The organism is Nocardioides sp. NBC_00850 (assembly GCF_045207335.1).
In the GTDB taxonomy this organism is placed as follows: domain Bacteria; phylum Actinomycetota; class Actinomycetes; order Propionibacteriales; family Nocardioidaceae; genus Nocardioides.
On the sequence record NZ_CP108845.1, the window covers coordinates 57,672 to 170,063 of the forward strand.

At 68.2% G+C, this 112,392-nt stretch carries 107 protein-coding genes (2 of these 107 running past the window's edge); 46 read left to right on the top strand and 61 right to left on the bottom strand.

Translation table 11 applies throughout. The annotated features are described in order from the left end of the window. Nucleotides 1–2,409: the 5' portion of a carboxypeptidase regulatory-like domain-containing protein gene (locus OH802_RS00280; RefSeq protein ID WP_406024023.1), read on the bottom strand. The gene continues 1,566 nt to the left of window position 1, outside the view; only the first 2,409 of its 3,975 coding nucleotides appear in the window; its start codon is at nt 2,407–2,409; its stop codon lies off the left edge, out of view. A 394-nt stretch (nt 2,410–2,803) separates the two neighbouring features. Here OH802_RS00280 and OH802_RS00285 point away from each other — a divergent pair, with 394 nt between their 5' ends. Continuing rightward, complete coding sequence (locus OH802_RS00285) at nt 2,804–4,642, top strand: hypothetical protein (RefSeq protein WP_406024025.1); 1,839 nt, start codon at nt 2,804–2,806, stop codon at nt 4,640–4,642. 1 nt (nt 4,643) lies between these two features. Here the strand turns inward: OH802_RS00285 and OH802_RS00290 are convergent, their stop codons facing one another. Further along, nucleotides 4,644–5,183: a TOPRIM nucleotidyl transferase/hydrolase domain-containing protein gene (locus OH802_RS00290; RefSeq protein WP_406024027.1), complete on the bottom strand. Its 540-nt coding sequence runs from the start codon at nt 5,181–5,183 to the stop codon at nt 4,644–4,646. A 74-nt stretch (nt 5,184–5,257) separates the two neighbouring features. Between OH802_RS00290 and OH802_RS00295 the strand changes: the two genes are divergently transcribed. Both OH802_RS00295 and OH802_RS00300 read left to right on the top strand, forming a co-directional pair. Continuing rightward, nucleotides 5,258–6,007 carry a helix-turn-helix domain-containing protein gene (locus OH802_RS00295; RefSeq protein WP_406024029.1) on the top strand — a complete coding sequence of 250 codons (750 nt, stop codon included), beginning with the start codon at nt 5,258–5,260 and terminating at the stop codon, nt 6,005–6,007. Beyond that, nucleotides 6,001–6,786, top strand: coding sequence for a hypothetical protein (locus tag OH802_RS00300; RefSeq protein WP_406024031.1), 786 nt, complete (start codon nt 6,001–6,003; stop codon nt 6,784–6,786). The genes OH802_RS00295 and OH802_RS00300 overlap by 7 nt, the downstream gene beginning before the upstream one ends. A gap of 3 nt (nt 6,787–6,789) precedes the next feature. Here the strand turns inward: OH802_RS00300 and OH802_RS00305 are convergent, their stop codons facing one another. The 3 genes from OH802_RS00305 to OH802_RS00315 all read right to left on the bottom strand — a co-directional run bounded on the left by OH802_RS00305 (nt 6,790) and on the right by OH802_RS00315 (nt 10,317). Then, on the bottom strand, nt 6,790–7,401 hold the full coding sequence (locus tag OH802_RS00305; RefSeq protein WP_406024033.1) for a nucleoside/nucleotide kinase family protein: 612 nt from the start codon (nt 7,399–7,401) through the stop codon (nt 6,790–6,792). Between the two features lie 103 nt (nt 7,402–7,504). Further along, nucleotides 7,505–9,040, bottom strand: coding sequence for an alpha-N-arabinofuranosidase (locus OH802_RS00310; protein ID WP_406024035.1), 1,536 nt, complete (start codon nt 9,038–9,040; stop codon nt 7,505–7,507). A 254-nt stretch (nt 9,041–9,294) separates the two neighbouring features. Continuing rightward, entirely contained in the window at nt 9,295–10,317 is a 1,023-nt protein-coding gene (locus OH802_RS00315; protein WP_406024037.1) for a LacI family DNA-binding transcriptional regulator, read from the bottom strand. A 188-nt stretch (nt 10,318–10,505) separates the two neighbouring features. Between OH802_RS00315 and OH802_RS00320 the strand changes: the two genes are divergently transcribed. After that, nucleotides 10,506–11,453 (top strand): HNH endonuclease, encoded by a 948-nt coding sequence (locus tag OH802_RS00320; protein WP_406024039.1) that lies wholly within the window; start codon nt 10,506–10,508, stop codon nt 11,451–11,453. A gap of 103 nt (nt 11,454–11,556) precedes the next feature. Next, nucleotides 11,557–13,539 carry a DNA (cytosine-5-)-methyltransferase gene (gene dcm / locus OH802_RS00325; protein ID WP_406024041.1) on the top strand — a complete coding sequence of 661 codons (1,983 nt, stop codon included), beginning with the start codon at nt 11,557–11,559 and terminating at the stop codon, nt 13,537–13,539. On the opposite strand, the gene OH802_RS00330 is transcribed toward dcm, so the two are convergent. Then, nucleotides 13,495–14,772 carry an ATP-binding protein gene (locus tag OH802_RS00330; RefSeq protein ID WP_406024043.1) on the bottom strand — a complete coding sequence of 426 codons (1,278 nt, stop codon included), beginning with the start codon at nt 14,770–14,772 and terminating at the stop codon, nt 13,495–13,497. The two genes, dcm and OH802_RS00330, sit on opposite strands and share 45 nt — an antisense overlap. Before the next feature lie 194 nt (nt 14,773–14,966). On the opposite strand from OH802_RS00330, the gene OH802_RS00335 reads away from it, so the two are divergent. Beyond that, nucleotides 14,967–15,311, top strand: a complete 345-nt coding sequence (locus OH802_RS00335) for a very short patch repair endonuclease (RefSeq protein ID WP_406029435.1) — start codon at nt 14,967–14,969, stop codon at nt 15,309–15,311. Nucleotides 15,312–15,321: 10 nt separating this feature from the next. Here the strand turns inward: OH802_RS00335 and OH802_RS00340 are convergent, their stop codons facing one another. From OH802_RS00340 to OH802_RS00360, 5 genes are read right to left on the bottom strand one after another with little or no spacing between them, the layout of a single operon-like run. Beyond that, nucleotides 15,322–16,035, bottom strand: a complete 714-nt coding sequence (locus OH802_RS00340; protein ID WP_406024045.1) for a hypothetical protein — start codon at nt 16,033–16,035, stop codon at nt 15,322–15,324. Then, a complete protein-coding gene (locus OH802_RS00345) occupies nt 16,035–16,916 on the bottom strand; it encodes a hypothetical protein (protein WP_406024047.1) in 882 nt (293 codons plus the stop codon). Before OH802_RS00345 ends, OH802_RS00340 begins: the two co-directional genes overlap by 1 nt. Beyond that, nucleotides 16,913–18,715 carry a hypothetical protein gene (locus OH802_RS00350; RefSeq protein WP_406024049.1) on the bottom strand — a complete coding sequence of 601 codons (1,803 nt, stop codon included), beginning with the start codon at nt 18,713–18,715 and terminating at the stop codon, nt 16,913–16,915. The genes OH802_RS00345 and OH802_RS00350 overlap by 4 nt, the downstream gene beginning before the upstream one ends. Next, on the bottom strand, nt 18,715–19,704 hold the full coding sequence (locus tag OH802_RS00355; RefSeq protein WP_406024051.1) for a PD-(D/E)XK motif protein: 990 nt from the start codon (nt 19,702–19,704) through the stop codon (nt 18,715–18,717). The genes OH802_RS00350 and OH802_RS00355 overlap by 1 nt, the downstream gene beginning before the upstream one ends. After that, nucleotides 19,704–22,355: a Z1 domain-containing protein gene (locus tag OH802_RS00360; RefSeq protein ID WP_406024053.1), complete on the bottom strand. Its 2,652-nt coding sequence runs from the start codon at nt 22,353–22,355 to the stop codon at nt 19,704–19,706. The genes OH802_RS00355 and OH802_RS00360 overlap by 1 nt, the downstream gene beginning before the upstream one ends. Before the next feature lie 380 nt (nt 22,356–22,735). Here OH802_RS00360 and OH802_RS00365 point away from each other — a divergent pair, with 380 nt between their 5' ends. Then, the gene (locus OH802_RS00365; RefSeq protein ID WP_406024055.1) at nt 22,736–22,957 is read left to right on the top strand and encodes a hypothetical protein; all 222 of its coding nucleotides are present in this window, start codon (nt 22,736–22,738) and stop codon (nt 22,955–22,957) included. A 136-nt stretch (nt 22,958–23,093) separates the two neighbouring features. Here the strand turns inward: OH802_RS00365 and OH802_RS00370 are convergent, their stop codons facing one another. Continuing rightward, nucleotides 23,094–24,014, bottom strand: coding sequence for an AraC family transcriptional regulator (locus OH802_RS00370; protein ID WP_406024057.1), 921 nt, complete (start codon nt 24,012–24,014; stop codon nt 23,094–23,096). A gap of 53 nt (nt 24,015–24,067) precedes the next feature. On the opposite strand from OH802_RS00370, the gene OH802_RS00375 reads away from it, so the two are divergent. From OH802_RS00375 to OH802_RS00400, 6 genes are all read left to right on the top strand, one after another. Then, on the top strand, nt 24,068–24,763 hold the full coding sequence (locus tag OH802_RS00375; RefSeq protein WP_406024059.1) for a class I SAM-dependent methyltransferase: 696 nt from the start codon (nt 24,068–24,070) through the stop codon (nt 24,761–24,763). A 47-nt stretch (nt 24,764–24,810) separates the two neighbouring features. Continuing rightward, the gene (locus tag OH802_RS00380; RefSeq protein WP_406024061.1) at nt 24,811–26,565 is read left to right on the top strand and encodes a DUF429 domain-containing protein; all 1,755 of its coding nucleotides are present in this window, start codon (nt 24,811–24,813) and stop codon (nt 26,563–26,565) included. Between the two features lie 33 nt (nt 26,566–26,598). Beyond that, entirely contained in the window at nt 26,599–28,137 is a 1,539-nt protein-coding gene (locus tag OH802_RS00385) for a molybdopterin-dependent oxidoreductase (protein WP_406024064.1), read from the top strand. A gap of 82 nt (nt 28,138–28,219) precedes the next feature. Then, entirely contained in the window at nt 28,220–28,870 is a 651-nt protein-coding gene (locus tag OH802_RS00390; protein WP_406024066.1) for a fasciclin domain-containing protein, read from the top strand. Between the two features lie 37 nt (nt 28,871–28,907). After that, entirely contained in the window at nt 28,908–29,507 is a 600-nt protein-coding gene (gene sigK / locus OH802_RS00395; RefSeq protein WP_406024068.1) for an ECF RNA polymerase sigma factor SigK, read from the top strand. Continuing rightward, entirely contained in the window at nt 29,504–30,259 is a 756-nt protein-coding gene (locus tag OH802_RS00400; protein WP_406024070.1) for an anti-sigma factor domain-containing protein, read from the top strand. Before sigK ends, OH802_RS00400 begins: the two co-directional genes overlap by 4 nt. 27 nt (nt 30,260–30,286) lie before the next feature. On the opposite strand, the gene OH802_RS00405 is transcribed toward OH802_RS00400, so the two are convergent. Continuing rightward, nucleotides 30,287–31,063 carry an NPP1 family protein gene (locus OH802_RS00405; RefSeq protein ID WP_406024072.1) on the bottom strand — a complete coding sequence of 259 codons (777 nt, stop codon included), beginning with the start codon at nt 31,061–31,063 and terminating at the stop codon, nt 30,287–30,289. A gap of 125 nt (nt 31,064–31,188) precedes the next feature. Between OH802_RS00405 and OH802_RS00410 the strand changes: the two genes are divergently transcribed. Further along, nucleotides 31,189–31,632 (top strand): TY-Chap domain-containing protein, encoded by a 444-nt coding sequence (locus OH802_RS00410; RefSeq protein ID WP_406024074.1) that lies wholly within the window; start codon nt 31,189–31,191, stop codon nt 31,630–31,632. Here OH802_RS00410 and OH802_RS00415 read toward each other — a convergent pair. From OH802_RS00415 to OH802_RS00450, 8 genes are all read right to left on the bottom strand, one after another. Beyond that, nucleotides 31,626–32,072 carry a hypothetical protein gene (locus OH802_RS00415; RefSeq protein WP_406024076.1) on the bottom strand — a complete coding sequence of 149 codons (447 nt, stop codon included), beginning with the start codon at nt 32,070–32,072 and terminating at the stop codon, nt 31,626–31,628. The two genes, OH802_RS00410 and OH802_RS00415, sit on opposite strands and share 7 nt — an antisense overlap. Further along, nucleotides 32,069–32,491 carry a hypothetical protein gene (locus OH802_RS00420; RefSeq protein ID WP_406024078.1) on the bottom strand — a complete coding sequence of 141 codons (423 nt, stop codon included), beginning with the start codon at nt 32,489–32,491 and terminating at the stop codon, nt 32,069–32,071. The genes OH802_RS00415 and OH802_RS00420 overlap by 4 nt, the downstream gene beginning before the upstream one ends. A 2-nt stretch (nt 32,492–32,493) precedes the next feature. Next, nucleotides 32,494–32,853, bottom strand: a complete 360-nt coding sequence (locus tag OH802_RS00425; RefSeq protein WP_406024080.1) for a hypothetical protein — start codon at nt 32,851–32,853, stop codon at nt 32,494–32,496. Nucleotides 32,854–32,860: 7 nt separating this feature from the next. Then, nucleotides 32,861–34,063: a hypothetical protein gene (locus OH802_RS00430; protein ID WP_406024082.1), complete on the bottom strand. Its 1,203-nt coding sequence runs from the start codon at nt 34,061–34,063 to the stop codon at nt 32,861–32,863. Continuing rightward, nucleotides 34,063–34,365, bottom strand: a complete 303-nt coding sequence (locus tag OH802_RS00435; protein ID WP_406024084.1) for a hypothetical protein — start codon at nt 34,363–34,365, stop codon at nt 34,063–34,065. Before OH802_RS00435 ends, OH802_RS00430 begins: the two co-directional genes overlap by 1 nt. Nucleotides 34,366–34,418: 53 nt before the next feature. After that, the gene (locus OH802_RS00440; RefSeq protein ID WP_406024086.1) at nt 34,419–36,431 is read right to left on the bottom strand and encodes an MDR family MFS transporter; all 2,013 of its coding nucleotides are present in this window, start codon (nt 36,429–36,431) and stop codon (nt 34,419–34,421) included. Nucleotides 36,432–36,504: 73 nt separating this feature from the next. Continuing rightward, nucleotides 36,505–37,665, bottom strand: coding sequence for a hypothetical protein (locus OH802_RS00445; RefSeq protein ID WP_406024088.1), 1,161 nt, complete (start codon nt 37,663–37,665; stop codon nt 36,505–36,507). A 103-nt stretch (nt 37,666–37,768) separates the two neighbouring features. Further along, nucleotides 37,769–38,029: a metal-sensitive transcriptional regulator gene (locus OH802_RS00450; protein ID WP_141802705.1), complete on the bottom strand. Its 261-nt coding sequence runs from the start codon at nt 38,027–38,029 to the stop codon at nt 37,769–37,771. Between the two features lie 135 nt (nt 38,030–38,164). Between OH802_RS00450 and OH802_RS00455 the strand changes: the two genes are divergently transcribed. Together OH802_RS00455 and OH802_RS00460 are read left to right on the top strand one after the other, a co-directional pair. Continuing rightward, entirely contained in the window at nt 38,165–38,554 is a 390-nt protein-coding gene (locus OH802_RS00455; RefSeq protein ID WP_406024090.1) for a carboxymuconolactone decarboxylase family protein, read from the top strand. Nucleotides 38,555–38,588: 34 nt separating this feature from the next. Then, a complete protein-coding gene (locus OH802_RS00460; RefSeq protein ID WP_406024092.1) occupies nt 38,589–38,759 on the top strand; it encodes a hypothetical protein in 171 nt (56 codons plus the stop codon). A 76-nt stretch (nt 38,760–38,835) separates the two neighbouring features. Here OH802_RS00460 and OH802_RS00465 read toward each other — a convergent pair whose 3' ends face one another. Together OH802_RS00465 and nrdR are read right to left on the bottom strand one after the other, a co-directional pair. Further along, on the bottom strand, nt 38,836–41,754 hold the full coding sequence (locus tag OH802_RS00465) for a vitamin B12-dependent ribonucleotide reductase (RefSeq protein ID WP_406024094.1): 2,919 nt from the start codon (nt 41,752–41,754) through the stop codon (nt 38,836–38,838). A gap of 164 nt (nt 41,755–41,918) precedes the next feature. Continuing rightward, a complete protein-coding gene (gene nrdR, locus OH802_RS00470; RefSeq protein ID WP_160025421.1) occupies nt 41,919–42,419 on the bottom strand; it encodes a transcriptional regulator NrdR in 501 nt (166 codons plus the stop codon). Nucleotides 42,420–42,817: 398 nt separating this feature from the next. Between nrdR and OH802_RS00475 the strand changes: the two genes are divergently transcribed. Then, nucleotides 42,818–43,711: a hypothetical protein gene (locus tag OH802_RS00475; RefSeq protein ID WP_406024097.1), complete on the top strand. Its 894-nt coding sequence runs from the start codon at nt 42,818–42,820 to the stop codon at nt 43,709–43,711. A gap of 111 nt (nt 43,712–43,822) precedes the next feature. Here OH802_RS00475 and OH802_RS00480 read toward each other — a convergent pair whose 3' ends face one another. Further along, on the bottom strand, nt 43,823–44,215 hold the full coding sequence (locus OH802_RS00480) for a LysM peptidoglycan-binding domain-containing protein (RefSeq protein WP_406024099.1): 393 nt from the start codon (nt 44,213–44,215) through the stop codon (nt 43,823–43,825). 181 nt (nt 44,216–44,396) lie between these two features. Here OH802_RS00480 and lexA point away from each other — a divergent pair, with 181 nt between their 5' ends. From lexA to OH802_RS00495, 3 genes are all read left to right on the top strand, one after another. After that, complete coding sequence (gene lexA, locus OH802_RS00485) at nt 44,397–45,164, top strand: transcriptional repressor LexA (protein ID WP_406024101.1); 768 nt, start codon at nt 44,397–44,399, stop codon at nt 45,162–45,164. An 86-nt stretch (nt 45,165–45,250) separates the two neighbouring features. Continuing rightward, nucleotides 45,251–46,933, top strand: coding sequence for an alkaline phosphatase D family protein (locus OH802_RS00490; protein ID WP_406024103.1), 1,683 nt, complete (start codon nt 45,251–45,253; stop codon nt 46,931–46,933). A 122-nt stretch (nt 46,934–47,055) separates the two neighbouring features. Further along, nucleotides 47,056–48,564: an MXAN_6640 family putative metalloprotease gene (locus OH802_RS00495; RefSeq protein WP_406024105.1), complete on the top strand. Its 1,509-nt coding sequence runs from the start codon at nt 47,056–47,058 to the stop codon at nt 48,562–48,564. Nucleotides 48,565–48,619: 55 nt separating this feature from the next. Here OH802_RS00495 and OH802_RS00500 read toward each other — a convergent pair whose 3' ends face one another. The 9 genes from OH802_RS00500 to miaA form a co-directional block, all read right to left on the bottom strand. After that, a complete protein-coding gene (locus OH802_RS00500; RefSeq protein ID WP_406024107.1) occupies nt 48,620–50,614 on the bottom strand; it encodes an ATP-dependent DNA helicase in 1,995 nt (664 codons plus the stop codon). A 10-nt stretch (nt 50,615–50,624) separates the two neighbouring features. Beyond that, nucleotides 50,625–51,377: an SGNH/GDSL hydrolase family protein gene (locus OH802_RS00505; RefSeq protein ID WP_406024109.1), complete on the bottom strand. Its 753-nt coding sequence runs from the start codon at nt 51,375–51,377 to the stop codon at nt 50,625–50,627. 111 nt (nt 51,378–51,488) lie between these two features. After that, nucleotides 51,489–52,973 (bottom strand): GTPase HflX, encoded by a 1,485-nt coding sequence (gene hflX, locus OH802_RS00510; RefSeq protein ID WP_406024111.1) that lies wholly within the window; start codon nt 52,971–52,973, stop codon nt 51,489–51,491. Nucleotides 52,974–53,045: 72 nt separating this feature from the next. Then, nucleotides 53,046–54,677: a VWA domain-containing protein gene (locus OH802_RS00515; RefSeq protein WP_406024113.1), complete on the bottom strand. Its 1,632-nt coding sequence runs from the start codon at nt 54,675–54,677 to the stop codon at nt 53,046–53,048. A gap of 102 nt (nt 54,678–54,779) precedes the next feature. Beyond that, nucleotides 54,780–55,556, bottom strand: coding sequence for an SDR family NAD(P)-dependent oxidoreductase (locus OH802_RS00520; protein WP_091051594.1), 777 nt, complete (start codon nt 55,554–55,556; stop codon nt 54,780–54,782). A gap of 60 nt (nt 55,557–55,616) precedes the next feature. After that, a complete protein-coding gene (gene dapF, locus OH802_RS00525; protein ID WP_406024116.1) occupies nt 55,617–56,468 on the bottom strand; it encodes a diaminopimelate epimerase in 852 nt (283 codons plus the stop codon). Next, a complete protein-coding gene (locus tag OH802_RS00530; RefSeq protein ID WP_406024117.1) occupies nt 56,468–57,097 on the bottom strand; it encodes a pyridoxamine 5'-phosphate oxidase family protein in 630 nt (209 codons plus the stop codon). The genes dapF and OH802_RS00530 overlap by 1 nt, the downstream gene beginning before the upstream one ends. A 53-nt stretch (nt 57,098–57,150) precedes the next feature. Next, nucleotides 57,151–58,074: a helix-turn-helix domain-containing protein gene (locus tag OH802_RS00535; protein WP_406024119.1), complete on the bottom strand. Its 924-nt coding sequence runs from the start codon at nt 58,072–58,074 to the stop codon at nt 57,151–57,153. 82 nt (nt 58,075–58,156) lie between these two features. Further along, on the bottom strand, nt 58,157–59,089 hold the full coding sequence (miaA, locus tag OH802_RS00540) for a tRNA (adenosine(37)-N6)-dimethylallyltransferase MiaA (protein WP_406024121.1): 933 nt from the start codon (nt 59,087–59,089) through the stop codon (nt 58,157–58,159). A gap of 119 nt (nt 59,090–59,208) precedes the next feature. Between miaA and OH802_RS00545 the strand changes: the two genes are divergently transcribed. Beyond that, nucleotides 59,209–59,400, top strand: coding sequence for an antitoxin (locus OH802_RS00545; protein WP_406024123.1), 192 nt, complete (start codon nt 59,209–59,211; stop codon nt 59,398–59,400). Between the two features lie 258 nt (nt 59,401–59,658). Further along, nucleotides 59,659–60,180 (top strand): hypothetical protein, encoded by a 522-nt coding sequence (locus OH802_RS00550; RefSeq protein ID WP_406024125.1) that lies wholly within the window; start codon nt 59,659–59,661, stop codon nt 60,178–60,180. Between the two features lie 97 nt (nt 60,181–60,277). Here the strand turns inward: OH802_RS00550 and OH802_RS00555 are convergent, their stop codons facing one another. Then, nucleotides 60,278–61,210, bottom strand: coding sequence for a zinc metalloprotease (locus tag OH802_RS00555; RefSeq protein ID WP_406024127.1), 933 nt, complete (start codon nt 61,208–61,210; stop codon nt 60,278–60,280). 107 nt (nt 61,211–61,317) lie between these two features. Then, nucleotides 61,318–62,823 carry a tRNA (N6-isopentenyl adenosine(37)-C2)-methylthiotransferase MiaB gene (gene miaB / locus OH802_RS00560; RefSeq protein ID WP_378826574.1) on the bottom strand — a complete coding sequence of 502 codons (1,506 nt, stop codon included), beginning with the start codon at nt 62,821–62,823 and terminating at the stop codon, nt 61,318–61,320. A 157-nt stretch (nt 62,824–62,980) separates the two neighbouring features. Here miaB and OH802_RS00565 point away from each other — a divergent pair, with 157 nt between their 5' ends. The 4 genes from OH802_RS00565 (at nt 62,981) to OH802_RS00580 (ending at nt 66,338) form a co-directional block, all read left to right on the top strand. Then, the gene (locus OH802_RS00565) at nt 62,981–63,757 is read left to right on the top strand and encodes an amino acid ABC transporter ATP-binding protein (RefSeq protein WP_406024130.1); all 777 of its coding nucleotides are present in this window, start codon (nt 62,981–62,983) and stop codon (nt 63,755–63,757) included. 74 nt (nt 63,758–63,831) lie between these two features. Further along, the gene (locus tag OH802_RS00570; RefSeq protein WP_406024132.1) at nt 63,832–64,644 is read left to right on the top strand and encodes a glutamate ABC transporter substrate-binding protein; all 813 of its coding nucleotides are present in this window, start codon (nt 63,832–63,834) and stop codon (nt 64,642–64,644) included. A gap of 108 nt (nt 64,645–64,752) precedes the next feature. Then, on the top strand, nt 64,753–65,445 hold the full coding sequence (locus OH802_RS00575) for an amino acid ABC transporter permease (RefSeq protein ID WP_406024134.1): 693 nt from the start codon (nt 64,753–64,755) through the stop codon (nt 65,443–65,445). Continuing rightward, a complete protein-coding gene (locus OH802_RS00580) occupies nt 65,442–66,338 on the top strand; it encodes an amino acid ABC transporter permease (protein ID WP_406024136.1) in 897 nt (298 codons plus the stop codon). Before OH802_RS00575 ends, OH802_RS00580 begins: the two co-directional genes overlap by 4 nt. Before the next feature lie 81 nt (nt 66,339–66,419). On the opposite strand, the gene OH802_RS00585 is transcribed toward OH802_RS00580, so the two are convergent. The 4 genes from OH802_RS00585 to OH802_RS00600 all read right to left on the bottom strand — a co-directional run bounded on the left by OH802_RS00585 (nt 66,420) and on the right by OH802_RS00600 (nt 68,527). Then, a complete protein-coding gene (locus tag OH802_RS00585; RefSeq protein WP_355021759.1) occupies nt 66,420–66,887 on the bottom strand; it encodes a hotdog fold domain-containing protein in 468 nt (155 codons plus the stop codon). 49 nt (nt 66,888–66,936) lie between these two features. After that, entirely contained in the window at nt 66,937–67,203 is a 267-nt protein-coding gene (locus OH802_RS00590; RefSeq protein WP_008362591.1) for a metal-sensitive transcriptional regulator, read from the bottom strand. Nucleotides 67,204–67,352: 149 nt separating this feature from the next. Then, on the bottom strand, nt 67,353–67,730 hold the full coding sequence (locus OH802_RS00595) for a VOC family protein (protein ID WP_406029437.1): 378 nt from the start codon (nt 67,728–67,730) through the stop codon (nt 67,353–67,355). Next, nucleotides 67,730–68,527: a methyltransferase domain-containing protein gene (locus OH802_RS00600; RefSeq protein ID WP_406024139.1), complete on the bottom strand. Its 798-nt coding sequence runs from the start codon at nt 68,525–68,527 to the stop codon at nt 67,730–67,732. Before OH802_RS00600 ends, OH802_RS00595 begins: the two co-directional genes overlap by 1 nt. 108 nt (nt 68,528–68,635) lie before the next feature. Here OH802_RS00600 and OH802_RS00605 point away from each other — a divergent pair, with 108 nt between their 5' ends. Beyond that, nucleotides 68,636–69,124: a MarR family winged helix-turn-helix transcriptional regulator gene (locus tag OH802_RS00605; protein WP_045546820.1), complete on the top strand. Its 489-nt coding sequence runs from the start codon at nt 68,636–68,638 to the stop codon at nt 69,122–69,124. 90 nt (nt 69,125–69,214) lie between these two features. On the opposite strand, the gene OH802_RS00610 is transcribed toward OH802_RS00605, so the two are convergent. Then, nucleotides 69,215–71,008 carry an ATP-binding cassette domain-containing protein gene (locus OH802_RS00610; RefSeq protein ID WP_406024142.1) on the bottom strand — a complete coding sequence of 598 codons (1,794 nt, stop codon included), beginning with the start codon at nt 71,006–71,008 and terminating at the stop codon, nt 69,215–69,217. Between the two features lie 107 nt (nt 71,009–71,115). On the opposite strand from OH802_RS00610, the gene OH802_RS00615 reads away from it, so the two are divergent. Both OH802_RS00615 and OH802_RS00620 read left to right on the top strand, forming a co-directional pair. Beyond that, nucleotides 71,116–72,381 (top strand): TetR/AcrR family transcriptional regulator, encoded by a 1,266-nt coding sequence (locus OH802_RS00615; protein WP_406024144.1) that lies wholly within the window; start codon nt 71,116–71,118, stop codon nt 72,379–72,381. 219 nt (nt 72,382–72,600) lie between these two features. Further along, on the top strand, nt 72,601–73,413 hold the full coding sequence (locus OH802_RS00620) for an IclR family transcriptional regulator (protein WP_160158759.1): 813 nt from the start codon (nt 72,601–72,603) through the stop codon (nt 73,411–73,413). Nucleotides 73,414–73,499: 86 nt separating this feature from the next. Here OH802_RS00620 and OH802_RS00625 read toward each other — a convergent pair whose 3' ends face one another. The 3 genes from OH802_RS00625 to OH802_RS00635 are packed head-to-tail and all read right to left on the bottom strand — an operon-like array spanning nt 73,500 to nt 76,463. Beyond that, a complete protein-coding gene (locus OH802_RS00625; protein ID WP_406024146.1) occupies nt 73,500–74,402 on the bottom strand; it encodes a 4-(cytidine 5'-diphospho)-2-C-methyl-D-erythritol kinase in 903 nt (300 codons plus the stop codon). Next, nucleotides 74,399–75,268, bottom strand: coding sequence for a 16S rRNA (adenine(1518)-N(6)/adenine(1519)-N(6))-dimethyltransferase RsmA (rsmA, locus tag OH802_RS00630; protein WP_406024148.1), 870 nt, complete (start codon nt 75,266–75,268; stop codon nt 74,399–74,401). Before rsmA ends, OH802_RS00625 begins: the two co-directional genes overlap by 4 nt. 34 nt (nt 75,269–75,302) lie before the next feature. Beyond that, nucleotides 75,303–76,463 carry a ubiquitin-like domain-containing protein gene (locus tag OH802_RS00635; protein WP_406024150.1) on the bottom strand — a complete coding sequence of 387 codons (1,161 nt, stop codon included), beginning with the start codon at nt 76,461–76,463 and terminating at the stop codon, nt 75,303–75,305. Between the two features lie 480 nt (nt 76,464–76,943). On the opposite strand from OH802_RS00635, the gene OH802_RS00640 reads away from it, so the two are divergent. Further along, nucleotides 76,944–79,274, top strand: coding sequence for an immune inhibitor A domain-containing protein (locus tag OH802_RS00640; RefSeq protein WP_406024152.1), 2,331 nt, complete (start codon nt 76,944–76,946; stop codon nt 79,272–79,274). A 68-nt stretch (nt 79,275–79,342) separates the two neighbouring features. Here OH802_RS00640 and OH802_RS00645 read toward each other — a convergent pair whose 3' ends face one another. Further along, the gene (locus OH802_RS00645) at nt 79,343–80,164 is read right to left on the bottom strand and encodes a TatD family hydrolase (RefSeq protein WP_406024154.1); all 822 of its coding nucleotides are present in this window, start codon (nt 80,162–80,164) and stop codon (nt 79,343–79,345) included. Nucleotides 80,165–80,176: 12 nt separating this feature from the next. Next, on the bottom strand, nt 80,177–81,025 hold the full coding sequence (rsmI, locus tag OH802_RS00650; RefSeq protein WP_406024156.1) for a 16S rRNA (cytidine(1402)-2'-O)-methyltransferase: 849 nt from the start codon (nt 81,023–81,025) through the stop codon (nt 80,177–80,179). Nucleotides 81,026–81,058: 33 nt separating this feature from the next. On the opposite strand from rsmI, the gene OH802_RS00655 reads away from it, so the two are divergent. Genes OH802_RS00655 through OH802_RS00665 form a run of 3 tightly spaced genes read left to right on the top strand, consistent with a single transcriptional unit; the run spans nt 81,059 to nt 84,410 of the window. Next, nucleotides 81,059–82,840 (top strand): dolichyl-phosphate-mannose--protein mannosyltransferase, encoded by a 1,782-nt coding sequence (locus OH802_RS00655; RefSeq protein ID WP_406024158.1) that lies wholly within the window; start codon nt 81,059–81,061, stop codon nt 82,838–82,840. Further along, the gene (locus tag OH802_RS00660; RefSeq protein ID WP_406024160.1) at nt 82,831–83,961 is read left to right on the top strand and encodes an N-acetylglucosamine-6-phosphate deacetylase; all 1,131 of its coding nucleotides are present in this window, start codon (nt 82,831–82,833) and stop codon (nt 83,959–83,961) included. The genes OH802_RS00655 and OH802_RS00660 overlap by 10 nt, the downstream gene beginning before the upstream one ends. A gap of 23 nt (nt 83,962–83,984) precedes the next feature. Continuing rightward, complete coding sequence (locus OH802_RS00665; protein ID WP_406024162.1) at nt 83,985–84,410, top strand: DUF3054 domain-containing protein; 426 nt, start codon at nt 83,985–83,987, stop codon at nt 84,408–84,410. A 108-nt stretch (nt 84,411–84,518) separates the two neighbouring features. Here OH802_RS00665 and OH802_RS00670 read toward each other — a convergent pair whose 3' ends face one another. From OH802_RS00670 to OH802_RS00685, 4 genes are read right to left on the bottom strand one after another with little or no spacing between them, the layout of a single operon-like run. Next, nucleotides 84,519–85,271, bottom strand: coding sequence for an ABC transporter ATP-binding protein (locus OH802_RS00670; RefSeq protein ID WP_141802663.1), 753 nt, complete (start codon nt 85,269–85,271; stop codon nt 84,519–84,521). Then, complete coding sequence (gene cbiQ, locus OH802_RS00675; RefSeq protein ID WP_406024165.1) at nt 85,268–85,879, bottom strand: cobalt ECF transporter T component CbiQ; 612 nt, start codon at nt 85,877–85,879, stop codon at nt 85,268–85,270. The genes OH802_RS00670 and cbiQ overlap by 4 nt, the downstream gene beginning before the upstream one ends. A 4-nt stretch (nt 85,880–85,883) precedes the next feature. Next, nucleotides 85,884–86,216, bottom strand: a complete 333-nt coding sequence (locus OH802_RS00680) for a PDGLE domain-containing protein (protein WP_406024167.1) — start codon at nt 86,214–86,216, stop codon at nt 85,884–85,886. Further along, on the bottom strand, nt 86,213–86,905 hold the full coding sequence (locus OH802_RS00685) for an energy-coupling factor ABC transporter permease (protein WP_406024169.1): 693 nt from the start codon (nt 86,903–86,905) through the stop codon (nt 86,213–86,215). Before OH802_RS00685 ends, OH802_RS00680 begins: the two co-directional genes overlap by 4 nt. A 187-nt stretch (nt 86,906–87,092) precedes the next feature. On the opposite strand from OH802_RS00685, the gene OH802_RS00690 reads away from it, so the two are divergent. The 4 genes from OH802_RS00690 to OH802_RS00705 all read left to right on the top strand — a co-directional run bounded on the left by OH802_RS00690 (nt 87,093) and on the right by OH802_RS00705 (nt 91,738). Then, the gene (locus OH802_RS00690; RefSeq protein WP_406024171.1) at nt 87,093–88,319 is read left to right on the top strand and encodes an acetyl-CoA C-acetyltransferase; all 1,227 of its coding nucleotides are present in this window, start codon (nt 87,093–87,095) and stop codon (nt 88,317–88,319) included. Between the two features lie 48 nt (nt 88,320–88,367). Further along, nucleotides 88,368–89,156 carry a CoA transferase subunit A gene (locus OH802_RS00695; RefSeq protein WP_406024173.1) on the top strand — a complete coding sequence of 263 codons (789 nt, stop codon included), beginning with the start codon at nt 88,368–88,370 and terminating at the stop codon, nt 89,154–89,156. A 3-nt stretch (nt 89,157–89,159) separates the two neighbouring features. Further along, the gene (locus tag OH802_RS00700; protein ID WP_406024175.1) at nt 89,160–89,810 is read left to right on the top strand and encodes a CoA transferase subunit B; all 651 of its coding nucleotides are present in this window, start codon (nt 89,160–89,162) and stop codon (nt 89,808–89,810) included. Nucleotides 89,811–89,902: 92 nt separating this feature from the next. After that, entirely contained in the window at nt 89,903–91,738 is a 1,836-nt protein-coding gene (locus OH802_RS00705; RefSeq protein ID WP_406024177.1) for a CocE/NonD family hydrolase, read from the top strand. Between the two features lie 31 nt (nt 91,739–91,769). Here OH802_RS00705 and OH802_RS00710 read toward each other — a convergent pair whose 3' ends face one another. From OH802_RS00710 to OH802_RS00725, 4 genes are all read right to left on the bottom strand, one after another. Next, a complete protein-coding gene (locus tag OH802_RS00710) occupies nt 91,770–92,990 on the bottom strand; it encodes an MFS transporter (protein WP_406024179.1) in 1,221 nt (406 codons plus the stop codon). A 69-nt stretch (nt 92,991–93,059) separates the two neighbouring features. Beyond that, the gene (locus OH802_RS00715; RefSeq protein WP_160025466.1) at nt 93,060–93,533 is read right to left on the bottom strand and encodes a MarR family transcriptional regulator; all 474 of its coding nucleotides are present in this window, start codon (nt 93,531–93,533) and stop codon (nt 93,060–93,062) included. Nucleotides 93,534–93,644: 111 nt separating this feature from the next. Beyond that, complete coding sequence (locus OH802_RS00720) at nt 93,645–94,109, bottom strand: glutathione peroxidase (RefSeq protein WP_357357456.1); 465 nt, start codon at nt 94,107–94,109, stop codon at nt 93,645–93,647. Nucleotides 94,110–94,164: 55 nt separating this feature from the next. Next, entirely contained in the window at nt 94,165–94,467 is a 303-nt protein-coding gene (locus tag OH802_RS00725; RefSeq protein ID WP_355021735.1) for a hypothetical protein, read from the bottom strand. Nucleotides 94,468–94,701: 234 nt separating this feature from the next. Here OH802_RS00725 and OH802_RS00730 point away from each other — a divergent pair, with 234 nt between their 5' ends. After that, a complete protein-coding gene (locus OH802_RS00730) occupies nt 94,702–95,478 on the top strand; it encodes a metal-dependent hydrolase (protein ID WP_406024182.1) in 777 nt (258 codons plus the stop codon). Between the two features lie 15 nt (nt 95,479–95,493). Here OH802_RS00730 and OH802_RS00735 read toward each other — a convergent pair whose 3' ends face one another. The 3 genes from OH802_RS00735 to OH802_RS00745 all read right to left on the bottom strand — a co-directional run bounded on the left by OH802_RS00735 (nt 95,494) and on the right by OH802_RS00745 (nt 100,795). Continuing rightward, a complete protein-coding gene (locus OH802_RS00735) occupies nt 95,494–97,542 on the bottom strand; it encodes a protein kinase domain-containing protein (protein WP_406024184.1) in 2,049 nt (682 codons plus the stop codon). An 82-nt stretch (nt 97,543–97,624) separates the two neighbouring features. Beyond that, on the bottom strand, nt 97,625–99,232 hold the full coding sequence (locus OH802_RS00740; protein ID WP_406024186.1) for a serine/threonine-protein kinase: 1,608 nt from the start codon (nt 99,230–99,232) through the stop codon (nt 97,625–97,627). Between the two features lie 90 nt (nt 99,233–99,322). Then, entirely contained in the window at nt 99,323–100,795 is a 1,473-nt protein-coding gene (locus OH802_RS00745) for a GAF domain-containing protein (protein WP_406024188.1), read from the bottom strand. Between the two features lie 153 nt (nt 100,796–100,948). Between OH802_RS00745 and OH802_RS00750 the strand changes: the two genes are divergently transcribed. The 5 genes from OH802_RS00750 to OH802_RS00770 are packed head-to-tail and all read left to right on the top strand — an operon-like array spanning nt 100,949 to nt 104,659. Then, nucleotides 100,949–101,992 carry an amidohydrolase family protein gene (locus OH802_RS00750; RefSeq protein WP_406024190.1) on the top strand — a complete coding sequence of 348 codons (1,044 nt, stop codon included), beginning with the start codon at nt 100,949–100,951 and terminating at the stop codon, nt 101,990–101,992. A gap of 1 nt (nt 101,993) precedes the next feature. Further along, nucleotides 101,994–102,764: an iron-sulfur cluster assembly protein gene (locus OH802_RS00755; RefSeq protein ID WP_406024192.1), complete on the top strand. Its 771-nt coding sequence runs from the start codon at nt 101,994–101,996 to the stop codon at nt 102,762–102,764. After that, a complete protein-coding gene (locus OH802_RS00760; protein ID WP_406024194.1) occupies nt 102,761–103,795 on the top strand; it encodes an NAD(P)-dependent alcohol dehydrogenase in 1,035 nt (344 codons plus the stop codon). The genes OH802_RS00755 and OH802_RS00760 overlap by 4 nt, the downstream gene beginning before the upstream one ends. Before the next feature lie 12 nt (nt 103,796–103,807). Continuing rightward, the gene (locus tag OH802_RS00765) at nt 103,808–104,287 is read left to right on the top strand and encodes a DUF1097 domain-containing protein (protein ID WP_406024196.1); all 480 of its coding nucleotides are present in this window, start codon (nt 103,808–103,810) and stop codon (nt 104,285–104,287) included. Between the two features lie 45 nt (nt 104,288–104,332). After that, entirely contained in the window at nt 104,333–104,659 is a 327-nt protein-coding gene (locus OH802_RS00770) for a putative quinol monooxygenase (RefSeq protein WP_406024198.1), read from the top strand. Between the two features lie 54 nt (nt 104,660–104,713). Here OH802_RS00770 and OH802_RS00775 read toward each other — a convergent pair whose 3' ends face one another. From OH802_RS00775 to OH802_RS00795, 5 genes are all read right to left on the bottom strand, one after another. Then, on the bottom strand, nt 104,714–105,727 hold the full coding sequence (locus OH802_RS00775) for a hypothetical protein (protein ID WP_406024200.1): 1,014 nt from the start codon (nt 105,725–105,727) through the stop codon (nt 104,714–104,716). After that, nucleotides 105,724–106,356: a DUF2867 domain-containing protein gene (locus OH802_RS00780; protein WP_406024202.1), complete on the bottom strand. Its 633-nt coding sequence runs from the start codon at nt 106,354–106,356 to the stop codon at nt 105,724–105,726. The genes OH802_RS00775 and OH802_RS00780 overlap by 4 nt, the downstream gene beginning before the upstream one ends. Before the next feature lie 75 nt (nt 106,357–106,431). Continuing rightward, a complete protein-coding gene (locus tag OH802_RS00785) occupies nt 106,432–107,055 on the bottom strand; it encodes a response regulator (protein WP_406029439.1) in 624 nt (207 codons plus the stop codon). Nucleotides 107,056–107,105: 50 nt separating this feature from the next. Continuing rightward, nucleotides 107,106–108,272: a sensor histidine kinase gene (locus OH802_RS00790; protein WP_406024204.1), complete on the bottom strand. Its 1,167-nt coding sequence runs from the start codon at nt 108,270–108,272 to the stop codon at nt 107,106–107,108. Between the two features lie 97 nt (nt 108,273–108,369). Continuing rightward, on the bottom strand, nt 108,370–109,380 hold the full coding sequence (locus OH802_RS00795) for a TerC family protein (protein WP_406024206.1): 1,011 nt from the start codon (nt 109,378–109,380) through the stop codon (nt 108,370–108,372). A gap of 310 nt (nt 109,381–109,690) precedes the next feature. Between OH802_RS00795 and OH802_RS00800 the strand changes: the two genes are divergently transcribed. The 3 genes from OH802_RS00800 to OH802_RS00810 form a co-directional block, all read left to right on the top strand. Then, on the top strand, nt 109,691–110,221 hold the full coding sequence (locus OH802_RS00800; RefSeq protein ID WP_406024208.1) for a flavin reductase family protein: 531 nt from the start codon (nt 109,691–109,693) through the stop codon (nt 110,219–110,221). Between the two features lie 48 nt (nt 110,222–110,269). Then, entirely contained in the window at nt 110,270–110,668 is a 399-nt protein-coding gene (sodN, locus tag OH802_RS00805) for a superoxide dismutase, Ni (protein WP_406024210.1), read from the top strand. Between the two features lie 217 nt (nt 110,669–110,885). Continuing rightward, nucleotides 110,886–112,392, top strand: partial view of a DUF3556 domain-containing protein gene (locus tag OH802_RS00810; protein ID WP_406024212.1) — the 5' portion only. It continues 308 nt past the right edge of the window; 1,507 of the gene's 1,815 nt are visible here — the first part of the coding sequence; the start codon lies at nt 110,886–110,888; the stop codon falls past the right edge of the window.

The window sequence follows — 112,392 nt, forward strand, 5'->3', positions numbered from 1 at the left end:
GTCGCTCAACGAGGCGGTGTTGAGCGAGAACTGGGTGCCGATCGTGCCGGTGGCGTTCTCGATGCCGATCGTGGCCGAGCCGCCCAGGGCCCGGTCCCCGGCGGGCAGGTCCCCGTAGCCCAGCTCGACCCGGCCGTCCTCGAAGAGGGTGACCGAGAAGTCGAGCAGGTCCGAGCTGTTCAGCGGGTAGACGTCGCGCCACTCGATGACGAACGCGTCCACGCCGTCGACCGTCGTCGCTGCGGTGAACACGTCGGCCTCACCTCGGGCGTCGAGGTCGTCCCAGAACGGGTAGATCGCCGCGTTCGGCACGGCCGTGGACGGGATCGCCCCGTTGCCGTAGGCCGTGCTGGACGCGAGGAAGTTCACGTGACCGTTCGATGCGACGTACGCCTTGGCGTAGCTGCCGCCGTAGAGCGGGAAGCTGAACGGCAGGTCCACCGAGGCGGCCGCGTCGTCACCTTCCAGCCCGAGCGCGGTGGTGCCGGAGCGTACGCCGCTCGAGCCCTCCGAGCAGAAGTAGCCGTAGTCGTCGTAGGAGAAGACCACCTTCACGTGGTGCGTCTTGGCGCCCGTGACCTCGATCTCGGAGCTCGTGGCCTCGGCACAGCCGGACCCCTCCGTGAAGATCGTGTACGTCCCCTCCGGGACACCCGCGATCGAGTAGGCCCCGTCGGCGCCCGAGGTCGCGGACAGGTTGCCCGGCGAGAGCTGGACCTCGGCCCCGGCGATCGGGGCGTTGGTGCTGGCGTTGGTGACCGTGCCGCTGACCGTGTGCTTCGGAGCCTCGGCGAGGTCGAAGTCGACGGTCGTGGTGGCGTCCTGGGTGACCGTCGCGGACCCCGTCTCGGTCACGAAGCCGAAGGCGGAGGTGGTCAGGTCGTAGTCACCGACGAAGACACCGGCCGAGAAGTGGCCCTCGGCGTCGGTCGTGAGGGTGCGGTCGAGAGCCTCGCCGTCGAGCTCGACGGTCGCGCCCTCGATCGGCTCGCCGCCGCTGGTGACGGTGCCGGCGACCGTGCCGCCCTCGGCCGGAGCCAGGGCGATCAGGCGCGCCAGGTCGAGGTAGCCCTCGCCGTACACGTTGTTGTTCTCGGCGGTGCCACCGCAGGTGGTGTCGTCGACGTCGGTCGCCGCCTCGTTGAGCAGGCGGCGGGTCTCCTCGAGGTTACCGATCAGGGTCGGGTTGTAGCTCCACAGCGCCGCGACGGCTCCCGCGAGGTGAGGGGCAGCCATCGAGGTGCCGTTGTAGCTGCCGTACGAACCACCCGGGAGGGAGGAGCGTACGTTCACACCCGGTGCCGCGATGTTGGGCTTGACCAGGCCGTTCTGGCCCGAACCACGGCCCGAGAAGGAGGCGACCGCGCCGGAGGAGTCGACCGCGCCCACCGAGTAGGTGAGCACGTTCGCGCCCGGGGAGGACGTCCCCTGGCACATCGAGCCCGGGTTGCCGGAGGCCCACGAGGAGAACTGGCCGGCTGCGTTCCAGGCGGCGTTCACGTCGTCGAAGAACGAGTCGATGTAGCCGACGCCGTTCCAGCCCCAGGAGTTGTTGATGACGTGCGGGCGCTTGGCGACGTCCGGGTTCTCACCGGCGGCGTCGGTCGGCTCCAGCAGCCACCAGCCCGACTCGAGCAGCCCCGCGTCGGTGCCGCAGCAGCCGTTGGTCTCGATCCACTCGGCGTCGGGTGCGACACCGATCTGGTTGCCGGCACCGTCGTCGCCGACCATGGTGCCCATGGTGTGGGTGCCGTGGCCGTCGAGGTCGCAGGGACCGCTGGAGCAGTCGCCGTAGGCGTCGTACCAGTTGTAGTCGTGGGTGAAGGTGCCGTCACCGTTGTTGCCGCGGTACTGGTTCACCAGTGCCGGGTGGGTGTAGTCGGTGCCGGAGTCGACGCTGGAGACCACGATGCCGGCGCCGGTCGCGCCCTGCTCCCACGCCTCGGGAGCGTTGATGAAGTCGATGCCCCACTCGATGCCCTGCGGCGCCTTGGTGGCCGTCTCCTCCTTGACCGGCTCCACGAGCGAGAGCTTGGCCCGCTCGTGGACGGTCTTGATCTCCGGGTCGGCGGCCAGCTTCAGCGCCAGGTCCTCGGAGCCGTCCTTCACCAGGATCGCGTTCGAGATCGCGTACGTCTTGTAGCTGACCTTGGCGGCGTCGAGCTCGGCGACCGCGCCGGCCTGAGATGCCTTCGCCGTCTTCTCGAGCGCGTCGACGACGTACTGGCCACGCTCGGTCCAGTCGTCGATGGAGGAGGCCGGGCCGAGGTTGGCCTTGTCGGAGAACCGGAGCCAGAAGTCGGTCGAGTCCGACTTCTCGAACTTCGACTCGAGGGTGGAGGTGAGCTTGGCCGCAGGGGCCTTGTCGTCGGCTGTAGGGGTGCCGGCGAATGCGGGGGTGGCAAGCATCGCAGCCGCTGCGGCGAGTATGCCTGTGGCTGCTACGGCCGATCGGCCGAGGCGTGAATATCTCAAGGTGGGTCTCCTTGCGGAAACCGTCGGCAGAACCCGCGAACAGAGATCGTGCACATTCCCGGGTAATGCGGACGGATCGATTATTGCCACGGGAAAGCGTTCTCTCGATTTGTTACAGCCGCAGTCATTCGGAGCGCTGGAGCGCGGCAGATACCTGCCAATGTCGTAAAAGCGTCACGGCTCTAGACAAGTTGGCGAGGCAAATATGACACGGCCGCGTCATTGACACCCGCCCCCGGTATCGGCTCTGACGAATGCTCCGTCAAAGGCCGGGTCGTTGACGTAGGTCCGCTTTCCGTTCGCTGTACGTTTTTGTAAAAGGAGGGGCATGTCTGCGATCAAACGCGTGACGAACACGTCCGAGGCCGAGGCGCTGGCGGCGTTGCTCAACGGCGACTCCCGGACGAAGCCGACCGTGGTGGTGACGGTTGCGTCAGGACATACCGAGCCCTACGCCGACGTCGAGCGGATCGCGGCCGAGATCGGCGACCTCGCCGACCTCTACCTGGTCACGACCGGCGGACACACCTGGGCCTTCTCCAACAAGATGACGCCGGGCACCCAGGTCTACGGCGGCGCCGGGCGGGTCTACCCGGTCGGCCTGGCGTGGAACATCGACCTGCTGCAGGCTCCGCTGCGGTTCGCGTGGAGCAAGTCCGAGGGCCGCAAGCTCACCGGGCAGCTCATCGACGACGCCCTCGACATGGCCGCGGCGGCCGGCCTCTTCGACAGCGCCCGCACCGCCTCGACCCGCGAGCGCCGTGCCGGCACGGTGCGCTCGATCATGAGCGAGCGTGCGCTGGTCGACCTCGTTGGTGGCGACATGGCCTCGATCCCGCCCCAGCTCGCCCAGGCCGGTGTGCCGATCGAGCGCGTCCTCGCCCCCGGGATGCACGTCGACGGCGTACTCGAGAAGAAGTCACGCTGGCTCGACATCCGGGAGAGCCGTCCCACCGCCGAGGAGGCATTGAAGACGTACGCCGCCGGGGACGTCGTCCCCGCCGAGGTCCGCTCCGTGCTGGCCGGCTCGGCCGACCTGCGCCTGCATCCCGACGTCACCGTCGAGCTCTTCCGATCGGATGTGACCGGCGACCCCGACGACGACCTCTCGGCGCTCCTCACGCCCGGTGAGGTCGTGCTCGCGCGGGTCGTCGCCACCGGACCCAAGTGGCGGCTCTCGCTGCGCGAGGTCCGCGAGCACGACACGGCCCGCGAGGCTCTCGCCCTGTACGCCGGTGGCCCGCCCTGGCTCGACCCGGATGCTCCGCCGCCTGCGGTCGTCGAGCATGTCGATCCCGAGCCCGCACCTGCTGAGGTCGCTCCGGTGGTCGACCCGGTCGAGCCGGTCGAGCCGGCTGTCGAACCCATCCCCGAGGCTCCGGCCAAGGCGGCGATCCCGAGTCCCGCGATGATGCCGCGGCGCAAGGGCGAGCCGGTCCGCGCGGTCCGGCCGGCGCCTGTGCCGTCGCCCGAGCCCGCGCCGATGCCGGACAAGGAGCACGCGCCGGCCAAGAAGGCCGCGGTGCAGTCGATGTCGCTGCAGGTCACCGCGATCAAGGCCGAGAAGGCCCACCTCGAGGCCGAGCTGACCGAGCTCCGCGACCAGGTCTCCGGGCTGCGCAACGAGCGTGTGCAGTTCGCCAAGGACCTCGCGCGCGCGGCCCGGCAGGTCGAGACCCGCGACGCCGAGCTGGCCAGGATGCGCTCCCAGCTGCGCCGCGCCAAGCAGCGCACCGCCCCGCCCGACGTCGCCCTGCCCGTCTTCGCCGACCGCGAGCGCGGCTTCCGTCACCTGGTCGAGGCCGCCTGGGCCCGCCGGATCCCGGTCGGCGAACAGCCGACCCGCCCGCTGCCGGACTACGCGATCGGCGAGCGGTTCCTCGACAGCGTCGACGCGCTCGAAGGCATCGCCGTCGACAAGATCGCCGACGTGGTCATGGAGGTGCTCACCGGCCTCGCGGAGCAGTCGACCGGCCGCGAGCTGCACCAGCTGCGTACCTCTGCCGGGGGCAACTCCGCGCCACAGTCCCGCACCGACGGCGCCGTCTGCTACCGCGTCTCGATGCAGATCCACACGCCCAGCGCCCGGCGGCTGCACTTCTGGAAGTGCCCCGACGGCACCATCGAGCTCTCCCGCGTCGTCGTCCACGACGACATGGAGCCCTAGCTCAGCCCCAGCACCAGGTCAGCAGCCCGATGAGCGGGTCCGGGATCGACTCGAGCTCGACGGCCTCGCCGAGGATGGCGCCATAGCGGATCTTGCGTCCGGAGGCGGTGCCGAAGAAGCGGTGCAGCTGGTCGGCGACCTCCTCGCCGCGGTGCTCGGGCTGGTTCTGCAGCGTACGGAACTTGCCGCCCTCGCCGTTGGCCTCGAGGATCTCGACGATCCGCGCCGCACCGATCGCCCGGATCATCTCGTCCTCGAGGTCGCGCCGGCACGCGAAGAACCCCTGCCCGGAGAGGTCCTCCCCGACCTGCCGGCCGAGCGCATTGGTGACGAAGTGCTCCTCGGCCTCGTCGTAGAGTCCGCCGACCCGGTGCCCCGCTGCCGTCGTCTCCCGGATGAACCGTCCGGCGTTCCCGGCGCCGCCCATGGAGACGACCTCGATGCCGAGCTCGGCCAGCTCGACCCCGTAGCGCGGAGCCAGCGCCTCCACCAGAGCCTTGTCGGACTCCCCCTCGACAAGCAGCGTGATCGGTCGCGTCATGGCGCACACCTTAGAAGAAGGTACGCCGCCGCGCCTGTTCCATATATGCAACAAGCCGTCTTAGGGTTGCAAATATGGAACAGGACGTCGGCCGCCTGGTCGCCGAGTGCATCGAGCACTCGGGGCTCAACGCGCGCCAGGTGGCGGCACGAGCCGGCGTGGCCGCGTCGACGGTCCATCGGATCCTCAACGACCAGGTCAGTCCCTCGGTCGCAACGCTCCACAACATCACTGCTGCCTGCGGGCTCGACCTGACGATGAGCACCTCACCTTTGGCCTCCTCGGCAGCGGCCGCGGCGGCACGAGCCATCCTCGACGAGCACTACCCAACCGAGGTTGACGCCGGGGTCGAGCAGTGGGCCGCCCGGCTCGACACCTGGACCGACGGCGACCCGGTCCAGATCATCGAGGAGGCGGCGCGCGCCTCCGGCGTCCTCCACCGCTCTGACGCGATCCGGCTCAGCGGCGAGGCCACCATCGGACGGATCGCCTCCGCCGGCGACGCCTCGGGCCAGCGTTGGGCGGTCTCCGGCGCGGCCGGCCTGGACCTCCCGTCCTTCGACGAGGCCGTCCCCCGGATCTCGGTTCTCTGGTGCGAAGATCCGAGCGCGATCCGTCCCCTCCTCACCGGCGGAAGCCTCCGTCCGGCGTCCGCCCCGCACCGGTCCACCGTGGTCGTCGCCGCCGCCGAGCCCGACCTGTTCCTCGGCACGTTCGAGCGCGATCGGGTCGTCTACGCGGCCCCGATCCAGATCGCCATCGACGCCATCTCGGTCGGCGGTGACGCCGCGGCCCGCGCCCGCGAGGAGATCCGGACATGGTGACGAAGCAGCCCCGCTGGGCACCGGACCCCGAGACGTACGCCGCCCGCAAGCCGACCACGAACGACGCCTACCGGGAGGTCGCGGACCGCGACGCCCAGGTGCGCGACACCGGCATCTGGTGGACCGAGGTCGACACCGCCCGCATCCTGCCGAGTGACACCGACCGCGCCTGGCGCCGGTTCCGCGCGAGCCTGCCCGAGCTGATCTGGAACGCTGCGAGGCTCGAGGGCAACAGCTTCACCCTCCCCGAGGTCCGCTCCCTCCTCGACGGCGTCACCGTCGGTGGCCACCGGACCGCTGACGAGCTGCAGGTGCTGGCGCTCAGCGAGGCGTACGGCACGCTCCGCGATCTGATCGGCTACGGCAGGTTCCAAATCGACAAATCGACGTCCGACCGTCTCAACCGGATCGTCGCCCGCCACGAGACGCTCGACGCCGGAAGGTTCCGCGGCGAAGGCACGCTGCGCCGCAATGGCAGCGAGCTGCTCCGGGCCCGCTTCGCCACGCTGCAGGAGCGACTTGCCGAGACCGGCGACCCACGGCTCCAGGCACTGATCTACCTCTGCTCCGCCGCCCGGACCCGGTTCTACGCCGGTGGCAACCTCCGCACCGCTCTTCTGATGGCGAACGGCATCCTGATCTCGAACGGCTTCGACGCCATCACCGTCCCGTACGTCCGGCGCCTCGAGCTCGACCACGCCCTCAACACCCTCATCACCACCGACGACGCCACCGAGCTGATGGCCTTCCTCATCGACTGCGCCGTCTCCGAGAGCTGACGGCTACAGCACCAGGTCAGCTCGATCCCGCGTTGCCCTCACCAGCGCGGCGTTGCGCAGATCGCTGGCGGCGATCTTCGCCTCCGCCTCCTCCCGCGACCTCCCGCCGGCGAGGAACCGCTCGAGCAACCTGGGCGCGAGGACGGCGTCCGGGACATCGACGAACCACACCTCGTCCAGCAGCCCGCGTACGTCCTTCCACGGCCCCTCATCCAGCAGCAGGTAGTTGCCCTCGGTGATCACGACCGGCTCGTCCTCGATCACGACCCCACCGGGGACAGGCTCGTCCGTGATCCGACTGAACGTCGGCCATTCGACGCGCCCCTCACGCACCCGCCGCAACGCGGCCACATATCCCTCAGCGTCGAACGTGTCCGGCTCGCCCTTCCGCGCCCGCGCGCCCATCGAGTCCAGCTCCGCGTTGCTCCGGTGGAACCCGTCCATCGGCGCCACCACCGCAACGTTCCCGGACTCGTTGAGTATGTCCCGCAGCCCCTCCGCCAGCGTCGACTTCCCGGCTCCCGGAGGCCCGACGATCCCGAGCACGAACCGGGCGCCCGCCTTGTCCCTGATCTGCTCCGCCAGCCGAACGAGTCCGTTTCCACTGAGGGTCAAGGCAAACCTCCACGACGCAGCTTTTACTAGACGATGACACATTGTGAACGGTTCACGAGGTGTCATCGTCTAGTAAAAGCAGAACCGAGCTACCCCTAGCCCGTCACGACACCGCGACCTCGAGCTCGACGACCGCCCACGACAGCGGCGGCAGGCTCAGACGCACCGAGCCGTCCTCGACCCCGACGTCGCGAAGCGGCACGAGCCCCACTCGGTCAGGCGCAGCCTCAACGTTGGACGCGTACCGATCGCCACCCTCGGGGATGGTGAGGATCTCGGCACTCGCCACCCGCTCCACCCCGAGCCCACGCAGGTCGACGGTGACATCAGACGCCTCGTCGAGACCTCGGTTGGCGACGAAGAGCGCTACCCGACCGTCGGCCTCGGACCACGTCGCGGCGGCGTCGATGACATCGACATCGCCGAACTTCTCGGTCGGGATCTGGTCGGCGGAGACGGCGAGCCGCAGGATCTGCCCGCGAGCCAGCGACGCCATCCGGGCGAACGGCCAGAAGATCGTCTGCCGCCAGGCCGGTCCGCCCTCCTCCGAGCGGATCGGGGCGATCACGTTCACCAGCTGGGCCTGGTTGGCGATACGTACGCGGTCACCGTGGCGCAGCAGGCTGTTGAGCAGGGTGCCGACGACGACGGCGTCGGTGACCGAGTACTCGTCCTCGATCAGCCGCGGGTGCTCGCGCCACTCCTTCTTCACCTGATCCGGCTGGTCCTCGGAGTCGAGGCCCTCCATGTACCAGACGTTCCACTCGTCGAAGGAGATGTCGACCTGCTTGGTGTGCTTGCCGGCGGCCTTGACGGCGTCGATCGTCGCCACGACGCCGTCGATGAAGGCGTCCATCCCGACGGCCTCGGCCAGGAAGGAGGCCGCATCGCCCGACCTCTCCTGGTAGTACTCGTGCATCGAGATGTAGTCGATCTCGTCGTACGCGTGGGTCAGGACGGTGTGCTCCCAGCTGCCGAACGTCTCCATGTAGCGGTTCGAGGAGCCGACCGCGACGAGCTCGATCGAGTCGTCGACGAGCTTCATCGCCTTGGCCGTCTCCTGCGCCAGCCGGCCGTACTCGTGTGCCGTCTTGTGGCCGATCTGCCACGGCCCGTCGAGCTCGTTGCCGAGGCACCAGAGCTTGATGTCGAAGGGCTCCTCGGCTCCGTTCTTCCGCCGCAGATCCGACCAGTAAGTCCCACCGGGATGGTTCGCGTACTCGACCAGCGCCCGCGCCTCCTCGACCCCACGCGTACCGAGGTTGATCGCCTCCATCACCTCGACGTCGGCCTCGCGGGCCCAGCCCATGAACTCGTGCAGCCCGAACTCGTTGGTCTCGATCGTGTGCCAGGCGCCGTCGATGCGGCGGGGCCGGTCCGCGACCGGCCCGATGCCGTCCTCCCAGCGGTAGCCGGAGACGAAGTTTCCCCCGGGGTAGCGCACCACCGTCGGGCCCAGCTCCCGGACGAGCTCGAGCACGTCCTTGCGGTAGCCACGGTCGTCGGCGGTCGGGTGGCCGGGTTCGTAGATGCCGGTGTAGACGCACCTCCCCATGTGCTCGACGAACGACCCGAAGAGACGTCGGGGTACGTCGGCGATCGTGAAGTCACGGTCGATGGTGATGCGTGCGCGGGTCATGGCACGAAACTATTACATCGTTGTAATGACACAGGCAAGAGTCTCCGCCTCCCCTATTCGGTGGATCCCTTCCGTCCCCGACCGACCACGCCTGGATCACGAGTGCCAATGGGAAGCATGAAGCCCCGAAGGACACGCTTCCGATGAGTACGACGCTGCTCATCGCCGCAGGTATCGGCTACCTGCTGGGCATCCTCGTCGGCGTCTGGATCGCGCACGGCCGCTGGACCGCGCACTAGACCGCCGCGGCCGAGCTATCGCGTCGTGCTCGCACGGACGACCAGCTCGTGCGGGATCGCCACTGCGCGAGGAGGGCTCGTACGATCCCCGATCCGGGTCAGCAGCAGGTCGACAGCCGCCTCGGCGAAGGCGTGCCGGTCCAGGGCGATGGTGGTCAGCGACGGATTCATGAACCGGGCATGCTCGACATCGTCGAACCCGGTCATCAGTACGTCGCCGGGCACCGAGATCCCGTGCTCCTGGAGCACGTGCATCGCGCCGAGCGCGATCGAGTCGGTGAACGCGACGATCGCGTCGAAGCCGGCGTCGCGGGCCAGCAGCTCGGCGGCCGCCTCGGCTCCACCCGCCATCGACCACTCCTCGACGTACACCTCCAGCCCCGGTTCAGCCTCGATCCCGTGCTCCCGCAGCGCCCGGTGATAGCCCTCCAGCCGCTGGATACTGGTCGCCGACGCACCGGTCGCGCCCGTCTTCCCGCCCAGCGCCGCCACCCGTCGCACGCCGCGCTCGAGCAGGTGCTTCGTCACCTCATACCCGGCCTGCCGGCTGTCGATCAGCACCCGGTCGACCCTGTGCTGCTCGACCTCACCGATGAGCACCACCGGCGGCAGCTGATCGTCGTGCACGACGATGCTGTCCTGGAGCCGGATCGGGTTGAGGATCAGCCCGTCGATCTGGTGCTCGCGAGCCCGCGAGACCAGGTCGTACTCCCGCTTCGGCTCGGCCCCCGTCTCCTCGATCTGGACCGCCATCCCCCGCTCGTGCGCCACCTGCACCACCCGGTGCACCAAGTCAGCCGAGAACGCCGTCGCCAGATCCGGCAGCGCGAGCGCGATCACTCCTGTCCGGCCGTTACGCAGGCTCCGGGCACTCAGATTCGGTACGAACCCCAGCTCCTCGACCGCCGCCAGCACCTTCTCCTGCGTGTCCGGACGTACGAACGCCGTCCCGTTCATCACGTTCGACACCGTCTTCGGCGACACCCCCGCCAGCGCCGCGACATCCTTCACCGTCGCCCGCCGCGGCCCCCTGCTCATGAGGTCAGCGTAATTCAACGGTGTGCCGTGCGTTGGCCCACAGAAGGCGGCACCTACCTGATGTCGGCGCCCCCAAGCCAAGTCGTGACTGTTCCGAACCTGACGGGTTGATCGGTCTCCCGGCACCAAACGGCGTCTTGTGCCAAGCTTGACTCCCCACCTCTAGCTTGCATCGATGGACGGAGAACATGGTCGACGTGCCGAATGTCTCGGCCTGGCTCCTCATGGCAGTGGGCGACGACCGACAGCACGGCGGCAACTCGGGTTACGACGACCAAGCAGACGTCTATTACACGTGGGATAGCACCGTTCCGAACCACGCCAGAATCAAGATCGGCGACCCGGTCGCACTCTGGGACAAGCATCGCCTGCTCGGCCTATCGGTGATTGAAGCCATCGATACCGAGGTCAAGGAGAAGTTGCGTTACAAGTGCCCGAGCTGCGGAAGGTCCGGTATCAAGGCACGAAAGACGAAGAGCCCACGGTACAAGTGTTCCCAGTGCGGTCACGAGTTCGACCTTCCCACGTCGGAAACGATCACGGTCACCGAGTATCGATCCCGCCACGACGCAGCGTGGACCTCGCTCGATAACCTCTTACCGCGCGATCAACTCCGGAAACTCTGCGCATCCCCGGATAGTCAGCTCAGCATGCGAGAGCTTCGCTGGGATGCATTTCAGGACGCGCTCAGTGCCCGCGGGGCAGAGCGCGCCGTCGACCGAGTCGCGCATCGGACCCCTGACCTGTTCTTCCCGCAGGGTCATCTGTTGGAAATCGTCCGGGTTCGTAGGGGGCAACGGAGGTTTCGCGAGCATCTCCTCGACTCGATGGGCGAAGTCTGCGCCTTCACCGGGGACGCACCAGCCAAGGTGCTTGAGGCGGGACATCTGTACAGCTACGCCAAACTTGGTGTTCACCACGAACACGGCGGCCTCATGCTCCGGCGAGACGTCCATCGCCTCTTCGATGACGGCTCACTCGCGGTCAACCCGAGCAGTCTCAGTATCGATGTCTCGGACCAGTTGGAGGCATATCCCCAGTACGCCGCCCTCCACGACCAGCAGCTGCGCGTCCAGCCCCACGACCAGCAGGTCGAGTGGCTCGCACGGCATTGGGCTGAGCATCGGGCCAGTTGAGAGCCCGTGCGGTGCGTCCGAGTGACGCAACACGCTCGACTACGGCGACGCCGGTTCCAGTCGTCCGAGCCACGTCTCCGTAGACTGCCCCTGAGGTGAACATATGAACGAAACGACTCACAGCCAGCCCGCAGTCTTCGACCGGGGCATGCCCCTTCGACTCGCGCCCCACGAGCACCACGTCGACGACGCCGACCGGCTTGCCGACCACTGTCGAACACTTCGCTCAGAACACCCCGGGACACTGCTCGCTGCAGACCTTTTCTCAGGGGCTGGCGGTATGAGTTTGGGGCTCGAGGACGCTGGCATGCGGGTCGTTTTCGGCGCTGACTTCGACGCAGATGCGTTGGAGACCCATGCCCATCACTTCGGTGGCATGGCAGTCGACTGGGATCTCGGCGACCCGATCAACGTCGACCGCGTCGGAGAGATCCTTCGGTCTGTCGAGATCGACGTTATTGCCGGTGGCCCGCCGTGCCAGCCCTTCTCCAAGGCCGGTCGCTCCAAGATGCGCCACTTGGTCCGGGAAGGTATGCGAGAGCCGCACGACCAGCGACGCGACCTGTGGCGTTCCTACTTGGAGATCATCCACACCGCGCAGCCGCGTGCGGTGATCATGGAGAACGTGCCTGATATGGCACTCGATCGCGAGATGTTCATCCTCCGAAGCATCGTGCAGGAGTTGGAGGACTCCGGATACGCCGTGCAGGAGCGCGTGGTCGAGACATCCTCATATGGTGTGCCCCAGTTTCGGCAGCGACTGATCCTTGTTGCGCTGAAGAACGGCTCGGACTTCACGTGGCCAGAGCCGACTGAGGAACGTGTAACGCTGAGCAATGCCATCTCCGACTTGCCGAGCGTTGATCCCAAAGCTGGCTGGCAGGTTGAGACGACCAGAACCGAATACAAGCCGTACAGCGGTCCGACCACGAGCTTCCAGCGTGAGATGCGAAGCGGGGTCTCCAACCTTCACCGCTTCCGCGTGTACGACCACGTCACCCGCAAGGTTCGTGACGACGATCTCGAAGCCTTCGAGCATCTGGACACGAAGACCAAGTACTCCGAGCTTCCTGAGAACCTCAAGCGCTACCGCGACGACATCTTCGACGATAAGTACAAGCGCTTGGACGGCGACGACCTGTCCAGGACCATCACAGCGCATATCGCGAAGGACGGCTACTGGTACATCCACCCAAGGGAGAATCGGACGCTCACCATCCGAGAGGCCGCGCGGATCCAGACATTTCCGGACGACTTCAGGTTCGCGGGATCACCGACGTCAGCGTTCCGACAGATCGGCAACGCCGTCCCACCATTCCTCGGACGTGCTGTCGGTCGGACCGTCATTCAGGCATTGAACGATGACTCGGGAGCGAAGGCCGTCCCGAGCGCTTGGACACGTTCCGCTCTCTCCACTTGGATCGAATCCAATCTCGACGAGTTCGACCCCTGGATCACCTCAGGATCGCGGTGGAAGGTCTTGGTCGGGGAGACCCTGTTCGGCGGCGAGAGTGATGTAGTGAAGCGGGCCCTCTGGCCGATTGTCGCTGACTTGGACCGGCCCAAACAGGTCTTGGATGCCAACGAGACGATCCGTGAGATCTGCGAGTGGATCGACCGCGCCGATGCCGCTGACACCCTTCTGGCCATGGCTAACACATTGGTGGAACATGGCGTCGACTCCACAATTCCTGATGCAGAGCTCCAGGTCCTCGTCGCGGACAAACTCGTCTCCAACGGAACAGCAGAACTATCGATGGTGGTGCAGTCCGACGAGGAAGAACCTGTCATCGCCACGGCCGGCGCACTGAGGGTTGCTGGGCGCTTCTTCCAAGGCAACGAGGGATGGCTGCGCAACCGCAACAGCGACGGGCGTATCGCGATCGCACGTCTGATCGGTAACTCCGAAGCCAGCCGGGCTGCCCAACTCGCTCTGATCGAACTCGGTCAACGGGTTTGCACACCGAAGGCGCCCGACTGTGCCGGTTGTCCGCTCGCGATGTCATGCCGCCGCAACTTCGACGACTCCGCCCGAGGTCGGCTACAGGCCCAGCGCATCCGCCAAGTCGGGGTTTCGTCGCCGTAGCGTGCCAACGGCGGTCTTGAAAGAGGGCAAGTCGTTCTCTTCAAGCAACGCCGCCTTGAGCGCCACACCGACCTCGTGCAACGCGACTTGGGAAGCGGCTGACTTAGAGGCTTCCTTACGGTCGCCTGCATTCGCCGAGCGTCGGTAGGCGTCATTGGCAAGGACCGAGAGTTCATGCACAGGTCGCTCAAGCATCTGCTTGAGCGAAGGCGGAAGCTCGACCTTCATCTTCGCGACGTTGATCTGGAAGACCTCATCGAGATTCGTGTCGAAATCGATAGACGCGCGAGCGAGCTTCGTGTGCTCATCGATTCCCCGAATCCCCGACCAACCGCCGTGCTGCACCAAACGGTCTGCCCGGTAGATATAGAGGCCTTGTTGCCGGTTCCACTTCAGCGGGCCCGACATACGATCGAACTCCTCAGAGGAGGAGAACCGGTCGCGGGCAGGCAAAATATAACCCCGAAACTTCACGAATGAGGATCCGCCATCAGCCTCGATCTCGAAACGCTGCTGCGGCAGTGCTTTCGTGTCGGGCTCTGCCGGCGCGAACGGGTTCCACGGCTGGAGCTTCTCACCATTGACCGCTATCACAACTTCGCTGCGGTGCGCGACAGATCCCTCGATGAAGCGGTGGAACACCATAGCCAGATGCTCACTGGTCTTTGATGCAAGGCTGGTGAGCCTGCGGCGCCCCCAACCGTTCTCTGCGTAACGATCCGGCAGCACTCGGTCGAGATCTTCCCAGACGACGACAGTCCCAGGTGCCTCTTGGAGCATGTCTACAGCGCGCTCGATCGCCGGCGACCTCTCATCCGCCAGCACCGCCCACGAGTCGTCGCGGGCGACACGATTCAGGTCCAGGGTGACTACGTGAACGTCGCACTTCGCCCTGTGGCTGCGGGAGACGACCGTCAGCCGTCGGCACTGGGAGAATGATCCGGTCTTGAGGCCGAGCCCAAACCGACCCAGCTCGTTGAGCTCGTAGCCTCGCCTAGTTCCGAAGCGCAAGGACTCGACCGCTTCGGTCTGGTTCATCCCGGAGCCATCGTCAGAGATGAGCACATACGACCCATTTGGCTCGAAGACCGTCTCCACGTTGATGTGGGTGGCACCGGCGGCGACAGAGTTGTCGACGATGTCCGCGATCGCAGTGTGGAAGTTGTAGCCAATGTCGCGCAACGACTGAGTCAGCCGCGCTGCCGACGGTGCCACATCGTACGATCGACTCATTACCACCGGGCATCTCCTCCTACACTGCGATGATGACACGTACGAGACCTCAAAATCGGTCACCCGAACACGTGTCTGAGGAACGTTACCGGGATGGACCGACAGGCACGGCATCCTCTGCGAGCGTGCCGCCGGTCTCGCCTGCCGCGGCGGCGACGATGCGGGCGAACCGCTCGCGAGACACAGGCCCCGAGATGGCGTTGCGGCGGGCTCTCCACTCCGCCGGGCTGCGATTCCGAGTCGATGTTCCGCTTCCGTTCGACCGGCGTCGGCGGGCTGACATCGTGTTCACGCGGGTGGGACTGTACGTCTTCGTGGACGGATGCTTCTGGCACGGTTGCAGCGAACACTTCGTCGTACCGAAGACACGACGCGAGTTCTGGACGGCCAAGATCGCCAACAATAGAGAGCGGGATCTCGACACAACCGGTCGGCTTGAGGCTACGGGCAACGCCGTCATCCGGGTTTGGGAACACGAAGATTCCTCGACAGCAGCAACCCGGATCATCCAGCTCTACTCCCAACGCCGAACCTCGTGACGCATACTGCTCACGCACTCTTGATCAGCGCATCGAGCTCTGCGTCGTCGAGCACGTCCAGCATCCGTGGCCCGGTCAAGAAGGTGACGCGCTTGTAAAGCCTTCGGGCCCACTCAGACCTCGCCTCGTCACCCGAATAGGACATCACCGCAACCGCCAAGCGGCGGGCGAGAGCACGGTTCCGGACAAGCGCGGTGCGCTCGAACAATCCGACAAGTTCGTCCTCGCCAAGTGGCCTGCTGGATCCTTGCATGAGATCGCCAAGGAGATCCTGTCGCTGCCAGGGTCGCCTCAGCGCATTCCTTCCAGTGCCGACGAGGCGGTCCTCGTGCATGTTCGGGAATCGCAGTAGCACCACATCCGGCAGCACGACCAGGGACAAGAAGCTCCACGTCCCTTCGTGCGCGGCATCGGCAGGGAGGATCTGCAGACTGTCATGGAGCGCTGCACCGAGAGCGTTGTCGAACAGACTGACTGCCGAACGGCCGAGTTTTCCACTCTGGTACCAGGGCGAGACCGCACCCAACACTTCGTCGCGGACGATACGGATCCGCTCCGCAGTGGCGATGGTGGCTCCAGTTGCCACTGGCTCCGCCCTCGGATGCTCCGCGGCTGCAGCATCTGCAAGCCCCGAGAGTCCTCGTTCACGGCTGACAGATGCGAGCTCGTCGATAACGCCCCTGGCTGCTGACAACGGCAGGCGTGGGTAGGCGAATCGCCCCATCAGAAGACTCCTGCCCAAGGTTCGAGAACAGACTGGAGGATGCGTTCGAGCCTTGCGGGGTCTTCGCGATGGATCTGCACCGCGACCTCCAGACTTCGCTGAAGGAAGAGCAGACACATTCCGTCAAGGACGTCCCCCACCGAACCCTCGATGTACTCCTGACGTACTTCCTCCTCAGACCGGGCAACCTCTGCGATGAGAGTCCGCAGAATGTCTGCTTGGAGGAAGCCCTTGACCGAGGACGCCGTTGCGGGATCTAACGCACGCCTCCCGATGGGGTGTTCAGTGTTGACGAAGAGCCGAACACCGCCCATGAACGAGTCGTTCAGATCGTAGAACGTCCGAGTCACGGTCCACGGCGACTGCTCCATGCCCAGTGTCGAGAAAGGGACAGCCTCAGTCGGGAACCGAGAAGCATCCCCCTCGAGCACGACCGAGATGCGCTGGCTCGTGGCCAACCGAGCGCCCTTGACACGTGGCACGTCGAAACCGGTCGGCTCCCATGTGGAGGCGAGAACGAGGTGGGCTGATAGGTCCAGTTTGTGGGCGGCTTCGCCCGCGGGGATCGTCAGGGAAAGATCGACCGGTCCGATATGATTGTTGCTCATGCGCTGTCTGACGACGAACCGTCGGAGGACCTCGCGGCATTCAGCGATCACGACGATCTCGACTTGGTCGAGCGAGACGAGACCGGTCGACGTGAGCACTTCGTTCGGATCTAGGTCCAAGGTCAGACCGATGACCTCTTCCTTGGCGTAGTCCCAGCCATCCATCAGGTAGGGCAACGGTTCCTTGGCATTGCCGTTCATGTGCCACCAGCCGCGCCATATCAGTGCCGCGTCCGGGACGACTCGATGTGGGTAAAGGCGTAGCTTCGTCATACCGGCTCGTTCACCACGCTCGCATCCACGTCGATCGCGAGGTCTTCGCGAGATTCATAGACGAAGCGCGACTTCGCTCCCGGGAGGAAAGTTCGGTCGCTTCCGGCGGTTGAGTCGCTCCACCCAACCACTCGAATGACGTCGTCGCCTTCCTCGCTCCCCCCGTCGATTCCCACTCTGAGGGTGACTCGGACCGTCGCACCTGCGGCCGGTAGGTCGTCGGCGGTCAGGGTCAGCGTCGTCCGGCTCCAGCCAGGCGACGCATGCTCCCGCTGGACCGATTCCACGACTGCTCTAGGCCGTGCCGCACGCTTTCCAGCTCCGCTCTTGGCTTCGGGGGTCCTGGTCGAAGGACCAGGTCCGTCGATGCCGGCAAGCATCCCGGCGAGCATGTCTCCAACGGCCGCCGCGGACGTCGCCGCGTCCGGGGACGCTGCGGATGGAGGTGCTAGGAACTGGTCGACAGCCTCCTTCATCCGAGTGAACGAAATGTTCACGTCTCGCTTCATTCTCGGATCCTTGATGTGTTGGGTGAGCCAGTCGTCATGAGCAGGAGGCTCTGCCTTCGCGAAAGACGCGTCCACCTCATTCACGGGTTTGAACACGCCTGCCCATTGGAAGCCCGCCGTGGTCAACGCCTGTTGGAGCGACGTCGTCACCACCAGTTCTGCCTCGTGGCGCATCATTGTCACCCCACGTCCCGGATCAACCCCCGCTGAATCGGCAGCACGCTGGTCCAGCGGATAGCGTGTCAGGGCCAGATGACCCAACAGCTTGATCGGACGCTGGCTACGGATCTCATGGACGTCCACCTTCCATGCAGCGCTCGGCGTGGGCGCTCCGGCTTGCGCCGCCCGCACCGCTTGCAGACAGTCCGCATAACCTGAAAGGACTGGGTGCGTCTCAACCGCGGGTACCGGCACTTCTGCGCCGTCGATCTGGATTCGGATGTCCATCCGCGGGCGATCCCGCTGATCTCTTAGCAGCTTCGGCCAGAGGTTGTACAAGGTGGCCCTGACAAGCTTATCTACGTCCTCCTCGCGGTCGGCGCCGCCGAGAACCGGGCTGAGGATGAGTTGGCTAGTGCCCGCGACACCATCGTTGAAGCCGTGACTGAACACATGGCTTCCGACGGTGAACGCCTCCTGCCCAATGATGGGCTCGATGCGATCGCCATCGATCGCACGGCCCCACCAGTGGCGGCCGGTGTATCGCTTACCGCCTCGGTCGAAGGCCTCACCGATCGCAGAGCCGATGAGGCGATCCTGAGTCTCGGGTCCGTCTCGATATCGGGACCAGATGAGCACGGCTCCGACCTCACTCACGGAGTAGGAGATCGTCTTGCCGAAGCCATAGTTCCCGCCAGCGTGCGGGTCGCTCTTCGTGGACCCGACATTGAAGACGAGATCGATGAAGTTTGTGCTCACACCGGGAGCGACCGCCAAGTCGTTTCGGATAGGTCCCCCCAGTCCAACGGTTCCCCGGTCTGAAATCTCCAACGCCCAGACTTCAGGGCGGTCCAAGAGCTCGCGCAGGCCGGTTCCGGTGGCGGCCCCAGTGAACACCTGATCGCGAAGCACTGAGACGACCGCCGGGCTCAACTTCCGAAGGTTCATCGTGAACGCGATCTCCGCAGCATCGCCACGTGCGTCCCAACTGTTCTGCGCCATCTCCCGAACGAGAACATCCGCCGGAGAGACAGCGGGCGTACCTAGCAGCTTCTTCGCACCCTCGCCGTTGATCGCGCCGGCGTCGAACTGCTTAGGGAACCAACTGAGTGGTGCCGTGTCCACGCCCATCAGGACTCCTGCAACCAGGACGCCAACAAATTGCCGAACTCCATGGCACCCATCCGAGGCGGGGCACTGTCAAGTACAAGGTCGTATCTGAGTCGACTCACGCCGCGTCGGCGTTCTTCGCTCAGATCCGAGGACCGGATGCCGGGGAAGTTCTGACCAACGCGCCAAGCACGGACGGTCCGGACGGCGTACCGCGTGTTCACCGTCGGATCCGACTCGTACACATAGCCCGCGTTCTTGACCTTGCCCAACAGCTCGCTGCGCGACATCCCGGAGAGAAGGAGGTCATCGATCCTCTCGTCAAGCGAGGGAGCGGTCTCGTCCTCCCGCGCATGAACGACGACCAGATGCAGTTGGTCGACCAAGGACGGATCCAACTGGTCGATGTTCGAGATCGAAACGTATGTCCCGTCGACGGACGCAGTCGTCTTGACCTCGATCTCGGAACCGCCCCGAACGAAGTCGTGCACCGACTTGGTGGGTCCACGCCACGACGCAAGTGCGGCGTGGGGGTCGTGCGGCACCAATAGCCGCAGGAACTCCAACTCTCCGACGAGCCCGACGATCGTGTCGCGGTCCACGTCACGGCTCGCTGCCCGAAGCAGTGAGCGCCAGTCCTCAAGAGCTTGTCGAAGCGTCTGAACAGGCTTTTCTGGTAACGGCTCCAGCCGAACGACCACGTCCGAGACCAAGCGCTCAAACACCAAACCGAGTCTCGGAATCGTGCAGTAGAGATCCGCGTACGAAATATTGTTGCCGCCGATGGTGACGGTGCGTTCCCCCAGCACGACACCTTGGCTGCTTCGGTCCGAAGAGATGTTCTCGGATCGAGCCGGCACGAGCAGGTGCTTCTGCCCAAGGCTGTCGATCCCGACGAGGACTCCCCGATCACCGAAACTGATGCCAAGCGGCCGCGTGAGGATCTTGGTCTCGGCCTCAGGTCGGGGCCCATTGCCCAGCAGCACGAAGGTTTCGGAGACGTCGATCATCAGTTGTCCCCCGCACCGGCAGTTGCACCGTCGACTTGAGCGCCGGGCTCGGTGTCTCGTGGCAGGTCCTCATCCTCAGCCACCTCGACTTCCCAGTCGGGGTGCACCGAGTAGTAGGTGCCTTCCGAAGCGACTCCGTCACGGTCGACGTCTGGGAAGATGATCCCAAGGCCGATCATGTGCTCTTCAGCATCCATCCGTCGGCGACTCTTCGCTTTGGTTTCGCCTCTGGCCATCGGCTCGGAATCCTTGCTCACGGGGTAAACGATGATCAAGCCCCGACCGTCGGCATGTTCCCTGCGGACGCTCTGCGGCACCTTCCTCGCCTCCGCCGATAGTTGACTTACGACGGCGTGGTCCAGATCCCTGAACCAGTCCTGGTGCGAGAGAAGAGCCTTGATGTTCGCCACGCCGGGCGTCGACTTCACCAGTGGGGCACGGTTGACCGCCGGAACTGGCTCGTCCAGGCCAAGGTCGACCGATCCGAGGTCGATGACCTCACCTGTTGACCGCCGCTGAGTCCGCGACTGGCCGATGACGACGACGTTCCACAGAGCTTCGGGCGCAGCCTTCTCGATCCATCCAGTCATGAGGTCGGCGCCGAGTGAGACCTGATCCGGATGGAAGGCGTAGGCCCCGAGATACTCGGTCACTACTTCGCGAGGCACGTCAGCGAAGTGCCAACGCTTCGAATTACGCGAACGGACGGGATCTGCGACTTCCTTGCACCGTTGGATGAAAGTCCGGGTCGCCTTGATGTTCCGGTGCGCCGTCGCTTGTCCCGGGTCGAACATGAACGTCTGTAGCCGTTGTCCGCTGAAGGACACGCGTACGACGTCAGCATGCTGCATCTTGTTGCGTGCCACTATCGAGAGCCGCCCCGGGTGGGAACGGACCCGCACACCCATCTCCTTCGGGGTAACGCCCATCCGTTCCATGTGACGCATGTCGAGCCGGATCTCTTCCTCGACGAGCGCCAAGAATCGAAACTCCTCAGCAAGCGACTCTTGCATCCAGATGCGCGGCAGGTCCTCATATCCCGGGCGGTACCCGAACCAACGTCCCATCTGGAGGAGCGTGTCGTAGGTGTTCGAGGTACGCGTGAAGTAGGAGACGACCAAGCCCTCCAACGTGAGTCCCCGCGACAGGGTGCCGCCACCGATCGCGATGACGGTCTCAGGGAGGGGCTGTCCCTGCTCGTCAGTCTTCTCGTAGTCCAGCCGGTCCTCAGAACTTCCGTTGTCAACGACGACCCGAACACTTCCGAGCACCTCACCCAGTGAGTCTGCGACGAGGTCCCACCCAGGCAGTGGCCTGGTCGCTACCTCCCTTACCCGGTTCGCTTCGCTCGCGTAACTCGTCTCGAACCGGACCGTCCGTGACCTCGACCACTCATCGCGAAGTTGACTCACAAGCGTCGCAATGCGGTCACGCATCGCAAAATGCGGGTCCGTGTAATGCGTCGTGTGAACAAGCATGGAGCTGTGTGCTGCCACCTGACCGCGGGCACGGCGAATCGCCGTCGCCACGAGAAACCAAACGACGGCGTCAATCAGCGACTTCGGTACATCAGGATCGAAGTCGGAGCGGGCATCCTTGGATGACGGAGGGCTCAGAGCATCTGCATCCAATTGCGGGATGTCACGAACCATGTCCAGACCGCTGTCCGGCGCGTCGTCGTCATCGACCGGCTCGCGGCCGAAGACCCTCTCAGCACCGAAGTACGCCTCTGGCCGGGGCAAGTCGAGGATGAAGTCCGACGGGTAGAGTTCGGTCTCGTCGTTGGGGTCCATGAAGATGTTCGCGAACGGTGTCGCTGTATAGCCGAGATACGTCCCCGTGGGAATCTCGCCCCAGATTTCCCGCAGCAGCTTGTTAATCGCCGTGCGCTGCTGCCGACCGGTTGCTGAGTTCGGAGTGGCCTGATCGGCCTCGTCGTCAAGTAGAAGAACCGGAACCCGTGCGCGGATGTCAGGTGGGATGTCATGCAACCAGTTGCGAAGCTTCTTGAGGCGGGTCGGGTTCTTCTTGACCACCGCAACCGCATGCACCCCGCGCTTGAGCATCGCGGCGCCGTTGATCACGTTGCCGAAGTCCGCATCGTTGGTGGTGAGGCCAGCCCAACTGTCGTCGACGAGGTCTTTGGACAGCCTGACCTGGGTCTGCCGACGCAGGTTATTGTGCAGCCCAGCGAGCACGATGAATAGTTTGAATCCCGCGTCCGCCGCCTTGGCCATGACAGCTGTGTAGTTCGCCGTCTTCCCTGACTGCACGTATCCAACGACCATGCCGCGCTTCTTGAGGCGCATCACGTTCGGGTTGCTCAGTTGCGCGACTACCTTCGTCGAAGCTTGATCAATCTCATCGATGACATCGCTCATCGATCCTGAACTGAGATGTTCACGCAGTCGTGGCCAAAACTCGTCCCCGTCCTCTGGGCCCGAATACCAAGCGGCAAGCCGCGCCTCATCCTCAGTTCGCCGATCCACCACGCCAGTCGGCGTGTCGAGCAACTGATTCTGATCGATGTCGGCCCGAATGCTGTCGATCGCTGACTGGAAGGTGGCGACAGGTACACCTAGACCCTCCGCCGCCGATCGGGCCGCTACGTCGAGTGTCTCTCCGCGACGGCGCATACGGTCGATCAGCATCTGCCGGACGAAATCCGGATTCATAAAGCGGGTCTCCTGATAGGGAAGAGCGGCAGCGTGTCCGAACAGTAGACATTAGTTGCCGCCACCGAGAGTTTCTGACGATTCAGGGGAATTTCGCCACCAGATCCCCACCCACGGCCTCCCCTGCACACATCTGCCTAAGGAGCGTTGGGACCCGATGCCGATCGACCGAGCCACGCCTGAGAAGGCCAATGCAGCCCACTTGAGCGCGGCTAGTTCGCCGACGACCTCTCGGGCCGATGTCCAACTTGAACCGCCACTGATCAACCTGGCCCGTCAGGGAGCGCTCTACGCTCATCGCGACCGAGATCACCGGCCTCTCGCGCAAGCTGTCTTTCAACCGCAGTTCTCACTCCATGCTGTCCGAGCAAGAGCTCGTCGTCGAACGCCCCGACGGCACCTTCGACGAGTCCGAAGGCGTCCCCTTCGAGGTCGATGACCTCCTCAACGAACTCCGCAAGGTCATGTACACACCCGGCGCCGGCACCTGGATTTCAGCCCATTGGACCATCACTGACCTAGGCGACGGCCACGCCGACGCGCGCACGACGTTCAACTACGACGAAGAACCCCGATGAGCATGCCCGTCCGCGTTCAACTGCGCCATCGACGCACGCGACTTTCCGCGTGAGGCCGAAAACATCCCCGAGTGACTGAGTGAGCACCTCGATGAGGCATCTGTCTAAGCAAGTCGCGTAAGGCGCCTTCTGCGCCTCACGCCTCCCGGCGCCAGCGGTCGGGGGTGGTGCCGTATCGGGACTTGAAGCGACGTACTAGGTAGCCGGGGTCGGTGAGGCCGGTACGGGTAGAGATGACCGACAAGGGCAGATCCGTTTCGCGGAGGAGGCGGCGGGCTTCGGTGAGGCGGCGCTCGGTGAGCCAGTCGAGGAGGGTGCGGCCGGTGCGTTGGCGGATGACGGTGGTGAGGTGGCCGGGGGTGTAGCCCAGGGTGCGGGCTAGGTCGCCGGCGGAGACCTTGGTGGCGTACGTCCTCTCGATCTCGTCGAAGACCCGGCTGACCAGCGGGTCCGGGGCGATGGGAGCACTCGGAGCAAGGCGGGCGGAGGCGACCAGGAGGTTCGTGAGGATCGCGGTGACGGCGTCGTGGGAGCCGAGGCGTTCGGGGTGGCGTAGTTCGTCGTCGAGCTCGGTCAGCCAGGCCCGCCAGCGGGGGCGCTCGGCCTCGGGGACCATGCCGCGGCGGCCGTCGGCGGCGAAGAGGGCGAGCAGCGGGTGGTGGGCCCAGGTGAGCGGGGAGATGGAGGCGAGGGAGGGGATGGCGTCGGGGGTGAACGCCACCGACCAGGCCCGCGCGTGGGTGAGCTCAGCGACCGACTCGGCGGCCACGACCTCGCCGGGAGCCACCGCGTGGACCTCGCCGTCACGCAGCGCCACCTGCTCGCCGTCGAGTCCGACGGCGCCTCCGCCGCGCTCGACATAGGCCAGCACCCAGAAGTCGTGGGCGTGCCGGTTGTCGGGTGGCAGGTGCTCGGTGTCGCAGTCGGGATCGAGGGGTACGACTCTGACGGCAGGTCTGCCCGGGCGCTGGTCCCAGGCGTAGACCGGGGTGCCGTCGGCGCGCACGGTACGCACGGCTCGAGCGAGCACCGAGGTCGGATCCGAAGAACGTCCCATGTCGACCGACTTCCCTCCCACTGTAGATCCACAAGATGTCCCATCGTGGATGTATGACCACCATACAGATCATCGACGGCCGCGCAGAGGGCGAACGGGACCGCCCGTTCCTTCCCGGCATGGGCCGCACCTGGCTCCTTCCCCTCTACGACCTCTTCACCCGGTTCGCCCGCGTGCGCGCGCTCCACGAACGGACGGTCGAGCTCGCCGGCATCTCTCCTGGGCAAACGGTGCTCGACGTCGGCTGCGGCACCGGCAACCTCTCCTTCTCGGTGCTTCGCGCCGTCCCGGGAGCCGTCGTCACCGGACACGACCCCGACGACGCCGCGCTGCGGATCGCCGCTCGGAAGGCGGGCCGGCGAGGCGTACGTCTCTCGCTGGTGCAGGGGTACGCCGACCGGTTGCTGCCCGAGGACGGCAGCGTCGACCACGTCGTCTCCTCGCTCGCGCTGCACCACGTCGACGACGCCGGGCGCGAGGGGTTCGGACGCGAGGCCCACCGGATCCTCCGGCCCGGCGGGCGGGTCACCATCGTCGACTTCGGCGCCCCCGACCACGGTCACGGCGGGCACGGAAAGGGACACGGCCACGAGGGCCACCGGCATCGCGGGATGGACGCCCATACCGAGCGCAACCTCGACAACGGGATCGTCACCCTGCTGACCGACGCCGGGTTCACAGACGCCCGGGAGATCGACCACATCGCCCACCGGTTCGGTCCGATCACGATCGTCCAGGCGACTCGCTGACGGCCCGGGGGTTAGACCCGCGCCTCTTGGGCGGGCAGTCTGGCCCCATGTACTTCCTCGGAGTCGACCTCGCCTGGGGCGTGCGCCGGCCTACCGGCCTGGCCGTCCTGGACGAGGAGGGCCGCCTCGTCCACGTCTCTGCCGTCAAGACCGACGACGAGATCGTCGCCGCCCTCGAGCCCTACGTCGACGACTGTCTCGTCGCGATCGATGCTCCCCTGATCGTCACCAACTCGACCGGGAACCGTCCGGCCGAGGCGGCGCTCAACAAGGACTTCGCTCGCTTCGACGCCGGCGCGCACCCCTCCAACACCAGCAAGCCGGAGTTCAGCGAGCAGCCTCGAGGCGCCCGGATCGCGGCGCGGCTCGGGCTCGACATGAACCCCCGGTCCGGCCGGCGGCGCCGGGCGATCGAGGTCTACCCCCACCCCGCGACGGTGGCCCTCTTCCGCCTGGGACGGACGCTGAAGTACAAGAACAAGTCAGGGCGTGACATCGATCAGCTCCGCGCCGAGCTGATCATGCTGTTCGGCCTGCTCGAGGGTCTCGCGAGCGCCGACCCGCCGCTGCTGCTCGACGACCCGTCCTGGCACGCCCTGCGAACGGCCGCCGAGAACGCCGTACGCAAGAGCGAGCTGCGCGTGGTCGAGGACCAGGTCGACGCGGTGCTGAGCGCCTATATCGGCCTGTTCGCGACCCGCGCACCGGACCGCACCACCACCTACGGAGACTTCGCCACCGGCTACATCGTCACTCCGACGCTGCCCGACGACCTCCGCCCGACACCCCGCGGGCGAGCCGGGGCCAGGATCCACGACACCGCGACCGCGGTCCGTGAGTACGCCGCGATGCAGCCGACGCTGCAAGAAGCAGCCGACCAGTACGTACAGCTGGTGACCTCGATCCTCGACGACGCAGGCATCAACTACCTCACCGTGACCTCTCGCGCGAAGTCGGTCGCCTCGTTCGCGGCCAAGGCGGCTCGTACCGTCGACGGACGGCAGGTCTTCACCGACCCGCTCCGCCAGATCACCGACCAGATCGGGCTGCGGGTGATCACCTACGTCCACAGTGACGTCCAGGCCGTTGCCGACCTCCTCGACGACCAGGTGGTGGTCCACGACGACCGCGACATGGGCGAGGAGACCGCGAGCGAGGGCCGGTTCGGGTACGCCAGCCGCCACCTGCTGGTCAGTCTCGACCCCGCGCGCGAGGGCCAGGCGGCGTACGAGCTGTTGCGAGGGCGACAGGCGCAGATCCAGATCCGAACCGTGCTGCAGCACGCCTGGGCCGAGTTCGAGCACGACATCCGCTACAAGGGCACCATCCCCAGCGAGCACGTACCCGACTTCGACCGACGGTTCACGCTCGCTGCCGGCCTGCTCGAGCTCGCCGACCGTGAGTTCTCCACGATCAGGGACCGGCTCCGGGAGGGCGGGACCGCCGCCAGCACGGAGGCTCCCGACGACGACCCGCGGATCAGCCCCCGTGAGCTGGCGGCGTTCCTGGCCGGGCAGTACGCCGACGCCGGCTGGTCGCGAACCGACCACTACGGGTGGATCTCCGGCGTCATCCTCGAGCTCGGCATCACCTCGCTGAGCGAGCTCGGCGACGCGTTGCGCTCGGTCGACGAGGAGACCCTCATGGCGCGGATGGACTACCGCTATCCGCCGGGCGCGGTGCGGCGGCTCGACGACGCACTGCTCTGGGTCTACGGCGACGCCTATGTCGAGCTGCGTGCCAATGCGCACCGGGCGCCCGGTCTGAGAGCCAGGCTCGCCAAGATGCGCGACTCCGACTGAAATCCGATCCGGGGGCGGGCGCGAATTCCCGCTATGAGACACCTGGATCGCCACACCCTCGCCCATGCCGCCGCCGGTGTGCTCGCCGGAGTGGCCGGAATGTCGGCCGCGCACCTCACCGCTGCGCTGCTCACCCCGGCCTCGTCCCCCGCGCTCGCGGTCAGCACCGCGGTCATCGACGCGACGCCCACCCCCGTCAAGGAGTGGGCGGTACGCGAGCTCGGCAGCGCGGACAAACCGATCCTGATCGGCAGCGTGCTGCTGGTCACGATCGCGTTCGCCGCCGTGATCGGGGTGGTCGCCCGAAGACGTCTCTGGCTCGGCGGCGGGCTGATGGCGGGCCTGGTCCTGCTCGCGGGCGCCGCCGTGATCCGCCAGCCGCTCTTCGAGGTCTCGAGCCTCGTGCCCACATTGGTGGCGCTCGTCCTCGGACCGGGCGTGCTGGTGCTGCTGACCCGCGCTCTGACCGCCGAGCGCACCCCTGCTCATAGGCAGGACGCGCCGGACGAAGGCGCGGCCACCCGCCGCAGCGTCCTGATCGGGTTCGGGGCCCTGGCCCTGCTCTCCGCCGCTGCCGCGACCGGCGGGCAGATGATCGTGCGCGGACGTACGGCGCTCGCCGACATCATGCTGCCGCGCGTCCGCAAGCCGTTGCCGGCGCTCCCGGCAGGGCTGGAGGAGACGCACCAGGGGATCTCCCGGTTCATCACCCGCAACCGCGACTTCTACCGGGTCGACACCAAGCTGGCCGTCCCGATCGTCGACCAGAACAGCTGGTCGTTGACCATCGACGGTGACGTCGACCGCAAGCTCACCTTCAGCTACGACGACCTGCGCGCGCGGGAGAACGTCGAGTACGACATCACCCTGACCTGCGTCTCCAACGAGGTCGGCGGCAAGCTCGTCGGCGCGGCGCGCTGGACCGGCGTACCTCTGAAGGAGCTGCTCGAGGAGGCGGGTGTCGGCAGCCGCGCCGACCAGATCCTCTCGACCGATGTCGAGGGCTTCACGATCAGCACCCCGCTCGAGGCCGTGATGGACGGCCGCAACGCGATGGTCGCCCTCGGCATGAACGGCGAGGTCCTCCCCCGCACCCACGGCTTCCCGGCCAGGCTGGTGGTGCCCGGGCTCTACGGGTACGTCGGTGCCACCAAGTGGGTCACCAAGCTGACCCTGACGCGCTACGACGAGGCGACCGCCTATTGGACCGACCGCGACTGGGCCATCGATGCCCCGATCAAGCTGTCCAGCCGGATCGACACGCCCCGGCCGCTGAGCAACATCGAGGGCGGCCGCACCGTGATCGGCGGTGTCGCCTGGGCCCAGCACCATGGCGTCGCCAAGGTCGAGGTACGCATCGACGGCGGCCGCTGGCAGCCCGCCGAGCTCGGCCCGGACGCCGGGATCGACTACTGGCGCCAGTGGTTCATGCCCTGGGACGCCGAGGCCGGGAGCCACCAGCTGGCCGTTCGGGTCACCGATCGCGACGGCAACGTGCAGCGCGAGGAGCGGGCCACTCCGTTCCCCGACGGGTCCAGCGGCATCCAGGAAATCGTCGTCACCGTCACCTGATCACAAATTGGCGAAATCCGATCTGGCCACCGTGCCGAAGCCCTCATGACAGCAAGAGACCAACCCTCGAAAGGCTCTTCCAATGAAGCTCAACACGATCACCCGCACCGGCAGCGTCGCCGCGTCCATGGCGCTCCTGCTGGGTCTCGGTCTCTCGGCATGTGGTTCCGAGGACTCCGCGTCCGGCAGCGAAGGCGGGTCCAGCACCTCCGAGTCGACCGAGGCGGCGGCACCCGAGGAGTCCGAGAACATGGAGGCCGGTGCGCAGACCTTCGGCGAAGGCTGCAAGCTGATCCCCGCCGACGGCGCCGGTTCGTTCAACGGCATGTCGACAGCGCCGGTCGCCTCCGCGGCGAGCGCCAACCCGCTGCTCAAGACGCTGGTCTCGGCCGTCGGCCAGGCCGAGCTCGTCGACACCCTCAACAGCGCCGACGCGCTGACCGTCTTCGCCCCGACCGACGACGCCTTCGCGAAGATCCCGAAGGCCGACCTGGACGCGGTGCTGGCCGACAAGGACACGCTGACCAAGGTCCTCACCCACCACGTGGTGGCCGGTCAGCTCGGCCCGGACGAGGTCGCTGGTGAGCACGAGACCCTGGCCGGCGACATGATCACCGTCGAGGGCGAGGGCGAGGAGTTCACCGTGGGCAAGGAGAACGCCAAGGTGCTGTGCGGCAACATCCCGACCGCCAACGCCACGGTGTACGTCGTCGACACCGTCCTGATGCCCTGATCGGGACATCGGACCGGATCTCCGCGAGGATCGACACATGAGACCGCTCAGCTCAGTTCCCTCCGGCGACTCGTCGCCGGAGGGAACCGGGTCCCCGGGGCTCGCCGAGCTCCTCCGTCGCGTCGCCCGAGGCGACGAGGCCGCCTTCGCTGCCCTCTACGACGCGACCTCCGCCCGCGTGCACGGACTGGTGCTGCGGGTGGTCCGAGACCCGGCTCAGGCGGAGGAGGTCACCCAGGAGACGTACCTCCAGGTGTGGCGCACCGCCAGCCGGTACGACGAGAACCTGGGCAGCGCCCATTCGTGGCTGCTGACACTGGCCCATCGTCGTGCCGTCGACCGGGTCCGATCCGCGGAGTCCGCCGGCCGCAACGACACGGCCTACCACGGCACCACCCAGACCCCGCCCCATGACACGACGGCCGAGGCCGTGGAGACCTCCTTGGAGGCTCACCGCGTCCACACTGCCCTCGAAACCCTGACGGCAGTTCAACGCGAGGCGCTACAACTGGCGTACTTCGGCGGTTACACCCACACTGAGGTCGCCGCCATGCTCGATCTGCCGATAGGCACTGCAAAGACCCGTATCCGGGACGGACTGATCCGGTTGCGCGACGCGATGGGAGTGAGCCGATGAACGCGCAAGACATTCACGCCCTCTCCGGCGCATACGCGGTGGACGCCCTCGACGACATCGAGCGCATCCGCTTCGAGGAGCATCTCGCCGTCTGCGCGGACTGCCGCGACGAGGTGGCCAGCCTGCGTGACAGCGCCTGGATGCTCGGCGGCCTGACCGACACCGCACCTCCGCCTGAGCTGCGCGACCGTCTGCTCGCCGGCATCAAGGAGATCCGGCCGCTTCCGCCCGAGACTGCGCCGAGGCACAGGGCCGTCGAGACTCCTGAGCCCTCGGACGCGTCGCCCGATCGTCGCCGGTTCGGTTGGCGTACGTTCGCCGCCGCGGCCGCGGTGCTGGCCGTCGTCGGCACCGGAACGGTCACCGCCGTCGAGCTGCTCCGCGACGACTCCAGCCAGACCATGACGACCGCGGAGCGGGTGCTGAACGCGAAGGACGCCACGACCGTGGCCGTCGATCTGCCCGGCGACGCCCGGGCCCGGGTGGTCCGCTCGGTCTCGGAGAACAGGGCCGTGCTGGTCACCTCCGACATGCCGGCCGCGCCGACCGGCAAGGTCTACGAGCTCTGGCTCCAGCACGACGACGTCATGGTCCCCGCCGGCTTGATGCCCGCCGGCAGCGACCAGACCGTCGTCCTGGAGGGTGACGCCGGGGACGCGAGTGCGGCCGGGATCACCGTCGAGCCCGAGGGAGGCTCCGATGAACCGACCTCGGCCCCGATCGCGTTGTTCGACTTCGCGCAGGCCACCTGACCTGCGAGAAGTGGGGAGCCGGCCGGCTCAGGCGTAGGGGTCGAGGGAGACCCCGGCCGGCTTCCCGCCCGCCAGGGCGTTGCCGAAGCGCGCGTCGGTGAGCTTGAACGTGGCGGCGCCGAAGTCGGCGGCGACGAGGCGGTCACGGATGCCGGCCGGGTAGTTGTCCCAGCCGACCAGTCCCTTGACCTGCCAGACGCCCTCGTGGTTCTCGGGCGGCTCGTCTCCGCCGCCGGTCTTGGGGAAGCGGAAGCAGTGGGTGCTGCCGCCGTCCTTGTGATAGACGGCCTTGGGGTGCGTACCGCCCTCGAACTGCAGCTCCGCCTCGGGCTTGATCTGGTAGCCGGAGTGCTGGGAGACGGACATGTATCTCGCGTGACCGTCCTGCACCCACACGATGATGTGCTCCCAGTCGTGGCGGTGGCCGGCCGAGCCCGGGCCCCAGGAGACCTGGTCCTTCTCGAAGTAGTAGCCGTAGAGGTACGCACACCAGCCGTTGTTGCACTTCGAGCGGGAGTAGACGTTGGTGTTCTGCAGGTCGGAGAGGTCGCGGCACTGGCCGTTGACCGTGCCGCCCATCGCGAGGCCGCCGTTGAGCGTGCCGTCCGGGCCGATCGCCGGGGTGCTGTAACAGCCGTCGGTGTCGAAGTCGAGGGCCGGCTGCCAGGTGCGGTCGCCCTCCGGGGCCGAGGCCGGCAGCGCCGGGGGCGGGGCGGCCCAGGCGGCCGCCGGGATGACGGATAGGAGGGCGGCGAGCGGGAGCGCGAGGGCGAGCTTGCGCGTGAGTCGTTTCCCGAGAGTCATGGTGGGGGTCCCTTGTTCGTGGGGGAAGGGGGTGCACAGATGCAACCAGTGCCGCGATCGCGTGACAACCCCTTGTGTGTGAACGCGCCGGTAACGCCGCTCTCCCGCCCTGGTTGGATGGACCGGTGGACGCAACGCAGTGGCAGGAACGGATCACCGCCGAGCTCGCCGGTCTCGTGCAGCAGGAGTTCGTGATCATCGCTGAGCCCTCGCCGCCGGCGCCGGAACCGACAGGCCTTCTGGCTCGGCTCAGGTCGAAGTCGTCACGGACCGTGCCGTCTCGCTGGGGGCAGGTGCTGTGCGTGGACTCGGTTCTCTACGCCGAGTTCGCCGGTACGCAGCACATCGGCGGCAATTGGGAGGCCACCGCCGAGCAGCACGAGGCGCTTCGCGCGGCCGGCTGGCTCACCCCCGACGAGACCGACCCGATCGCCCCGGCGCCGGCCGTGCCGCACTACTGGCGCACCGTCCCCCGGGCCGAGGCAGCGCTCGTCGCCGGGCTCGTCGTCGACGCCTTCCGCATCCTCGGCGCCGACTTCGCGACGCTCACTCTCCGCCGGGATCAGTAGGCGCCGAGCTGCTGGCAGAGCATGCGGTAGAAGGCGGTGTTGGTCATCGGGGTGAGCCTGTCCTCCAGCGCGAAGTGGACGCCGTCGGGGCCGTTGATGCCGGCGAGCTGCCAGGGGCCGACCGTGACCGACCAGGCGGTGCGGGCACCGAGCTCCTTCAGCACCACGTCGCGAGCTTCCTGGTCCTCGCCCAACAGCTCGGCCATCCGGACGGTCGGGAACGGACGCACCGACCCGGCTGCGCCCTTGACCGGGCGGATCTTCAGCGTGCGCACCAGGCTCGGGACGAGGTGACCTCGTGGCAGGTCGAGGGGCTGCGTACGCGTGCCGTCGACGCCGAGCTCGAGGTGGATGCCCGTGGGGTCGACCGCGGCACGGTGCTCGAGGCGTCCGCCCGGGCCGGCAAGGACCCAGACGACCTCCGTCGCGGCGGCGCTCATACCGGGCTCCAGGTCGCGGCAGCGGCGTCGATCTGGGCAGCCCAGGTCGCATAGTCGCTGGTCAGGACGGTAGCGGTCAGGGTGTGACCGACTCCGTCGATCGCCACGAACCACTGCTCCATGGTCAGCGCGGAGCCGCCCGGCCCGTCGTACATCGCCAGCCGTCGCCCCGCCTCCTGCCCGGCGATCGTGAGGCGCTCGAGGTCGATCGGCGTGTAGCCCGGCATCATCTCGGTGAACGCCATCTCGGATCCGACCTGCCAGTCACGGAACCCCAGCTCGCCGTTGGTCTGGGCGGTCACCGTGAGGTTGGAGCGGAACGTCCCGCTCGCCGGCGCGAGCGCCAGGAAACGTACGCCCTCGGGTGGCTCGACGCTCTCCCAGCCTTCCGGGAGCGTCATCATCGTCTGATCAGACATGGTCACTTCTTTCCTGCGGTGCGCTTCTTCTTCGGGCGCGACTCGCGATACCACTTCGGCTTGATGAACGACGGGGTGGGCACGATGACCAGCAGCGGATAGACGAGGCAGGTGAGCAGGAAGAGCCCACCGATGACCGTCCATGCCGCGGTCTGCTCCGGCACCAGCCCGAACGCCGTCGAGCCGGTGATGGCCAGCGCGGAGATGCAGGGCAGATGGATGAGTACGACGTCCTCGCCCACACCGCCCCGGTTCCATGCGGTCGCCCACGAACGGGCACGAGCGGAGAGCCCGAGATGTTGCCAGATGCTGACCCCGGCGCCGATGACACCGACGGCGAGGATGAGTGCGGCCCAGATCATTGCGGTCCTAGTCCCAGAAGGTGATGGCGTCGCCGACATCGGAGGCTACCTCGCCGGCGCCCTCGGCGAAGTCGCTGACCCCGTCGACCACGGCCTCACCGAGCTCGCCGGCCTCGTCGACCACGAAGTCAGCGGCCTTGCCGGCCAGCCCGGAGCCGATCGCACCACCGATCACGCCACCGACGACACCGCCGATGACCGTGCCCGGGCCGGGGAAGATGCTGCCGATCGCGGCACCGGCCTGAGCGCCGGCCCAGGCCCCACCCGCGGCACCCGCGGTCGTGATCGCGGAGGTGCTCACCGTCCGGCTCACTCGCTCCGTCGTCGACAGTGACGGGTCATCGGCGTCCTTCTGCCACTGCTCCCACGCCGAGGTGCCGGCCGTGACCACCCAGCCGGCCCGGGTCGCCCACTTGCCCGCGGTGAGCCACTTGCCGCGTACGGCTGCCTGGTTGGCCTTCGCGTGCCAGTTCTTGTCGCTGAGCACCTTCGCGGCGCGCTCCAGCTTCGTCAGGCTCGACGGACTGGCGAACCGGCCGTTCACCCGCGGCTGGAACGTGCCGTAACGGCTCTTCACCATCCAGTCGACACCGGCGCCGGCGCCCAGACCGGCCAGCCCGAGAGCGTACGCACCGATCTGCATGCCGTCGGAGAAGTCCTTCGGCAGCAGGCCCAGGTCCTCGAGGCGATCCTCGATCCAGCCGTCGCCGGTCGACTTCGAGATCGCCTTGCCGAGGTCCTCGTGGGCGTTGTCCTCGTCCTTGCGAGCCGTCTCGACCCGGCTGACCAGGTCGTTCCACTTCTCGACCTTGGTGTTGTGGGCGTTGACGTCGCCCTCGGAGGCGTCCTCGCCCGGATCGGTCGGCGGCGAGATCATCGTGCCGCTGACCGTGAGCCCCGCACCGCTGGCCTCAGTGCGGATCGTCGACATCTTGGTCTCGACCGCCTTGAGGTCGCCCGAGAAGGTCGATAGGCCCTTGCCCATGGCCTCGATGCGCGACTCGAGCTGACGCAGGTCGCTCTTCCGCTTCTCCGCCTTCGATTCGAAGGCGGCGCCCGCCTGGCCCTTCCAGGAACCGGCGGTCTTGATCGCCTTGCCGAGGTCGTCGAGCGCGTCACCGACCGCGTCCTTGGCGGTCGTGCACGCGTCCGCCGCGGTCTGCGCCGCCGACGCGTCGCCGTAGACCTTCGTGTCCATCGCCTCAGCCATCAGTTACCCCTCACCCTCTGCTCGTGGCGCCGGCCCGCGTCGCCGGCCCCGTGATCGGCCGTGGTCGCGTGGTCGAGAGCGTTCTGTACGCCGTCGCTGAGTGACCCGAGGCCTTCCGCCATCCCGCCGACGGCCGCCGCCAGCGACGCCAACGCGGTCGCGACCTCAGAGGACGACTCGCCCACGTCAGGTGTCTTCTGCAGCGGCTTGGCCTGTTTGAAGAGGTCACCGCCGGCGGTGTCGAGGGTGCTCTTGATGGACCTGAGATCGTCGGGATTGACGTGCATGTCGTCGTCACTCATGCCTTCGTCCTACCCGCTTTCGCCGATTTCAAACACGACGAAAGTAAAAAGCCCTATGCGGCGGCCTCGGCGGGGCTCCGCACGTCCTGCTCGCCCTCGACGATCCTGCGGGAGAGCGCGGCGAGCGCCTCGTCGAGCTTGGCGTCGTCGGCGCCCCAGTCGGAGAGCTCGGTGGCCAACCACTGCTTGAACGCCGCGACCAGCTTGGCGAGCTCCTCCTTACCCGCCTCCGTCAGGGCGTACGCCGTCTCGTCGCCGTAGAGGTAGCCCTCCGCCGCGGCGGTGGCGAAGGCCGGCGCCAGCACCGCGCCCGGCATCCCGAGGCGGTGACCGATGGCGACCAGCGAGGTCTCGCCGCCGACCCACTCGCGGATCCCGATCTGGCGTACGCACCACGCGGTCGCGGCGTCGAGATCGACCGCCGACTCCCGGATCATCGTGAAGGTCTCCGGCGGCTGGCGGCGGACCAGCTGGGCGACGGCGGTGTCGAGGCGCATCGCGCTGTCGGAGGAGTTGGGCATCGCGAAGCCGTCGCCCGTGTCGGTCGCGGCAGCCCTCGAGGTGCCGCGGAGGGGCACTTCCTTGAGGAGGAGAGCGACCACGAATGCCAGCCCGGCGACAGGGACCGCGGCGAGGAAGACGATCTGCAGCGTCTCCGCGTAGGCCCCGATGATCGGTGCGCTCTGAGCGTCGGGCAACGCGTGCAGAAGGGCTGGTGTCGCTACCTCGTCCGCGGAGACTCCGGCCGAGGCGAGAGCGGCGGGGAGCCGATCGGAGAGCCCGTTGGCGTAGACGGTGCCCATGATCGAGGCGCCGAACGAGCTGCCCATCGTCCGGAAGAAGGTGACGCCCGAGGTCGCGACGCCGAGGTCCTCGTAGGCCGCGGTGTTCTGCACGATGATCGTCAGGATCTGCATGCTCAGGCCGACACCCATGCCCATGATCAGCAGGAACAGCGACATCATCAGGGTGCTGGTGTCGGCGTCCATGGTCGAGAGCAGATAGAGGCCCAGCGCCATGATCAGCGAGCCGGCGACCGGGAAGAGCTTGTAGCGGCCCGTCCGGCCCACGATCGAACCCGCCACTGTCGATGTCACCAGCAGACCGATGACCATCGGCAGGGTTCGGATCCCGGACGACGTCGCGGAGACGCCATGGACGTACTGCATGTAGGTCGGCAGGTAGGTCATCGCGCCGAGCATCGCGAAGCCGACGATGAACGAGAGCACGACGCTGACCGTGAACACCCGGTCCCGGAACAGCCGCAACGGCAGGATCGGAGAGACCGCCCGCGACTCGACCCAGACGAAGATCGCGAACGCGACCGCCGAGCCGATGAACAGACCGATGATGGTCGCCGATCCCCAGGCGTACTCGGTCCCGCCCCAGCTGACGGCCAGCGTCAGCATCGAGGCGCCGAGTCCGACGAAGAGGATGCCGAGGTAGTCGATCGAGGGTCGTTTGCCGCGGGCGATCTGCGGCAGCGTGAGGCTGGCGATCGCGATCACGGCGATGCCGAGCGGCAGGTTGATGTAGAACGCCCAGCGCCAGGAGAGATGGTCGGTGAAGAGACCGCCGAGGAGCGGTCCGAGGACGGTGGTGGCGCCGAAGACCGCACCGAGGGCGCCCTGGTACTTCCCTCGGTCGCGCAGCGGGATGATGTCGCCGATCAGCGCCGTCGCGGTCACCATCAGGCCACCGGCACCGATGCCCTGCACGGCTCGGGCGCCGATCAGCCAGGCCATGTCGGTCGCGAACCCGCACGCGGCCGAGGCGAGGATGAAGAGCCCGGCGGAGACCTGCAGCATCAGCTTGCGGCCGAAGAGGTCGCCGAACTTGCCGGCGAGCACGGTCGCCACCGTCTCGGCCAGGAGGTAGGACGACACCACCCACGACAGGTGGCCGGCACCTCCGACATCGGCCACGATCGTCGGCAGCGCAGTCGACACGATCGTCTGGTCGAGCGCCGCGAGCAGCATGCCGAGGAGCACGGTGCCGAAGATGAGATTGATCCGGCGCCGGCTCAGCTGAGGCTCGGCGTCCGACGTCGCCTGCGGTGCTGCCATTGCGACCCCCACGGTCTCGACTGGAATCAAACTAAGCCAAACTCCAGGTCGGGGCGAGGGGCCTCGCGGAGTGTCAGGCAGCCTCCTCGTGGTGGTCGGCCAGGTCGCGGATGAGCCTCGCTGCCGGCTCGTGGACGAATTCGGCGAACCCGCCGAGCGCGGCAAGCCCATCGGGCGGTGTGCCTGAACTGAGCGCCGTGATCGTCTCCGGTCGTATCAGCCACGCGGCCAGACACGCGGGATAGTCGGCCGGATGGTTGAACAGCTCGTCGAGCTCGACCAGGCCATCGTCATCGGGATTCCGGAAGGCGTGCAGACCCGCGTCCATGGCGAGGTTGACCAGTCCGTACGGAATGTCGGTGAGCAAGCCGTAGTCGCGCAGCCCGCGGTGGGTCCAGATCTCCCCCGGCTCGTGACCCGGCCTGCCGGTCCTGTCACGCAGCGCGTCGATCCACCGCTCCGGCTCATCCGCGACGGCGTACGCCACTTCCTCAGGCACCCGCAGCGGCGCCGTCTCGAACATCAGGCCTTCATCGATCGGCACGATCCTGCCGATCACACACTCCCCGTCATCGACGAGCAGTCCGGCCCCGATATTGATCGTGGTCAGCTGCTCTCCGGTTCTCGGATCCTCCCAGAGCAGGTGTCGCGGCTCGTGTCCCAGCAGCCGTAGGCCACGCATCGGCGCCCGCACCCACTCCCAGATCCGGTCGGCACCGGCGATGAGGTCGCCGGACGCGTTGTGGCGCAGGAAGGCCTCGAGCCCGCCGAGCTCGTAGAGGAAGGTCTGCCGGTAGACCCAGTCGCGATCCAAGATCTGGATCCGGTCGTCCTCCCGGTCACGTCCGGGGTCAGGGCCGCCACGGACGTCCAGCGCGACACGGATGGCCTTCGACATCCGCCACTGGTTGCGCGCGTGGGTGCTCTGCATCGCCTGCGCGACGATCCATCGCGAATGCGCCCACCTCGGCATGAGTGCCTCGAGCAGCCGCAGCTGTTCCAGCCGCTCGAGGCGCGACGGATGCCAGAACTGCTCCTTGTCGAGCTGATCGCTGGTCGTGTGGATGATCTCCAGGGCCGACTTCACATCCCCGCGGGCCTCGGCGTCGTTCACCGCGAACATCGCCGGCCAATAGGGACTGTCGACGACCTTCTCCGCGAACGACCGCCGCCGCGGATCCCCGGGCCTGTTCGGTGGACGGGGCGACTTCTCACGCTTCTTTCGTTTGGGCATGAACCCAGCAGACCCCGGATCCCTACGCCCCGCCAGCGCCTATCAGCGGCCTGTGGATAACCCGGTCCCGGAGCCCGCCTGTGGACAGTGATCGGCCCGTCGATCAGGCAAGAGCGAGGAAGAGCTTCTCCATCTTCTTGGTGTCGACGCTGTCGCGCCCACCCTCGGCGAGGCACTTCTCCAGCCCGGTGGCGACCAGCGCGTAGCCACCTCGACTGACCGCCTTGTTGACCGCCGCGAGCTGGGTCAGCGCGTCTTCACACTCCGAGCCCTCCTCGAGCATCCGGATCACGGACGCGAGGTGTCCGTTGGCCCGCTTGAGTCGGGTGATGACGGCCTTGATCTCGTCAGGCTCGAGCTGCATCGGTGTCCATCTTCTTTCCTGTGAGTGTCTCCAGCCTGCCGGGAAGCCGCTGGCATCCAGGGATTCTATAACCCCCCGGGGGGTTATGCTACCGTCATCGACGTAACCCCCCGGGGGTTACCGAAAGGAGCCAACATGACCCCCACCACCGACCACACCTCGCCTCACGGCAAGAGCGTCCTGCGGGACCTGGGGCCGCTCCACCAGGAGCTACGCCGTGCCATCCCCGACGTCTACAAAGGCTGGGGCGGGCTCTCCAAGGCCGCCTTCGCCGATGGTGCGCTCGACCGCAAGACCAAGGAGCTGATCGCCTTCGCGATCGGCGTGGTCGAGGGCTGCGACGGCTGCATCGCCTCCCACGGCCAGGCCGCCGCCCGCGCGGGCGCGAGCCCCCAGGAGGCAGCCGAGGCCATCGGCGTCACCTTCCTCATGCACGGCGGTCCCGCCACCATCCACGGCGCGCGAGCCTTCGACGCGTTCTGCGAGTTCGTCGACGCCCTCGACGCCGGCGAACCTCCCGCCTGACACCGACCAGGACCACAGAAGCAGGAACCGAACAATGTGTCGCCCCGTCCGCTGCAAGAAGTGCAAGAAGACCACCTGGGCCGGCTGCGGCCGCCACGTCTCCGACATCAAGGCCTCCATACCCGCCGGTCAGTGGTGCCCCGGCCACTCCGCCGACCCCAAGGACCCCAACGGCACCTGGCTGAGCCGCATCCTCGGCCGCTGACGTCTCGGCGCCTCCAAATAGATCCGGTCCCGCACCCTTCCTCGGGTGCGGGACCGGACTCATTCAGCCTTCAGGCTCAGCTGCAACCGGAGGTCGAGCCGCAGCCCTCGCAGACGTAGCAGGAGCCGGCGGGGCGCATCTTGGTGCCGCAGGTGAAGCAGAGCGGGCTGTCGATTGCCATGCCGCTGATCGACTCGAGCAGCTCGGCGGTGGTGTGGGCGGTGGCCTTGGGCGCCTCCTCGACGACCTCGGCCTCCTCCTCGACCTCGGCCTCGACCGGCTCGGCAACAGGAGCAGCCTTGCGCTCCGGAGCCGGCTTCTGGACGAGCTCGGCGGCGGTGGTGCCGTTGCCGAGCTGCTCGTAGGAGCCGGTCTCGAGGTAGCGCTGACGCTCGTCGGCGGAGTAGATGCCGAGAGCCGAGCGGTCCTCGAAGGACATGTAGTCCAGCGCCAGGCGGCGGAAGACGTAGTCCATGAGCGACTGCGCCATGCGTACGTCCGGGTCGTCGGTCAGGCCGGCGGGCTCGAACTTCAGGTTGGTGAACTTGGAGACGTAGGTCTCCAGGGGAACGCCGTACTGAAGGCCGACGGAGACCGCGATGGAGAAGGCGTCCATGACACCGGCCAGGGTCGAGCCCTGCTTGCCGAGCTTGAGGAAGACCTCACCGAGCTCGCCGTCGGCGTGCGCACCGGAGGTCATGTAGCCCTCGGCGCCACCGACCGTGAAGGAGGTGGTGCGCGAGACGCGGGACTTCGGCAGGCGCTTGCGGGTCGGCGCGTAGACGATCTTCTCGATGATCTTCTCGACGACCTCGGGCTCGACCTCGGCGGCCGGAGCCTCCGGAGCGGCGGTGGAGAGGCCCTGGTCCTTCTTGGCACCCTCCGACTTGCCGTCGGCCAGCGGCTGACCGACCTTGCAGTTGTCGCGGTAGATCGCGGTGGCCTTCAGGCCCAGCTTCCACGACTCCATGTAGACCTGCTCGATCTCCTCGACCGTCGCGGTCTCGGGCAGGTTGACGGTCTTCGAGATCGCACCGGAGAGGAACGGCTGGGTCGCCGCCATCATGCGTACGTGGCCCATCGGCGCCAGCGCGCGCTTGCCCATCGCCGTGTCGAAGACCTCGTAGTGCTCCTGGCGCAGGCCGGGGGCGTCGATGACGTGGCCGTGCTCGGCGATGTAGGCGACGATCGCCTCGATCTGCTCGGGCTGGTAGCCCATCTTCTTCAGCGCACGCGGGATCACCTGGTTGACGATCTGCATCGAGCCGCCGCCGACGAGCTTCTTGAACTTGACCAGCGAGAAGTCGGGCTCGATGCCGGTGGTGTCGCAGTCCATCATGAAGCCGATGGTGCCGGTCGGCGCGAGCAGCGAGGCCTGGGCGTTGCGGAAGCCGTTGACCTTGCCGATCTCGACGACGTCGTTCCACACGCGGGTCGCCGCGTCGATGATGTTGCGGTCGACCGGGTTGATCGAGCGGACCGCGTCATTGGCGGCCTGGTGCTTGCGCATGACCCGCTGGTGGGCCTCGGCGTTGCGGGCGTACCCGGCGTACGGCCCGACGACACCGGCCAGCTCGGCCGAGCGCTTGTAGCCGGCACCGGTCATCAGCGAGGTGATGGCGGCGGCCATCGTGCGGCCACCCTCGCTGTCGTAGCCCAGACCCATCGCCATCAGCAGCGCGCCGAGGTTGGCGTACCCGATGCCGAGCTGGCGGTAGTCGCGGGTGGTCTCGCCGATCGCCTCGGTCGGGAAGTCGGCGAAGCAGATGGAGATGTCCATCGCGGTGAAGACGACCTCACAGGCCTGCTGGAAGCGCACGGCGTCGAAGGTGTCGTCGTCCTTGAGGAACTTCAGCAGGTTCAGCGACGCCAGGTTGCAGGAGGAGTTGTCCAGCGACATGTACTCCGAGCACGGGTTGGAGCCGGTGATCCGGCCCGTCTCCGGGTTGGTGTGCCAGTCGTTGATCGTGTCGTCGTACTGCAGACCCGGGTCGGCACACTCCCACGCGGCGATCGAGATCTTGCGGAACAGCTCGCGGGCGTCGATCTCCTCGATGACCTCACCGGTCGTACGCGCCCGGAGGCCGAACTTCTTGCCCTCCTCGACGGCGCGCATGAACTCGTCGGAGACGCGCACGGAGTTGTTGGCGTTCTGGTACTGCACGGACGAGATGTCCTTGCCGCCCAGGTCCATGTCGAAGCCGGCGTCGCGCAGCGCGCGGATCTTGTCCTCCTCGCGCGCCTTGGTCTCGACGAACTCCTCGATGTCGGGGTGGTCGACGTCGAGCACGACCATCTTCGCCGCGCGGCGGGTGGCGCCACCGGACTTGATGGTGCCCGCGGACGCGTCGGCGCCGCGCATGAAGGAGACCGGGCCGGAGGCGGTGCCGCCGGAGGACTTCAGCAGCTCCTTGGAGGAGCGGATGCGGGAGAGGTTGAGACCGGCACCGGAGCCGCCCTTGAAGATCAGGCCCTCCTCCTTGTACCAGTTCAGGATCGAGTCCATGGAGTCGTCGACCGAGAGGATGAAGCAGGCCGAGACCTGCTGGGGGGACTCGGTGCCGACGTTGAACCAGACCGGCGAGTTGAAGGCGAAGTGCTGGTTGACCAGCAGCCAGGTGAGCTCGCGGCCGAAGAGGTCGGCGTCGGCGTCGGAGGCGAAGTAGTCGTTCTCCTTGCCGGATGCGACGTAGGTGTTCACGACCCGGTCGATCAGCTGCTTCAGGCTCTGCTCACGCTTCTCGGTGCCGATGGCGCCGCGGAAGTACTTGGTCGTCACGATCGTCGAGGCGTTGATCGACCAGAAGTCAGGGAACTCCACTCCGGTCTGCTCGAAGACGGTCGCGCCGGTCTTCCAGTTCTTCTGGACGACGTCGCGCCGCTCCCAGGTGATCTCGTCGTAAGGGTGAACGCCCTCGGTGCTGAAGATCCGCTCGATCTTCAGCCCGGCGCCCGTCTTCGACGATGCCTGTGCCTCTGCTGCCGTGTCTGTCATTTCGTTCCCCCTGTTGTCATCGATCGCTGTGCCGTACTGCTGGTCGGTGCTGATGGTGGAGTCCTTGCTCTGTTCTATCTGTTTCCGCTGGCTGTGCCGTTGATTGGCCCGAGCAGGTCGCTTCCCCACGGCCTGCCCGGGCCGGTCTGTGTGTCCCGTGGGACCTAGTCGGAGCCCACCGGGGCCTCGACCGGATGTTCTGCCTCGAAGTCCTGGACTTCCCGTTCCGTACGCAGCATCTGGATCTCACGCTCGAAGTCCTCCACCGAGCCGAAGGCCCGGTAGACGCTCGCGAAGCGCAGGTAGGCCACCTCGTCGAGCTCGCGCAGCGGCGCGAGGATCGCCAGCCCCACCTCGTTGCTGGGAACCTCGGCCAGCCCCTGGCTGCGCAGCGCCTGCTCGACCTCCTGGCCGAGGCAGGCGAGCTGGTCCTCGGTGACCGGCCGGCCCTTGCATGCCTTGCGTACGCCGTGCACCGCCTTGTCGCGGCTGAACGGCTCCGCTGCGCCGGAGCGCTTGGCCACCATCAGCTGCATCTGCTCGACGGTCGTGAACCGCTTCCCACATTCCTGGCAGACCCGGCGGCGCCGGATCTGGCCACCGTCCTCGGCCACGCGGGAGTCGAGCACCTTGGTGTCGCTGTGTCGGCAGAACGGACAGTGCACGGTAGAGCCCCTCTCGTGAGACCTGTGGATCCAGGCCGTCTCATTGGCGGCCCGAGCCTGTGGAACCTGTGGATATGAGCGTGAGTCCCTGTGGAACAACACCCCCATCGCTGTGGGCCATCCACCTGTTCATGTGAACTAGATGTGGATAACTACAGCGGTGTAACTACTAGATGTAGTGGTAACCGTACGCCCGCCCCCACGACGATGCAAGCGAGGGTCGGGTTTACCCGCGTGTCCGGCGTGTCGCCGGTCAAACACCGAAAGATTCCGGTTCAGCGGCGACGGACTGGCCTGGATGAGTAAGAATGACCCCCGTGACAAACATCTCCGGAGGAAATCGCGTCGGGTCGCGGAGAGGCACGCGCCCCAGAAGCGGTCCCCGGCCACCTTTCATCTTGCCTGCGATCGCGACACTGGCATTCCTCGTCATCTGGGGAGTGCTCGTGTGGGTCGCCGTCGGTTTCGGGGCCGACGCACGGGGAGGCGATTCCGGCGCCTGGGCGAAGCTCGCCATCGCGGCGGTCGTTGCAGTCGCCTGCCTCTTCCTGACCTTCACCTTCGCCGGGAAGGCCTGGCGGGCCTTCTCCGGCTCCCCCACCCCGCCACCCTCCGACGACTACACCGGAAGCCACTCCAACGCCTACGTCGAGGAGCAGGACTACTCGGCCCCGGCCTACTCCGACCAGGCCTACCCTGAGCAGGCTTACCCGGAGCAGGACTACTACGGCACCGGCTCCTACGGCTACGACGACACCGGCTACGGCCGGCACAGCTCCGACACCGGGAGCCAGCCGCCCTACGGCGACACCTCGAACCGCTCGGCCTACACCGACACCGGCTCCCAGTCGCCCTACGGCTACCCCAGCAGCGATCAGGGCTACGGCAACACCGGCAGCCGGGCCGCCTACGGCGCATCGGCCTACCAGCCGCCGACCAGCCCGCCGCCCACCCCACAGCCCTACTACTCCAGCCCGCCGACACCGACGTCGACGCCGCAGAGCACTCCGGGGTACGGCTCGCAGGGATACGGCACGGACAGCTACCCCACCCAGCAGGCCGGCTCCCCGCAGTATCAGTCCGGCGCCTACCAGACCCCGACCGGCTACGGCCAGACCGGCTCGCGGGCTCGACTGACCCAGGACCCCGCCGCGACCCAGGCGATGCCCACCCAGCGCCAGCCCCAGGACCCGCCGGTCGAGCCGGACGACGAGTGGCCGCCGCGGCACAGCACCCGCAACAAGCAGTGGCCGCCGGCCGAGCCGGACAGCCCCTACCGCGGGCGCCACTGACCCGACGCAGCGAGAGTGCTGCAGACGCTTCCCATCGTCTGCAGCACTCTCACTCTTTTTCCCCGGTAGCCGGCCGCCAGGGTCGAAGGAGCAGCCGGACATCTATAGGCGCTAGGGCGCGGTCGGGATGATCAGCGTCTGCCCGGACACGAGCATCGAGGACTCGAGACTGTTGAGATCCTTGATCGTCTGCTCCATCTCCCGAATCGAAGAGTCGGTGCCGGCGACGGCCTTCGAGGAGATATCCCAGAGCGTGTCGCCATCGCCGACGACCATCGTGTGGGCGGAGGGGGCGGGGCCACGAAATCCGGCATCAGTGTCGGCACCGTTCTCCACCGCGAACGCCACCCGCGCCCCGATCAGCGCGATCCCGAAGAGCACGACGAGCGCGAATGCGAACACGACGACTCGGCCGCGACGAGTGAGCCGCACGGTCGAGCGACGCACCTCAGGCGCCGGACGCGGCGGCTCGGCTACTGGCAGCACATAGACTGTTGCACTCATCTCACGGCCTCCTGATCACGGTCTCTCGATCACGTGTTCGATCGAGCACATGTTCGAAGGTAGATCACGTGTTCGAACAACGCAAGTAGCGACCCCAAGAATTTTCGAACACCGACACGCGCCGCGCATGAGGTCGAACAAATGTTTGATGTCGTGGTGCCAGAGGGACTAATGTGGTGACATGACCACGCAGAAGACAGGCACCGGATCAGGCGGTTCGAAGAAGAGCCGCGTCCGCGAGCTGCCCGACGGGCCGCCGGACGCGACCGGGCTCACGCCGCGTCAGCAGCGCATCCTCGCTCACCTGCGCGACAGCATCGAGCAGCGCGGCTACCCGCCCAGCATGCGCGAGATCGGCGCCGCGGTCGGGCTGACCAGCACCAGCAGCGTCGCCCACCAGCTCCGTGCGCTGGAGCAGCGTGGTCTGATCCGCAAGGACCCGAAGCGACCGCGCGCCCTCGAGGTCTTCCTCCCGGAGGTGATGGCCCACCGCAAGGCCATGTCCGGCGAGGAGCCCGAGTCGACGATCACCGCCGATGCCGACATCAACCCCAACCCCGACGCCGCCATGGTCCCGCTGGTCGGGCGGATCGCGGCCGGTGGCCCGATCCTGGCCGAGGAGACCTCGAGCCAGCAGAGCATCGAGGACGTCTTCCCTCTGCCCAAGCAGCTGGTCGGCAACGGCGACCTCTTCCTGCTCTCGGTCTCCGGTGACTCGATGGTCGACGCGGCGATCTGCGACGGCGACTTCGTGGTCGTGCGCCAGCAGCCGACCGCCGAGAACGGCGAGATCGTGGCCGCGCTGATCGACGGTGAGGCCACCGTCAAGACGCTCTCCCGCAAGGACGGCAAGGTCTGGCTGCTGCCGCACAACGCTGCGTACGAGCCGATCGACGGCACCCACGCGACGATCCTCGGCAAGGTGACGGCGGTCCTGCGCAGCCTCTGAGTCCTCCCGGAACCAGTCCGGGAACACTGCGTGAAATCCAGCCGCCGGCCCATGACAGGGCCGGCGGCTGCGTCGTTCCATACAGCGTGATCCAGACGCAGATCGACCGCCGCACCCTCATCGCCGCCGGGCTGGCGACCGCCGCAGGAGCCGGAGCCATCGCTCTCCCCGAGCCCGCCGAGGCCGCCAGCGGCTCGCTCAACCACTTCCAGCACGGCGTCGCCTCCGGCGACCCGCTCCCGGACCGCGTGGTCATCTGGACCCGGGTCACGCCGACGACGGACGCGACTCCGGGGTCCGGGCAGGGTGAGGAGGTCCTGGTCCGCTGGGAGGTCTCGCCCACCGCCGACTTCGGCCGCGTCACCGCGAAGGGATCCCAACAGACGGGCCCCCACCGCGACCACACCGTGAAGCTCGACGTCACCGGTCTGGCCCCGGAGAGCTGGTACTTCTACCGCTTCACCTACAACGGCCAGACCAGTCGGGTCGGCCGCACCCGCACCGCTCCGGCCGCGGACGCGGCCCCGGAGAACGTACGTTTCGGGGTGGTCTCCTGCTCCAACCTGCAGGCCGGCTGGTTCGCGTCCTACCGCCACCTGGCCGCCCGCGACGACCTGCACGCGATCCTCCACCTGGGCGACTACCTCTACGAGTACGGGCCCGGCGAGTACGGCTACGGCATGGCCAACGAGGACGTCCGGCCGCACGAGCCGGCCCACGAGATGCACACGCTGGCCGACTACCGGATCCGGCACGCGCAGTACAAGCGCGACGTCGACCTCTCCGCCGCCCACGCACGGCTGCCCTGGATCGTCACCTGGGACGACCACGAGTCGGCCAACGACGCCTGGCTGCTCGGCGCCGAGAACAACGAGCCCGGTGAGTACGATTGGATCGACCGCAAGACCAATGCCAACCAGGCCTACGACGAGTGGATGCCGCTGCGCGTCGACACTGCGACCACTGAGGGCGCCACGGTGGAGACCGACGACCACCTTCACGATCGCATCTACCGGCGACTGCGTTTCGGAAGCCTGCTCGAGCTGAGCATGCTCGACCTGCGCTCCTACCGCTCCCAGCAGGTCGCCCGCACCGACCTCGCCGGCGTCGACGACCCCGACCGCACGATCACCGGCGACGAGCAGCTGGCCTGGCTCAAGGACGGCCTGCTCACCGATGCCCAGTGGAAGATCGTCGGCAACCCGGTGATGATCGCGCCGGTCACCTTCGGCGCGCTCCCCAAGAGCCTGATCACTCCGGTCAACGATGTCACCGGCCTGCTGCCCGACAACGGCATCGCCTACAACGTCGACCAGTGGGACGGCTACACCGCCGACCGCACCGAGCTCTTCGAGCACATCCGCAACAACGCGATCACCGACACCGTCTTCGTCACCGGCGACATCCACTCAGGCTGGGCCTGCGACCTGCCGTACGACTCCGCCGTCTACCCGCTCGGCAAGACCGCCGGCGTCGAGTTCGTGGCCACCTCGGTGACCTCGAACAACCTCAAGGACATCCTCGGCGCGCCACGCCGCACGGTCAGCCTCACGGTCGAGAACATCATCAGGACCGCCAATCGCCACGTCCGCTATCTCAACTTCGACGACCACGGCTACTCCGTCCTCGACGTGACCCGCAACCGAGCCCAGATGGACTGGTACGTCATCGGCGAGCGCAAGGACTCCAACACCACCGCCACTTGGACCAGGTCGTACGCCACCGCAACCGGAAGCAACAGGCTCCATCACGTCACGCAGCCCGTCTAGGCCGTGTCCCCCGGACACAGCGGCGGTCAGCGCTTAGACTGCCCTGGTCTGCCTTCCCGAACGTCTGGTATCTCATGCGAAACATTGCCCGCCGGATCAACCGCAAACAACGATCCCTCGTCTTGATCGCAGGCATGGTCGTCGCGACGTTCGTCGCCACCATGCCCGCAACCGGTTCGACGCCGGCGACCTCGGTGAGGACCGGCGGTGACACCAGCGCCGAGCAGCCGGTGACGGAGAAGGCGGCCCGGGAGGCGCTCGCCGCGGCCAAGAAGGTCAGGCGCAACCAGTCGGTGCGCGGCGCCCGCCAGGTCGTGCCCGGGCGGCACGTCGCCGGCCGACCTGACGCGACCATCGCGCTGACCGACCTGTGGAACGCCAAGGACGCCCTGGACGACTCCAACAAGGCGGCCGCGCGTGAGCTGCTCGCTCGCCCGCGCACCGCGACCGAAACCTGCAGCGACGTGGTCTGCGTCCACTACACGCCGGGCAAGGGCGGCGACCGTGCCTCGACGACGTACGCGAACCAGGTCCGTGACGTGGTCACGAAGGTCCACAACCTCTACGTGCAGGCGGGCTACCGCAAGCCCGCGGCCGACAAGTCGGTCACCCCGGGCAAGGTCGACATCTACCTGGAGAACCTCTACGACGAGGGCTACTACGGCTACTGCGCGCCCGAGACGAAGGTCTCCAAGACGGCCGCGACGGCCTACTGCGTCATGGACAACGACTACGCCACCAGCGAGTACGGCACGGTCAACACGCCCACCGAGAACCTCCGGGTGACCGCCGCTCACGAATACTTCCACGCGGTCCAGTTCGCCTACGACGCCGGCGAGGACCGCTGGATGATGGAGTCCACCGCGACCTGGGTCGAGGACGAGGTCTACGACAGCATCAACGACAACCGGCAATACCTGGGCTACGGCCAGCTCGAGGACCAGCGCAAGCCGCTGGACAACTCCTACGCCTCCAACCTCGGCATCTACGGCAACTGGATCTTCTTCCGCTACCTGTCCGAGCGCTTCGCCAAGGAGCGCGGGACCCTGCCAGAGGTTGTCCTCTCGATCTGGAACCGAGCGCCGTCGACCTACTCCACCACCGCCATCCGGCAGGCGCTCGCCTCTCGTGGCACCACGCTGAAGCAGGAGTACATCCGCTTCGCCGCCGCCAACCTGGCCCCCTCGAAGACCTACAGCGAGGGCGGCGCCTACTACCCGCCGGTCTACGACGGCCGCACCGCGCTGCCCGCCAAGCGACAGACCGTCGACGGCAAGTTCACTCTCAAGCACCTGACCTACGCCTCCCAGCGGCTCGTCCCGAAGAACGTCGGCAAGGGCTGGAAGCTGCGGGTCAAGGTCGACGTGGCCCGGCCCAACGCCAACGGCGCCGTGGTCAGCGTCTTCCGCACCGACGGCACCCGCGGAGTCTTCTACCTCAAGCCCAACAGCAAGGGCATCGCCACCAAGACCATCGAGGGCTTCTCCTCGAAGCGGATCCGCAAGGTCGAAGTCACCTTCGCCAACGCGAGCAGCAACTTCAACTGCGGCCAGGGCACCGCGTTCTCGTGCCACGGCGTCGCGACCCCCGACAAGGCCACCCACCGCTGGTGGGCGAAGACCTACCGCTGACCCAACCAACGCCGAGTCGGCTCGTCATGACGAGCCGACTCGGCGTGGTTTTCGGTTAGGACGAGGCCATCTCCGAAAGCCGCTTGAGGGCCTTGCGTACGACGTCGGGGTCGGTCGTGGCCCACATCGGCGGCAGGCTGGCCTTGAGGAATCCACCGTAGCGGGCGGTAGCCAGGCGGGCGTCCAGGACGGCCACGACGCCGCGGTCGGTGGTGGTGCGGATCAGCCGGCCGGCGCCCTGCGCGAGCAGCAGCGCCGCATGTGTGGCGGCGACCTGCATGAACCCGTTGCCGCCGGCCTTGTCGGCCGCCTGCTGCCGGGCCGACATCAGCGGGTCGTCGGGCCGCGGGAACGGGATCCGGTCGATGATCACGAGCTGGCAGGTGTCACCGGGGACGTCGAGGCCCTGCCACAGCGACAGGGTGCCGAAGAGCACCGTGTGCGGGTCGGCGACGAACTGTGCGGCGAGCTCGGGCAGCTGCGCGTCGCCTTGGGCCAGCGTGGTCAGGTGAGGCAGCTTCTGGCGCACCACCTCGGCGGCGGCCTCGGCGGCACGCCGGGACGAGAAGAGCCCGAGCGTACGCCCGTCGGCGGCGTCGACCAGGTCGACGATCTCGTCGAGGGTCTTGGCGCCCATCCCGTCGCGTCCGGGAGGAGGCAGGTGGCGGGCGACGTAGAGGATCCCCTGCTTGCCGTAGTCGAACGGGCTGCCGACATCGAGGCCGATCCACGGCAGCACGTCATCGGTACGCTGCGCCCCGGCGCCCACCGCGGTGCGTTCCTCCGCCTTGAGCCCGAGGGATCCGGCCACGGGGCCGAAGTCGCCGCCGAGCTTGAGGGTCGCCGAGGCGAAGACGACGGTCTTCTCGGTGAGCAGCTTCTCGCGCATCTGCGCCCAGACCTGCAGCGGAGCGACGCAGAGCCGGGGCGGGATCCGGTCGCCGCCCTCGTTGAGCCAGATCACGTCGTGCTCGGACGCCGCGGCCATCCGCTCGGCGGTGGTGAAGACCTCCTGCAGGCCGCCCTTGGCCTGCTGGAAGCCGGGGTCGGCGCCCTCGGAGTCCTTCGGCTTCGGCAGCGCGGAGATCGCGGACCGAGCGGCGTCGCGCACCAGCACCAGGGCGTCCGAGACGACCTCGGGCAGCGTGATCAGCCGCCCGGGCGAGGTCTCGTTGATCGCGGCCCGCAACGCGTCGGAGGCGTCGGCGAGATCGTCGGCCTCGGAGCCCTCGATGTGCTTCTGGGCCCGCCGGGCGGCCCGCTCGACCTCGGCCGCGGTCAGCTCGTCGGTCGCCGCCTGGGTCACCCGGGCGACGAGCTCGTGGGCCTCGTCGATCACCACGGCGTCGTACTCCGGGATCATCGGCACGCCCTCGATCGCGTCGATCGCGAGCAGGGAGTGGTTGGTGACGATCAGGTGGCTCTTCTGGGCCTTGTCGCGGGCGACCTCGGCGAAGCACTCCTCGCCGAAGGGGCACTTGGCGGCACCGAGGCAGTCGCGGTGGTTGACGGAGACCTGGCGCCACTCGCGGTCGGTGTGGCGGGGCGCGGAGTCGCGCTCGCCGCTGCCGCCCTTCTCCGCCTGCTTCTCGGCCCAGCTGCGCAGCTCGAGGACCTTCTCGGCCATCGGGCCCAGCGGGACGTCGACCAGGGTGCCCTGGTCGTCGGGAGCGCCCTCGCGCACCCGGTGGAGGCAGGCGTAGTTGGAGCGGCCCTTGAGGACGGCGTAGGACGCGTCGATGCCGGGGCGCGAGCCGATCGCCTTGACCAGGCGCGGCAGGTCACGCTCGACGAGCTGGTGCTGCAGCGCCAGGGTCGCGGTGGCGACCACGACCCGGCTGTCGTGGAGCAGCGACGGGACCAGGTAGGCCAGCGACTTCCCGGTGCCGGTGCCGGCCTCGACCAGCAGGTGCTCCTCGTCGGCCAGGGCCTGTGCGACCGCGTCGGCCATCAGCACCTGACCCTCACGGGTGGCCCCACCGAGGGTCGCGACCGCATCCGCCAGGGCTTCACGTACGGGCGTCTGGGAGGCGGTCTCGGTTGCGGTCACTCGGGCAACCTTAGCCGTGGGCGGGGACAGTCTCCGATCGGCTCTCCGCGATCCGGCGGGCGACGATCTCCCCGAACTGCATGTGACCCGCCACCGTCAGGTGGGTGTTGTCCGCGAGCATGGGCAGCTCGAGGTCGAAGACGTTGATGTACGTCACCCCGTACTCCGCCGAGACCCGCCGCATCATCTTGTTGACGCCCCGGATGGCCTTGGCGCGGGAGTTCACCTTGGGCGCGCTGAGCACGATCACCTCGTGACCCTTCAGCTCGTCCAGGGTGGCCCGGAAGCCCTTCTCGACGTCGTCGAGATCGCTCTTGGAGTCGTTGATGCCGCCCTCGAGCACGACCAGGTCGGCCCCCTGCGCCACCGCGTCGGGAACACGCTCGGGGAACGAGATCGGGCCGCACCGCTCCATCAGCTCGTGCGAGTAGCCGGTGCCGCCGAAGCCGGAGACCCGCACCTCGCCGTCGAGATATCGCGGCCAGGACAGCCCGGGGTCGTCCAGCCCGAAGCCAGAGGCCCAGGAGTCACCGATCACCACGACCCGCTCGCCGGCCCCGGTCACCACCGAGGCGCGGGTCACCGACTCGGCGGCCAACCGGGTGCACAGGTCCTGGGTGACCGCGTTCCCCTGGCTCGCCTCCTGGCCCGGAAGCACGCCGTCGTCCTTGCTGCCACAGCCCGCGAGCGTGGCCACCAGGACAGCACCAGCCAGCGCGCTCACGATCGTGGCGCGCGCCGCGTGGCGTACCTGTGTCCGCATCCCTGCCCTCCGACGACTGATCGTCCCAAGTGTGAGGGACGATCCTGGCATCGCCAATGTCGCAACGCCGGATCAGCGTCGAAGATCAACGCCCAAGCTCAACGCCCAAGCTCAAGCAGAGTAAGCAGCCAGCTCGCCGGCCAGGTCCGCGTTGGCGCGGCCCTTGACGACGGTGCCTTCGGCAGTGTGCTCGAGGTGGTCGATCTCGCCGTGCTGGTGGATCCGGTTGACCAGGTCACCCCGCTCGTAGGGAACCAGCGCGGAGAACTCGACGCCCGGTCGCGGCAGGTCGGTCTCGACGGCCTTGATGGCCGCGTCGATGCCCTCGCCGGTCTTGGCCGAGACCGCGACCGAGTGAGGCTCGGCGCGCAGCAGCCTGGCGATCACCAACGGGTCGGAGATGTCGGCCTTGTTGATCACGACCAGCTCCGGCACCTCGCTGGCACCGATCTCGGCGAAGACCTCACGCACGGCCGCCAGCTGACCCTCGGGGTCGGGGTGGGAGCCGTCGACGACGTGCACGACGAGGTCGGCGTCGGCGACCTCCTCCAGCGTCGAGCGGAAGGCCTCGACGAGCTGGTGGGGCAGGTGACGCACGAAACCGACGGTGTCGGACATCGTGTAGACCCGGCCGTCCTCGGTGGTGGTCCGCCGGGTGGTCGGGTCCAGGGTCGCGAAGAGCGCGTCCTCGACGAGCACCCCGGCACCGGTGAGCCGGTTGAGCAGCGACGACTTGCCGGCGTTGGTGTAGCCGGCGATCGCGACCGCCGGGATGTGGTGGCGCTTGCGGTCGGCACGCTTGGTGTCGCGGGTGCCCTTCATCGCCTTCAGCTCACGGTTGAGCTTGGCGATCTTGGTGTTGATCCGACGGCGGTCGGTCTCGATCTTGGTCTCACCGGGACCACGGCCACCGATACCGGCACCACCGGCGACACGGCCACCGGCCTGGCGGGACAGGTTGCCACCCCAACCACGAAGCCGCTGCTTCATGTAGCTGAGCTGGGCGAGCTCCACCTGCGCCTGGCCCTCGCGGGACTTGGCGTGCTGGGCGAAGATGTCGAGGATCAGCGCGGTCCGGTCGACGACCTTGACCCCGGTGCGGTCCTCGAGGTTCCTGAGCTGGCTCGGCGCGAGCTCGCCGTCGGCGATCACGGTGTCGGCGCCGGTCGCGGCGACGATCTCCTTGAGCGCCTCGACCTTGCCGCGTCCGATGTACGTCGCGGGGTCGGGCGCCTGGCGACGCTGGTAGATCGCCTCGAGCACCTCCGAGCCTGCCGTCTCGGCGAGGAGCGCGAGCTCGGCCAGGGAGTTCTCGGCGTCGGTCTGGGTGCCGCCGGCCCACACGCCCACGAGCACCACTCGCTCCAGGCGAAGCTGGCGGTATTCGACCTCGGTGATGTCCTCGAGCTCGGTGCGCAGGCTGGCGACGCGCTTGAGCGCGTGCCGCTCGGCGAGCTCCATCGCACCGACAGTGGGGTCGATGTCTTCGGGATCCTCGTCGGCGTAGCCACTCTCGAAGCCGTCGTCGAGCGCGTCCCAGTCCTCGGTGGCCTCGAGCTCGTCAGCGAGTGAGAAATCGTGTGCGTTGTTCGTCATATACCAACAAGGATACGGCGCCGCACCACCCGGGGGACAATGCTTATCCACAGGCCCGATCCGGGGCCGGTCTCAGCGCTGCTCGAGCACCTCTCGAAGGACCTGCCCGACGTCCTCCGGCCGCTCGGCGACGTACGCAGCCCCGCCGGTCGCATCGGCGATCGCCTGCAGCGTGCCGAGGTCGGCGTCGGCGGTGATACCGATCCCCAGGACGCGGACCGGCCGCCGTGGGTCGGAGGCAGCCTCGAGCTGGCGTACGAGCTCTGCCACGTCGATGGAGTCGGGGTCGTCGTTGGTGCCGTCGGTGAAGAGAAGCACGTCGTTGGAGGCCAGCGGGTCGTAGGAGGCGACCGCGGCCTGATAGGCCGCCAGGGCGGTGTCGTGCAGGGAGGTGCCGCCGCCGGTGCGCGCGGTGAGGCCGGCGATCTCCTCGGTCAGCTTCGCGCGCTGGTTCTTCGAGGCCAGCTGACGGGTGGGCACGAGCACCTTGTGGTCGGCGCCCAGCGTGCCCTCGGCCTTCTCGGAGAAGGCCCAGAGCCCGATCGCGGCGCCACCGGGAAGAAGACCGACGGCCTCCGAGGCCGCCTCCTGGGTGAGCTGGAGGCGGGTGGTGGCGCTGTCGGGAGCAGCCGGCCAGGCCATCGAGCCGGAGACGTCCATGACCGCGATCGCCCGGGTCGGCCGAAGCCTGGCGTTCCACTCCGAGGCCGTATCCGCCACCGCGGCCGAGTCGACGCGGGTGTACGCGCCCACGTTGGGCGCCGGCTTGCCGGCTCCGGCGGTGCGGAACCCGGCCTGGGTCAGCGCGGTGTCGGCGGCGCCGCTGTCGAGCACCCTGGCGAAGCTGGTGATCGAGGCGGCGATCGAGTTGCGGCGCGAGGCGTCCGCGGTGATCAGGACCGGGTAGTCGAGGACCACCGTGCCCTCCTTCGGGGCACTGGCCTTCAGCGTCGGCGCGTACGTCGACCACTGCTGCTCGCTGGTCGCGGTCACTCCGCCCATGACCGTCTGCAGCTCGGCCAGGCGTCCCGAGTCGGTCGGTCCGGCGCCCTCCTCGCCGGAGGCGAGCCGCTCTGCGTATGGCTCCAGCCTGGCCTCGCTCTGGGGCTTCCCCCGGCTCGCGACGACCGTGCCGAGCGCGCTCATCATCCGCTGAGGGTCGCCCATCAGCAGGTCGTCCTCGGCGAAGGCCTCGGCGTAGGAGGTGCGGGTCAGCCCGTCGCCGGAGACGAGCACGACCGGCGAGGAGGCCATCGAGGCCCGCAGCGTCACCGGCTCGACGGCCGGGTCGATCCGGTCCAGCCAGACCGAGGAGTCAGGGATCCACACATCGGGGAGATCGCCGTCGAGCGCCAGCGGCTGGAGGACCTGGTCGGCCTTGGTCGCCTTCACCTCGATCTGGCCACAGCCGGCGTCCTCGAGGATGTTGCCCACGACGGTCGCCGCCTCGGGAGCCACCGCGACCGTCATCTCCGGGCCGAGACATGTCCGGTCGTCGGTCGAGTCCGCGTTGCCGTTGGCGACCAGCGCGGTCGCGATCAGGCACATGGCGAGTACGCCGGCCGCACCGGCGATCACTCCGATCGTCTCCCGCGTCAGTCGTGGCTCGCGCGGGGGCTCGCCGGTTCCCGCCGGCCCCGTGGGCTCGTTGGGATCGATGATCGCGAGCGCCTTCGACGTACTGGTGTCCGCCTTATCGGACATGCGAACTCCTTGCTCCGACATCCGCGGAGCGGTCTGAAACGGTCCGCGGCTGGCGCACACATTAGCGGTGCGCCAGCCGTCGGGGTACTTCTTGAGTCTTGTTTACTTCGGTGGCATCCGGATGCCACCGTCGACGCGGATCGTCTCGCCGTTCATGTAGTCGTTGGTCAGACACTCCACGACCATGCTGGCCAGCTCCGCCGGCTCACCGAGCCGGTGCGGGAACAGGACGCTCTCGCCGAGCTTGGCCTTGAACGCCTCCGACTCCGGGCCTTCGCCGTAGATCGGGGTGTCGATCAACCCCGGAGCGACGGTGTTGACGCGGATGCCGACCGCGGCGAGGTCGCGCGCGAGCGGGAGGGTGAGGCCGACGACGCCGCCCTTGGACGAGGAGTAGGACACCTGCCCGATCTGGCCGTCGAAAGCCGCCACGCTGGCCAGGTTGACGATCGCGCCACGCTGCCCGTTGGCGTCGGGCTCGTTGCGGCTGATGTAGGTCGCGGCCTGGCGGCACATGTCGAAGGTGCCGATCAGGTTGATCGCGATGACCTTCTTGTACGCGTCCAGGTCGTGCGCCGAGCCGATCTGGCCGTCGCGTCCGATGGTGCGCTGCGCCCACCCGATCCCGGCCGAGTTGACCACCGCCTTCAGCGGCGCGATCTCCACGGCCCGCTCCACGGCGTTGGTGATCTGGTCGGTGTCGGTGACATCGACGGGCACGAACAGGCCCTTGATCTCCTCCGCCAGGGCCTCGCCCTTGTCCTTCTGCATGTCCGCGACGATCACCGTCGCACCCTTGGCCGCCAGCGCCCGGGCCGTCGCCGCCCCGATCCCACTGGCCGCACCGGTCACGATCGCTGTGCTATCAGTCAACTCCATGGGCAGCACCATAGACGTGACCACCCTCACGATGGTGAATACCCGTTAACCGTCTCGCAGTCAGAGCGCGGTGGTGCCCTCGGCGATCAGGACCGCCGGCCCGGTGAGCAGCACCCGGTCGTCGGTCGTCCAGGTGACGTGGAGCGTGCCGCCAGGAACATCGACCCGGTACGTCACATCGGCATCGCGCGCGATCGCGAGACCGTCGGCCTCGGCGGCCGCGACCATCACCGCACAGGCTCCGGTGCCACACGAGCGGGTCTCCCCCGCGCCGCGCTCGAAGACTCGCATCGCGACGTGACGCTCGGCGACGCGCTCGAAGAACTCCACGTTGACCCCGTGCGGGTAGACCGCCCCGTCGAAGATCGGGGAGTCGTAGAGGTCACCGACCGGGCCGTGAGGGTCGATCGACTCGACCTCGGCGGCGGCGTGCGGGTTGCCCATGTCGACGTTGCAGGCCGACCAGAAGTGGTGGGCGACGGTGACCTGGGTCGAGCCGAGCAGCTTCGGCGAGCCCAGGTCGGCGGTCCAGACGTCTCCGGACGCCCGGAGGATCTTGTCACCGGCGCGGGTCGCGAAGGTGACCTCGTCGCCGGCGAGCCCGGCGGAGCGCAGATACTCCGCGAAGACCCGGGTGCCGTTGCCGCACATCTCGGCCCGAGTGCCGTCGGCGTTGCGGTAGTCCATGAACCATTCGGCGTCGCTGACCGGCCGGTCCTCACCGGCGTAGGCGGCCGTCCGGATCACCCGCAGGATCCCGTCGCCGCCGATGCCGGCCCGGCGGTCGCACAGCGCCCGGACCCGGTCGGCCATCTCCTCGTCCGAGAGGCCGCCGTGCACCGACCCGTCGACGTCGGGCAACAGCACGAAGTCGTTCTCCGTGCCGTGTCCCTTCAGATACGGGTAGGACATCAGTAGAGGAACTTCGAGTAGGTGTCGGTGCGGTAGTAGTCCTCCATCTCCGCAAGCGTACGCGGGTCGTTCTCGACCTGCTTGGCGATGACCGCACGCTTGGGGAGGTGGTCGGGGTCCCACGTCTCCGGGTCCCACAGGCCAGAGCGCAGGAACGCCTTCGCGCAGTGGAAGAAGATGTCGTCGATGTCGACGACCAGGGCGAGGATCGGCCGCTTGCCCTTCACGACCATCTCGTCGAAGAACGGTGCGTCCGAGACCAGTCGGGCACGGCCGTTGATCCGCAGCGTGTCGCCCCGGCCCGGGATCAGGAAGTTGAGCCCGACGTGCGGGTTGGCGAGTACGTTGCGGTAGCCGTCGACCCGCTTGTTGCCCGGCCGCTCCGCGATCGCGATCGTCTTGTCGTCGATGACGTGCACCAGCGACCCGGCCGGGTCCCCCTTGGGCGAGGCGTCGCAGTTGCCGGCGGTGTCCGAGGTCGCGAGCACGCAGAACGGCGTCGCGGCGAGCCACTGCCTGTCGATGTCGAGGAGCGCCGGGCGCCCCTTGGTCGCCGCCCGCTCGTGCGGGACGCCGACCAGGTCGACGAGCTCCTCGATTGTGCTGATCTCAGTCCAGGTAGGGGTCACGGCCTCAGGGTACGAGGCGGGCGCGCGGGCGGCCGAATCATTTCGCCCATCGCTCAGACCGTCGGTACCTCGCCCCGACGGGCCCGCAGCCACTCGATCGGGTCGCCCCGGTCGACCTCGACACCGGCCATCCGGAGCATCATCCGGACCAGCAGACGCCGATGGGCTGCGTACGTCAGGACGTGGGCGACCACCGAACCGATCTGGAAGCTCTCCGGCGGCTCGCACAGGGCGTCGATGAGCCGGTCTTCCCAGGCCCCGCGCCGCTCGATGTCGCGTACGACCGCCAACCACCGCGCTGCCACGGCCTCGTGCCGCTCTACGAGAGCGACGACCGAGTCCGCGCGGCTCCGGACCGGCATCGCAAGCCCCTCGATCGAGGCCACCCAGCACTCCTTGGCCCATACCGTCGCCTCCAGGACCTGCGCGAGCGACTCCTCCGGGCCGTCCCACTCCAGCACCTCGTGACCGGCCAGCCGCACCTGGGTGAGCACCTCCGCGGGGAGGCCCTTGGCGAGGTCGAGCAGGGCTCGGGTGTCGTCGAGGTCGTGCATGACGAGCTGCTCGGTCAGCGGCGAGAGCACCCGCTCCTGGGAGTCGACCCACAGCGACTCCGGCGGATGGAAGTGGATCCCGTTCGGCGCCGGCAGCCAGTGGCTGACCGCGGCGGTGCTCGGCGGGTGCCCGAAGGCCTTCGCATAGGCCCGCGAGAAACCCTCCACCGACTCGTACCCGGCGGCCCAGGCGGCATCGGTCACCGTGCCACCGTGCTGCAGCTGCCACGCAGCCCGCTCCAGCATCACCCGCCGCCGCATCGCCACCGGCGGCTCGCCCGCGCCCCGGGAGAGCAGCCGGTTGAAGTGATAGGGCGAGGTGTAGGCGTCGCCGGCCATCTGCGCCAGCGTGCGCGGCTCGCCGGCGTCGGCACCGTCGAGCACCGCATCGAGCAGCTCCCGCAGCCGGTCACGTACGTTCATGCCGTCGCCTCCGTTGGACAGAGGCAAGGATACGGACGCGACGGCCTGAAGCCGATTGTCGCTCGCTGACGCTCGCTCATGCTCACAGCGCCACCCCTCGCACGGCCGCGACGGCCTTCTCGAGACGAGCCGGGTCATCATATGAGACCCACACGACCCGCGGATCCTTGCGGAACCAGGCATCCTGCCGCCGTGCGAACTGCCGGGTCTTGATCGCCGTCCGCTCCTTGGCCTCCTCCAGTGTCGTCTCCCCCGCGAGGTAGGCGGCGACCTCTTTGTAGCCGATGGCCTTCGACGCGGTCCGCGACCGCCCCAGACCGGCCTCCAGGAGCCGGGCGACCTCGTCGACGAAGCCGGAGTCGAACATCTCCGAGACGCGCTGCCGAATGCGTACGTCCAGTGCTTCACGGGAGATGTCGACGCCGATCTGGATGGAGGCCGGGTCGTGGTAGACCTGCTCGGGCAGTCGCGCGCTGAACGGCTCGCCGGTCAGCTCGATGACCTCCAGAGCGCGTACGACGCGGCGACCGTTGTCGATCTCGATCCGCTCAGCCGCGACCGGGTCCAGGGCTCGCAGGCGGTCGTGAAGTGCCTTCTCACCTGCGGTTTCGAGCTCCTTCTCCAGACGTTCGCGCACCTCGTTCGAGGTCCCGGGGAACTCGAACCGGTCCAGGATCGCTCGGGTGTAGAGGGCGCTGCCGCCGACCATCACGGGTGTCTTCCCGGCCTTGCGAAGCGTCGCGATCTCCTCGCGCGCCAGCGCCTGGAAGTCGGCGACGGAGGCCGGTTCGGCGATGTCGAGGAGGTCGAGCAGATGGTGCGGGATCCCGCGCCGCTCCGCGACCGGCAGCTTCGCCGTCCCGATGTCCATACCGCGGTAGACCTGCATCGCATCGGTGTTGATGATCTCGCCGCCGAGGGTCTCGGCGAGGTCGAGGGAGAGCGACGTCTTCCCTGCTGCAGTGGCTCCTACGACGGCCACGATCGGGGTGGTGGACAGGGGAAAAGATCCCAAGTCGCGTAGTCCGGATGACCCATCAGAGTCGCGTGTCCCCCTGTTGCTGTCGTACTCCATGCAGTTAGTCTGGCCGCAAGTTGGCTCAAACGGGGAGCCACCGATCCATAGGGGGAAGCATGAGCTTCTTGGACAAGGCAAAGGACCTCATCGGGCAGGGCGTCGACAAGGTCGGTGCCGACAAGGTCGGCGAGGGCCTCGACAAGGCCGGCGAGATCGCCGATGAGAAGACCGGTGGCAAGTTCAGCGACCAGATCGACCAGGGCGTCGAGACTGCCAAGAACGAAGCAGAGAAGCTGGACGGCAACTGAGCCCTCCACACGCCTCGAGGCGGGGAGCGACCTACACCGGGTTGCTCCCCGCCTCGCGTTTACGTCCCGTTACACCCAGCTGACTTTTTACGTATCGACTTTCAAAACACTGTTACGAACCTGTTGCGACTTGTGCCGTCACATGGAACGGTCTAGACCGTCTCATTCTCGTCTCACCGAATGAGGCAGCCGGGGGGCGGACGTGCGATGCACGTTCGATTCCGGTCCAATCACAACTACTCGGAAGTGTGGACCAATATGTCTGAGAACTACGGCAACAGCGACGAGCAGCAGAACTACGGCCAGGAGGGCGGCTTCGGCGGCCAGGAGTCCAACGAGGGCTCCTCCTACGGCTCCGAGTCGTCCAACGAGGGTGGCTTCGGCGGCCAGGAGGGCGGCCAGAGCGAGGGCGGCTTCGGCGGCGGCGAGCAGTCCAGCGAGGGCGGCTTCGGCGGCCAGGAGCAGTCCGAGGGCTCCTCCTACGGCTCCGACGAGGGCTCGAACGAGGGCGGTTCCTCCTACGGCGAGCAGTCCAACGAGGGCAGCTCCTACGGCGGCGGCGAGCAGTCCGAGGGCGGCTTCGGCCAGGAGTCCAACGAGAGCGGCTCGTCCTACGGCTCCGAGGGTGGCCAGAGCGAGGGTGGCTTCGGCGGCGGCGAGCAGTCCAACGAGGGCGGCTTCGGCGGCGGCCAGGAGCAGTCCGAGGGCTCCTCCTACGGCTCCGACGAGGGTTCGAACGAGGGCGGCTTCGGCGGCGAGCAGAGCCAGTCGCAGTACTGATCCAGCTCTGCTGATCACACACGGATCGAGCGCCGGGCCCGCAAGGGACCCGGCGCTCGACGCGTTTCACACAGAGATCTCACACGGAGATCGACGATCAGGCGCGGTACGCCACCCATCCGTCGATCATGCGCTGCACCTGACCCGGCGTGAACTCGTCCATGCACGCGTCCTCGGTGTAGTCCATGAAGTTGTGGATCGGGTCGAGGCCCGGAGCGGTGCAGGTGTCGGAGCCCTCCGGGCAGCCGAAGGCCGGCGCGGCCTCGGCCGGGGTGTCGGCGACCTGGTCACCCTTGCCGCGACAGCCACCCTGGAAGGTGTGGTAGAGGTGCAGCCAGTGGCCGACCTCGTGGGTGGCCGTGTCGCCCTCGTCGTACGGCGCCGCCGAGCCGCCCGGCAGCGACTCGCCGAGGATGACCACACCGTCCTGCGACCCGATGTTCTTGGTCGGGAAGGTCGCCCAGCCGAGCAGACCGTCGTCGATCTCGCCGATGTAGACGTTGAGCGCGTTGTCACCGCCCTGGCGCAGGGCCGCCTTCATGTCCCGCTCTCCGGTCGAACCGGAGATGATCGGATACCAGGCCGGGTTGATCGTGGTCTCCTGGCCGGCCACCTCGAAGGAGAACGGCGTGCCGGCGTACGCCGCGTTGAGCACGTCGATCTGGGCGTCGATGTTCGCCTGCGGGACGGCGCCGGTGGTGGCGTTCTCCTGGATGACGTGGATGTAGGTCGGGATGGTCGTCGCGGCGAGGTTGGCGGTGCCACCCTTCTTCCCCTGCGCGGCCAGCGCGCTGGAGAGCGCCTTCTCCTTGGCCTCGGCCTGCTTCGCGGTCAGATGGTTCGTGTCGCGGACCTGCTTGGCCCCTTCGGCGACGCGGGCGGCGCCGACCTCGTGCGGGTCGAAGCAGGCATCTCCTCCTGTGGACGCCTGCATAGCGCCCGCGGGGGCCGCGGCTGCCAGGCCTGATGCCACGAGAACACCGAGTGCGCCCATCGCCGCTGCTCTGTTGACCAGCTTGGGAATCGACATGGGGGTATCCCTTCCTGAGACAAGTTGCCTCAGGCTAGAGCAGGAATACCCTCAGGGGGAACGGTGTTACGGAGAATTTGCTGTTCGCGTAACGGCAGACCGAACGATCAGCCGCAGGCGGGCGCAGCCGGCAGCGGAGCGGGCACCCCGACCGACGGCATGCCGAGCCCGACCGAAGCGGCCTCGGGCTCGGGTCGGCCCTGGCGCGCCTCCCAGGCGTCACCGGAACGGGTGCGGCGTACCTCGAGCACGGGGTTGTCGGCGACCAAGTGGTGCGGGGCCGCGTAGGTGACCTCGACCTTCACCATGTCGCCGGGACGTACGCCCTCGGCCCCGGCCGCGTTGAAGTGGACCAGGCGATTGTCGGGAGCGCGACCGGAGAGCCGGTGGGTCTCGGCATCCTTGCGACCCTCGCCCTCGGCGACCATCAGCTCGAGCGTACGTCCGACGTTCTTCTTGTTCTCCTCGTAGGCGATCTCGTTGACGAGGTCGACGAGCCGGCCGTAGCGGTCCTTGACGACCTCCGGAGAGATCTGGTCGGGGAGATCGGCGGCGGGGGTGCCGGGACGCTTGGAGTATTGGAACGTGAAGGCGGATGCGAAGCGCGACTCACGGACCACGTCGAGGGTGGCCTGGAAGTCCTCCTCGGTCTCCCCCGGGAAGCCGACGATGATGTCGGTCGTGATCGCCGCGTGCGGGATCGCCGCGCGGACCCGCTCGATGATGCCGAGGAACTTGGTCGACCGGTAGGAGCGGCGCATCGCCTTGAGCACGCGGTCGGAACCCGACTGCAGCGGCATGTGCAGCGACGGCATCACGTTGGGCGTCTCGGCCATCGCCTCGATGACGTCGTCGGTGAACTCAGCCGGGTGCGGGCTGGTGAACCGGACCCGCTCCAGCCCCTCGATCTCGCCGCAGGCGCGCAGCAGCTTCGAGAAGGCCTGCCGGTCGCCGAACTCGACGCCGTAGGCGTTGACGTTCTGACCCAGCAGGGTCACCTCGGTGACACCCTCGGCGACCAGCGCCTCGATCTCGGCGAGGATCTCGCCCGGTCGCCGGTCCTTCTCCTTGCCGCGCAGGCTCGGGACGATGCAGAAGGTGCAGGTGTTGTTGCAGCCCACGCTCACCGACACCCAGGCGGCATAGGCCGACTCGCGCTTGGTCGGCAGGGTGGACGGGAAGACCTCGAGGGACTCCAGGATCTCGACCTGGGCCTCCTCCTGCACCCGTGCCCGCTCGAGCAGCACCGGGAGCGAGCCGATGTTGTGCGTCCCGAACACCACGTCGACGTACGGCGCCTTCTTCGTGATCGTCGCGCGGTCCTTCTGCGCGAGGCAGCCACCGACGGCGATCTGGAGGTCCGGGTTGGCCTCCTTGATCGGGGCCAGGTGGGAGAGGTTGCCGTAGAGCTTGTTGTCGGCGTTCTCCCGGACCGCGCAGGTGTTGAAGACGACCACGTCGGCCTGCGTGCCCTCGGTCGCCTTCAGATAGCCGGCATCCTCCAGCAGTCCGGAGAGGCGCTCGGAGTCGTGGACGTTCATCTGGCACCCGTAGGTGCGGACTTCGTAGGTGCGCACCGCCGAAGCGGAGCCAGAGGCGATCGACGTAGTCATAGCGCCTTCAAGCGTACGACCGCAGGGGCCGCGTCGAGGAATCCAGCGCGGATGACCGGCGCAGCGGGCATACCAAATCTTGTTGGTTATCTGGTTGTAACCGATCCCGGGGGCCAAGTCATAGATGTGCAATGCAGGATGTGGTTAGGTCTGCGGCATGACCGTGCTTGACACCGAACCCGCCAGCGCACCTTCGGGAGACGCCTTGGTGGTTCTTGACCATGTCGACAAGCACTACGGCGACCTGCACGTGCTCCAGGACATCAACCTGGAGATCAAGCGTGGCGAGGTCGTCGTGGTGATCGGGCCGTCGGGCTCGGGGAAGTCGACTCTCTGCCGCGCGATCAACCGCCTGGAGACGATCGACTCGGGCACGATCAAGCTCGACGGCAAGGAGCTGCCCGCGGAGGGCAAGGGCCTGGCCAAGCTGCGCGCCGAGGTCGGGATGGTCTTCCAGAGCTTCAACCTCTTCGCCCACAAGACGATCCTGCAGAACGTCACGCTCGGTCCGATGAAGGTGCGCAAGCTGAAGAAGTCCGAGGCTGAGGCCGAGGCCAAGAAGCTGCTCGACCGCGTCGGCGTGGGCGTCCAGGCCGCGAAGTATCCCGCGCAGCTTTCAGGTGGTCAGCAGCAGCGCGTCGCCATCGCCCGGGCGCTGGCGATGAAGCCGCAGGTGATGCTCTTCGACGAGCCCACCTCCGCGCTCGACCCGGAGATGGTCAAGGAGGTGCTCGACGTCATGGTCAGCCTCGCCAAGGAGGGCATGACGATGATCGTGGTCACCCACGAGATGGGCTTCGCCCGCGTCGCCGCCGACAGGGTCGTGTTCATGGCCGATGGCCAGATCGTCGAGTCGAACACCCCGAGCGAGTTCTTCGACAACCCGCAGTCCGAGCGCGCCAAGGACTTCCTCGGCAAGATCCTCAAGCACTGAACGTACGTCTCGGGTGAGCCCTGAGCTCGCGAACCCTGCAACGCACCAACCCTTAATTCCAGAAGGTGGAAACGATGAAGTTCACGAAGATCGCCGCGACCCTGGGCGCTCTCGCGCTCACGGGCTCGCTCGCTGCCTGTGGTGGTAGCGACGACACCGGCTCCGACGCCGGCGGCGACAAGATCAAGATCGGCATCAAGTTCGACCAGCCCGGCCTCGGTTTCAAGAATGCCGACGGGACCTACTCCGGCTTCGACGTCGACATGGCGGAGTACATCGCCGAGGGTCTCGGATACGACGAGGACCAGATCGAGTGGAAGGAAGCGGTGTCCGCCAACCGCGAGACCTTCCTCAAGGACGGCACGGTCGACATGATCCTGGCCACCTATTCGATCACCGACGAGCGCAAGGCAGAGGTCGACTTCGCCGGCCCTTACTACGTCGCCGGTCAGGACCTCCTCGTCCGCGCGGACGACTCCTCCATCGCGGGTCCGGAGGACATGAAGGGCAAGAAGATCTGCTCCGTCACCGGCTCCACCTCCGCCCAGAAGGTCAAGGACGAGTACGGCGCCGTGCCGCAGGAGTTCGACTCCTACAGCAAGTGCATCACTGCCCTTCAGGGCGGCCAGATCGACGCGCTGACTACCGACGACATCATCCTCGCGGGCTACGCCGAGGAGTTCCCCGGTGAGTTCAAGATCGTCGGCCAGCCGTTCTCCGAGGAGAACTACGGCGTCGGCCTGCCCAAGGGCAGCGAGGACCGCGACAAGATCAACGACCTGATCGAGAAGTCCTTCGAGGACGGCGCTTGGGAAGAGGCGTTCAACGACAACCTCGGCAACTCCGGCTACGAGCTGCCGGAGCCGCCGACGGTCGACCGCTACTGAGCGTTCAGCGAAAGCCGAGTCGGCGCAACCGGACCGCAGCGAAGCGAGGATCGGATTGCGCCGACTCGGCGTGCATGAACGCTGTGTGAATCAACCTGGAAGGACCTCATGGACCTCTTCTCCGAGTATGGGTCTGCCATCCTCGAAGCGTTCGGGCTGACCCTGAGACTTGCCGTCTTCAGCGGTGTCTTCTCGCTCCTGCTCGGCGTCGTGCTCGCCGTGTTCCGGGTATCTCCGGTGCCGGTTCTCCGCTGGGTCGGCGCCGCGGTCGTCTACACGTTCCGCAACACCCCGCTGACGTTGGTGATGTTCTTCGCGCTCTTCGGGCTCTTCTATCAGCTCAAGCTGGGCGCGAGCCAGGACGCTCCTCTCAACGAGCAAAACTTCCAACTCGCGGTCCTGGCGCTGTCGATCTACACCTCGACGTTCGTCTGTGAGGTCTTGCGCTCGGGGATCAACACCGTGCCGCTCGGCCAGGCTGAGGCAGCTCGGGCGATCGGCCTCACCTTCTCCCAGAACCTCCGATTGATCGTCCTCCCGCAGGCGCTCCGATCGGTGCTCAGCCCGCTGGCCAGCGTCATGATCGCGATGATCAAGAACACCACGGTCGCCGTCACCATCGGCGTCGTCACGGCCACGGGCGTCAACGAAGCGTCCGGTCAGATGCGGACGATGATGGAGAACGAGGCCGACCAGATCGTGCTGATCTTCATCATCTTCTCGATCGGCTTCATGATCCTGACCCTGCCGGTCGGCTTCCTCGCCGGTTGGGCATCCAAGAAATTCGCGGTGATCCGATGAGTGCCTCTGTTCTCTACGACGCTCCCGGCCCCCGCGCCAGGACCCTCAACTGGGTCTACTCGGCGATCGCGCTCGTCGCTCTAGGTGCCGTCGGGTGGTTCATCTACTCGAAGTTCGAGGAGACCGGCCAATGGGAGGCGGAGAAGTGGACGCCGTTCCTCGACGCCGATGTCTGGAACAACCTCCTGATCCCCGGCCTGATCGGCACGCTGAGCGCGTTCGCGGTCGGCTCGGTGCTCGCGCTGGTCTTCGGGTTCGTCTTCGCAATCGGACGACTCTCGCCAACCAAGCTCATCAGCCTCCCGTGCGGTGTTGTCGTGGAGTTCTTCCGGGCCATCCCGATGCTGCTGCTGATGTTCTTCATCTACTTCATGCAGCCCGCGCTCGGGATCACGCCTACCAGCATCTTCTGGGCAGTCGTCCTGGGTCTGATGCTCTACAACGGGTCCGTCATCGCGGAGATCATCCGCGCCGGCGTACATGCGCTTCCGAAGGGGCAGGGCGAGGCCGGCGTCGCCATCGGGCTCACCCCCGGTCAGGTGATGCGGTCTATCCTGCTGCCGCAGGCGGTCCGCTCCATGCTGCCAGCGATCATCGCCCAGCTCGTGGTGCTGCTGAAGGACACCGCACTGGGCTACGTGCTCGGTTACAGCGAGCTGCTCAACCAGGTCACCAAGCTGGATGGCAACTTCCACAACCTCGTCCCTGCGGCTATCGTCATCGCGATCATCTTCATCATCCTGAACACGGTCATCGGTCTCATCGCCACTTGGATCGAGGCTCGTACGCGGCGGGTGGGTCACACCGCCGGTCCCGTCGGTCACGCCGAGGATCCGAATCTCGACGTCAACGCGCCGCATCTCCTCAACGAGGAACCGCCGACCAAGGCCTGAACCCTCGATACGCCACAACGGCCCGCTACCCCTTCTCGGGGCAGCGGGCCGTTGCGTGCTCGCTTCGCGAGCTGACTGCTCTTACTTCTTCTTCGGGGTCACCCAGAGATTGATCGTGCCCTCGATGGCCACGGTGCCGTCCTCACGGATGCCCTTGACGCGCACCGCGAGGTCACCGTCGGCGGTGTCCCACTCCTCCTGGTCGGTCTCCGCGATGCAGGTGATGTCGGTGGAGGCCTTGGCTGTGTAGGAGACGGTCATCCCCTTGGGGATCCAGCGCTTGTCACGCGGGATGGTGACCTCCGCAAGGGCACCCATCGCCATCTCGAGACCGTTGCACAGCGCGATGGCGTGAACGGTGCCGATGTGGTTGTGGTTGCCCTTGCGGTTGGGGACGATGACCTCGGCGTAGTTGGGTCGCAGCTGGTTGACCAGCGGGTGGATGGACCCGAAGTAGGGCGCCTTCTTCGCGAAAGCGACCGAGAATGCTCGCTTGCCGACAACCGGGACACGGTTGAAGGACTTCCAGAGGTCGTAGAGCTGGCTCATGGCAGCCATGTTACCCGAGGGTAACCTCCTCCCCTCTCCTGGCCCGAGATCAGGAGAGGGAGAGGAAGACCTTCTCGAGCTCCTCGATCTGCTCCGGGCGGTCTCCATCGGCGTGCGCACGGCGCAGCTCGTTGGAGAGCAGCGCGAAAGCCGCCTTGTCGAGGGCGCGGGTCACTGCCTTGAGCTGGCCGACCACATCGGCGAGCTCACGGCCGTCTTCGATCATGCGGAGCACGCCACCGAGCTGGCCCTGAGCCCGGCGGACTCGATTGACCACGCTCGTCGTCTCCGCGTCCCGAGGCTGGGGGACGGTCACGTCGTCAGTCAAAGTCTTGCCTTCCATCGTTTCTGGCATCATTCCTGGCTCGTTGTTGTATCCCCCGGGGGACAACGGTCCAGACCAGTCGGCGTTACGGTTCTTTTTGGTTGATTCCGGTTTTCGCCTACACGGGACCAAAGTTCGTGCTAGTTGTCCGTCTGCCACACGATCTCGACGCGGTTGCCGAACGGATCGCGGACATGGAAGCGCTGGAAGCCCTCGGCGTTGTGGCGCTGGCTCCAGTCGACGTCGAAGCCGAGGTCGGCCAGCCTCGCGCCCATGGCCTCCAGGTCTGCCTCGGTCTCGACCGCGAGAGCGGGATGGGCCTTGGCCTGCGGTCGGTGCGGATCCTCGACACCGAGGTGGATCTCCGCGCCGCCTGGCGAACGGAACCAGGCGCCACCGCGCTTGGCCAGCTCGGCCGGCTTCGGGACCTCGGTCAGCCCGAGGCCGTCGGCGTAGAAGATCCGGGCATCGTCCTCGTGGCCGGCGGGCATGCCGACCTGCACGTGATGGATCCGCATCACGCCGCCAGCCTGCGGGCGACCACGAAGACGCGGCGGAACGGAAGCAGGACGAAACTGTTTCCTACCGAATCGTTTCGCACGGGATAGGCCTGTGCCAGACGGTTCTTGAGCTCCTCGGCGAACGGCTCGAAGAGACCGGCCTTCTCCAGCGCCGCAGCCGTAGGACGGAGGCTCGTCCCGGCGATCCAGGTGAAGACCGGGTCCTCGCCGGTCAGCACGTGGAGGTACGTCGTCTCCCAGGCATCGACCTCGAAGCCCTCTCCCACCAGCACGTCGTAGTACTCGGCCGGGTCGTGCGAACCGGGCGCCTCGAGGTGACGGGCATGCTCGGCGTACGGCTCCTCGGCGGCGAGCTCCGCGCGCAGCCGGTGGCTGGGCTCGTCGAAATTGCCCGGGACCTGGAAGGCGAACCAGCCGTCCTTCCCGACCGCGCCGGCGAGCGCAGGAAGCAGGTCCAGATGACCGGGGACCCATTGGAGGGTGGCGTTGGAGAGGAGTACGTCGACCGATCCCGGCACGACCGAGTCTGCCCAGTCACGAAGATCCGCCACCGCGAAGTCGACACCCTCGATGGTCGCGCGCGCCTTGTCGATCATCGGCGCACTGGAGTCGAGGCCGACGACCCTGGCCTTCGGCCAGCGGCCGGCCGCGAGTGCGGTCAGGTTGCCGGGACCGCAGCCCAGATCGACCACGGTCTTCGGACGATCCGCATCGACCCGGCGAAGGAGATCGACGAACGGCCGACCTCGCTCGTCGGAGTAGGTCAGGTAGCGATCGGGATCCCATGCGGTCATGGCGTACGTCCTCTCGATTTCTCTTGATGTCAAGATATTCTGATCGTCTCGCCGACTTGTCTCGATGTCAAGATTCTCGATGAGGCGAACTTGGGCTACGCTCTCGCCATGCGCGACGAAGTCGACGACCTGAGCGAGGCCTGGGCACACGAGCGGCCCGACCTGGACCTGGGTCCCGTCGAGATCTTCTCGCGTCTCTCCCGCCTCTCGCGTCACCTCGACCTCGCTCGACGCGACGCGTTCTCGGGTTCCGGGATCGAGTCGTGGGAGTTCGACGTACTTGCCGCGCTGCGCCGGGCGGGCGACCCCTACGAGCTCTCCCCCGGCCGGCTGCTGCGCGAGACCCTGGTGACCAGCGGGACCATGACCAACCGCGTCGACCGACTCGCCTCGCGCGGTCTGGTCGAGCGGCTGCCGGACCCGGCCGACCGGCGAGGCGTCCTCGTCCGGCTCACCCCCGACGGCAAGGCGACCGTCGACAGCGCCTTCGAGGCGCTGCTCGCAGCCGAGCGAGAGTTCCTCGACGGGCTATCCGGCGACCAGCAGAGCCAGCTCACCGACCTGCTGCGCCGCCTGCTGGTCCCCTTCTCGTCCTGACCAAGATTCCCGCCGAGTCGGCTCATCCTGACCGAAATCCTCGCCGAGTCGGCTCGTCATAACGCGCCGACTCGGCTGGGTTCGGAGGGGCTACTCCAAGACTTCGGCCGCTTCGAGCCACTCCAGCTCGAGGTCGTCCTTCTCCGCGGCGAGCTGATCCAGCTCAGCGCTGAGCTCGGCGAGCCGGGTGTAGTCGTTGACCGACTCGGCCATCGCGAGCTCAAGCTTCTGCTGCTGCTCGCCGATCCGATCGAGCTGCTTGTCGATCCTGGCGATGACCTTCTTGGCCGCTCGCTCGTCGGCAGAGCCGGGCTTGGCCTTCGACGGGCCACCCGCTGCCGTCTCGGCCGACGCGCGTGACGCCTCGGCCTGCGGGGCTGACGCCTCCGCAGGGATGGGGAGGCGGCGCTCGAGATACTCGTCGACGCCGCGCGGGAGCATGGAGATCTGGCCGTCGCCGAGGAGCGCCCAGACGGAGTCGGTGACGCGCTCGAGGAAGTAGCGGTCGTGGGAGACGACGATCAGGGTGCCGGGCCAGGCGTCGAGGAAGTCCTCGAGGACGTTGAGCGTCTCGATGTCGAGGTCGTTGGTCGGCTCGTCGAGCAGCAGTACGTTGGGCTCGGTGAGCAGGAGCCGCAGCAGCTGGAAGCGGCGGCGCTCGCCGCCGGAGAGGTCGCCGATGCGGGTGACCAGCTTGTCGCCGGTGAAGCCGAAGCGCTCGAGCATCGAGGTCGCCGAGAGCTCCTGGCCGTCGGTCGTCTTGGTCACCCGCTTGATCGACTCGACGGTGGGAAGGACTCGCGCCTCCGGGTCGAGGTCGTCGAGCTGTTGGGTCAGGTGCTGGAGAGCGATGGTGCGGCCGTGGCGTACCTTCCCGACCGCAGGCGGGAGGGAGCCGTCCAGCAGCGACAGCACCGAGGTCTTGCCGGCGCCGTTGACGCCGACGATGCCGATCCGGTCGCCCGGGCCGATGCGCCAGGTGGCGTGCGACAGCAGCTGCCGCTCGCCGCGGAAGAGGTCGACGTCCTCGACGTCGATGACGTCCTTGCCGAGCCTCTGGGCAGCGAACTTCTGCAGCTCGAAGCGGTCGCGCGGCGGAGGTACGTCCTCGATGAGCTGGTTGGCGGCGTCGATGCGGAACTTCGGCTTTGACGTACGCGCCGGGGCGCCTCGGCGCAGCCAGGCCAGCTCCTTGCGGACCAGGTTCTGGCGGCGCACCTCGGTGGCGGCGGCCTGACGGGACCTCTCGGCCTTGGCGAGGACGAAGGCGGCATAGCCACCCTCGTAGGCGTCGACCTGGCCGTCGTGGACCTCCCAGGTGAACTGGCAGACCTCGTCGAGGAACCAGCGGTCGTGGGTGACCACGACGAGCGCGGACGAGCGCGCGGCCAGGTGTGAGGCGAGCCAGGCCACGGCCTCGACGTCGAGGTGGTTGGTGGGCTCGTCGAGCACGATCAGGTCGTGGTCCCCCAGGAGCAGCTCGGCCAGGGCGCAGCGACGGCGCTCGCCACCGGAGAGACCCATGACGGACCGGTCGAGGTCGATCCCGGCCAGGAGCTGTTCGACGATCTCACGGAGCATCGGGACGCCGGCCCACTCGTGGTCGGACCGTCCGCCGAGCACTGCCTCGCGCACGGTGTGGGAGTCGATGAGCTGGTCACCCTGGTGCAGGAACCCGACGAGCAGGCCACGCTGGCGCGAGACTCGACCGGAGTCTGGCTCCTCCAGGCCGGTCATCACCTGCAGGAGCGTCGTCTTCCCGTCGCCGTTGCGGCCGACGATGCCGACCCGGTCGCCGGCACTAATGCCGAGGGAGACGTCGTCGAGGAGGGGCCGGATGCCGTACGCCTTGGAGACGTGCTCGAGGTTGAGGAGGTTCGCCATATCGTCTCCCATTGTCCCCGAGGGCGGTGAGGCAGCCAGCATCGCGGCGGCCACCCAGCGGCACACCGGGCGGACGAAGAGCCCCTGACCTGCTTAGACTCAGTGCAATGGCCGAGAAGACGACGCTCCGCGAGCACACGCACGGCTCGCGTCAGATGATCCTCGAAGCAGCGCTCCGGCTGGCCGCCGAGCGTGGCTATGTCGGCACGACGATGGCGCTGGTCCGTCGCGCGACCGGCCTCCCGCCGTCCTCGCTCTACTGGCACTTCTCCAGCAAGGACCAGCTGCTCGCCGAGGCGCTCGAGCACGGCTACACCCGGTGGAACGACATCGCTCCGCGGTGGGAGCCGACGCCGACCGGCGACGACCTGCGCAAGGGGCTGCTGGCCAACCTTCGGCGTACGACGTCGGACACCCACGGCGCCAGGGCCGACTGGTGGCGGATGGGCCTGATGCTGGCGCTCGAGTCCGGACCGACGGTCGGCGACGGTCCGCGCGAGCGCTTCCTCCAGATCCGCACCCAGACGCTCGCCGAGTTCGAGCGGTGGTGGGCCGAGGCGGTCGACCTTCCGGCCGCGCACATCGAGACCCTCGCGCGGCTGACGCTCGCCGCCCACGACGGCCTCTTCATCCACGCCCAGACCGACGAGTACGACGAGCTCGACCCGCTCCGGCAGCGGCTCGCCGACGGGCTGGCCGAGGTCGCGGACCACCTCCGGAAGCAGGATCCGGCGGCCGTCCCCGAGCCCGTGGAGCTGCCGCCGGTGACGTACGAGGGCAGGAGCAGCAGCCGCGAGAAGCTGGTCGCGGCAGCGCTGGAGGTCGCCTCGGAGAGCGGCTACGAGGGCGCCTCGATCAGCCGGATCTGCGCCGCGGCGGAGCTGCCGGCCTCCTCCGTCTACTGGCACTTCGCGAACAAGGACGACCTGTTCTCGGCCGCGGTGGACGACTCCTACCGCGCCTGGATCAGCACCCAGTCCTCGTGGCAGCCGCCGAGCCCGGACTGCGACTGCGCCACCGAGCTCCCCCTGATGCTGAGGCCGCTGGTGGCCAGCCTGCGCCGGCTGCCCCCGTTCCTGCGGATCGGCCTGATGCTGGTGCTGCCGAAGCGTGCTGAGCCACTTCCCGGCCGCGACCGGTTCCTTGCCGTACGCCGCCAGTCGCGCGAGGACTTCGCCGGCTGGTTCCGCGGAGCTCTCGGTGGCGACGGGCCGGCGCACGCCGACGAGATGGCCGCGCTGTTGCTGGTGATCGCAGACGGACTTCTCTTTGCCGAGGCGCTCGACAGCGCCGACATGCCACCGGCCACGACCTCGGACCTGCTGGCGCGACTGGTCACGGCTACGCCGTTTCATACACAGATCAGTCACTGACCTACTACCGTAGGTCCACAGGCGTTCTACGACGCTAACGGGCGGAAACGCATCGAACTGTATGTCGTGTCACCTATTTCCGCAGGTCAGGAATGAGATTTATCCAACATTTGCTCCACAACCTCCGGAACGATCGTTACAGTGACTGCTGTCACAGAGAGTTGGAGGCCCCAGATCCCCCCTTCGTGGTGCCTCCGTCTCAATTAAGGAGATCCCCCCATGAGCGTCACTGCTATCCCCACCCTGGCTAGTCAGCACGACCATGAAGGTGCCCCGAGGACGACCTCCTCGGCGACCCCGTCTGCGACGAAGGCCCTCCAGATCCTGGAGGCATTTCTCGGAGCCGGCCCCAAGCTCGGTGTCAGCGAGATCGCTCGCACCGCGGGGCTTCCCAAGTCCACCGCCTTCCGCCTCCTGCGTCACCTCGAGCAGAGCGGATACGTCGAGCGCACAGGCCGCCACTACGTCCTCGGTCGCCGCCTCTTCGAGCTCGGCAACGCGGTGCAGATCTGCCGCCCGCAGGGCATCCGGGAGACCGCGATGCCGCATCTGGCCGAGCTCTACGTGGCGACCGGCAAGACCGTGCACCTCGCCATCCTCGAGGGCACCGACATCGTCATCCTGGAGAAGATCACCGGGCGCGGTGGCATCCAGCCGGACACGTACGTCGGCGGGCGAGCGCCTGCCGCCTGCTCCGCGCTCGGCAAGGCGATCCTCTCGTTCAGCGACCGCAACCACATCGCGGCCGTGCTCGAATCCGGTCTGGTCAGGCGCACCCGCCACTCGCACGGCGACCCGGCGAAGTTCCTCGCCGAGCTCCGCCGCGCCAACAGCGAGCGCATCGCCTTCGACCGCGAGGAGGCCCAGCTCGGTATCGTCTGCGCCGCGGTCCCGATCATGATCGAGGGCCGTGCGATCGCCGCCGTCTCCGTCTCCGGCAGCGCCGCCGGGTTCAACGCCGCCAGCATCACCCGCCACCTGCGCCGCGCCGCCGCGGCGATCTCCGACGAGGTCGTCTCCAGCGCCGCCTGACCCCGAGCCGAGGCGTCGCGTACGTCGGCCGAGATGGCTCAGCGCTGCCATCTCGGCCGACGCAGCTGACGCCTCGGCGGGTTGGGTCAGTAGGTGACGACGTGGGCACCGGCGACGGGGCCCGGGGCGGTCCAGACGCGGTCGTACGCCTTGGCCTGCATCGCCCCGGCGACCTCGCGGGCGTGGGCGGCGTCGCGACAGAGCATCAGGACCGTCGGGCCAGAGCCGGAGAGCTGTACGGCCAGGGCGCCGGCCTCGGCGCCGTCGGCGAAGGTCTGGGCGAGGTCGGGGCGTAGTGCCAGCGCCGGGGCCTGCAGGTCGTTGGTGAGCGCCTCGGCGAGGAGCGACGCGTCGCCCTTCTCCAGCGCCATGAGCAGGCTCTCGGGCACCTGCGGGTCGCCGATCTCGGTCCCGGCGAGCTCGTCGAAGGCGCGGTAGACCGCAGGCGTCGAGAGTCCCTGCTCGTTGCCGACCGCGACCCACCACCAGGAACCGTTGTCGGTGACCGGCTCGACGATCTCGCCACGGCCGCCGCCGATGGCGGTGGCGCCGATGAGCGCGAACGGTACGTCGGAGCCCAGCTGCCCGGCCAGGCTCAGCAGATCCTCGTCGGAGGTCTCCAGCGCCCACAGGCGGTCCAGGGCGACGAGCGTCGCAGCCGCGTCGGCCGAGCCACCGGCGAGGCCGCCGGCGACCGGGATGCCCTTGTGGATCGCGACCTTCGCGGCCTTGTCGATGCCGTGGTGAGCGGCGATAGCCCTGCCTGCCCGCACGACGATGTTGTCGTCGCCGGTCGGGATCTCGCCGAGCGCGATGTGGTCCTCCGCGGTGAGCGTGACCTGCCACTCGGCGGCCTCGCTCACGGTGACGTCGTCGTAGAGCCCGATCGCCTGATAGACCGTCGCCAGCGGGTGGAACCCGTCCTCCCGGACCGGCCCGACCCCGAGGTGGAGGTTGAACTTCGCGGCGGCGCGGACGGTGATCGTCATGAGGGAACCCTTTGGAGCGATTCGGTGATGCGTACGAAGTCGGCGATGGTCAGCGCCTCGCCACGCGCCAGCGGGTCGATCCCGGCCGCGACGAGCGCCTTCTCGGCCGCCTCGGCAGAGCCGGCCAGAGGCTTGAGTACGCCGCGCAGCGCCTTGCGACGGTGCGCGAAGGCGGCGTCGACGACCGCGAAGACCTCTTCGCGCGAGACCGCCGTCGACGGCGGGTCGCGGTGACGCCAGTAGACGAGCCCGGAGTCGACGTTGGGCGCCGGCCAGAAGACGTTGCGGCCGATCACGCCGGCGCGGCGAACCTCGGCGTACCAGGCGGCCTTGACCGACGGGACGCCGTAGACCTTGGAGCCGGGCTTGGCCGCCAGCCGGTCGGCGACCTCGGCCTGCACCATCACCAGCCCGTGGCGTAGCGAGGGCAGCAGCGCCATCAGATGCAGCAGGACCGGCACCGAGACGTTGTAGGGCAGGTTGGCGACCAGGGCCGTGGGCGCAGGGCCGGGGACGGAGTCGACCCGGAGAGCGTCCGCGCGGAGCAGGCTGAACGCGTCAGCCTGGTCGGGGGCGTACTCCTGGATGGTTCTCGGCAGCCGCTGCGCCAGGACCTCGTCGATCTCGATCGCGGTCACCTTCGCGCCGGTCTCGAGGATGGCGAGGGTGAGCGATCCGAGGCCGGGGCCGACCTCGACGACGACGTCGTCGGCGCCGACGCCGGACTCGCGCACGATCCGGCGCACGGTGTTGGCGTCGATCACGAAGTTCTGCCCGCGCTGCTTGGTGGGGCGGAGATCGAGCTCGGATGCGAGCGACCGCACCTCCGCCGGGCCCAACAGGCGCGGCGGGGTGCGGTCGGTCATGGGTACAGACTATGGCCCGAGGGCCGAAACAGCCTTACTGCGGCAGACCGAGGCTCTGCGAGCAGGCCGGCCACGAGCCGTAGCCGCCACCGTTGGCGTCGCGAACCTTCTCGGCGACGGCGATCTGGGTCTCGCGGCTGTTCTCGCTCGGGAGGCCGGAGCCACCGTAGGCCTGCCAGGTCTGCAGGTTGAACTGCAGCCCGCCGTAGTAGCCGTTGCCGGTGTTGATGGCCCAGTTGCCGCCGGACTCGCACTGCGCGAGCTGGTCCCAGACGGTGCTGCCGCCGGCGAAGTTGGCCGCAGGGGCCTCCTCCTTGGTGCCGACCTTGACCACGCGGGTCTCGGCCTCCTCGATGACGTTCTGCTCGAGGACCTTCCTGGAGACGGCCTCGCCGTTCTTGAGGACGATGCGGTAGGTCACCGAACGGACTCCGTCGGAGCCTTCCTCGACGACCTCGGTGTCACCCTTGTTCATCGAGGAGTCCTCGATCTCCTTGACCGGCGTCTCGATGGTCTCCCGGGCGACCTTCTGGTTCTTGGCGGAGAAGTCGGTGAAGACGATCTTCTGACCGGTCTTCAGAGCCTTGTCGGAGGCCGGGGAGACCTTGTCCCGGCGCTCGAGGTCGACCCCGAGGTCCTTGAGCGCGTCGCCGACGGTCAGCGCGGTGACGCTGACCTTCTTGGCCTTCTTGCCGGCCAGCTCGACCTTGACGTTCTTGGGAGTGACGACGTCGAGGGACATCCCGTCGCGGCCGATGTAGGCACCGCGGCTGGTCGAGAGCTCCGCCCGGTCGTAGTCACGGCCGAGCTCGGCGAGAGCGCCGCCGACGGTGGTCGCGGTGACCCAGTGGTCCTGGGCCTTGCCGTCGACCTCGAGGCTCAGCTGACGGGCGTAGCGGACGCTGATCGCGCTGCCGTCCTCGACCTCGGAGTCGATCGATGGAGCAACCGCGTCCCGGTCGCCGATCTCGATGCCCTCGGCCTCGAGGACTTCACCGACGGTGTCAGCATTGACGCTGACGTCCTTGGCCTTGCCGTCGACCGAGACGATGACATCGGTCTGGGCGGTCTTGACGCCGTATGCGGCGCCGCCCGTGGCGACCACCGCGGCGGCGAGTCCGCCGACCAGAATGGCCTTACGGCGACGAGTAGATGCGATGTTGCGAACCCATGAGGTGGTGCTGCTGACGGGCACAATGCTCCGATGTTCGTGCTCTCCGGGCACGGGCGAACGGTGTTGCGAGATCTGGTGATCTACGCGCTGAGGCCCACCCCCAACACCGTCCGGATCTGTCCCGATCCCGGCTATCTCGCCGGACAGCGGAACAAATACGGTCGGTTAAATGCAAGTCTCCTGCCCGATCCGCAGGCAATTACAAGCATGCAATCTCGGCATCAAATGAGGTCCAGGGAGTGCTGTCAATACCTGTCGTAGCGAATGACAGGTGTGCGATTCAACACGTCGAAATCGCTGATCAAGCGGGTTGATCAGAGCGCATGTCGTAATCCCGCCACGAAATTTCGTTCCCCGTGGCCAATAGGCGACAAATCCTTTACAGGTAACTCCGTTGCTTGGTGTTGTACTCCGAAGCCATCTCTGTCGTGATGGCCCGTCGCGCCGGTCGGTTCTCGGGTAAGGCAGATGTGCGCGATGTCACCAGACTCCGGAGGAACGATGAACAGACGCCTTACCAGCGTTCTCGCCGCGGTTGCGGTCGCCGGCGTGACGCCGGTGGCCCTGACCCACTCGTCGGCTAGCGCCGTCGAGGACTCGGGGACCCCCGCCGCCGCTGCGGTGAAGCAGAAGGTCGATGACAAGCCCGACGCGCTCAACACCAAGCGCCGCGAGCTCAAGACCAACGCCGCCACCGCCGTCGCCACAGGCGAGAAGCAGACGGTCACGAAGAACGGCAGCGAGGTCGTCAAGATGGGCTCGGGCAAGAACGCCCGCTGGGTGGAGCACGAGCCCACCGAGAAGTCCCAGCTGCTGAGCTTCCTGGTCGAGTTCGGCGAAGGCGGCAACCCGGCCTTCCCCGACAACACCTCGGGCCCGCTCCACAACGAGATCGCCCCGCCCGCCGAGGACGACAACTCCACCTACTGGGAGGAGGACTTCTCCCGCGAGCACTACATGGACATGTTCTTCAACCAGAACAAGGGCGAGGAGTCGTTCCACAACGTCTACAAGGAGATGTCGAGCGGCCGCTTCGACCTCCAGGGCGACGTGAGCGACTGGGTGACGCTTCCGCACGCGGAGTCCTACTACCAGAACGAAAAGGGCGACGAGACCGCCGCCGCGATGAAGAACTACGTCCAGGACAGCGCCAACGCCTGGTACGACGCGCAGAAGGCGGCCGGCAAGACCGACGCCGAGATCACTGCGTACCTCCAGGACTACGACATCTGGGACCGCTACGACCTCGATGGCGACGGCAACTTCAACGAGGCCGACGGCTACATCGACCACTTCCAGGCGATCCACTCCGGTGCGGGCGAGGAGGCCGGCGCCGACCCGTGGACCATCTGGTCGCACCGCTGGGCCGCCAACGCGTCCGGCTCCGACGGCCCGGCCGACTTCCCGAAGGCCGGCGGCGTCAAGATCGGTAACACCGACATCTGGATCCGCGACTACACCACCGAGCCCGAGAACGGCGGCCTGGGCGTCTTCGCGCACGAGTTCGGCCACGACCTCGGTCTGCCGGACTTCTACGACACCGCGGGCGGCGAGAACGGCACCGGCTTCTGGACCCTGATGAGCTCGGGTTCCTGGCTCGGTCACGGTGACGGCACCATCGGCACCACGCCCAACCACATGGGCGCCCCGGAGAAGCTCTTCCTCGGCTGGCTCAACTACGACACCGTCGAGGCCGGTACATCCAAGAAGCTGACCCTGGGTCCGAGCTTCCACGACACCGGGGCGAAGACCCCGCAGGCTCTCGTGGTCAACCTGCCCGACGGCGAGACGACCCACGACGTCGGCTCCGGCACGTCCGGCAAGTCGTTCCTCTACTCCGGCAAGGGCGACGACCGCACCGCCACCGCGGTCAGCCCGGAGATCGCGGTCCCCACGGGCGGCACGCTCTCGGCCAAGGTGAAGTACGACCTCGAGGCGGAGTACGACTTCACCTTCCTGGAGGCCTCCACCGACGGCGGCACCACCTGGTCGACGCCGCTGGCGACGAACCTGTCCTCGGCCGAGTACAACAACGGCATCCACGGCACCTCCGACAGCACCTGCACCGACAACTGCGCCGACCACGACCCGCAGGAGTACGTGGACCTGACCGCTGACCTGGCGGCGTACGCGGGTCAGAACGTGAAGCTCCGCTTCCGCACCGCGAACGACGGCGGCGTCGCCTACTACGGCTTCGCCATCGACGACCTCTCGGTCGGCTCGGCCTACACGACGGACTTCTCGTCATTCGACGGCTGGACCAACAAGGAGTACATGGGCATCACCGACGGCACCTACACCTCGACGTACCCGCGCTTCTACATCGCCGAGAACCGGCAGTACAAGGGCTACGACAAGACGCTGGCCGAGGGTCCGTACAACTTCGGCTACGGGGTCACCGCGCCTGACAAGGTCGACCACTACGCCTACCAGGACGGTCTGCTGGTCTGGTACCAGAACGGCGCCTACGGCGACAACAACACCTCGGAGCACCCCGGCGGTGGCCAGGCGCTGGTCGTCGACTCCACCGTGGGTGTCCAGAAGTGGTCGGACGGGACCCTGTCGCGCAACCGGATGCAGGGCTACGACTCGACCTTCGACGTGGACCGCACCGATGCGCTCCACCTCGAGAACGAGGTCGCCGGTGCTCCGAACAACGTCCTCGACGTGCCGCGACGCAAGAGCGTGCCGACCTTCTACGACAGCTCTGAGACGGCCTACTGGGACGCGTCCAACCCGGCGCACTCCACCAAGACCGCCGGCAGCGGCGTCAAGATCAAGGTGCTCTCCTCGGACGAGCGCAGGGGCACGATGACGCTCAGCGTCTCCTGACCTGATCACAGCAAGGAGAAGGGCCCGAGGCGATCGCTTCGGGCCCTTCTCCTGTCAGTGCCGACTGGTCACCAGGTGCCGCCGAAGGCCGTCTCGGTGTTGGTGTTGACAGCGTTGCAGAGCGCCTCGAGGTCGTCGCCGCGTACGTCGGCCATCACCCGCATCGTCGCCGGGATCATGTAGCTCGAGTTGATCGCGCCGCGGTGCGGGTGGGGGGTCAGGAACGGGGCGTCGGTCTCGACCAGGATGCGGTCCTGGGGAGTGATCGCGAGGGCGTCGCGGAGGTACTGCGCGTTCTTGAACGTCACCGTGCCGGCGAAGGAGAGGTAGGCGCCCCGGTCGAGGCACTGGCGAGCGAACTCGGGATCACCGGAGAAGCAGTGCATCACCCAGCGCTCGGGCGGTCCGACGCTGTCGATCACCTCGAGCACCGCCTCGTGGGCGTCGCGGTCGTGGATCATCAGGGTCTTGTCGAGGCGCTTGGCGATGTCGATGTGGCGCCGGAACGAGTAAGCCTGGGTCTCGCGACCCTCCTCGTCGGTGCGGAAGAAGTCCATCCCGGTCTCCCCCACCACGCGCACCTTGTCGTGCGCCCCGGCGAGCTTCTCGATCTCGTCCAGCGCGGCCTCGAGGTCGGGCTGGCGAGGAGCGTCGTTGGGGTGGAGCGCCACACCGGCGACCATGTTGTCGTACGTCTGGGCCGCCTCGACCGCCCAGCGCGCGCCCGGCAGGTCGCAGCCGATCTGCACCACCCTGGTCACGCCCACCGCCGCCGCCTGCGCGAGCGCCTCCTCGACCGGAAGACTCTCGTCGCCTCGGACGATGTCGAGGTGGGTGTGGTTGTCGACGACCGGTGCGGGCAGTGGCTCGGGTGCCGGGGCGAAGCTCATGCTCCCAGTCTTCTACACGCTCTTGTGGACGAGGTCGTAGACCTCGCGTTTCGGTACACCGGCGAGCCTGGCCACCTCGGCGATGGCTTCCTTCTTCGTGTGACCCTCACCTTCCAGGTCGGCCACGGCGGCACGGAGGCTGTCCGGGTCGCTGCCGATCTCGGCGGACGGGTCGGCGCCGGTGACGACGATGGTGACCTCGCCGCGTACTCCCTCGGCGGCCCACTCGACGAGCTCGGCCAGTCCCCCGCGGCGTACTTCTTCGTGGGTCTTCGTCAACTCGCGGCAGACGGCGGCGGCGCGGGTGTCGCCGAAGGCGTCGCGCATGGCTTCCAAGGCCGCCTGGGTGCGGTGGGGGGCCTCGAAGAAGACCATGGTGCGCTCCTCCTTGGCCAGCGAGGCGAGACGGCGCGAGCGCTCGCCGGCCTTGCGGGGCAGGAAGCCCTCGAAGCAGAACCGGTCGACGGGGAGGCCGCTGACGGCCAGGGCGGTCAGGACGGCCGAGGGGCCGGGCACCGCGGTGACGCGTACGTCCTTCTCGACCGCGGCGGCGACCAGGCGGTAGCCGGGGTCGGAGACCGAGGGCATCCCGGCGTCGGTCACCAGCAGAACCCGATTGCCGTCGAGGAGGTCGGCGAGCAGAGACGGCGTACGCGCAGCCTCGTTGCCCTCGAAGTAGGAGACGATGCGGCCCTTGATCTCGACGCCGAGATCCGTCGTCAGCCGACGCAGCCGGCGGGTGTCCTCGGCGGCGATGACATCCGCGGTGGCGAGCTCCGAGGCCAGTCGCGGAGGGGCATCCTCGACGCGTCCGATCGGGGTTGCCGCAAGTACGAGCACGCCGTCCTCTGGAACTACCACACCGATATTGTTGCAGGCTTATAAGGTTCCCTCGTGACGACGACGGTGACCGAGGAGCCGGAGCCCATGGAGGGCCTGGCCAGCACCCCCTCGGGTCACCTCCTCCCGACCGCCTGGGAACGCGCCCGGCGCCGCATCAACGGCTCGCCGCGGGCCGGCTGGGCGGCGACGATCGGGATCACCGTGCTCGCGTTCCTGCTGCGCCTGTGGCACCTGGGCACCCCGAAGGTCTTCGCCTTCGACGAGACCTACTACGCCAAGGACGCCTGGGCGCTGCTCGAGTTCGGCTACGCGCGCAACTTCATCGAGGGCGCCGACGAGAACATCCTGGCCGGCCAGCTCGACGGGCAGTTCGCCGACGGGCCGTCGATGATCGTCCACCCCGACGTGGGCAAGTGGATCATCGCCCTCGGCATCAAGCTCTTCGGGATGGACCCGTTCGGCTGGCGGATCGCCTCGGTCGTGGTCGGCTCGCTGCTGGTGCTGCTGACGATCCGGTTCGTACGCCGCGTCTCCGGCTCCATGATGCTCGGTCTCGTCGGCGGCATCCTGATCACCTTCGACGGGCTCGCGTTCGTGCTCTCGCGCCTGGCCCTGCTGGATCTCTTCGTCGCCTTCTTCCTGCTGCTCGCGGTGCACCTGATGGTGATGGACCGCGACTGGTGCCGGCGGCGGTTCTCCGCGCTCGCGCCCACCCAGCTCGCCGCGCCCGGCGCGTGGGGACCCGTCCGCCAGATGCTGTTCCGTCCGTGGCTGCTCTGCTCAGGCGTCGCGTGGGGCCTGGCGATCGGCTCCAAGTGGGAGGCGCTCTACCCGCTGGCCGCCTTCGGTCTCCTCTATGTGGCCTGGTCCGCCGGGATGCGGCGCTCCTTCGGCGTACGGCTGTCCTGGCTTCGTGCCTGTGTGGCCGACGGGCCGACGGCGTTCGCGCACCTGGTGGGCGTCGCACTGGCCGTCTACGTGATGACGTGGATCCCGTGGATGACCCACGCGGGCGTCTACGAGGAGTCGCTCTCGGCGACGCAGTACACGCGCTACACCGGCGAGGGCCACTGCGAGAACAAGTCGTACGTCCCGGAGAACCTCAACGACAAGCGCTGGCCGACCGCCAAGGAGCCGGACGCGTCCGGCCTCGGCGAGGTCAGTCAGTCGCTGCGGTCGCTGTGGTACTACCACCGCGACGTCTTCACCTTCCACACCCACTTCCTGGAGTGCGCCGAGCACACCTACGGGTCCCATCCGATCGGCTGGCTCGTCCTGAACCGGCCGGTCGGTGTCGCCGCCGACACCGGGATCCTGTCCGGCGCGAAGTCGCGCGGCGAGATGTGCGACGCCTCCCCCTCGACCGATCCCGACGGGGACGGTCCCGCCGAGGCAGGGACGTGCCTGCGGCAGGTGCTGCTGCTGGGCACCCCGGTGCTGTGGTGGGGAGCGTTCGTCGCGCTGATCGTCTCGGCGTTCATGTGGGTCGCTGCGCGGGACTGGAGGTTCGGGGTCGCTGTGGTCGGGGTGCTGTCGACGTGGCTGCCCTGGCTGCAGTACGCCGGGCGGCCGATCTTCTCCTTCTACATGATCATCGCGCTGCCGTTCCTGGTGCTCGGCCTGTGCCTGTGTCTGGGCAAGTTGCTCGACCGGCCACCGCCGCTGGCCGGCGGAAGTCCCGCCACCCGGCGTCGCGTCGGGGGTGCCGTCGCCGGTGGCATCTTCGTCGTGCTGGTGATCTGCAACTTCGCCTGGTTCTGGCCGATCTACACCAATGAGCTGCTCACCCGGCAGGAATGGCTGACGAGGATCTGGTTCAAGCGATGGATCTAGAGCATGTGGTGCGCGGCCGAGTGCCTCGGCCGGGCGGCTTCGACGACGTCGTCGTGACCGTGTCCGCGGGGCTGGTCTCCGAGGTGCGGGCGGCCGTCTCCGGCGACCCGTCGTCCTCGGGGATCCTGCTCCCGGGGCTGGTGGACATCCACAACCACGGCGGTGGCGGTGCCTCGTTCCACACCACGTCGCCGGACGAGATCGCCACCGCGGCCGGCGTGCATCATGCTGCCGGCACGACCACGCTGCTGGCCTCGACCGTGACCGACTCGCCTTCCCGGTTGCTGTCGGTCGTCTCGGCGCTGGCCACGGCTGCCGAGGCCGGGCTGATCGCCGGCATCCACATGGAGGGGCCGTTCCTGGAGCACTCCTGCCGCGGGGCGCACGATCCTGCGCTGCTGATCGCGCCGGACGCCGGGCTCGCCCGTGAGTTCGTCGCCGCCGGACGCGGGCACCTGCGAGTGATGACGCTGGCCGCGGAGCTCCCCGGAGCCGACGAGGTCGCCTCGGTGCTCACCGAGGCCGGGGTCGTGGTGGCGCTGGGGCACACCGCGGCGTCGGCTTCGCAGGCTCGGGCTTTCCTGTCCGGACCGGGGAGCCTGGTCACCCATCTCTTCAACGGCATGCCACCCGCGCACCATCGCGACCCCGGCCCCGTGCTCGGATCCCTGGGCGCCGCCGGTGTCGGCGATGCCTGTGTGGAGCTGATCGCTGACGGCGTACACCTCGACGACGAGACGGTCCGGGCCGTGATGTCGATGGTGCCCGGCTCGGTCGTACTCGTCACCGACGCGATGGCCGCGGCCGGGATGGCCGACGGCGACTACCAGCTCGGACCGCTGTCAGTGGAAGTACGCTCCGGGGTCGCCCGCGTGGCCGACGGGACCGGCAACGGTTCGATCGCCGGAGGCACGTCGCGACTCATGGATCAGGTACGCCGCCATGCGGCCGCCGGGATCGACCTGGCCATGCTGATGAAGGCCGCGAGCCTGCGGCCGGCATCGGTGGTAGGCCTCGACGCGGGCCGCCTCGAGCCCGGCGCTCGCGCCGACCTCATGCTCATCGACGAGTCGCTGCAGCCGACCCGGGTGATGCGCGGCGGGGCCTGGCTGACCCCGTAGACCGGGCTCGTATTCTGGGCACCATGTCCTCCACGAAGCCCGACGACTCCTCCCCACTCATCGCCGGGCTCGTGCCCAAGTGGGCGGTCGCGGCCTTCGCCGTCGACGTCTTCTTCGTGCTCCTCTTCGCCTTCGCCGGGCGCCAGTCGCACGACTCCGGCCCAGCGCTCGTCGTGCTCCGCATCGCCTGGCCCTTCCTGATCGGGCTCGTCGTGGCCTGGGCCGTGCTGATCTGGCGCCGCTGGCCGGCCGCTCGCGCCTGGCCTGCGGGCGTGGTCGTCTGGCTCGGGACGTACGTCATCGGGATGGTGCTGCGCGGCCTCTCCGGCGAGGGCCTGGCGCCGGCATTCTTGGTCGTCTCGCTCCTCTTCCTCGGCCTCACCCTGGTCGGCTGGCGCGGCTACATCAGCGCCAAGCTCCACTACCGCTCCCGCCGCCTCGCCGACTGATCCCTGCCGAGGCGTCGGCCGAGGCGTCAGGTAGGTCGGCCGAGCGGCATCACTGTGCCAACTCGACCGACTTAAGTGACGTCTCGGCCGACGTACCTGACGTCTCGGCTAGAGGGTGGCGGCTGCCGCGACCGGGTCGAAGCCGAAGGGGAGCTCGAGGCGGTGGGCGCGCATCAGGTCGGCGTTGGAGAGTACGTCGACGGTGCGGCCCTCGGCGGCCACGATGCCGCCGTCGAGGATGACGGAGCGCTCGCAGAGCTCGAGGGCGTACGGCAGGTCGTGGGTGACCATCAGGACGGTGACGTCGAGGTCGCGGAGGATGTCGGCGAGCTCGCGGCGGGAGGCCGGGTCGAGGTTGGAGGAGGGCTCGTCGAGGACCAGGATCTCGGGGTCCATCGCCAGCACGGTGGCCACCGCGACCCGGCGACGCTGGCCGAAGGAGAGGTGGTGCGGGGGCCGGTCGGCGTACTCCTCCATGCCGACCTTCGCGAGCGCCTCGGTCACCTTCGCGTCCAGGGCCTCGCCGCGCAGGCCGAGGTTGGCGGGGCCGAAGGCGACGTCCTCGCGGACGGTGCCCATGAAGAGCTGGTCGTCGGGGTCCTGGAAGACGATGCCGACGCGGCGGCGGATCTCCTTGATGTTGGCCTTGGTCACGGGGAGCCCGCTCACCGCGACGGACCCGGCGCCGGCGAGATGGATGCCGTTGAGGTGCAGGACCAGCGTGGTCTTGCCGGCCCCGTTGGGGCCCAGCAGCGCGACCCGCTCACCGCGGTGGACGTGCAGGTCGACGCCGAAGAGCGCCTGATGGCCGTCGGGGTAGGCGAAGGCAAGGCCGCGTACATCCAGGACTGGAGTGGTCACCGTGGCATTCTCCCTGTGTAGCCGCGCGAGACCATAGCCAGGTGCACCCGCTCGCCGCGCTCGAAGGAGCGGATGAACAGCGCGCCGACCGAGCGGGCCAGCACCGGCCAGTGGAGCGGGTTGCGGGCCTCGAAGCCTCGTGAGGCGCGCGCCACCGCCATCCGGCGCATCTCGTCGGTCACCACCTCGAGGTAGCGCACCATGAACGCCATGATCTGCACCAGCTGCTGAGGCAGCCGCAGCCGCTCCAGGCCGTGCACCAGCGCCTGGGGCGTCGTCGTCGCGGCCAACAGCAGCCCGGCGATCACGCCGAGCGTGCCCTTGGCGAGCAGCCCCCACGCCGAGAGCAGGCCCGACTCGCTCAGGCTGAGCCCGAGCACCTCGACGCGCGGCCCGTGCGCGATGAACGGCATCAGCACCGCGAAGACCACGAACGGCGTCTCGACGACCATCCGCTTCAGCACCCACCCCGGGCGCACCCGCGCCACCGCGCCGACCGTCACCAGGACCGCGAGGAAGAAGGCGTACGCAGCGAACCACTCCCGCGGCGTCGCCACCACCACGAGCATGAAGCCGATCAGGGCGAGCACCTTCAGATGGGCGGGCACCGGCTCAGGCCTCGTCAGACTTGGCGGAGCGGCGGCGTACGACCAGGGCGAGGCCGCCGGCGAGGACGAGCACCACCACGGTGCCGATCACGCCGGCGAGGCCGCCGGAGAGCCGCTCGTTGTCGACGCCCTTGGTGCCGTAGTCGGCCAGCGGGCCGTCGGCCGCGCCGTGCTCCGAGGCGCTGTCGAGGAAGCCGGTCTTGCCGGCGACATACTCGAGGCCGTCGGGGTTCGCGGAGGCGTAGTAGGAGACCACCCCGGCCAGGAGCAGCGCGGCGACGGCGATGCCGACGGCGACCCACCTGAACGGCACGCGCTTCCTCTCAGCGGCGCTCATGCGACCGACTCCTTCGGCTTGATCACCAGGTCGCGCTCGGAGATCACGCCTCGCGCGGCGTAGACGAGGTCGGGGCGTACGGACAGGATCGCGCCTACCGCGAGGAACGTGATCGCGCCCTCGCCCAGACCGATCACCGTGTGCCAGCCGAGCATCGCGGTGGCCAGCGTGGTCAGCGAGATGTCGGCGGTGCCACCGACCGCGTAGAGCGCGGTGAAGACGGCCGCCGCCGCGGGGACGGAGAGGAAGGCGCCGATCGCCGCCGCCGGGGCGACCATCCCGACCCGCTTCGGCAGCACCTTGATCAGCACCCGGCTCACGAACCAGCCGACGAGCACAGTGGTGACGGCCATGAGCAGGATGTTGGTGCCGAGCGCGGTGATGCCGCCGTCGGCGAAGAGCAGGGACTGCACGATCAGCACGACCGAGACGCACAGCACCCCGGTCCACGGCCCCACCAGCACCGCCGCCAGCGCGCCGCCCATCAGGTGACCGCTCGTGCCCGCCCCCACCGGGAAGTTGAGCATCTGGGTCGCGAAGACGAACGCGGCCACGAGGCCGGCCAGCGGGGCGGTCTTGTCGTCGAGCTCACGGCGCGCGCCGCGCAGCGCGACGCCGACCGCGACGACAGCGACTGCACCGGTGGCGATCGACGTCGGAGCGTCGAGGAAGCCGTCGGGGACGTGCATGGTCACCTCATTGATCTGCGTGGGGGTCGGTCGAAGTGGAACCCGAGAGGAAACTGCTAACGCGAACTTATCGCAATAGCCTCACCCGCGCACTGTCCGGTCGGACAGTTGATCAAGACTTCAGAGGTGTCAATCGACGCCAAATGAATACTTCTCAAGTCATGACTGCGCGCGTACCGTCGATGGCATGAGCAGCTCCGCCAACGACATCGTCATCTGCGAACCCCTCCGCACCCCCGTCGGCCGGTTCCTCGGCGCCCTGGCGCCGCTGACCGCGACCGACCTCGCCACGACAGTCCTGCGTGAGCTGGTCGAGCGCACCGGCCTCCAGGAGGGCGACGTCGACGACGTCATCCTCGGCAACGGCTACGCGAGCGGCGAGAACCCTGCGATCGGCCGCATCGCGGCCCTCGACGCCGGGCTCGGCAACGGCGTCCCCGGCCTCCAGATCGACCGTCGCTGCGGTTCGGGCCTTCAGGCGATCCTGTACGCCGCGGGCTCGGTCGCCACCGGCGCCGCGAACCTCGTCGTGGCCGGCGGTGCGGAGTCGATGTCCAACGTCGAGCACTACGCGCTCGGGCTGCGCGGCGGGGTGAAGCAGGGCGGCATCGAGCTGCTCGACCGCCTCGACCGAGCGCGCGAGACCGCGGGCGGCAAGGACCACCCGCTCCCCGGCGGCATGATCGAGACCGCCGAGAACCTGCGCCGTGAGTACGGCATCGGGCGCGAGGAGCAGGACGAGCTCGCGCTGCGCTCCAACCAGCGTGCCGTCGCCGCCCACGAGGCCGGCAAGTTCGCCGACGAGCTCGTTCCGGTGACCGTCCCCGGCGGCCGCCGCAAGCCCGATGTCGTCGTCGACCGCGACGAGCACCCGCGTGCCGACATCTCCCTGGAGAAGCTCGCCTCGCTGCGTCCGATCCGGCTGAAGGTCGACGAGGAGTCGACGGTCACCGCGGGCAACGCGTCCGGCCAGAACGACGGCGCGGCGATGTGCGTCGTGACCACGCGCGCCGAGGCCGAGAAGCGCGGGCTGACGCCGCTGCTGGCGCTCAAGTCGTGGGCCGTCACCGGCTGCGAGCCCGAGCGGATGGGCATCGGCCCCGTCCTCTCCAGCAAGGCGGCGCTGTCCCGGGCCGGGCTCACCCTCGACGAGATCGACCTGATCGAGCTCAACGAGGCCTTCGCCGCCCAGGTCCTCGCCGTCCTGCGCGAGTGGAAGATCGACGCCACCGACGAGCGGCTCAACCCCAACGGCTCGGGCATCTCGCTCGGCCACCCGATCGGCGCCACCGGCGCCCGCATCCTCGCCACCGCCGCCCGCGAGGCGCAGCGCCGCGAGGCTCGGTACGTCCTGGAGACGATGTGCATCGGTGGCGGGCAGGGGCTCGCGGCGGTGTTCGAGTCTGTCCGCTGAGCAGTCAGCAAAGCAGCGTACGAAATCCTTCGAGAGAGCAGAGAAGACATGGGTCTGGACAAGGTGGTCGGATCGGCCGCGGAGGCGGTTGCCGACATTCACAGCGGGGCCAGCCTGGCCGTGGGCGGCTTCGGGCTGGTGGGAATCCCGTGGTTCCTGATCGAGGCGCTGCGCGAGCAGGGTGCGGACGACCTGATGGTGGTCTCCAACAACTGCGGCGTCGACGGCGCCGGGCTCGGGCTGCTGCTCGACGACCACCGCATCTCCCGGGTGATCGCTAGCTACATCGGCGAGAACAAGGAGTTCGGGCGCCAGTACCTGGCCGGCGAGATCACCCTCGAGCTGACCCCGCAGGGCACGCTCGCGGAGCGGATGCGCGCGGGCGGCAGCGGGATCGGCGCCTTCTACACCCCGACCGGCGTCGGCACGATGGTCTCCGACGGCGGCCTGCCCTACCGCTACAACCCCGACGGAACGATCGCCGAGGCCTCCGAACCGAAGGAGGTCCGCGAGTTCCACGGCAAGCAGATGGTGCTCGAGGAGGGCATCATCACCGACTTCGCGCTGGTCCGCGCGACCCGCGTCGACCGGGCCGGCAACGCCCAGTTCAACGCCTCCACGCGCAACTTCAACGTGCCGGCCGCGATGGCCGGGCGGGTGACCGTCGTCGAGGCCGAGGAGGTCGTCGAGGTCGGTGAGATCGCCCCGGACGACGTCCACCTTCCGGGGATCTTCGTGAAGCGGATCGTCGCACTGACGCCCGAGCAGGCAGCGCGCAAGGACATCGAGAAGCGTACGACGCGCGGCGAGCGCCCGACCACGAACCAGGAGGCCTGAGTCATGGCTTGGGACCGCAACCAGATGGCCGCGCGCGCCGCGCAGGAGCTGCAGGACGGCGACTATGTCAACCTCGGGATCGGCCTGCCGACGCTGATCCCCGACTACATCCCGGAGACCTCGACGGTCGTACTGCACGCCGAGAACGGCATCCTCGGCGTCGGCCCGTTCCCCTACGAGGACGAGGTCGACCCCGACCTGATCAACGCCGGCAAGCAGACCGTGACCGTGCTCGCGGGTGCCTCCTACTTCGACTCCGCGACCTCGTTCGCGATGATCCGCGGCGGCCACATCGACGTCGCCGTCCTGGGCGCGATGCAGGTCTCGACCAACGGTGACATCGCCAACTGGATGGTGCCCGGACAGATGGTCAAGGGCATGGGCGGCGCGATGGACCTCGTCTCCGGCGCCGGGCGGGTGATCGTGCTGATGGAGCACGTCACCAAGAAGGGTGCTCCCAAGCTGCTCTCGGCCTGCGACCTGCCGCTGACCGGTCGCGGGATCGTGAAGCGGGTCATCACGGACCTCGGTGTTCTCGACGTGGCGGGCGCTGCGTTCGAGCTCGTCGAGCTCGCTCCCGGGGTGACGTACGACGAGGTCGTGGCGGCCACGGGCGCGCCAGTCATCGACAGGACCGTCGCGGTGACTGCTTAGTCTCACTATTCAAAACCCGGAACCGGCTTCGTAACTCGCGTTTGCACTCCGTCGTTCGAGGTGTGAAATCCAACACACCCCTGGAGTGAGTCGTGAAACTCGGCAGACTGGCATTCCTCGTATCGTTCCTGGCTCTCGTCGCGACCTTCCTGCCACCGGCGCACTCCGCGTCCGCCGCCCCTGAGGCGGCTTCTGTCGGAACCGCCGCGGCGCAGGCAACCCAGGCGAGGGCCGGGGCGTGGAAGCCTCGCCCGGCGACGTACGGCGTGGTGGTCGAGAAGGACATCCAGCTGACGATGTCCGACGGGGTGGTGCTGCGCGCCGACGTCCACCGTCCGGCGAAGACGGACGGGACCGCGGCGCCGGGCCGGTTCCCGGTGATCCTGACCCAGAACCCCTACAACAAGAACGTCTCCGGCGGGAGCGGCGGGGACTACTTCGTGCAGCGCGGCTACGTCTTCGTCCAGACCGACGTACGCGGCACCGGCTCGTCCGCCGGCCAGTGGGATGCGTTCGGCGACCGCGAGCAGAAGGACGGCCTCGAGGTCGCCAACTGGGCGACCTCGAAGAAGCGCCCGTGGAGCAACGGCGAGCTCGGCCTGTGGGGTCCGTCCTACATGGCGATCAACCAGTTCTTCACCGCCGCTCAGCACCCGCGCGGGCTGAAGGCGATGTTCCCGATCGTGCCCGCCGGCGACGTCTACCGCGACGTGGTCGCCTCCGGCGGCCAGATCGACGCCGGGTTCATCCCGCTGTGGTTCGGGCTGGTCACGGGCGCCGGGCTGGTGCCGCCGGCCGTCAACAAGACCCGTCCCGACGCCACCCTGACCACGCTGCTGCAGCACGTCGGCGGGGCGCTCGGGTTCCAGGTGCCGATGCTCGTCAGCGCGCTGATGGGCAGCGACGCCGGCTACGACGGCCCGTTCTATCGGAAGCGGTCCCCGTTGAGCGTGGTCGACGAGATCGACGTACCGACGTTCGTGACAGCCGGGCAGTACGACATCTTCCAGCGCGGCACGCCGATGCTCTTCGACCGGATGCAGAAGAACGGCGTGGACACCAAGCTGCTCATCGGACCGTGGACGCACGCCGAGGCCGCCACGGGCGCCGGCCTGGAGGGCAGCGGGATCAACAGCATGGGCGAGATGGCCCTGCGGTGGTTCGACACGCACCTCAAGGGGCTGCCCGACGCCACCCTCGACCGCGACGTCGCGCCGGTGACCTACCACGAGATCGGGTCCGGGAAGTGGCGCACGATGCAGTCGTGGCTCGGGAGCGAGGTCCACGCCAAGACGTACGCCCTCGGGTCGGCCCTGAGGCCCGTCGGCGGCGACACCATCGTGCCGCTGCCGGTGCAGGGGCTGTGCTCGCGCAGCACCGCGCAGTGGACCGCCGGCGCCCTGGCGATCCCCGGCTGCGAGACCGACAACCGGATCAACGACGCGCTCGGGGTCTCCTATGAGACCGCGCCGGCGACCTCGGACCTGGCCTTCTCTGGCCCGCTCAACGCCGACCTGTCCGTCTCCACGACCGGCACCGACGGCCTGATCTCGGTCTCGGTCGAGGACGTCGCGCCCGACGGGTCCGTCGACCGCATCACCGGCGGCTGGCAGACCATGCGTCACCGTGCCGTCACCGCGTCGAAGTCGCGGACGCTGAACGGTCAGGTCGTCCAGCCCTGGCATCCCTTCACCCGTGAGGCCGAACAGCCCGTCACGCCGGGTCAGGTCTATCGCGTGCCCGTCGAGGTCTTCCCGACCGGCGCGGTGATCGAGAAGGGCCACCGCCTGCGGGTCACCGTCCACTCCTACGACGTCCCCCATCTGCTGCCCAACGTGAAGCAGCTGGTCCGCGGCATTGCGGGCGTGGTCACGGTCCACCACACGAAGACGGACCCCTCGACGCTGGTCCTCCCGGTCCGGAGGTAGCGCCGAGGGGTCAGTTTCTGACGTCGAGACGTCAGAGGCTGGCGGCTTCGTCCGGCACGCGCTCGGAGACCTTCGGGTCCCGGGCGCGTGCCGCGTCCACGAGCAGGTACGCCGCGACGGCGGCTCCGGCTGCCAATGCGATCGCGGCCGAGGCGTAGGCGGCGCCGTAGCCGACGGTCGTGACCAGGCCGGCCGCGATCAGGGTGCCGAGGAATCCACCGAGCTGCTGGGTGGTCGTGGTCAGGCCGGAGCCGATCCCGGCGTGCTCCGGCGCCAGCGCGCCCATCGCCAACGCCGTCACCTGCGGCATCGCGAGGCCGAATCCGAGGCCCATCACGACCGCGCCGGGGAGAACGTCGAGGGGGAAGCCTCCGGCTTCGGGGATGCGGACCAGGTAGACCATGCCGGCGACGAAGGCGAGCACACCGACGAGCAGGACGCGCTCGGACCCGAACCGTTCGGCCAGCATCGCGCTGAACCCGAGGCTGGCGATGGCGATCACCACGCTGACCGGAAGGAACGCCAGGCCGGTCGAGAGTGCTCCGAAGCCGAGGACGTCCTGCAGGTAGAGCGTCGTGACGAACTGGAACGTGAAGCCGCCGAAGGTCAGGGTCAGCAGGATCAGGTTCGCGAGCGTGAACCTGCGCTGGGCGAACAGGCCGCGCGGGAGCAGGCCACCCTTGGCGCCGGTCGGCGGCGTACCCTCCACCGCGCGGAGCGCGACGATCAGGGCGATGATCCCGAACGGCACGTTGATCAGGAAGGCCCAGCGCCAGGAGGCGACGTCGGTGAGTACGCCACCCAGGACCGTCCCCACCGACGCACCGATCGAGCCGACGAAGGCGAGCACCGCGAAGGCGCGCAGGCGCTCGCGGGGCTCGGCGTAGAGGCCGGCGATCATGCCGAGCACCACGGCCGAGGCGATGCCGCCGCCTAGGCCTTGGACGAATCGCGCGAGGACCAGGGAGATCGGGTCCCAGGCGATGCCGCACCATGCCGAGGCGAGCGTGAAGATGCTCAGCCCGGCGAGGAAGACCGGGCGGGTGCCGAACGCGTCACCGGCCCGGCCCGCCGGGAGCAGAACGAGTGCGAAGGCGAGCAGGAAGCCGTTGACGACCCAGGCCAGCGAGGCGTCGCCGAAACCCAGGTCGTCGCGGATTGCGGGAAGGGCGACGGTCACGACCGTGCCGTCGAGGATCACCATCAGCTGAGTGGCTGCGAGGGTCGCGAGCGCGACTGTCTTGGTCGTCATAGATACGACCATAGAAGATTGTTTGTTATGAAACAATCTATTTCGGGATATTCAGTTGTGAACCCATCCCTAGCGGGACGAGGCAGGCGCGCGACGCCGCAGCGTCATCGTGTGCGACGGCGTCGCCCACGGCCCCTCGACGAGGTGCTGCAGCGCCTCGATGAACGCCTCACCCTCGCTCGGCGCCAGACCCTCGAGCGCCTTGGCGACGGTCGCGTTGTAGGCCTTCGAGGCCTCCTCGAGCGCTTTCACGCCGGCCGGCGTGAGCGCGACGATGCGGGCACGGCGGTCGGTGGTCGAGACCCGCCGCTCAGCGAGGCCGCGGCGCTCGAGGTTGTCGAGGGTGGTGACCATCGTGGTCTTGTCCAGCATCGCCATCTCGGCCACGGCGTTCTGGGTGTACTCCCCCTCGGCGGCCTTCATCAGCACGCAGTACTCCCGCACCGAGAGCTCCAGGTCGGCCAGGGCCTCGCCGACCTGGGCCGCGAAGGCGTGCGCGGACTGGTTGAGCAGGAACAGCAGGTCGATACGCGGTCCGGTCATGAACTAGATCTTAACGAACCATCCGATACCGAACTATCTTCTGACCAACTATCTAACCCAAACGGCGCTCGACCCCGCAGACATCGGGCTCGAGCGCCGTCCGGCATCGCCTCAGAGATACTGGGCGAGGTCCGCCTGGATCTCTTCGGGCGTCACCTGCGGCTCGTAGCGCTTGACGACCTCGCCTTCGCGACCGATGAGGAACTTGGTGAAGTTCCACTGGATGTCGCCCGGCGCCTCGGCACGCAGGAACTCGTAGAGCGGAGCAGAGTTCTCCCCGTTGACATCGACCTTGGAGAGGACCGGGAAGGTCACGTCGTAGGTCGTCTTGCAGAACTCCTGGATCTCGTCGTCGGTGCCGGGCTCCTGACCCATGAATTGGTTGCACGGGAACCCGATGACCTCGACGCCGGAGTCGCTGGTGGCGCGATAGAGCGCCTCGAGGCCCTCGTACTGCGGCGTCAGACCGCACTTGCTGGCTACGTTGACGATCAGCAGCAGCTTGCCCTTGTAGTCGCTGAGCGAGACGGTGCTGCCATCAGCGGCGGTCACTTCGAAGTCGTACGTGGTGGTCACAGGTCTCTCCTCGATCGAGTTGCGGTGCAGGGGGACAACCTTGCTCGGCCCGAGGTTATGCCCCGCGCTGGTGCGGAACCGACGAGGCCTCCTCGGCCAGGCGCCGGTCGCGCGCGACCGTCATGATCGCGGCCGACATCCATTCCAGCGCCTCGGGCATCTCGAAGGCGATCTCCTCGAGCAGCGTCGGCATGTCGTGCCGGCCCACCGAGAGGAGCATCTCGCTGAGCGAGCCGTCCGGCGCGGTGACCATGAACCGGAACTCGATCGCCTCAGGGGTCACCGTCGCGGCGCACCGACTGGTCTCGAACGTCCACGGCGCACGGCGAGCACTGCCGTGGGTGCCGGGAGTCGTCATGACCGCGCATCCTATTCAGGTTGCCGCCCCGACCGCACCCCTTTCACGCCTCGGATCAGCCGTCGAACAGTGATTCGAATCTCGTCACCAGACACACCACCCCGACGCACGCGAAGCGGCCCGAGGACCGGTACGTTCGTCCGCGGTCATTCAGCGGGGGAACACTGGAGAGGGACACAACTTCACATGATGGGCGGGCATCACGCGGCCTCTGGAGCTGCCGCGTGGATCGCAGTGACATCGTCGGCACCGATCGCGTTCGGGTGGTATCCGGGCGTCTCGGACATAGGCGTGATGACCGGCACTCTGGTGTGCGCCGGCGCCGCGCTGCTTCCGGACGCGGACCACCACAACGGCACGATCGCCCACTCGCTGCCACCGGTCTCCGAAGGCTTGACCAAGATCGTCGGACAGGTCTCCGGCGGCCACCGCAACGGCACCCACTCGATCCTCGGCGTGCTCGCCTTCACCGGACTCGCCTGGGGCGCGGGGAAGCTCTCGCTCGAGACCGAACGTTTCGGCAGCGTCCTGATCGGCCCGGGCATAATGTGCGTCCTTCTGGTCGCCTTCGCCATGGACGCGCTGAAGCTCACCCGCAAGGGCGTCCATTGGCCGTGGATCCCGGCGGTGGCTCTGGCGGCGGTGATCGCCATCTTCGCGCCCGAGGAGTGGTGGTGGATGCCCTTCTCGGTTGCCCTCGGCTGCGTCGTGCACCTGCTCGGCGACTTCGTGACCACGATGGGGATCCCGCTGTTCTGGCCGATCGCACCGAAACCGCCGAGGTGGGTCCGGCGCAACAAGTGGCTGCCGTTCGACAACATGTGGACCCGGGGCGGCCACTTCGCCCTCCCGATCCTCGGCGACGCCGGCTCCATCCGGGAGTGGGTCGTGATGACCCCGATCAGCCTCTACGCCGTCGTCGGCTTCGGCTGGGCGCTGCTGAGCCAGATGGGCTTCGACGTCGACAGCCGCTGGGAAGCCCTGGTCTCGAGCCTCAGCACCCTCGTCTGACCGAGGGCTCGCCGCTCAGCTCTCGACGGACCGCCGGCGCCCGCGGAGCGGGCGGACGAGGAACATCCCGGCCAGCAGCGCGAGCGCGGCGAGGAGCGCGGCGACGGTGAGCACCCCGCTCAGGACGACCTTCGTCTGGATGCCGCGGTGCTCCTCGCCGACATCGTCGGAGACGATCAGCGTCATCGACACGATGGTGTCCTTGAGGAGCTGGATGAAGCGGGTCATGTCCTCGGACCAGACCTGCGCGGCCGGCCGCCCCGGGGCGTGGGACTCCAGGTCCCGGACCGCGCCCGCGAGGGAGCCGTCGTTGATGACCTGGACGACCGCGTTCTGCGACACCAGGCCACGGGATCCGTCGGCGAAGGTGCCGTCCGAGATCTTGTCCAGCGCCTTCTGGGTGGCCTTCGGGGCGTCGCCGTAGAACGAGCGCGAGGTGAGCTGCCAGGACGTACGCGCCTCGCTCATCGCCTCCATCGACTCCTCGTCGATCTTCCCGGTCATCAGCGCGGGCACCATCACCGTGCGCTCGATCCCCAGCGACTCGGACGCCGACCTGACGTACTTGAGGTTGGTGACCTGCTTGTAGATGTTCTCGTTGCGGATGTTGGGCATCTCGGTCGCGAAGTCGAGCAGCTCGTAGGCGGTGTCGGTGTAGGCGGCGACAGCCGCCTCCGTGCTCGCCTTGTCGCCGTCCTCGAGGTCGGTGCGGTAGGCGTCGATGCTCTTGAGGACCGTGTAGGTGCGCTCGACGCGCTCCCGCAGGCTCGGGGTGTCGGCGAGGTCGACCTTGGTGATGTCGTCGTGCCACGCCTCGATCGAGTCGTCGGTCACCTGGCGATAGGCCTGCCGGACCGCGTCCGGGACCTGGTCGGAGCTGAGCGCGTCACGCTCGAAGATGAGGTCCATCCCGAGCTCGTAGCTCTCCGGGAGCGCTCCGGCGATCGTCACCGCACGACTGGAGACGGCACGCTCGTCGAGCGCATCGGCGAAGGTCAGCCCGCCGAGGACCAGGGCGATCAGCACCGGGACCAGCAGCACGCCGAGCACCCGGGTGCGGAGGAACCTCGGCTTCGGGGCGGCATGGGACCGAGGCGTACGCTGCGCCGACTCGACCACGCCGGCGACCGCCGTCACGGACGAGACCGAGGCGGCTGAGGAAACCGAGGAGGCCGAGGACGAGAGCGCCAGGGGCTTGAGCCCGGCGGGCAGCTCGCGGCTGCCGACCGGAACCGGGGGCACGACCTCGGGCCGGCGCGCGAAGGCGACGACCTCGCCCGCGGTGGGCCGCCGGGAGGGGTCCTTGTCCATCATCGACGCCACGAACTCGTCGACATGGGACGGCACGGTGACCACGTCGTTGACGTGCGGGACCGGCGCGGTCACGTGCTGATAGATCATCGAGACCGGCTCGGAGCCGGCGTACGGGGCGCGTCCGGTGAGCAGCTCGAAGTACACGCAGCCGAGCGCGTAGATGTCGCTCGGCGGGCCGACCACGTTGTCGGCGGCCTGCTCGGGCGAGATGTAGGGCAGGCTCCCCATCACGTGGCGAGTCGAGGTGAGCCGCTCGGCCTGGTGGCTGGCCAGCTGGGCGATGCCGAAGTCGAGCACCCGGATCCGGCCGTCACCGTCGTAGACGAGGTTGGACGGCTTGATGTCGCGGTGGATGATCCCGGAGGAGTGGACCGCGGTGAGCGTACGCGCCACCTGGACCATCGCCTCGCTCGCCTCCTCGACGGTGAACCGCCCCTGCTTCTCCAGGCGGTCGGCCAGCGTCGGGCCGGGAAGCAGCTCCATGACGAGATAGACGATGCTGCCGTACTCGGTCTGCTCGACCCCGACGTCGTGCACCTGCACCGTGCCGGGGTGGCTGGCTGCCGTCGTCGAGAGCGCCTCACGCCGGAAGCGCTCGGTCACCTTGGGGTCGGCAGAGGTCTCCACGACCTTCACGGCGACCCAGCGTTCGAGCCTGATGTCGGCCGCCTGCCAGACCTCGCCCATCCCGCCGCGGCCAAGCAGTCGGTGCAGGCGGTACCGGCCTGCGATCGGGGGGCGCGTTCGCATGCGCATATGTTGTCGGACTCACACCCCGTGCGTCTCGTGTACGCACCGATGAAATCCGCCGATCTTTGCTATTGTCGCCGGTTTACGCATCAACTGATCGCCCTCGCGCGCGAAGCAGCGCGACCCCGAGCCCGGCGAGCACCGCCAGCACGATGCCGGTGAAGACTCCCCAGGCGATCGTCTGGTTCTGAGCGTCCCTGTGCTCGCGCTCGATGTCGTCGGCGAGCCGGCTGGCGGCGTCGACGACCACCGCCTTGAGGTCCTGGACGTAGCTGGCGGCATCGGCCAGCCAGAGCTGTTCCACTGACCTGCCGTCGGCGCTGTCCTCCAGCTGCCTGACGACGTCCTCGACGTCACGGGCGTTGAGCACCCGGATGACAGCACGCTGGGAGGAGACCGCGTAGGAACCGAACTCGAACGACCGGCCCGAGATCCTGTCGAGCCGCTGCCGCGTCGCCGGGTCAGCACGCGAATAGATCGACTCCGAGTGGGTCGCCCAGGAGTCCTGGGCCGCGCTCAGGTCGGCGATGCCCTGGTCGCTGATCCGCTCGTTCCGCAAGGCGTTCGCCATGATCCTCCGCTCGAATCCGAGCACCTCCGAGACGGATCCGATCAGCTCCAGGTTCCGGGCCTGCTTGGCCAGCTCGTCGTCCCGGAACGCCGGCAGCTCGGCGGCGAGGTCGAAGAGCCCGTTGACCGCGTTCGTGTACAGCTCGACTGCCACCAGCTTGCCGGCCCTGTTCCCCGCCCGAGCGGCCGCGCGGATGTCCGAGAGCCGCTCGAGAGCGGCCGCCGACCTCTCCGTACGCCGCCGGAGACCCGGATCGCCGGCGGTGTCCAGCTTCTCGACCTCGGCGGTCCAGGCCTCGATGGACCGGTCGGTGATCTGGAGGAAGTCCTCGGTCAGCGCCGCATCGGTCCGGAGCGCGTCGCGCTCGATGGAGAGGTCGAAGGCGAGCTGGAAGCTGGTCGGCAAGATGTTGGCCAGCGGTTGGGCGCTGCCGACGTTCGACATCGTGTCGCCGGCCCGGAGCGTGCCCCAGCCACCGAAGACCAACCCCGGCAGGACCAGGACCATCAGCACACCCAGCAGCGTGGGCGAGAGCCGCGGGCCCCTGATGTCGGGCGGACGTACGATCCGCTTCGGCGGCGGAGCGACGCCGCTCTCGAGCACCGTCGCCACCTCGTCGGCTCGGGGACGCTTGGCCGGATCCGGGTCGAGCATGGCGGTCGTGATGCCATCGAGGTGGCCGGGCACGGTCACCAGTGTGCCGACCCGCTCGGGCTCGAGCCCGGCGTACGGCGGGCGGCCGGCGAGCAGCTCGAAGAACACGGCACCGAGGGAGTAGATGTCGCTCGCCGGCCCGATCCGCTTGCGGTCGATTTGCTCGGGGGACATGTACGGCAGGCCCTCCCCGCCACGGGGCGCGGGCGCACCGAGCAGTGCGATCCGGCCGTCGGGGGCGTACCCGATGGTGGCCGGTCTGATGTCTCCGTGCACCTGCCCGGCGGCGTGGCCCGAGGCGAGGAGGCGCGCGACCTGCGCGACGACGCTCGAGGCCTCATCAGGGGAGAGCGGGTGCTGCTCGACAAGCCGGCCGGCAAGATTCAGACCGCTCAGAGCGGGTCCGCCCTGTCCGGTCAGATGGTTCAAATGCTGGCGACCGGCGCGTGGGGGACGGATACGCATGGGTCCATAGTCCCTGGTGAGCACCCCCGACGCCCCGGCCTCAGCCGAGAGTTTTCCTGGACTTGGCCAAGAGTTCGACTCCCCCGCGAACTAGCCCGGCCGAAGCCTGATCCCGTACTGCTGCACCTTCCGGTAGACGGTGGCGCGCGACATCCCGAGCTCCGCAGCCGCTTCCTGCATCGTGATCCCCGGCCGGGTCAGGACGCGGACGATCTCGCCCCGTTCGAAGGCATCGATGCGGGACAACGGCCGCCTGGTGTCGGAGAGTACGTCGGCGGGAAGGTGACGCAGGTCGATCAGGTCACCGGCGCTCACGGCCCGCTGGACGACATGGACGAGCTCGGCGACGTTGCCCGGCCAGCCGTGGTCGTGCAGCGCCCGCTCCGCGGCCGGGGTCAGCGCGATCTCCCGGCCCCGCACCCGCAGCCCGACCTGATGCGCCAGCGGAAGTACGTCCTCGGGCCGCTCCCGCAGCGGCGGCACCTCGACCACGGTGTCGACGAGATCGGCCAGGGCCGCCGGGATGGCGTCGAAGGTGTCGGCGGTCATCGCGAACGGCACCCCGGCGACCGCCCCGGGCACCGCCTCGACGAGGAGGGCGTGCAGGCGCTCGGCCACCCAGGCCGGAAGCGTGTTCACGTCGCGTACGACCACTGCGGTGTCCTGCTTGGCGAGCTCCGGAGTCCACAGCGACAGCCACGCCTCGGCGTCGGCCGGCTCCGGGGCGGAAGCCGCCAGGATCCGGTCGCGAGGCCGCAGGTCGCGGAACGCCTGGGCGACCAGGGTCGTACGCCCCACCCCCGGCTCCCCGACCACGGCGACCCGCCGGCCTACCCGGAGCGCGTCGCGGACGCTCCCCAGCGCCTCGCACCAGGCGGAGGAGAGGTCACGGAGGCTGCCGGCGCCCGGCTCCAGCCGGGGCGCCTCGACCCGGAACACCTCGCCGCGTGGAGCCGGTCGCGGGAACCGACCGTGGGCGCGGGCGAGCATGAGCGATGCGGTGTTGCTGGCCGCGGACTGGGCCAGGGCGAGCAGCAGGTCGTGGGACGACTCCGACCAGGTGGTCAGGTTGACGCTGCCCTCCAGGCGTCCGCTGATCGGGTCGATCACCGGCGCGGCGGCACAGGTGTAGCTGCACAGCGAGAGCGAGTAGTGCTCCTCGGCCCGGACCACGGTCGGTGTCCGGTCTGCCAGCGCGAGGCCGAGCCCGTTGGTGCCCGCCGCGCGCTCGGCGTAGCTGAACCCCGGTGCCAGGTGGACGGCGTCGAGGTCCCGGAGCAGCTGCTGGTCGCCGCTGAGCCGGTTGAGCACCAGGCCGACGGGGTCGGTGAGCATCAGGCTGACCGGCTCGCCGACGAGCGTCCGGTGGAGGTCGTCGAGCACCTCCTGGCCGCACTGGAAGAAGAGCGACTCCTGGTCGTAGGCGCCGGAGAAGACCGGGTCGACCTCCTCGACGGAGACCCCGTACTCCTGGCTGCGCTGCCATGAGGCGCGTACGCGTGGCGCCAGTGCCGACGCGTCGACGGCCGCGGTGCGCTGCGCGATCGGATGACGCCCTGTCATGTGATCGACGTTACATCCGCAGGCCGGCGGAGACAGCCGGGCAGCGTCTCAGATTGAGACGGTCGAGGTCTCACATTGAGACGCCGCACCCCTGATCTGCGCGTCGCGGCCGCCCTAGCGTCCTGTGACGGAAGCCACAGACCGGAGGAACCGATGTACACCAAGAACAACGAGTCGTACTTCATCGTCGACGCCCACGTCGCGCTCTGGGACGCCCGTCCGGAGAACCAGCGCAACATCCACGGCAAGCAGTTCATCGACTGCTTCTACGACTACCACCGCAACCTCTCCCCCGAGTCGGAGCACTGGCCCTACGAGGACTACCTCTACCAGGGCGGCGAGCGGCTGATGCACGACCTGTTCGAGGTCGGCTACGTCGACCACGCGATCTTCCAGCCGGCACACCTGGGCGAGTTCTACACGAACGGGTTCGGGCAGACCGACGAAGCCTCGCAGCTGGCGGCGAAGCACCCCGACAAGCTGACGTACAACCACAACTTCGACCCCCGCAACGGCGAGGCCGGACTCGAACAGCTCCACGCCGACGCCGAGCGGTTCGGGCTCAAGGGCGTGAAGCTCTACACCGCCGAGTGGCACGGGGAGTCGCGCGGCTGGAAGCTGACCGACCCGTGGGCGTACCGCTACTTCGAGGCCTGCCGCGAGCTCGGGATCACCAACATCCACATCCACAAGGGCCCGACGATCCGGCCGCTGGACCGCGACGCGTTCGACGTCGCCGACATCGACCACGTCGCCAGCGACTTCACCGACCTCAACTTCATCGTCGAGCACGTCGGCCTGCCGCGGCTGGAGGACTTCTGCTGGATCGCCACCCAGGAGCCCAACGTCCACGGCGGGCTGGCGGTGGCAATGCCGTTCATCCACACCCGGCCGCGCTACTTCGCGCAGATCCTCGGCGAGCTCGTCTACTGGATCGGCGAGGACCGGATCCAGTTCTCCTCCGACTACGCGATCTGGACGCCGAAGTGGCTGATCGAGCGGTTCGTCGACTTCCAGATCCCGGAGGACATGACCGAGTACGCCCCGCTCACCGTCGCGCAGAAGAAGAAGATCCTGGGCCTCAACGCCGCGAAGATGTACGCCCTGGAGGTGCCCGCCGAGCTGCGGCTGCCCGAGGCGGACGAGACCGCGACAGGTCCCCGTGAGCCCGAGCGGGCCGACCTCGCGGCGGTGTGACATGTCGCTGCTGACCCAGGAGAGCACCCGCGCCGCCGAGGCGTACGCCGCACTGCACGCCGTCGTCGACCCCGAGCTCGACGAGCCCATCACCGACCTCGGCTTCGTCCGGTCGCTGACCGTCTCCCCTACCGTCTCCTCGACCGAGCCGGTCAGGGTCGAGGTCCACCTGCGGCTGCCGACGTCGTTCTGCTCGCCCAACTTCGCCTACCTGATGGCGAGCGACGCCAAGGACGTGCTGACCGCGCTGCCGTGGACCGACCATGTGGTCGTCGAGCTCGACGACCACCACGACTCCGACCTGATCAACGCCGGGCTGGCAGCCGATGCCGGCTATCTCGGCACGTTCCGTCACGAGGCCGAGTCTTCCCTGGACGAGCTACGCACCACGTTCCACCGCAAAGCCCACACGGCGGCGCTCGAGCGCTGCCTGACCGGGCTGCTGAGGGGGCAGCCGGACCTGGCCGAGGACGCCGTGGGCGAGGTCCGGCTCGGGGATCTGCCCGACGACGACTTCACCGCCTCGCTCCGGCGGCGCCGGGCGGTCCTCGGACTGCCCGACCTGCCGGAGGCGTACGTCCTGGTCGACCACGACAACGAGCGACCCGGCGACATCCCGCTGGCCTTGCGGAGGGCGCGTTCGACCCGGATCTCGATCGACGGGAACGCGCACTTCTGCCGCGGCCTGCTGGCTACGCGCTACGGCGAGGAGGTCACCTCGCCCGCCTTCGTACCCCTGACCGACCTGCACCGAGAAGGAGCATCATCATGAGCACCATGCGAGCCGTCCAGGTGGTCGGCTACCACCAGCCGCTGGCGATGGCCGAGGTCCCGGCCCCCGAGCCGACCGGGCCGTTCGACGTCGTCGTCAGGATCGGCGGCGCCGGCGTGTGCCGCACCGACCTGCACATCCTGGAGGGACAGTGGGAGGAGAAGTCCGGCGTCACGCTGCCCTACACGATCGGCCACGAGAACGCCGGGTGGGTGCACGCGGTCGGTGATGCCGTCACCAACGTCACCGAGGGCGACAAGGTGATCCTGCACCCGCTGATCACCTGCGGGCTGTGCCGCGCCTGCCGCTCGGGCGACGACGTGCACTGCGAGCTCAACCAGTTCCCCGGCATCGACACCAACGGCGGCTACGCGGAGTACCTGAAGACCTCCGCGCGCTCGGTGGTGAAGATCGACGAGTCCCTGGAGCCGGCCGACGTGGCCGCCCTGGCCGACGCCGGCCTGACCGCCTACCACGCGGCAGCGAAGGCCGCCCGGCGGCTGACCCCGCGTGACAGATGCGTGGTCATCGGCGCCGGCGGGCTCGGCCACATCGGCATCCAGGTCCTCAAGGCGCTCAGCCCGGCCGAGCTGATCGTCGTCGACCGCAACCCGGACGCCGTGAAGCTCGCCCTCGACATCGGTGCCGACCACGGCGTCGTCGCCGACGGCACCCAGGTCGACCAGGTGCTGGAGCTGACCTCCGGGGCCGGCGCCGAGGTCCTGGTCGACTTCGTCGGCGAGGGCGGTGCGACCGCGGAAGGTGTCCGGATGCTCCGCCAGGCGGGCGACTACCACGTCGTCGGCTACGGCGAGAACATCGATGTGCCGACCATCGACATCATCTCGGCCGAGATCAACTTCATCGGCAACCTGGTGGGTTCCTACAACGACCTGTGCGACCTGATGGCGCTCGCCGCCCGCGGGGCCGTCACGCTGCACACGCAGAAGTACGCCCTCGACGACTTCCAGTCCGCCATCTCCGACCTCGACGCCGGCCGGGTCCGTGGCCGCGCGATCCTGGTCCCCTGAGGAGGCGACGACATGAAGAAGCTCCTCGGAATCGGCATCTCGGTCGGCGTGCTCGCGGGCATCTGGACCCAGGTGAGCATCGAGCTCGCGCTCATCACCTGGGTCGGGTTCGTCGCCTGGGCCTGCTACTTCGCCGCGGGAGGTGGACGTGAAGGCTTCCAGAAAGGTCTCGCGGCCAACCTCGCCGGCGCACTGTGGGGGTACGGAGCGAGCCTGGTGCTGACGTACGCCACCTTCACCGGGGCGGTGGCCCTGGTGGTCACGGTCGTCGCGTTCATCCTGTGCCTGCAGGCGGCCGTGGATCTGCTGTCCTTCATCCCCGGCGCCTTCGCCGGGACGGCAGTCATCTTCGGCACCTCGTTCGACCTCAGCGGCACGCTGATCGCGCTGGTGGTCGGGGCCGGGCTCGGGTGGCTCTCGGACATAGCCGGGCGCCGGATCCAGGCCGCGGTCGAACGACCCGCGCAACCAGTCCGCGCACCCCAGCCCTGACCGCCCCCGCACGATATCGATCCCATCCAGACGAAGGAGAGCCCGATGATCTTCATCGCCGCCCGCTTCCGCATCAAGCCGGAGTACGCCGAGGACTGGCCGGCCATCTCCGGCCCGTTCACCGAGGCCACCCGGACCGAGCCCGGCAACCTCTGGTTCGACTGGGCCCGCAGCCTCGACGACCCGAACGAGTACTTCCTGCTCGAGGCCTTCACCGACGACGACGCCGGCGCCGCCCATGTCACCTCGGCCCACTTCAAGCAGGCCCAGGCCGACCTCCCGCGCCATCTCGCCGAGACGCCGAGGATCGTCAACACCAACGTCCCGGGACAGGAGTGGTCCGAGCTCGGCGAGCTCGCGGTCACCGGCTGAACCCACCGATCCCGCTTGACCTGGCGTGATTCCAGGTCAAGCGGGATCCGTACGTCATCCGCGCGCCGCGGTGCGCCTTCCCAGGTAGGCGAGGCAGGCGACGGCGAGCGCGACGCCCCACAGCGGCCACAGCATCTCCGGGGCCCAGGCCGCCCAGTCCGAGGTGGCACCGGGGACCGTCCACAGGTCGCCGGCGAACACCATCCGCCAGAAGGACAGCCCGGCGGAGGTGACGGCGGCGGCGACCAGGATGCCGGGCACCAGGGCCATCGCGACCGGGACCGGACGGCCGCCCACCCGGGGCACCCACGACCAGAAGATCTCGCCCCAACGGGCCAACAAACCCCAGGTCAGCAGGGCCCCGACGACGGCGAAGAGCGCCAGGCCGAGGCCGGCCCACCTCGCGCTGCCGAGCTCGTCCAGCATCTCCTGCCTCACTCCGAGCGGCAGGCCCACCGCCCACGCGATCCGGGTGACGGCGTAGAGGAGCGGTACGACGACCGCGACCGCGACGGCCGGGCGCCCCCAGCGCGCCCAGCGGCCCCAGTCGATCCGGCCGTCCGGCTCGGCACGCTCGAGCAGGACGATCCCGGCGACCACGGTCGCCAGTCCGCCGACCGCGTGCGCGAGGGCCGTGCCCGAGCTGAGGGTGACGTCCCAGCTCAGGTGTCCCGCGGCCGGACCCAGGCCGACCAGCGCGAGCAGCGTCTGCGGCAGATAGCCGAGGAACGACAGCGCGCGTACGTCGGAGACGACCAGCGCGACCACGAGACCGACCACGACCAGCAGCCAGCCGGCACGCCGCTGCGCTCGAGGCTCCCGGCCGACGGCTCCCATCACCCCGGCAGCCAGCACCAGGAGCGCGGCGAGGGTCACTATCCAGGACATCTGGGGGCCGCTGAGGCCGCCGAGCGGCGAGGCCGCCTCGGGCGCCCACGGGTCGGGGATCCGGCCCAGGAGCGCGAGCCCGGACAGGGCACCGAAGGCGAGCGCCCAGGCACCGGCCACCCAGGGCGCGGCGCGACGTGCGGACGATCGGGGCTGCGTACGTTCCATCGTGATGCTCATCGGGCCACCCCCTGAGCGGTCTGCCAGCGTCGGCCGACCGTGCGCAGCAGCGCCGGGTAGACGACGAGGTAGCGGAACGGCTTGATGAACCTCATGTAGGCGTCCCCGAGCAGCCCGTTGGGCCGCACCAGCACACTCATCTGCGCGCTGTAGCCGTCGGGCGAGCTCTCGTCCTCGACCCAGCCGAGGTGCAGGACACCGTGCATCGTGCGGTTGGCGATCTCTGCGGCGTACTCCCGATCCGTCAGATAGAGCGGTTGGAACGGGCTGTCGTCGCGCTCGGGCGCGGGGTGGTCCCGGAGGTCGTCCGGCAGCCGGTCGCGCAGCGGCGCGACGCGGCGGCCGAGGCCGTGCTCGTCCTCGTCGGCGCCGAGCATCCGGCCGAGCGCCCAGCGGACCGCGAAGAGGAGGCGGTACGCCGCCGGGAAGTCGCGGTCGTCGCTGCTCAGCATCGCCTCGACGAAGGCGCGGAAGTCGTCGGGTCCGCCCTGGACCGGGAGGGCCCAGACGTCCTCGAGCTCGAAGTCGGGGGTGATCTCGTGGATGCGCCAGGACTGGCAGGAGTAGGCGCCCGACGGTATCGGGCCCATCCGGATCGGGCTGGGTCTGATGGGTGCGTGTGTGGTCATGTCTCCACACTGGTCCGCACGCGCCGGGGGTTCGTCGCCCTCAGGTCGCGGGCCTCTCAACCTCTGGGATGAGACTCAGCTCCGGGGACCGACCAGCCCCGTCTCGTACGCCAGCACGACCGCCTGCACCCGGTCGCGCAGTCCGAGCTTGGCGAGCACGTGGCCGACGTGGGTCTTCACCGTCGCCTCGGAGAGGTGGACGCGGCGGGCGATCTCGGCGTTGCTGTCGCCGGTGGCGAGCTCGAGGAGCATGTCGAGCTCACGAGGCGTGAGGGTTGCCCGGATGTCGGCGACCCGACCGCTGTCGGGTGCCGGCGCGGTCGCCACGTGCTCCAGCAGACGGCGCGTCGTCGACGGCGCAACCACCGCGTGACCTGCGTGGACGGTGCGGATCGCGGCCACGATCTCCTCGGCCCGGGCGTCCTTGAGCAGGAAGCCGCTGGCCCCGGCCCGGATCGCCGGGAACGCGTAGTCGTCGAGGTCGAACGTCGTCAGCGCGACCACCCGCGTGTCCGGCTGCTCCTCGGTGATCGCGGCCGTCGCTTGGATCCCGTCGAGGCGGGGCATCCGCAGGTCCATCAGGACGACGTCGACCCGCTTCGTACGCACCAGGGCGAGCGCCTCATGACCGTCGGCCGCCTCCCCGGCGAGCTCGAGGTCCGGCTGGCTCTCCACCATCATCCGGAGCGCCGAGCGCATCAGCTCCTGGTCGTCGACGATCGCGACACGGATCGGGTTGTCTTCCTCGTTCACAGCGGCATCATGGCGCGCACCCGCCAGCCCTCACCGCTCGGCCCGGCCTCGAGGGTGCCGCCCACCGCCGTCACCCGTTCGCGCATCCCGCGCAGGCCGCGGCCGGGCGGACGCTGGATCCCCACGCCGTCGTCGCTGACCTCGATCGTGAGCTGGCGCGCGGTGCGCGTCACTGACACGGTTGCGACGGCTCCCGCACCTGCGTGGCGGGTGACGTTGGTGAGCGCCTCCTGCACGACGCGGTAGGCGGTCAGCCCCACGGCCGGCGCGACCGGACCGGGCTCGTCCGCCTCGAGCCGGACCGTCAACCCTGCCTCACGCATCCCCTCGACGAGGTCGTCGACGTCGGCCAGCCCCGGTTGCGGCTCGGTCGAGGACTCGCCGCCGAGCACGCCGAGCAGCCCGCGCATCTCCATGAGAGCCTCCCGCCCCGTGGTCGCGATGGTGTCGAGGATGCCCGAGGCCCGTTCCGGCTGTTGCCCGACGACCATCCGGCCGGCCTCGGCATGGCTGACCACTACCGCGAGCGAGTGCGCGACCACGTCGTGCATCTCGCGCGCGATGCGCTGGCGCTCCTCGGCGGCGGCGCGGTCGGCGAGCTGGTCGATCCACGCGGCCCGGGTCGCCCGGAACCGGCCGAGCGCCCATGCCGCCACCGTGGCCGCCACCGTCGCGGTGGCCACCATCAGCCACCACGTCCACCCCTGCAGACCGGTGCCGTCGAACCCCGACAGGCGTACGACGGTCAGCAGGCATCCCACCAGCCCGATGCCGAGCACGATCCCCGGCCACGGTCGCCGGTCCTGCGCACTCACCGCGTAGAGCAGCACGAAGAAGCACAGGCTGCTGGGCAGCAGCACCGGCCCGTACGCGCTCCCCGCCGCCTCGGCGGTCGGCCCGCTCAGATCCGGCGCGGCCACGAGCACCAGCTCGGCCAGTGCTCCGACGGCGTACGACGGCAACGGCCAGCGTCGGGCGGTGGCGACCGCGGCGTGGAGCGCCACCAGCGCGACCAGGAGCGCGATCTCCCACGCCGTGCTGACCTCGCCGTCGACGACCGAGGTCCACCCGACCGGCAGCAGCACCAGCGCCAGCGCCGCGGCCAACGCGACCTGGCCGGCATCCCCGAGCCAGCGGGGTCCGGGAGCAGCGGCCACGGTCATGGGCTCACCCTAGTGCTGCCCGAGAACGCCCGCAGGCCCTCTCCGATCGGAGAGGGCCTGCGGGTTGTCCCGGCTCAGCGGGACTGTCGACGAAGCGTCACATGCTGCGCGGACCGGTGGCGTCGTCGCGCTCCTTCGCGGTCATGCTGCGCGACTTCAGCAGGCTCAAGATGGTGGTGATGGCCAGGATGCCGACGATCACGCTGAGGGAGACCTCGATGGAGACCTCCGGGGCCCACTCGACGTGGTGGCCACCGTTGATGAACGGCAGCTCGTTCTCGTGGAGCGCGTGGAAGACGAGCTTGAGACCGATGAACCCGAGCAGGATCGCCAGACCGTAGGAAAGGTAGACCAGCCGTTCCAGCAGACCACCGATGAGGAAGTAGAGCTGGCGCAGACCCATCAGCGCGAAGATGTTGGCGGTCAGGACCAGGTAGGCCTCGTTGGTCAGACCGTAGATCGCCGGGATCGAGTCGAGCGCGAACAGCAGGTCGGTGGTGCCGAGGGCACAGATCACCACGAACATCGGGGTCGCGATCCGCTTGCCGTTCTCACGGATGAACATCTTGGCGCTGTCCCAGCTCGAGGTGAGCGGGATGTGGCGCTCGAGGAACTTCACCACGGCGGGCTCCTCGTACTCGTCCTCGTCCTCGCCGCCCTCCATGGCCAGCTTGACCGCGGTGTAGATCAGGAACGCGCCGAACAGGTAGAAGACCCAGCTGAAGTTCTCGATCGCGGCCGCACCCACGGCGATGAAGATGCCGCGGAAGACCAGCGCCAAGATGATGCCGATCAGCAGCGCCTTCTGCTGGAACTGCCTCGGCACCGCGAACTTCGACATGATGATGATGAAGATGAACAGGTTGTCGACCGACAGCGAGTATTCCGTCAGCCAGCCCGCGAAGAACTCCGTGCCGTACTTCGGGCCGGAGAACACGAAGATACCGATGCCGAACAGGATCGCCAGGCCGATGTAGACGCTCAGCGCGATGATCAGCTCCCGACGCGAAGGCTCGTGCGGTCGCCGGCCGATGACGAGCACATCGAAGAGCAGCACGGCACTGGCGATGCCGATGGTCAACCACCAGATGAGAGGGGAGACGTCCACGAAGGGACTCCTTAGATCGTGAGGCAGAGCGGTTCTTTGGGAAGGTTAGGCGACCGAGGTCAAACCTTCGAAGTCGTAGCGGGCGCGGCGTCCATCGACGGCATCGGCGACGGAACCGGAATCGGCGTACGACGGCACACCAACCCGAGTTGTATGACAAGTGCGCAACCAGTCTAACAAGTCACACCCCTGCCACTCCACATGATCCCAGCCGCGGACAACCAGATGAGTCGGCGATCACAGCGTGGATGACTGGACCTCAACCGGACTTGATGTTTTAGCGTCACTGCCAACAGAGAGAGGAGGGGGTGTGAGCGACACACTCACCGACCAGTTCAAGGCCGGCTTCCGTCGATATCCCACCGGCGTGGCCATCGTCGCCGCCTCTACCGAGACGGGACCCGTCGGGGCGACCGTGTCGAGCGTGGCCTCGGTCAGCGCGAACCCGCCGATGCTGTCGTTCTCGGTCTCCCGGTCCGGGCGGTCCGGGCCGGCACTCACCGGGAGCGACCGTCTCGCGGTGCACGTCCTGACCGAGTCCCAGGCCCTGGTGGCCGCGGCCTTCGCCGACCGGACCGCGCCGCGATTCACGGTCGCACAGGGCTGGACGCTGCCGCACGGGGAGCCGCCGGTCCTGCACGACGCCGCGGCGAGCTTCTCCGGGCGTGTGGCCCGCGTCATCCCCGCCGGCGAGGCGTGGCTGGTGCTGCTCGAGGTCGATGCGGTCAGCCTCGGCGAGTCCACCGACCCGCTCCTGCACCACGACCGCAACTACTGGTCGCTCGGCCCCTCCGTCAGCACCCTCCCGCTCGACCGCATCCTGCCCGAGAAGGCTTCCTGACCGTCGGCCCCGACGGTCGCTCCACCACACCACCGAGAGGAACCAAGTATGCGTCTGTTCGCTCCCACCATCGAGGTCTCGGCCCACTGCGACCTGCCCTGCGGCGTCTACGACCCCGCCCAGGCCCGCATCGAGGCCGAGTCCGTCAAGGCCGTCATCGCCAAGGCCCTGGACAGCGACGACCCCGACTTCCGCACCCGCGCGGTGCTCATCAAGGAGCAGCGCTCCAACCTGGTCAAGGAGCACCTGTGGGTGCTGTGGACCGACTACTTCAAGCCCCCGCACTTCGAGGCCTACCCCCAGCTCCACACCCTCGTCAACGAGGCCACCAAGCTGGCCGGCGCCTCCGGCACCAAGGGCACCCTCGACCTCGAGGTCGCCGACAAGCTCCTCGCCAAGATCGACGAGATCGCCGAGATCTTCTGGGCGACCAAGAAGGCGGCGTGAACAAGCGGGCCTGATCCCGCACCGAGCTCCGCGGCGAGACGAGAACTCCCGGACCACGAGTCGTAGGTCCGGGAGTTCTTTCGACGTCTGGGCGCTTGTCGACGGACGACGAAGACTGTCCGGATCTTTGGTCGGCGGAGCCGTGCCAGTGGAGGTGGGCGCGTACCTACGGTCGAGACGGGTCGTCACCGAGCCCGCACCGACCAAGGAGCAGATCATGCCTTTCCTCACGCCCAACGTCCCGCAGGTCGATCCCGCGGAGTTCCTCACCAGACCGCGCCAGGAGCGGCTGCACTTCCTGGCCGACTTCTGGGCCGAGTACGGCTTCGGGACCCCGAAGATGGTGCACACCATCTACATCGTGAAGCTGCTCGTGCTCTACATCACCGGCGGCGTGCTCCTGGCGACGCTGACCTCCGACGTTGGCGGGCCCCTGGACATCGGTCAGTGGTGGGACGAGCCGATCGTCTACCAGAAGCTGCTGCTGTGGACGGTGTTCCTCGAACTGTTCGGTATCGGCGGCACCTGGGGTCCGCTGGCGGCACACTTCAAGCCGATGACTGGCGGCGTGACGTACTGGGCACGCCCGGGCACGATCCGGCTGCCACCGTGGTCGAAGGTCGTGCCTTTCACCAAGGGTGACAACCGCACCGTCTTCGACGTCGTCCTGTACGTCGCGTGCCTTGGGAGCCTGCTGGTCGCCGCCGCGTCGAGCGGGGTTCAGGTGGACTCGCTGACGGCGGTCCGCCCCGAGATCACCGGCGGCCTCGTCGATCCCACGCTCACGCTGATTCCTGCCGTGCTGCTGGTCCTGTGCGGCCTGCGGGACAAGATCCTCTTCCTGGCGGCCCGCGGTGAGCAGTACTGGCCGGCCCTGGTCTTCTTCAGCCTCGCCGGAACGGTCCTGACCTATACCGACGTGATCATTGCCGCCAAGCTCCTCATCGTCATCGTCTGGATCGGCGCCGCGACCTCCAAGATGAACGCGCACTTCGAGAACGTCGTACCCCCGATGGTGTCGAACGCACCGTTCGTCCCGCGCTTCATCAAGAAGATGCACTACCGGGCGCTCCCCCACGACCTCAAGCCGTCGAAGCTCGCCTGGTTCATGGCCCATGTGATGGGTACGACCGCCGAGCTCGTCGTGCCGCTGGTGCTGCTGTTCAGCCCGTACTGGCCGCTGACTCTGCTGGCCGTGGGCTGCATGGTGCTCTTCCACCTGTTCATCACCTCGACCTTCCCGCTGGCCGTGCCGCTGGAGTGGAACCTCCTGTTCGCCTACATCACGGTCTTCCTGTTCGCCGGACACCCGGCCGGCGACGGCTACGGCGTCCTCGACTTCAGCGCCGGCTGGATGCTGCCGGTCTTCGTGGCCGCACTCATGTTCTTCCCGGTGCTCGGCAACCTCCGACCCGACCTGGTCTCCTTCCTGCCCTCGATGCGGCAGTACGCCGGCAACTGGGCCTCGGCCACCTGGGCGTTCGCCCCGGGTGCGGAGGAGAAGCTCAACCAGCTCAAGAAGCCGGCGAAGAACCAGATCGACCAGCTGGTCGAGGGGATGGGCTACGACCCGGACGCGGCCGAGATGACGATGCAGATGACGATGGCGTGGCGGTCGATGCACAGCCAGGGACGTGGTCTCTTCTCGGTGCTGCAGAACTACCTCGGCGAGGACTACGAGGCGTACAGCCTGCGCGAGGCCGAGTTCTGCTGCAACGTCGTGA

What these genes read in the sequence shown, in the direction of transcription:
- OH802_RS00640 (WP_406024152.1), top strand. Translation starts at nt 76,944, where the DNA reads ATGAACAGACGCCTTACCAGCGTTCTCGCCGCGGTTGCGGTCGCCGGC.
- OH802_RS00455 (WP_406024090.1), top strand. Translation starts at nt 38,165, where the DNA reads ATGACCCCCACCACCGACCACACCTCGCCTCACGGCAAGAGCGTCCTG.
- OH802_RS00440 (WP_406024086.1), bottom strand. Translation starts at nt 36,431, where the DNA reads ATGGCAGCACCGCAGGCGACGTCGGACGCCGAGCCTCAGCTGAGCCGG.
- OH802_RS00335 (WP_406029435.1), top strand. Translation starts at nt 14,967, where the DNA reads ATGGCGTTGCGGCGGGCTCTCCACTCCGCCGGGCTGCGATTCCGAGTC.
- lexA (WP_406024101.1), top strand. Translation starts at nt 44,397, where the DNA reads ATGACCACGCAGAAGACAGGCACCGGATCAGGCGGTTCGAAGAAGAGC.
- OH802_RS00595 (WP_406029437.1), bottom strand. Translation starts at nt 67,730, where the DNA reads ATGCGGATCCATCACGTGCAGGTCGGCATGCCCGCCGGCCACGAGGAC.
- OH802_RS00785 (WP_406029439.1), bottom strand. Translation starts at nt 107,055, where the DNA reads ATGCGCTCGGCGCTCCGGATGATGGTGGAGAGCCAGCCGGACCTCGAG.
- OH802_RS00520 (WP_091051594.1), bottom strand. Translation starts at nt 55,556, where the DNA reads ATGGAGTTGACTGATAGCACAGCGATCGTGACCGGTGCGGCCAGTGGG.
- sodN (WP_406024210.1), top strand. Translation starts at nt 110,270, where the DNA reads ATGCGTCTGTTCGCTCCCACCATCGAGGTCTCGGCCCACTGCGACCTG.
- OH802_RS00345 (WP_406024047.1), bottom strand. Translation starts at nt 16,916, where the DNA reads ATGACGAAGCTACGCCTTTACCCACATCGAGTCGTCCCGGACGCGGCA.
- OH802_RS00380 (WP_406024061.1), top strand. Translation starts at nt 24,811, where the DNA reads ATGTACTTCCTCGGAGTCGACCTCGCCTGGGGCGTGCGCCGGCCTACC.
- OH802_RS00665 (WP_406024162.1), top strand. Translation starts at nt 83,985, where the DNA reads ATGTCCTCCACGAAGCCCGACGACTCCTCCCCACTCATCGCCGGGCTC.
- OH802_RS00600 (WP_406024139.1), bottom strand. Translation starts at nt 68,527, where the DNA reads ATGACCGCATGGGATCCCGATCGCTACCTGACCTACTCCGACGAGCGA.
- OH802_RS00415 (WP_406024076.1), bottom strand. Translation starts at nt 32,072, where the DNA reads ATGAGCGCCGCCGCGACGGAGGTCGTCTGGGTCCTTGCCGGCCCGGGC.
- OH802_RS00780 (WP_406024202.1), bottom strand. Translation starts at nt 106,356, where the DNA reads ATGACCACACACGCACCCATCAGACCCAGCCCGATCCGGATGGGCCCG.
- OH802_RS00340 (WP_406024045.1), bottom strand. Translation starts at nt 16,035, where the DNA reads ATGGGGCGATTCGCCTACCCACGCCTGCCGTTGTCAGCAGCCAGGGGC.
- OH802_RS00770 (WP_406024198.1), top strand. Translation starts at nt 104,333, where the DNA reads ATGATCTTCATCGCCGCCCGCTTCCGCATCAAGCCGGAGTACGCCGAG.
- OH802_RS00405 (WP_406024072.1), bottom strand. Translation starts at nt 31,063, where the DNA reads ATGACTCTCGGGAAACGACTCACGCGCAAGCTCGCCCTCGCGCTCCCG.
- OH802_RS00535 (WP_406024119.1), bottom strand. Translation starts at nt 58,074, where the DNA reads ATGAACGTACGTGACCGGCTGCGGGAGCTGCTCGATGCGGTGCTCGAC.
- OH802_RS00680 (WP_406024167.1), bottom strand. Translation starts at nt 86,216, where the DNA reads ATGAGCGCCGCTGAGAGGAAGCGCGTGCCGTTCAGGTGGGTCGCCGTC.
- OH802_RS00555 (WP_406024127.1), bottom strand. Translation starts at nt 61,210, where the DNA reads ATGTCGATTCCCAAGCTGGTCAACAGAGCAGCGGCGATGGGCGCACTC.
- OH802_RS00375 (WP_406024059.1), top strand. Translation starts at nt 24,068, where the DNA reads ATGACCACCATACAGATCATCGACGGCCGCGCAGAGGGCGAACGGGAC.
- OH802_RS00565 (WP_406024130.1), top strand. Translation starts at nt 62,981, where the DNA reads ATGACCGTGCTTGACACCGAACCCGCCAGCGCACCTTCGGGAGACGCC.
- OH802_RS00370 (WP_406024057.1), bottom strand. Translation starts at nt 24,014, where the DNA reads ATGGGACGTTCTTCGGATCCGACCTCGGTGCTCGCTCGAGCCGTGCGT.
- OH802_RS00745 (WP_406024188.1), bottom strand. Translation starts at nt 100,795, where the DNA reads ATGACAGGGCGTCATCCGATCGCGCAGCGCACCGCGGCCGTCGACGCG.
- OH802_RS00285 (WP_406024025.1), top strand. Translation starts at nt 2,804, where the DNA reads ATGTCTGCGATCAAACGCGTGACGAACACGTCCGAGGCCGAGGCGCTG.
- OH802_RS00385 (WP_406024064.1), top strand. Translation starts at nt 26,599, where the DNA reads ATGAGACACCTGGATCGCCACACCCTCGCCCATGCCGCCGCCGGTGTG.
- OH802_RS00645 (WP_406024154.1), bottom strand. Translation starts at nt 80,164, where the DNA reads ATGAGCTTCGCCCCGGCACCCGAGCCACTGCCCGCACCGGTCGTCGAC.
- hflX (WP_406024111.1), bottom strand. Translation starts at nt 52,973, where the DNA reads ATGACGAACAACGCACACGATTTCTCACTCGCTGACGAGCTCGAGGCC.
- OH802_RS00330 (WP_406024043.1), bottom strand. Translation starts at nt 14,772, where the DNA reads ATGAGTCGATCGTACGATGTGGCACCGTCGGCAGCGCGGCTGACTCAG.
- OH802_RS00290 (WP_406024027.1), bottom strand. Translation starts at nt 5,183, where the DNA reads ATGACGCGACCGATCACGCTGCTTGTCGAGGGGGAGTCCGACAAGGCT.
- OH802_RS00790 (WP_406024204.1), bottom strand. Translation starts at nt 108,272, where the DNA reads ATGACCGTGGCCGCTGCTCCCGGACCCCGCTGGCTCGGGGATGCCGGC.
- OH802_RS00425 (WP_406024080.1), bottom strand. Translation starts at nt 32,853, where the DNA reads ATGATCTGGGCCGCACTCATCCTCGCCGTCGGTGTCATCGGCGCCGGG.
- OH802_RS00570 (WP_406024132.1), top strand. Translation starts at nt 63,832, where the DNA reads ATGAAGTTCACGAAGATCGCCGCGACCCTGGGCGCTCTCGCGCTCACG.
- OH802_RS00760 (WP_406024194.1), top strand. Translation starts at nt 102,761, where the DNA reads ATGAGCACCATGCGAGCCGTCCAGGTGGTCGGCTACCACCAGCCGCTG.
- OH802_RS00430 (WP_406024082.1), bottom strand. Translation starts at nt 34,063, where the DNA reads ATGGCTGAGGCGATGGACACGAAGGTCTACGGCGACGCGTCGGCGGCG.
- OH802_RS00465 (WP_406024094.1), bottom strand. Translation starts at nt 41,754, where the DNA reads ATGACAGACACGGCAGCAGAGGCACAGGCATCGTCGAAGACGGGCGCC.
- OH802_RS00575 (WP_406024134.1), top strand. Translation starts at nt 64,753, where the DNA reads ATGGACCTCTTCTCCGAGTATGGGTCTGCCATCCTCGAAGCGTTCGGG.
- OH802_RS00450 (WP_141802705.1), bottom strand. Translation starts at nt 38,029, where the DNA reads ATGCAGCTCGAGCCTGACGAGATCAAGGCCGTCATCACCCGACTCAAG.
- OH802_RS00620 (WP_160158759.1), top strand. Translation starts at nt 72,601, where the DNA reads ATGAGCGTCACTGCTATCCCCACCCTGGCTAGTCAGCACGACCATGAA.
- OH802_RS00300 (WP_406024031.1), top strand. Translation starts at nt 6,001, where the DNA reads ATGGTGACGAAGCAGCCCCGCTGGGCACCGGACCCCGAGACGTACGCC.
- OH802_RS00755 (WP_406024192.1), top strand. Translation starts at nt 101,994, where the DNA reads ATGTCGCTGCTGACCCAGGAGAGCACCCGCGCCGCCGAGGCGTACGCC.
- OH802_RS00740 (WP_406024186.1), bottom strand. Translation starts at nt 99,232, where the DNA reads ATGCGTATCCGTCCCCCACGCGCCGGTCGCCAGCATTTGAACCATCTG.
- OH802_RS00445 (WP_406024088.1), bottom strand. Translation starts at nt 37,665, where the DNA reads ATGCCCAAACGAAAGAAGCGTGAGAAGTCGCCCCGTCCACCGAACAGG.
- OH802_RS00605 (WP_045546820.1), top strand. Translation starts at nt 68,636, where the DNA reads ATGCGCGACGAAGTCGACGACCTGAGCGAGGCCTGGGCACACGAGCGG.
- OH802_RS00320 (WP_406024039.1), top strand. Translation starts at nt 10,506, where the DNA reads ATGGTCGACGTGCCGAATGTCTCGGCCTGGCTCCTCATGGCAGTGGGC.
- OH802_RS00580 (WP_406024136.1), top strand. Translation starts at nt 65,442, where the DNA reads ATGAGTGCCTCTGTTCTCTACGACGCTCCCGGCCCCCGCGCCAGGACC.
- OH802_RS00550 (WP_406024125.1), top strand. Translation starts at nt 59,659, where the DNA reads ATGTCTGAGAACTACGGCAACAGCGACGAGCAGCAGAACTACGGCCAG.
- OH802_RS00710 (WP_406024179.1), bottom strand. Translation starts at nt 92,990, where the DNA reads ATGACGACCAAGACAGTCGCGCTCGCGACCCTCGCAGCCACTCAGCTG.
- OH802_RS00700 (WP_406024175.1), top strand. Translation starts at nt 89,160, where the DNA reads ATGGCTTGGGACCGCAACCAGATGGCCGCGCGCGCCGCGCAGGAGCTG.
- miaB (WP_378826574.1), bottom strand. Translation starts at nt 62,823, where the DNA reads ATGACTACGTCGATCGCCTCTGGCTCCGCTTCGGCGGTGCGCACCTAC.
- OH802_RS00515 (WP_406024113.1), bottom strand. Translation starts at nt 54,677, where the DNA reads ATGTCCGATAAGGCGGACACCAGTACGTCGAAGGCGCTCGCGATCATC.
- rsmA (WP_406024148.1), bottom strand. Translation starts at nt 75,268, where the DNA reads ATGACCGACCGCACCCCGCCGCGCCTGTTGGGCCCGGCGGAGGTGCGG.
- OH802_RS00615 (WP_406024144.1), top strand. Translation starts at nt 71,116, where the DNA reads ATGGCCGAGAAGACGACGCTCCGCGAGCACACGCACGGCTCGCGTCAG.
- OH802_RS00365 (WP_406024055.1), top strand. Translation starts at nt 22,736, where the DNA reads ATGCTGTCCGAGCAAGAGCTCGTCGTCGAACGCCCCGACGGCACCTTC.
- sigK (WP_406024068.1), top strand. Translation starts at nt 28,908, where the DNA reads ATGAGACCGCTCAGCTCAGTTCCCTCCGGCGACTCGTCGCCGGAGGGA.
- OH802_RS00545 (WP_406024123.1), top strand. Translation starts at nt 59,209, where the DNA reads ATGAGCTTCTTGGACAAGGCAAAGGACCTCATCGGGCAGGGCGTCGAC.
- OH802_RS00480 (WP_406024099.1), bottom strand. Translation starts at nt 44,215, where the DNA reads ATGAGTGCAACAGTCTATGTGCTGCCAGTAGCCGAGCCGCCGCGTCCG.
- OH802_RS00400 (WP_406024070.1), top strand. Translation starts at nt 29,504, where the DNA reads ATGAACGCGCAAGACATTCACGCCCTCTCCGGCGCATACGCGGTGGAC.
- dapF (WP_406024116.1), bottom strand. Translation starts at nt 56,468, where the DNA reads ATGTCCTACCCGTATCTGAAGGGACACGGCACGGAGAACGACTTCGTG.
- OH802_RS00310 (WP_406024035.1), bottom strand. Translation starts at nt 9,040, where the DNA reads ATGACCCGCGCACGCATCACCATCGACCGTGACTTCACGATCGCCGAC.
- OH802_RS00775 (WP_406024200.1), bottom strand. Translation starts at nt 105,727, where the DNA reads ATGAGCATCACGATGGAACGTACGCAGCCCCGATCGTCCGCACGTCGC.
- OH802_RS00350 (WP_406024049.1), bottom strand. Translation starts at nt 18,715, where the DNA reads ATGGGCGTGGACACGGCACCACTCAGTTGGTTCCCTAAGCAGTTCGAC.
- OH802_RS00690 (WP_406024171.1), top strand. Translation starts at nt 87,093, where the DNA reads ATGAGCAGCTCCGCCAACGACATCGTCATCTGCGAACCCCTCCGCACC.
- OH802_RS00460 (WP_406024092.1), top strand. Translation starts at nt 38,589, where the DNA reads ATGTGTCGCCCCGTCCGCTGCAAGAAGTGCAAGAAGACCACCTGGGCC.
- OH802_RS00750 (WP_406024190.1), top strand. Translation starts at nt 100,949, where the DNA reads ATGTACACCAAGAACAACGAGTCGTACTTCATCGTCGACGCCCACGTC.
- OH802_RS00610 (WP_406024142.1), bottom strand. Translation starts at nt 71,008, where the DNA reads ATGGCGAACCTCCTCAACCTCGAGCACGTCTCCAAGGCGTACGGCATC.
- OH802_RS00390 (WP_406024066.1), top strand. Translation starts at nt 28,220, where the DNA reads ATGAAGCTCAACACGATCACCCGCACCGGCAGCGTCGCCGCGTCCATG.
- OH802_RS00585 (WP_355021759.1), bottom strand. Translation starts at nt 66,887, where the DNA reads ATGAGCCAGCTCTACGACCTCTGGAAGTCCTTCAACCGTGTCCCGGTT.
- OH802_RS00315 (WP_406024037.1), bottom strand. Translation starts at nt 10,317, where the DNA reads ATGAGCAGGGGGCCGCGGCGGGCGACGGTGAAGGATGTCGCGGCGCTG.
- OH802_RS00420 (WP_406024078.1), bottom strand. Translation starts at nt 32,491, where the DNA reads ATGTCTGATCAGACGATGATGACGCTCCCGGAAGGCTGGGAGAGCGTC.
- OH802_RS00765 (WP_406024196.1), top strand. Translation starts at nt 103,808, where the DNA reads ATGAAGAAGCTCCTCGGAATCGGCATCTCGGTCGGCGTGCTCGCGGGC.
- OH802_RS00625 (WP_406024146.1), bottom strand. Translation starts at nt 74,402, where the DNA reads ATGACGATCACCGTCCGCGCCGCCGCGAAGTTCAACCTCCACCTCGGG.
- OH802_RS00355 (WP_406024051.1), bottom strand. Translation starts at nt 19,704, where the DNA reads ATGATCGACGTCTCCGAAACCTTCGTGCTGCTGGGCAATGGGCCCCGA.
- OH802_RS00735 (WP_406024184.1), bottom strand. Translation starts at nt 97,542, where the DNA reads ATGCGAACGCGCCCCCCGATCGCAGGCCGGTACCGCCTGCACCGACTG.
- OH802_RS00295 (WP_406024029.1), top strand. Translation starts at nt 5,258, where the DNA reads ATGGAACAGGACGTCGGCCGCCTGGTCGCCGAGTGCATCGAGCACTCG.
- OH802_RS00505 (WP_406024109.1), bottom strand. Translation starts at nt 51,377, where the DNA reads ATGCGGACACAGGTACGCCACGCGGCGCGCGCCACGATCGTGAGCGCG.
- OH802_RS00660 (WP_406024160.1), top strand. Translation starts at nt 82,831, where the DNA reads ATGGATCTAGAGCATGTGGTGCGCGGCCGAGTGCCTCGGCCGGGCGGC.
- OH802_RS00435 (WP_406024084.1), bottom strand. Translation starts at nt 34,365, where the DNA reads ATGAGTGACGACGACATGCACGTCAATCCCGACGATCTCAGGTCCATC.
- dcm (WP_406024041.1), top strand. Translation starts at nt 11,557, where the DNA reads ATGAACGAAACGACTCACAGCCAGCCCGCAGTCTTCGACCGGGGCATG.
- OH802_RS00695 (WP_406024173.1), top strand. Translation starts at nt 88,368, where the DNA reads ATGGGTCTGGACAAGGTGGTCGGATCGGCCGCGGAGGCGGTTGCCGAC.
- OH802_RS00360 (WP_406024053.1), bottom strand. Translation starts at nt 22,355, where the DNA reads ATGCTGATCGACCGTATGCGCCGTCGCGGAGAGACACTCGACGTAGCG.
- OH802_RS00685 (WP_406024169.1), bottom strand. Translation starts at nt 86,905, where the DNA reads ATGCACGTCCCCGACGGCTTCCTCGACGCTCCGACGTCGATCGCCACC.
- OH802_RS00725 (WP_355021735.1), bottom strand. Translation starts at nt 94,467, where the DNA reads ATGACGACTCCCGGCACCCACGGCAGTGCTCGCCGTGCGCCGTGGACG.
- OH802_RS00715 (WP_160025466.1), bottom strand. Translation starts at nt 93,533, where the DNA reads ATGACCGGACCGCGTATCGACCTGCTGTTCCTGCTCAACCAGTCCGCG.